At 42.9% G+C, this 104,080-nt stretch carries 79 protein-coding genes and 1 tRNA gene (1 of these 80 running past the window's edge); 59 read left to right on the plus strand and 21 right to left on the minus strand.

Going from position 1 to position 104,080, the window contains the following annotated elements; all coding sequences use genetic code 11:
* Positions 1–1,110, minus strand: the 5' portion of a protein-coding gene (pyk, locus tag EXT48_RS07065; protein ID WP_130164019.1) for a pyruvate kinase. It extends 324 nt beyond the left edge of the window; only the first 1,110 of its 1,434 coding nucleotides appear in the window; it begins with the start codon at positions 1,108–1,110; its stop codon lies beyond the left edge, outside the window.
* A gap of 442 nt (positions 1,111–1,552) precedes the next feature.
* On the opposite strand from pyk, the gene gndA reads away from it, so the two are divergent.
* Positions 1,553–2,926, plus strand: a complete 1,374-nt coding sequence (gene gndA / locus EXT48_RS07070) for an NADP-dependent phosphogluconate dehydrogenase (RefSeq protein ID WP_039495778.1) — start codon at positions 1,553–1,555, stop codon at positions 2,924–2,926.
* A gap of 94 nt (positions 2,927–3,020) precedes the next feature.
* Here gndA and ansA read toward each other — a convergent pair whose 3' ends face one another.
* Positions 3,021–4,031: an asparaginase gene (ansA, locus tag EXT48_RS07075; RefSeq protein ID WP_010376991.1), complete on the minus strand. Its 1,011-nt coding sequence runs from the start codon at positions 4,029–4,031 to the stop codon at positions 3,021–3,023.
* 71 nt (positions 4,032–4,102) lie between these two features.
* A complete protein-coding gene (gene sppA, locus EXT48_RS07080; protein WP_082086181.1) occupies positions 4,103–5,983 on the minus strand; it encodes a signal peptide peptidase SppA in 1,881 nt (626 codons plus the stop codon).
* Positions 5,984–6,195: 212 nt separating this feature from the next.
* Between sppA and EXT48_RS07085 the strand changes: the two genes are divergently transcribed.
* The 4 genes from EXT48_RS07085 to upp all read left to right on the plus strand — a co-directional run bounded on the left by EXT48_RS07085 (position 6,196) and on the right by upp (position 10,306).
* Complete coding sequence (locus EXT48_RS07085) at positions 6,196–8,157, plus strand: FAD-dependent oxidoreductase (protein WP_130164020.1); 1,962 nt, start codon at positions 6,196–6,198, stop codon at positions 8,155–8,157.
* A gap of 63 nt (positions 8,158–8,220) precedes the next feature.
* Positions 8,221–8,928, plus strand: coding sequence for a DoxX family protein (locus EXT48_RS07090; RefSeq protein ID WP_130164021.1), 708 nt, complete (start codon positions 8,221–8,223; stop codon positions 8,926–8,928).
* Positions 8,929–9,112: 184 nt separating this feature from the next.
* On the plus strand, positions 9,113–9,661 hold the full coding sequence (locus EXT48_RS07095; RefSeq protein WP_130164022.1) for an NAD(P)H nitroreductase: 549 nt from the start codon (positions 9,113–9,115) through the stop codon (positions 9,659–9,661).
* 12 nt (positions 9,662–9,673) lie between these two features.
* On the plus strand, positions 9,674–10,306 hold the full coding sequence (gene upp, locus EXT48_RS07100) for a uracil phosphoribosyltransferase (protein WP_130164023.1): 633 nt from the start codon (positions 9,674–9,676) through the stop codon (positions 10,304–10,306).
* Positions 10,307–10,412: 106 nt separating this feature from the next.
* Here upp and EXT48_RS07105 read toward each other — a convergent pair whose 3' ends face one another.
* Positions 10,413–12,860: a TonB-dependent receptor gene (locus EXT48_RS07105; protein WP_130164024.1), complete on the minus strand. Its 2,448-nt coding sequence runs from the start codon at positions 12,858–12,860 to the stop codon at positions 10,413–10,415.
* A gap of 174 nt (positions 12,861–13,034) precedes the next feature.
* On the opposite strand from EXT48_RS07105, the gene EXT48_RS07110 reads away from it, so the two are divergent.
* A complete protein-coding gene (locus tag EXT48_RS07110; protein ID WP_069019120.1) occupies positions 13,035–13,559 on the plus strand; it encodes a YaeQ family protein in 525 nt (174 codons plus the stop codon).
* A gap of 58 nt (positions 13,560–13,617) precedes the next feature.
* Here EXT48_RS07110 and yfaE read toward each other — a convergent pair whose 3' ends face one another.
* From yfaE to ubiG, 5 genes are all read right to left on the minus strand, one after another.
* Complete coding sequence (gene yfaE, locus EXT48_RS07115; RefSeq protein WP_130164025.1) at positions 13,618–13,890, minus strand: class I ribonucleotide reductase maintenance protein YfaE; 273 nt, start codon at positions 13,888–13,890, stop codon at positions 13,618–13,620.
* Positions 13,890–15,020: a class Ia ribonucleoside-diphosphate reductase subunit beta gene (gene nrdB / locus EXT48_RS07120; RefSeq protein ID WP_017217314.1), complete on the minus strand. Its 1,131-nt coding sequence runs from the start codon at positions 15,018–15,020 to the stop codon at positions 13,890–13,892. Before nrdB ends, yfaE begins: the two co-directional genes overlap by 1 nt.
* Positions 15,021–15,073: 53 nt before the next feature.
* Positions 15,074–17,359: a class 1a ribonucleoside-diphosphate reductase subunit alpha gene (nrdA, locus tag EXT48_RS07125; RefSeq protein ID WP_039495787.1), complete on the minus strand. Its 2,286-nt coding sequence runs from the start codon at positions 17,357–17,359 to the stop codon at positions 15,074–15,076.
* A gap of 355 nt (positions 17,360–17,714) precedes the next feature.
* Positions 17,715–18,362 (minus strand): HAD family hydrolase, encoded by a 648-nt coding sequence (locus EXT48_RS07130; protein WP_130164026.1) that lies wholly within the window; start codon positions 18,360–18,362, stop codon positions 17,715–17,717.
* Positions 18,359–19,069, minus strand: coding sequence for a bifunctional 2-polyprenyl-6-hydroxyphenol methylase/3-demethylubiquinol 3-O-methyltransferase UbiG (gene ubiG, locus EXT48_RS07135; protein ID WP_010377022.1), 711 nt, complete (start codon positions 19,067–19,069; stop codon positions 18,359–18,361). The genes EXT48_RS07130 and ubiG overlap by 4 nt, the downstream gene beginning before the upstream one ends.
* A 265-nt stretch (positions 19,070–19,334) precedes the next feature.
* Here ubiG and gyrA point away from each other — a divergent pair, with 265 nt between their 5' ends.
* The 9 genes from gyrA to pyrF all read left to right on the plus strand — a co-directional run bounded on the left by gyrA (position 19,335) and on the right by pyrF (position 29,827).
* Positions 19,335–22,007, plus strand: a complete 2,673-nt coding sequence (gene gyrA, locus EXT48_RS07140; RefSeq protein WP_045990771.1) for a DNA gyrase subunit A — start codon at positions 19,335–19,337, stop codon at positions 22,005–22,007.
* Positions 22,008–22,218: 211 nt separating this feature from the next.
* Positions 22,219–23,301: a 3-phosphoserine/phosphohydroxythreonine transaminase gene (gene serC / locus EXT48_RS07145; protein ID WP_039495791.1), complete on the plus strand. Its 1,083-nt coding sequence runs from the start codon at positions 22,219–22,221 to the stop codon at positions 23,299–23,301.
* Positions 23,301–24,581 (plus strand): 3-phosphoshikimate 1-carboxyvinyltransferase, encoded by a 1,281-nt coding sequence (aroA, locus tag EXT48_RS07150; protein ID WP_130164027.1) that lies wholly within the window; start codon positions 23,301–23,303, stop codon positions 24,579–24,581. Before serC ends, aroA begins: the two co-directional genes overlap by 1 nt.
* Before the next feature lie 253 nt (positions 24,582–24,834).
* A complete protein-coding gene (cmk, locus tag EXT48_RS07155) occupies positions 24,835–25,551 on the plus strand; it encodes a (d)CMP kinase (RefSeq protein ID WP_017217320.1) in 717 nt (238 codons plus the stop codon).
* 97 nt (positions 25,552–25,648) lie between these two features.
* Positions 25,649–27,316 (plus strand): 30S ribosomal protein S1, encoded by a 1,668-nt coding sequence (gene rpsA, locus EXT48_RS07160; protein ID WP_017217321.1) that lies wholly within the window; start codon positions 25,649–25,651, stop codon positions 27,314–27,316.
* Between the two features lie 61 nt (positions 27,317–27,377).
* Positions 27,378–27,668, plus strand: coding sequence for an integration host factor subunit beta (ihfB, locus tag EXT48_RS07165; protein ID WP_010377033.1), 291 nt, complete (start codon positions 27,378–27,380; stop codon positions 27,666–27,668).
* Positions 27,669–27,685: 17 nt separating this feature from the next.
* Positions 27,686–27,949 carry a lipopolysaccharide assembly protein LapA domain-containing protein gene (locus EXT48_RS07170; RefSeq protein WP_010377035.1) on the plus strand — a complete coding sequence of 88 codons (264 nt, stop codon included), beginning with the start codon at positions 27,686–27,688 and terminating at the stop codon, positions 27,947–27,949.
* 2 nt (positions 27,950–27,951) lie between these two features.
* The gene (locus tag EXT48_RS07175) at positions 27,952–29,088 is read left to right on the plus strand and encodes a lipopolysaccharide assembly protein LapB (protein ID WP_045990775.1); all 1,137 of its coding nucleotides are present in this window, start codon (positions 27,952–27,954) and stop codon (positions 29,086–29,088) included.
* 28 nt (positions 29,089–29,116) lie between these two features.
* Complete coding sequence (gene pyrF / locus EXT48_RS07180; RefSeq protein ID WP_069019127.1) at positions 29,117–29,827, plus strand: orotidine-5'-phosphate decarboxylase; 711 nt, start codon at positions 29,117–29,119, stop codon at positions 29,825–29,827.
* A 37-nt stretch (positions 29,828–29,864) separates the two neighbouring features.
* Here pyrF and EXT48_RS07185 read toward each other — a convergent pair whose 3' ends face one another.
* From EXT48_RS07185 to EXT48_RS07200, 4 genes are all read right to left on the minus strand, one after another.
* Positions 29,865–30,671, minus strand: a complete 807-nt coding sequence (locus EXT48_RS07185; RefSeq protein ID WP_130164028.1) for a hypothetical protein — start codon at positions 30,669–30,671, stop codon at positions 29,865–29,867.
* Positions 30,668–32,473, minus strand: a complete 1,806-nt coding sequence (locus EXT48_RS07190) for a 6-hydroxymethylpterin diphosphokinase MptE-like protein (protein WP_165384096.1) — start codon at positions 32,471–32,473, stop codon at positions 30,668–30,670. Before EXT48_RS07190 ends, EXT48_RS07185 begins: the two co-directional genes overlap by 4 nt.
* A gap of 280 nt (positions 32,474–32,753) precedes the next feature.
* Entirely contained in the window at positions 32,754–33,074 is a 321-nt protein-coding gene (locus EXT48_RS07195; RefSeq protein ID WP_130164030.1) for a hypothetical protein, read from the minus strand.
* A gap of 42 nt (positions 33,075–33,116) precedes the next feature.
* Positions 33,117–33,404 (minus strand): hypothetical protein, encoded by a 288-nt coding sequence (locus tag EXT48_RS07200; RefSeq protein ID WP_130164031.1) that lies wholly within the window; start codon positions 33,402–33,404, stop codon positions 33,117–33,119.
* A gap of 1,217 nt (positions 33,405–34,621) precedes the next feature.
* On the opposite strand from EXT48_RS07200, the gene tssJ reads away from it, so the two are divergent.
* The 32 genes from tssJ to EXT48_RS07365 all read left to right on the plus strand — a co-directional run bounded on the left by tssJ (position 34,622) and on the right by EXT48_RS07365 (position 80,647).
* The gene (gene tssJ / locus EXT48_RS07210; protein WP_010377046.1) at positions 34,622–35,053 is read left to right on the plus strand and encodes a type VI secretion system lipoprotein TssJ; all 432 of its coding nucleotides are present in this window, start codon (positions 34,622–34,624) and stop codon (positions 35,051–35,053) included.
* A complete protein-coding gene (gene tssK, locus EXT48_RS07215) occupies positions 35,053–36,393 on the plus strand; it encodes a type VI secretion system baseplate subunit TssK (protein WP_130164032.1) in 1,341 nt (446 codons plus the stop codon). The genes tssJ and tssK overlap by 1 nt, the downstream gene beginning before the upstream one ends.
* A gap of 16 nt (positions 36,394–36,409) precedes the next feature.
* Positions 36,410–37,132, plus strand: a complete 723-nt coding sequence (icmH, locus tag EXT48_RS07220; protein ID WP_010377048.1) for a type IVB secretion system protein IcmH/DotU — start codon at positions 36,410–36,412, stop codon at positions 37,130–37,132.
* Between the two features lie 4 nt (positions 37,133–37,136).
* Complete coding sequence (gene tssM, locus EXT48_RS07225) at positions 37,137–40,847, plus strand: type VI secretion system membrane subunit TssM (protein WP_130164033.1); 3,711 nt, start codon at positions 37,137–37,139, stop codon at positions 40,845–40,847.
* 7 nt (positions 40,848–40,854) lie between these two features.
* A complete protein-coding gene (gene tagF, locus EXT48_RS07230) occupies positions 40,855–41,847 on the plus strand; it encodes a type VI secretion system-associated protein TagF (protein ID WP_045988781.1) in 993 nt (330 codons plus the stop codon).
* On the plus strand, positions 41,844–43,427 hold the full coding sequence (locus EXT48_RS07235; RefSeq protein WP_130164034.1) for a TssA family type VI secretion system protein: 1,584 nt from the start codon (positions 41,844–41,846) through the stop codon (positions 43,425–43,427). Before tagF ends, EXT48_RS07235 begins: the two co-directional genes overlap by 4 nt.
* A 58-nt stretch (positions 43,428–43,485) precedes the next feature.
* Positions 43,486–44,004, plus strand: a complete 519-nt coding sequence (gene tssB / locus EXT48_RS07240; RefSeq protein ID WP_039495804.1) for a type VI secretion system contractile sheath small subunit — start codon at positions 43,486–43,488, stop codon at positions 44,002–44,004.
* 12 nt (positions 44,005–44,016) lie between these two features.
* Positions 44,017–45,543 carry a type VI secretion system contractile sheath large subunit gene (tssC, locus tag EXT48_RS07245; RefSeq protein WP_010377056.1) on the plus strand — a complete coding sequence of 509 codons (1,527 nt, stop codon included), beginning with the start codon at positions 44,017–44,019 and terminating at the stop codon, positions 45,541–45,543.
* 252 nt (positions 45,544–45,795) lie between these two features.
* Positions 45,796–46,191: a hypothetical protein gene (locus EXT48_RS07250; RefSeq protein WP_130164035.1), complete on the plus strand. Its 396-nt coding sequence runs from the start codon at positions 45,796–45,798 to the stop codon at positions 46,189–46,191.
* Positions 46,192–46,376: 185 nt separating this feature from the next.
* Positions 46,377–46,883, plus strand: a complete 507-nt coding sequence (locus EXT48_RS07255) for a hypothetical protein (protein WP_239359308.1) — start codon at positions 46,377–46,379, stop codon at positions 46,881–46,883.
* A gap of 165 nt (positions 46,884–47,048) precedes the next feature.
* On the plus strand, positions 47,049–47,534 hold the full coding sequence (locus EXT48_RS07260) for an Hcp family type VI secretion system effector (protein ID WP_010377064.1): 486 nt from the start codon (positions 47,049–47,051) through the stop codon (positions 47,532–47,534).
* A gap of 78 nt (positions 47,535–47,612) precedes the next feature.
* On the plus strand, positions 47,613–48,014 hold the full coding sequence (tssE, locus tag EXT48_RS07265) for a type VI secretion system baseplate subunit TssE (RefSeq protein WP_130164036.1): 402 nt from the start codon (positions 47,613–47,615) through the stop codon (positions 48,012–48,014).
* The gene (tssF, locus tag EXT48_RS07270) at positions 48,014–49,738 is read left to right on the plus strand and encodes a type VI secretion system baseplate subunit TssF (protein ID WP_039495808.1); all 1,725 of its coding nucleotides are present in this window, start codon (positions 48,014–48,016) and stop codon (positions 49,736–49,738) included. The genes tssE and tssF overlap by 1 nt, the downstream gene beginning before the upstream one ends.
* Positions 49,739–50,704: a type VI secretion system baseplate subunit TssG gene (gene tssG, locus EXT48_RS07275; protein WP_239359309.1), complete on the plus strand. Its 966-nt coding sequence runs from the start codon at positions 49,739–49,741 to the stop codon at positions 50,702–50,704.
* A 28-nt stretch (positions 50,705–50,732) separates the two neighbouring features.
* A complete protein-coding gene (gene tssH / locus EXT48_RS07280; RefSeq protein ID WP_130164037.1) occupies positions 50,733–53,420 on the plus strand; it encodes a type VI secretion system ATPase TssH in 2,688 nt (895 codons plus the stop codon).
* Between the two features lie 26 nt (positions 53,421–53,446).
* Positions 53,447–55,486, plus strand: coding sequence for a type VI secretion system Vgr family protein (locus EXT48_RS07285; protein ID WP_130164038.1), 2,040 nt, complete (start codon positions 53,447–53,449; stop codon positions 55,484–55,486).
* 15 nt (positions 55,487–55,501) lie between these two features.
* Positions 55,502–55,924, plus strand: coding sequence for a hypothetical protein (locus EXT48_RS07290; protein ID WP_130164039.1), 423 nt, complete (start codon positions 55,502–55,504; stop codon positions 55,922–55,924).
* A 17-nt stretch (positions 55,925–55,941) separates the two neighbouring features.
* Positions 55,942–57,093, plus strand: coding sequence for a hypothetical protein (locus tag EXT48_RS07295; RefSeq protein WP_130164040.1), 1,152 nt, complete (start codon positions 55,942–55,944; stop codon positions 57,091–57,093).
* Positions 57,080–58,120: a DUF2169 domain-containing protein gene (locus tag EXT48_RS07300; RefSeq protein ID WP_239359310.1), complete on the plus strand. Its 1,041-nt coding sequence runs from the start codon at positions 57,080–57,082 to the stop codon at positions 58,118–58,120. Before EXT48_RS07295 ends, EXT48_RS07300 begins: the two co-directional genes overlap by 14 nt.
* Positions 58,110–59,012, plus strand: coding sequence for a hypothetical protein (locus EXT48_RS07305; protein ID WP_130164041.1), 903 nt, complete (start codon positions 58,110–58,112; stop codon positions 59,010–59,012). Before EXT48_RS07300 ends, EXT48_RS07305 begins: the two co-directional genes overlap by 11 nt.
* Positions 59,009–60,031: a DUF4150 domain-containing protein gene (locus EXT48_RS07310; protein WP_130164042.1), complete on the plus strand. Its 1,023-nt coding sequence runs from the start codon at positions 59,009–59,011 to the stop codon at positions 60,029–60,031. Before EXT48_RS07305 ends, EXT48_RS07310 begins: the two co-directional genes overlap by 4 nt.
* A complete protein-coding gene (locus EXT48_RS07315; RefSeq protein WP_130164043.1) occupies positions 60,028–63,837 on the plus strand; it encodes a toxin VasX in 3,810 nt (1,269 codons plus the stop codon). The genes EXT48_RS07310 and EXT48_RS07315 overlap by 4 nt, the downstream gene beginning before the upstream one ends.
* Positions 63,838–63,850: 13 nt before the next feature.
* Entirely contained in the window at positions 63,851–64,813 is a 963-nt protein-coding gene (locus EXT48_RS07320) for a hypothetical protein (protein ID WP_130164044.1), read from the plus strand.
* A gap of 50 nt (positions 64,814–64,863) precedes the next feature.
* Positions 64,864–65,820, plus strand: a complete 957-nt coding sequence (locus EXT48_RS07325) for a hypothetical protein (RefSeq protein ID WP_130164045.1) — start codon at positions 64,864–64,866, stop codon at positions 65,818–65,820.
* A 51-nt stretch (positions 65,821–65,871) separates the two neighbouring features.
* Positions 65,872–66,834, plus strand: a complete 963-nt coding sequence (locus EXT48_RS07330) for a hypothetical protein (RefSeq protein WP_130164046.1) — start codon at positions 65,872–65,874, stop codon at positions 66,832–66,834.
* A gap of 47 nt (positions 66,835–66,881) precedes the next feature.
* Entirely contained in the window at positions 66,882–67,838 is a 957-nt protein-coding gene (locus EXT48_RS07335) for a hypothetical protein (protein ID WP_240703358.1), read from the plus strand.
* A 217-nt stretch (positions 67,839–68,055) separates the two neighbouring features.
* Positions 68,056–70,563: a DUF5666 domain-containing protein gene (locus EXT48_RS07340; RefSeq protein ID WP_130164047.1), complete on the plus strand. Its 2,508-nt coding sequence runs from the start codon at positions 68,056–68,058 to the stop codon at positions 70,561–70,563.
* A gap of 319 nt (positions 70,564–70,882) precedes the next feature.
* Positions 70,883–72,922, plus strand: coding sequence for a bifunctional 2',3'-cyclic-nucleotide 2'-phosphodiesterase/3'-nucleotidase (locus tag EXT48_RS07345; protein WP_130164048.1), 2,040 nt, complete (start codon positions 70,883–70,885; stop codon positions 72,920–72,922).
* Between the two features lie 70 nt (positions 72,923–72,992).
* The gene (locus EXT48_RS07350) at positions 72,993–75,161 is read left to right on the plus strand and encodes a DUF6359 domain-containing protein (protein WP_130164049.1); all 2,169 of its coding nucleotides are present in this window, start codon (positions 72,993–72,995) and stop codon (positions 75,159–75,161) included.
* 278 nt (positions 75,162–75,439) lie between these two features.
* Positions 75,440–76,480, plus strand: coding sequence for an efflux RND transporter periplasmic adaptor subunit (locus EXT48_RS07355; RefSeq protein ID WP_130164050.1), 1,041 nt, complete (start codon positions 75,440–75,442; stop codon positions 76,478–76,480).
* Between the two features lie 9 nt (positions 76,481–76,489).
* Complete coding sequence (locus tag EXT48_RS07360; RefSeq protein WP_130164051.1) at positions 76,490–79,606, plus strand: efflux RND transporter permease subunit; 3,117 nt, start codon at positions 76,490–76,492, stop codon at positions 79,604–79,606.
* A gap of 159 nt (positions 79,607–79,765) precedes the next feature.
* The gene (locus EXT48_RS07365) at positions 79,766–80,647 is read left to right on the plus strand and encodes a patatin family protein (RefSeq protein ID WP_130164052.1); all 882 of its coding nucleotides are present in this window, start codon (positions 79,766–79,768) and stop codon (positions 80,645–80,647) included.
* Positions 80,648–80,690: 43 nt separating this feature from the next.
* Here EXT48_RS07365 and EXT48_RS07370 read toward each other — a convergent pair whose 3' ends face one another.
* The gene (locus EXT48_RS07370; RefSeq protein WP_039495828.1) at positions 80,691–81,521 is read right to left on the minus strand and encodes a S1 RNA-binding domain-containing protein; all 831 of its coding nucleotides are present in this window, start codon (positions 81,519–81,521) and stop codon (positions 80,691–80,693) included.
* 2 nt (positions 81,522–81,523) lie between these two features.
* The gene (locus EXT48_RS07375; protein WP_045988801.1) at positions 81,524–82,855 is read right to left on the minus strand and encodes a DEAD/DEAH box helicase; all 1,332 of its coding nucleotides are present in this window, start codon (positions 82,853–82,855) and stop codon (positions 81,524–81,526) included.
* A 208-nt stretch (positions 82,856–83,063) separates the two neighbouring features.
* Here EXT48_RS07375 and EXT48_RS07380 point away from each other — a divergent pair, with 208 nt between their 5' ends.
* The 9 genes from EXT48_RS07380 (at position 83,064) to EXT48_RS07420 (ending at position 93,137) form a co-directional block, all read left to right on the plus strand.
* A complete protein-coding gene (locus tag EXT48_RS07380) occupies positions 83,064–84,047 on the plus strand; it encodes a rhodanese-related sulfurtransferase (RefSeq protein ID WP_130164053.1) in 984 nt (327 codons plus the stop codon).
* 299 nt (positions 84,048–84,346) lie between these two features.
* The gene (locus EXT48_RS07385; RefSeq protein ID WP_130164063.1) at positions 84,347–85,729 is read left to right on the plus strand and encodes an NAD-dependent succinate-semialdehyde dehydrogenase; all 1,383 of its coding nucleotides are present in this window, start codon (positions 84,347–84,349) and stop codon (positions 85,727–85,729) included.
* Between the two features lie 107 nt (positions 85,730–85,836).
* Complete coding sequence (locus tag EXT48_RS07390; protein WP_130164054.1) at positions 85,837–86,847, plus strand: L-threonylcarbamoyladenylate synthase; 1,011 nt, start codon at positions 85,837–85,839, stop codon at positions 86,845–86,847.
* A gap of 198 nt (positions 86,848–87,045) precedes the next feature.
* Positions 87,046–88,083 carry an efflux RND transporter periplasmic adaptor subunit gene (locus tag EXT48_RS07395; RefSeq protein WP_010604799.1) on the plus strand — a complete coding sequence of 346 codons (1,038 nt, stop codon included), beginning with the start codon at positions 87,046–87,048 and terminating at the stop codon, positions 88,081–88,083.
* A gap of 45 nt (positions 88,084–88,128) precedes the next feature.
* A complete protein-coding gene (locus EXT48_RS07400) occupies positions 88,129–91,179 on the plus strand; it encodes an efflux RND transporter permease subunit (RefSeq protein WP_171039521.1) in 3,051 nt (1,016 codons plus the stop codon).
* A 234-nt stretch (positions 91,180–91,413) separates the two neighbouring features.
* Positions 91,414–91,785: a hypothetical protein gene (locus EXT48_RS07405; RefSeq protein ID WP_010379077.1), complete on the plus strand. Its 372-nt coding sequence runs from the start codon at positions 91,414–91,416 to the stop codon at positions 91,783–91,785.
* Between the two features lie 90 nt (positions 91,786–91,875).
* A tRNA-Ser gene (locus tag EXT48_RS07410) sits at positions 91,876–91,966 on the plus strand.
* 53 nt (positions 91,967–92,019) lie between these two features.
* Positions 92,020–92,403 (plus strand): hypothetical protein, encoded by a 384-nt coding sequence (locus EXT48_RS07415; RefSeq protein WP_069022133.1) that lies wholly within the window; start codon positions 92,020–92,022, stop codon positions 92,401–92,403.
* A 119-nt stretch (positions 92,404–92,522) separates the two neighbouring features.
* On the plus strand, positions 92,523–93,137 hold the full coding sequence (locus EXT48_RS07420; protein ID WP_010604796.1) for an FKBP-type peptidyl-prolyl cis-trans isomerase: 615 nt from the start codon (positions 92,523–92,525) through the stop codon (positions 93,135–93,137).
* 212 nt (positions 93,138–93,349) lie between these two features.
* Here EXT48_RS07420 and EXT48_RS07425 read toward each other — a convergent pair whose 3' ends face one another.
* The 5 genes from EXT48_RS07425 to asnS form a co-directional block, all read right to left on the minus strand.
* On the minus strand, positions 93,350–94,312 hold the full coding sequence (locus EXT48_RS07425) for a Gfo/Idh/MocA family oxidoreductase (protein WP_130164055.1): 963 nt from the start codon (positions 94,310–94,312) through the stop codon (positions 93,350–93,352).
* Between the two features lie 10 nt (positions 94,313–94,322).
* Positions 94,323–96,716 (minus strand): TOMM precursor leader peptide-binding protein, encoded by a 2,394-nt coding sequence (locus tag EXT48_RS07430; RefSeq protein WP_130164056.1) that lies wholly within the window; start codon positions 96,714–96,716, stop codon positions 94,323–94,325.
* 70 nt (positions 96,717–96,786) lie between these two features.
* Complete coding sequence (locus EXT48_RS07435; protein ID WP_130164057.1) at positions 96,787–97,242, minus strand: hypothetical protein; 456 nt, start codon at positions 97,240–97,242, stop codon at positions 96,787–96,789.
* 533 nt (positions 97,243–97,775) lie between these two features.
* Positions 97,776–98,786: a heme-binding protein gene (locus tag EXT48_RS07440; protein WP_010604792.1), complete on the minus strand. Its 1,011-nt coding sequence runs from the start codon at positions 98,784–98,786 to the stop codon at positions 97,776–97,778.
* Between the two features lie 279 nt (positions 98,787–99,065).
* Positions 99,066–100,463 (minus strand): asparagine--tRNA ligase, encoded by a 1,398-nt coding sequence (asnS, locus tag EXT48_RS07445; RefSeq protein ID WP_010379069.1) that lies wholly within the window; start codon positions 100,461–100,463, stop codon positions 99,066–99,068.
* A gap of 228 nt (positions 100,464–100,691) precedes the next feature.
* Between asnS and EXT48_RS07450 the strand changes: the two genes are divergently transcribed.
* Positions 100,692–101,126, plus strand: a complete 435-nt coding sequence (locus tag EXT48_RS07450; protein WP_026000942.1) for an AAA family ATPase — start codon at positions 100,692–100,694, stop codon at positions 101,124–101,126.
* 274 nt (positions 101,127–101,400) lie between these two features.
* On the opposite strand, the gene EXT48_RS07455 is transcribed toward EXT48_RS07450, so the two are convergent.
* A complete protein-coding gene (locus EXT48_RS07455; protein WP_130164058.1) occupies positions 101,401–102,360 on the minus strand; it encodes an integron integrase in 960 nt (319 codons plus the stop codon).
* A gap of 279 nt (positions 102,361–102,639) precedes the next feature.
* Here EXT48_RS07455 and EXT48_RS07460 point away from each other — a divergent pair, with 279 nt between their 5' ends.
* Both EXT48_RS07460 and EXT48_RS07465 read left to right on the plus strand, forming a co-directional pair.
* On the plus strand, positions 102,640–103,482 hold the full coding sequence (locus tag EXT48_RS07460; RefSeq protein WP_240703359.1) for a hypothetical protein: 843 nt from the start codon (positions 102,640–102,642) through the stop codon (positions 103,480–103,482).
* A 79-nt stretch (positions 103,483–103,561) separates the two neighbouring features.
* Positions 103,562–104,002: a hypothetical protein gene (locus EXT48_RS07465; RefSeq protein ID WP_130164059.1), complete on the plus strand. Its 441-nt coding sequence runs from the start codon at positions 103,562–103,564 to the stop codon at positions 104,000–104,002.
* Positions 104,003–104,080: the final 78 nt, after the last annotated feature.

The raw sequence follows: 104,080 nt of genomic DNA on the forward strand, positions 1-104,080 counted from the left end.
TGCTGCGTACATTGCCGAAAGCGCGATAGTTTCACAGGTATCAGCAAAACGACTGTCTAAACGATGTTTAGATATATGGATCTGTGGTTGAGATTCGGCACCTAAACACACACGTGCCATTGCCGCGACGGTTTGTTCTGGATAATCACCAGCAGCGGTTTCCGCTGAAAGCATTACCGCATCCGTGCCATCAAGCACTGCGTTTGCGACATCCATAACTTCAGCACGAGTTGGCATTGGGTTGTCAATCATTGACTCCATCATTTGGGTAGCAGTGATCACAGTACGGTTTAGTGAGCGAGCACGGCTGATAATTTGCTTCTGTTTACCAACAAGAGCGGCATCGCCAATTTCTACACCTAAATCACCACGGGCAACCATCACCGCATCAGAAGCCAGTACGATGTCGTCAATCGCTTCTACGGTTTCAACCGCTTCTGCACGTTCGATTTTTGCAAGTAATTGTGCATTAGAACCTGCTTTCTCCGCCAGTCCTCTAACGTAACGCATGTCGTCACCACTGCGAGGGAACGAAACCGCAATATAGTCCACACCAATTTCAGTTGCAGTGATCAAGTCTTCTTTATCTTTGTCAGTAAATGCAGGTGCTGTTAAGCCGCCGCCTAAACGGTTGATCCCTTTATTGTTCGACAATATGCCGCCAACTTTAACACTGGTATGAACCAAGTGACCTTGTACTTCTTCAACAACAAGTTGAATAAGGCCATCGTTTAATAACAGCAAATCACCTTGTTTTACGTCATTCGGTAATTCTTTATAGTCGATACCCACGGCTTCAACGTGGCCTTGGCCAGGCTCCATTTTTGCATCTAGAGTGAATTTTGCATCCACTTCTAAGAACACTTTGCCTTCTTTAAATGTTGAAACGCGGATCTTAGGACCTTGTAAATCTGCAAGGATCGCTACATTTACGCCTAAGCGTTTAGCAATTTCGCGAACGGCTTCGGCTCTATTTTTGTGATCTTGAGCTACACCGTGTGAAAAGTTTAGTCTGACTACGTTGGTGCCGGCACGAATGATTTTTTCTAAGTTGTTATCTCTATCCGTCGCTGGCCCCAGTGTTGCGACGATTTTTGTGCGTCTAAGCATCAGATTCTCCTGTTAGCTTATCAAGGTAAGCAAAAACTTATGAATGTGTTAAAAGTAAATCAAAATTGCTGTTTTTTTACACATGCCACATTGTAAAATCACGATTTAACTAATTAGAGCATAAAGAATTATGCAAAACCCTTTTTAACACTCGAATTAAGTTATATGATCTATATGTCATCATTATGACACCGGTGTCAGTGGCCGTCAATCTCGAATATTTTACCTTACAGCTTAGGGGACTATTTGAGATTTATCACAAAATTGGTGAATTCGTGCTGCTGTCACTATATTGCTATACAGTGAATTGTGTTAGCTGTCATATTTTGGGAACCGATATGATTTCAGTGAATTGTGTGTCTCGCTGGTCAATCATGGTCGCTCAGGTATAATGCACATACACGAACGCATAAAGTTTTGATGTTACCGAGGAGGAAACTAAATGCAGGTTGCATTAGTTGGTTTGGGTGTGATGGGTAAAAACCTCGCGCTAAATCTAATTGAGAAGGGGATGACCTTAGTCGCTTACGACAAGAACCCCGAAGTAGGTGCGGAATTATTGAGTTGCGCACAGTCGTTAGGTATGGCGGAGCGCTTACACATAGTGTCTGATCTCGGTGATATGATCAGAAGATTAGAGACTCCTCGCTCGATTTTATTACTCGTTCCAGCAGGTGAACTAGTCGATAAAGTTTGTAGCGATTTGGTTGAAGCTGGAGTTGAGAAAGACGATATCATCGTTGACTGTGGTAACAGTAATTACAAAGATGGTATTGCACGTAAATTGAAATATCAGAATAAATTTGAGTTTGCCACTATGGGGATCTCTGGCGGTGCCGAAGGTGCACGTCATGGTCCTGCAATGATGGCAAGTGGTTCAGAAGGTGGCTGGGAGCGTATCGAGCCTTGGTTCGAAAAGGTTGCTGCGAGCTACAACAATGAATCATGTTTCGCGCGTGTTGGGCAATCTGCCAGCGGTCACTTTGTTAAAATGGTGCACAACGGTATTGAGTATGCGTTGATGCAGCTCATTGCGGAGCTTTATCAATTGCTTCGTCTGGGTACCGGTCGCTCTCCTAAAGAAGTTGCTGAGATTTTTGAATCTTGGTCTGAAGGTAAATTAAATAGTTATCTACTTGCAATTTCTAGCCACATTTTAAGTCTGGAAACAGAGCAGGGCGAGTCTTTAGTCGACCTTATCGACAATAAGGTAGGAGCTAAGGGCACTGGCCTTTGGACGGCGCAAAACGCACTGGAGCTTGGTATTGCCGTACCTTCGCTTGTGGCTGCGGTACAAGCTCGCCATCTCACCAACACTATTGATACTCCAGCTGCGAAAGAAATGACGTATGCGAATAAATCAACGCAAACAATTGAGGTTGATTTAGACGAGTTAAAAGACGCATTCTATTTTGCCAGTTTACTATGTTACCGCCAAGGTCTTGCACTGATTAAGGGCGCGTCTCGTGCACACCAATGGAAAGTGGATCTCAATAAAACGCTACAAACCTGGCGTGCGGGCTGTATTATCCGAGCTGATTACTTAGACGATATCGCTGAAGGTGTTGAATTTATCGATTCACTTGAGAAGCCTGCACTTGCACTACGTAGCATTACAGGTAAAGCTGTGGCGACTGGTTTGTCTTTCCCAGTGCTTGCTGCGACGCAAACTTATATTGCAACACTGAGCACGCCAAGCAACGGGCACTTGGTGCAAGCACAGCGTGATTACTTTGGTGAGCACGGCATAAAGACACACAGTGGTGAAACTTGTCACCTTACTGATCTTGTCGATATCGAAGCAAAAGTTAGATAATAATCGACGTTCGGAGTAGAATGTTTCGAGCTGATTTAAAAGCCGTGGTAACGATACCACGGCTTTTTTGTTGTGTTGCTTTTTCGCTTTACTGCTATCGAGTTAGCTCACCACGCAGATTGTCTTGCATCAAATGGCGGATCGTTTCAAGCTCTAGCTGCTGGCTAAATAAATAGTGTAGCTTTGTTAAGCACGCTTCTAGTGTCATATCGTAGCCGCTGATCACACCACAGTTTAATAACGCATTTCCTGTCGCGTAGCCGCCCATATTCACTTTTCCTTGAATACATTGGGTGAGGTTGATGATCACCACTCCGCGGTCGCTGATTGCTTTAAGCTCAGTTAAAAAATGCTCGTCTTGTGGCGCGTTACCAACACCGAAGCTTAATAAGATCAGCGCTTTCATCTCACCACGCATTAGGTTCTTAAGGATTTCAGTTGAGATCCCTGGATACAAATGCATTACCGCGATAGGTTGAGGTGAAATCTTGGTGACTTGCAAGCTTTGCTCAACGTAAGGGCTCAGCTTCCCTTCGATCAGCTGAATATTGATCCCAGCTTGTGCCAGCGGTGAAAGGTTTGGAGAAGCGAATGCATCGAAGCCATCAGCATGAGCTTTGATTGCTCTGTTACCGCGGTAAAGTTTATTGTTGAAAAACAAACTCACTTCGGCGATAGGGTAGTTAGCAGCCAAATACATCGCGTTTAACAGATTTACTTGACCATCAGAGCGCAGTTGTGACAACGGAATTTGAGAGCCGGTCACTATCACAGGTTTAGTTAAGTTCTCAAACATGAAGGATAGTGCAGAAGCAGTATAGGCCATGGTATCTGTGCCATGGAGCACCACAAAACCATCGTAGTCGTGATATTTTGATTGAATGTCATCCGCGATAAGCTGCCAGTGATGCGGTGACATATCTGACGAGTCAATTAACGGGCAATATTCATGAATATCAAAAAGCGGCATTTCATCGCGAGTAAACTCGGCGTTATTTTTTACCGTATCTGTTAGGTATCCTGCAACCGGAACGTAACCGCGACTGGATTGCTTCATACCAATGGTACCACCGGTATAGGCGATATATATTTTTTTTCTTTTCATAAAAAAGCCCAGAATAAAATCTGGGCTCAGTATAACAATTACAGCACCACAATTGCAGTGCTTAATCGATTTTACTCAGGTGAAACGTTACACACTAAGCAAAGCGTATAGACATGGTTAGGATCGTTAAGCTGGCCTAACATCTGAGTTTGTAGTGCTATTGTATTGCTAACACTGTCTAGGGCATTTAATGCAGTTTTTGCGAATATCGATTGCTCAGGTACAAGGGCACTAATGGCGCTTTGCACCATAGACGCACCAAATAATTGTTGCATCAGCTTTTCTTGTTCGGTGAGTGTTTGTTCAATAGTGATAACATCATACATCTCTAAATTGGCAAGACTTGCTGCCGCTTCAATGGCATCGTTCTTGTTGCCTAACTTATCAACTAGGCCAAAATCAAGCGCCTGAGTTGCTAGCCATACACGCCCTTGCGCAACATCGTTAACCGCTGACTTATCAAGGTTTCGCTCGGTTGCAACCATAGAGATAAACTTATCATAGGCATCTTCAACCCCCATCTGGATAAGGTTTTTATAGCCACCATCTATCCCTCTGAATGGAGATTGGCCTTTTAATTCGGTTGTCGCAACACCATCAGAATAAATTCCTAATGAGTTTGCTGCATTTTCAAAGGTCATGATCATGCCAAATACACCAATAGAACCCGTGATCGTGCTTGGCGATGCCCAAATTTCATTAGCTGATGCCGCAATCCAATAACCACCAGAAGCTGCAACTGAACCCATTGATGCTATCACAGGTTTTCCAGCGGCTTTTAGTGCAAGAACTTCATTACGAATGGTTTCAGAAGCAAACATGCTACCACCGCCAGAGTCAATTCTTAGTACAACGGCTTTCACTTTGTCGTTAAGGCGAGCCTTTTTAAGTAGTGCAGCTGTTGAATCGCCACCAATAGCTCCCGCTTTACGCTTTCCATCAGAGATTTGACCTTTAGCAACAACCACTGCGACTTTTTCGGTAAATGGATTTTCTGCAAACTCTTTCGGCGGCAACGTCGATAGATATTGATTGAACGAGACCTGTTTAAAAGATTTTCCCTTTGCATCGAGACCAACTTCATCGATCAGTTTCTGTGCAAATGCTTGATTGGTCGTTAACGCATCGACCCATTGGTTGTCGATAGCGTATTTGGCGGAATCGCCTTGCGCCGCTTCCATTTTGTCTGTTAATGCAGCGAAGGTTTCATCAAAGTTAGCCACATCGAAACCGCGGTTTTCGGCCACTTCTGTTTTGTATTGTGTCCAAAGCGGGGTGATCCATCCAAGATTTGACTCTTTTGCTTCAGGTGACATATCGCTGCGAATATAAGGCTCAACGGCCGACTTGTATGTACCAACGCGGAAAATATGCTGCGTAACTTTAAGCTTATCAAGAGCTTCTTTGAAATACAGGGGATACATGCCAAATCCGGTGATATTAACTCCACCGTATGGGTGTAGAGAAATTTCATCGGCTACCGAGGCGAGATAATATTGAGCTTGAGTGTAATAAGCACCATGCGCATAGATTTTTTTGCCTGCTGCTTTGAATTGCGCGAGCGCGTCTTTGATATCTCGTAATTTATCGAGATGGGCGCTATGAAGACGTTGTAAATCAAGATACATCACTGTAATGCGGTCATCTTGAGCCGCTTTATTGATAACATCGATGACATCATCTAATAAAATTTCGCTTGGCTCTTCTGAGTCACCAAAAGCATCACTCATTGCCGCCTCAACAGGGTCAACATAGGTCAATTGCTCAACTATGATACCGTTCAGGTTTAAACGTAGTACGCTTTTATTTTCGACCTTAACCTGATCCTCACCCGATACAATGCTTATCACGATGGCGATAAGAATGAATAAAAACAGCAGATTTAAAATTAATCGCCTGGAAAAGTTCAGTGTGGCCCAAATGCCTTTAAAAATATTCGCTATCAGTTTCAAAATGATCCCTTATGCTTAACTTCAATACAACTCTATACATTTATCATATATCAGAGCGAGTTTCATGAATAATAGAAAAACGTAACGAAGTATTTTCATGATTGAAATATCGCCAATGCTGCCAAATTCGTTAATTTCTTTCTCCTTAAGACTTGCCAAATAATAAAAAAACGTTAATGTTCACAGGTAAGACCAGTTTTGTGGGGCGGCAAATGTTAGAACAAGAACTACAACTTAAACATACCAGTTTGCGAAATCGCTTGGTAATGGGATCAATGCATACCGGGCTTGAAGAAGGGTGGCACAACCGAAAGCGACTGGCTGCGTTTTATGAGGAACGAGCAAAAGGTGGAGTGGGTCTGATCGTAACCGGTGGCTACAGTCCAAACCTACGCGGTAAGTTGACACCCATTTCTTCTTCTTTTAACTCGTTATACGATGTAATTAAACACAAAGCATACACTGATGTAGTACATAAGCATGGTGGCAAAATTTGTATACAGTTACTACATGCTGGGCGCTATGCTTATCATCCATTCAACACTGCACCTAGTGCTATCAAAGCACCGATTAATCCATATAAACCAAAAGCAATGAGCTTAAGTGCCATCAAAGGTACGATTAAAGACTTTGCTCACTCAGCTAAGTTGGCCGAAAAAGCAGGCTACGATGGTGTGGAAATCATGGGCTCAGAGGGATATTTAATCAATGAGTTTATGGCGGGTCATACTAATAAGCGCACTGATGAATATGGTGGTAGCTTAGAAAACAGAATGCGATTGGCAACAGATATTGTAAAAGCGGTTAGAGCAAAAGTGAGCGATAAGTTCATAATCGTTTTTCGTCTGTCGGTCATGGACTTAATCCCAAATGGCTCAACACCAGAAGAAGTTGTGCTTCAAGCCAAAGCTTTGGTCGCGGCCGGTGTGGATATTCTCAACACTGGCATTGGTTGGCACGAAGCGCGTGTTCCAACAATTGCGTCGATGGTGCCTCCAGGTGCCTATCGTGAAGCGTCACATAGATTAAAACAAGCCGTTGATATACCTGTTGTAGCAGTAAATAGGATTAACACCCCAGATCTTGCTAATGACATTTTAGCTAAAGGAGATGCCGACCTTATTTCTATGGCGCGTCCGTTACTGGCTGATCCTGAATTCTTTAATAAATATCAAGAGCAGCGCTCGGAGCAAATCAATATTTGCATCGGCTGTAATCAGGGTTGTTTAGACCATGTATTTAAAGGTAAACGAGCAACATGTTTGGTGAATCCACAAGCCGGATTTGAATTGGATTATCCACTTCAGAGTGCCCAAAGGAAAAAACAAGTACTCGTTGTTGGCGCAGGACCTGCTGGGTTGTCTGTAAGTTATTATCTCGCTAAAAAAGGCCACCAAGTCAAGTTGATTGATAAAGGTAGCGAATTAGGTGGTCAGTTTAATTTAGCGATGCGAATACCAGGTAAAGAAGACTTCCAACATACGCTTAAATACTATGTCAGCGAAATAAATCGCTTAGGTGTTGAGCTTTGCCTAAATACACCATACGAAGAAACAATGGCAAATGCGTTTGATGATGTGGTATTTGCAACGGGCGTAAGTCCACGGATGTCGAAAATTGAATGCGCAGATGGGAAACGTGTGTTTGCCTATGACGAAGTTATTAAGGGTGAAGTAGAATTAGGTAATAAAATTGCTATTTTAGGCGCAGGTGGTATTGGCTTTGACATGGTAGCGTTTTTAACTGAACAGCGAGAACAAACGATCCCTGATTTTAAATCTCAATGGGGAATAGAATGCGAAGCGCAACCATCACAAGAGCAAAGACCGATTTATATGTTAAAACGCTCTGAAGGACGTTTTGGTAAAGACTTAGGTAAGACCACAGGCTGGATCCACAGAGCCGTTGCAAAACACCACAATGTTCAACAAATTGCAGAATGCGAATATATCAGCTTTGATAATCAAGGTTTGACTGTAAGAGTTGCAGGTGAAGAGCAATTGTTGGATGTTGATACGGTCATTGCTTGTATTGGACAAGTTTCTAACGATAGGTTGTTCGATAAAGAGGCACTACCAGAAAATCAGCACGTTATTGGTGGGGCCAAACTGGCGGCAGCGATTGATGCTAAGCGAGCGATTGCAGAAGCCCTTCAGGTAGCAAGAAAGATCTAACGAAATAACTCAACCCAATCTGCGGTCTATACTGATAATTCTAACATCAACTATGGACCGCATATGCTTGCCAACCTATTAAAGCCGTATCGGCAACTACAACATTTATCTCAACATTTTTCTGGTCTTGCGCCATTACTTATGCGCCTTATTCTTGCGCCAGTTATGATCATTGCAGGTTACAATAAATTAAATTTGGCTAATCCGGACGCGGCATTTTTACAACGCCTCCTCGCCGATCCCAATATTGTCGCATGGTTTGGCAATAGTGAGTGGGGCTTAGGTTTACCTTTTCCTGACTTACTTGCCTTTCTAGCCGCTTGGACGGAGTTTTTAGGTGGTTGGTTAATTTTACTTGGCTTGCTTACGCGTTTAGTGTCTATTCCGCTCATGGTGACTATGGTAGTTGCTGCAACGACGGTGCATTTGGAGCATGGCTGGTTTTCGGTAACGCCAACAAACCCTGATACCAGCGCCGCAAAAGTATTAGACTGGCTAGGCTTTGAAGAAGCTAAAGCGAGCTTAGAAAATAGCGTAGCAGCAAAGCAACGTTTGGATTCAATTAAAGAGATAGTCGAAGAAAATGGCAGACCAAATTATCTCTATGAAAGAGGTAATATTGTTATTTTAAACAATGGAATTGAATTTTCGGCAACTTACTTTGTATTACTACTTTCATTATTTTTTACTGGTGGTGGAAGTTATGTCAGTGTTGATTATTGGTTAAGGCTACTTATTGATAGAAAACAACGCGATTTACTTCCAGAGTAAAACGAAATATTGCAAGGATGCTATCCAGAATCCGTGATGTCGCGTGGTCGAATTTAAGGGAAAATGGTAGACTACAAGCCACGTAATACCAATTTGCTTAAGTATGTGGTCTATTTCGAGACATGTAATAAGTCAAACTGGTATAATTCACGGCCATTTTAAAGGCACAACAAGGGATGAGTTAATGGACGCCATAGAATTACTCTTAACACGCCAGTCAGATAACAATTTGTCTTTTCCTGGACCTAATCCAGCTCAGTTAGAAATCATTAAAAAAGCAGCACTAAAAGTGCCAGATCATGGTGGCTTAACACCGTTTAGATTTATTACAGTAGAAGAGAAAGGCCGTGAAAAGCTGGGTGAAATCTACTATCAAGCAGCGATGAAAGAGCAGCAAGCGCAACGAGTAATAGATAGAGCCAGGCAGCTACCAGAGCGCGCGCCAATGTTGATCATCGCGGTATCTCCTTATCAAGAACATCCAAAAGTACCTCGTATTGAGCAAATTCAAAGTGCAGGCTGTAGTGTACTTGCGATGCAGCAAGCGGCTTTTGCACAGGGGTTATCTGGTGTATGGCGTACGGGCTACTTTGCCCAGAGTCCAGAAGTGAAAAAGCAACTTGGTCTCAATGAAAAAGATGAGATCGTTGGCTATCTTTATTTAGGCACGCCTACGGTGCAGTGTACAAAGCCTATAAGGCACAAACCAGAAGATTTCTTTAGCAGTTTATAAGGATACGCAGCCATGGCATTACATGTAATTGATCACCCACTAGTTCAGCATAAACTCGGGCTCTTGCGAGAGCAGGGTATATCGACCAAAAATTTTCGCGAAATTGTCTCAGAAGTTGGCAACTTACTCACATACGAAGCAACAAAAGATCTGACTTTAAGCGATCAGGTCATCTCCGCTTGGGACGGTAACCAGTTAACAGTTAAAAGGCTGACAGGCAAAAAGATCACCTTAGTGCCAATTTTAAGAGCCGGTTTGGGAATGCTAGATGGCATACTGCAGTTGATCCCTGCAGCTAAAGTAAGTGTTGTGGGTTTACAGCGCAACGAAGAAACACTTGAACCTGTGCCTTATTTTGAGAAGTTGGTGGGCAATATCGATGCCAGACTTGCATTAGTTATTGATCCAATGCTTGCGACTGGTGGCTCGCTGATTGCTACTATCGACATGCTAAAAAAAGCCGGTTCAAAAGAGATCAGAGCGATTGTGCTGGTGGCAGCGCCAGAAGGAGTAAAGCTTGTGGAAGAAGCACACCCTGATGTTGAAATTTACACAGCAGCATTAGATAGCCATTTAAATGAGAAAGGATATATAGTCCCTGGGCTTGGTGATGCCGGTGACAAAATCTTTGGCACTCGCGCATAATTTACTGATTTAATATTATTAAATTGAGGTTCACTGCTTCAAGTTAAATAAAAAAGCTACCCACAAGAGGTAGCTTTTTGGTTTCTATAAAAGAAAGGAATCGGTATTAAAAGTAGCCTCTAATGCCAAGCTTGATGTTACGACCTGGAAGAGGGGCTTGCTCTTTGATAAACGAGCTATGCACAAAGCCTAGCTCATCTGTTAGGTTATCAAGGTTAACATAACCAACCATGTCACTGCCCATAAACTCAAAGTCATAGTTAAACGACATATCCACTAACGTATAGCCCTTAGTTTCACTTTCATAGCTCGCGATGTTGTCTTGCTTGAAATAATGCGTCACCGTGAAGTTAGCTGTTAGGTTCTCGTAACTGTGTTCGTAATCAAGACCGAGCTTGTTGCTTGGAATACGTGGTAAATATTCGTCGTTATCTAACTTCGCTGTCAGCGAGTCACCAAACACTTTGACGCGTGCAAAGTTGCTTAGTTTGTAATGGGCATCAAACTCGAGACCGTATAGTTTGGCATCACTGCTTTCAAACTTAAACACTGGAACCGCGCCTTCATGTGCATGATCCGCCACTTCTAAACCGTGCTCTGGACTATAGATATAGTCTGTTAATGCCTGATAGTAGAAGTTTTCGATGTCGTTATAGAAGAAATTAACGGTATAACCAAAGTCACCTGAGAACTTTCTAAAACTGATGTCTAAGTTATTTGATGTCTCTTGTTCAACATCTTGTGGCTCAAAGTGTAAATGATCACCTTCTAGCTCATAACCAAGTCCTAGTTCATAGGTGCTGGTTGCGATATGAATACCATTTGAAAGCAATTCGGCGGTTAATGGTGCGCGCTCTGAACGAGACAGCGAAACAGCAACGTTTTGGCCTTCAGCAAAGTCGTACACACCACCAATAGACAAGCTTAGATTGGTCATTTCTAGGTCATAAGAAATAAACCCATTATCTAAGTTACCACCATGGTCGTGATCATGATCGTGTTCACCTTCATGGTCATGATCTTCTTCGTACGCTTCGAGTTGATTGCCTTTGCTTGATAACTGGTAGTCTTCAATACGAGCACCTAACTCAAGTGTGAAGTCTCCAAAACGACGTTCTTCAAGGATATAAAGAGCATGCGTTTTGGTATTGGTCGATGGCGTGAAAGCTTCTGCTCCATTTGCGGCGTAATCGCTGTCGGAGAAATGATAGCCAACAGTGCCGTGCCATTCACCTAAGCGGTGCTCTGCGGTTAAGCGTAACTCGGTTGTATCATTTTCAAATACAGTACCTATGTTTCCATCTTCAATTTCAGCGTGTTCGTAATCGGTGTAGCCGACACGTAGACCAACAGATTCAAGCCAGTCACTGTGTACTGCATAATTTACAAGCCCTTGCCAACGGTCTTGCTTTACTCGAGCAAATACGGATTCTTCTTCGTGGTCATGCCCTTCGTCTTCATGCTCGTGATCATGGTCATGACCAATATGAGAGTGAGCAGGAATGCCATAGTCGGTATCAACACGGCCATAAGAGAAACCAACGGTCAGATGATCGCCGACGTAACTTGTACCTAAATTAAATTGCTCAGAATCGATAAAGGTATTGTCGACGCGATTGGCGTACTCTGTTTCATGTTCTTCTGCTTCGTGGGCATGATCTTCTCCTTCATGTTCATGCTCGTGTTCTTCATGTTCGTCGTGCGGTAGCGCGAAATTAGGGGTTTCATAGTCACCACCTTTACGCTTAACGCCATCGAAATGGAAGTTAAAGCCGTCAAAGCCTGATTCTAATAACACCGCAAAGGTATTGGTATTTGAGTTGGTGTCATGGCTATAGTCGGCTGCGCCCTGAAGGCTTTCGATCACATCAGTCGGAATACGATTATCAACGACATTAACCACACCACCTATTGCACCTGAGCCGTATAGTAGGGTAGCTGGGCCTCTTAGCACTTCAATCTGTTGCGCTGCAAGCGAGTCGTTGGTGTTGGCATGATCAGGACCAACGCGCGAGGCATCGCTACTGTCTAACCCATTTTGCGTGATTTTGACTCGTGGTCCATCTAAGCCACGGATAATAGGGCTTGAACTTACCGGACCAAAATAACTGGCATTGATCCCAGGTTGGCCTTTTAGTGTTTCACCCAGTGTGGGTTTTGCACGGTTTTTTAGTTCATCACCGCTTAATACACTCACTGGAGAGGTCATTTCCATACTATTTTTGTGCAGGGCAGAAGAATAAACAACTATGCTCTCAACGGACGTTGGTGTTAGCTCAACACGTACGAAACCTTGTTCTTCGGTAACATTAATACGATGGTCTAAGTAGTTTGGCTTTGAGATATGAAGCTGCGAGTCAGCATCAAGCTCAATCGTAAATTGGCCAAATTTATCTGACTTTACCGATTTGCTTTTGCCATGAAGGTGGATAGTGGCGTTACTGAGCGGTTGGTTGTTTGCATCAACAACTTTACCTGTTAGTTGTGCAGCATAAGCTGGCGCTGCACCTATTATTGAAATTAATGCGCTGGCGATAAGAGACTGCTTAAACATATTTTTATTACCACGAGTTAGGTTATGTATTGAACGAGTGAGCTGTTCGACTAATAGAGTGATAATATAACACTACAAATTTTGCGGATCAATAACGTTATACTATAACTTAGTTATTGTTGAAATTAGAATTACAGCTATAGTTAAGAAACAAGCTAAAGTGAGCACAACATAATGAACAAGCCATTTGTTTTCAAGGCAAGGATTAAGGTTGCTGACTTATTTCACCATAGCCACCATGAAGAAGCGTTTACTACCGCCATGTTGTCAAAAGAAAGTAGCGAGCATTTTGCGATGAAACTGCTTGGGATCTGCGCACTGTCTTTTGATAAGCCGGCAAAGTGGAGCAAGGCGGAGAAAAAATATTGGCCGGATGTATGGCTAGAAGATGACAACGAACAGGTTGAAGTTGCTTTGTTTATTGGTACCTTAGAGGTCGATGAGATACTCAAGTATGAAAAGCTTTATGCTAAGGTTGTGGTGTTGTGTGCAGGCGGTGAGCAATGGTTTGAAGAGCGTCGAGCGCAATTGCAGTTTATTGGATCTTTCTCTGTGTTTAGTATTCCTAAGGACTTTGTGGTTGAATTGTGTGAAATGCTGACGCGAAGTTTACATTGGGATGTGATTTTTGAAAATGGGGCGATGAGTGTTACTGATAGCGAACACTACATTCGTACTCAAATTACCAAGCTGATTTAACGTATTAGTTAGGGATAACGGCTATTAGGCAAGTTGTTATCTCTTGGGTTTTGGTTATTTACGGCAACTCTATTTTAATATGGCTTGTGGGTCTGCTACAGCATAATAAAATTTCCCCATCTCTCACAAAAGCAAGTGGCTCGTTTGTGTACTGTGTTTGTCCTTCAATGAGCTTGGCGCGGCAGGCGCCGCAAAAACCCTCGCGACATTGATAGGGGACTTCAATATTCGCGGCTTCAAGGGTCTCAAGTATCGAAGACGAAGAAGCCACATATTTCAGTGGCTCCTCAATATTCTCAACCTGAATTAGGAAGGATGGCTTTTCAACCATTACAAGTCGAAATCGCCAAAGTCAGAGGCATCAACTTCAGAGTCGATTTGTCCAACAAGGTATGAGCTGATCTCAGCTTCCTGTGGTGCAACCTGAACATTGTCAGAAACAAGCCAAGCATTGATCCACGGAATAGGATTCGATTTGGTCTCAAATTGCGTTGGTAAACCAACTGCTGCCATACGAATATTTGTGATGTACTCAACGTATTGACACAAAATATCTTTGTTCAGGCCAATCATTGAGCCGTCTTTAAATAGATACTCAGCCCATTCTTTTTCTTGCTCAGCTGCTTCAACAAACATCTTAATCGCTTCGTCACGGCATTGTGCTGCCACGATAGACATTTCAGGGTCATCTTTGCCTTCTTGCATGATATTCAGCATATGCTGTGTGCCAGACAAATGAAGCGCTTCATCACGAGCAATTAGCTTGATGATCTTAGCATTACCTTCCATAAGCTCTCGCTCAGCAAAAGCAAATGAGCAGGCAAAACTCACGTAGAAGCGGATCGCTTCTAAGATGTTTACCGACATGATGCAAAGATACAGAAGTTTTTTCAGTTCAAACAAGTTAATGACGACCGTTGTGCCGTTAATTTCATGTTTACCTTCACCGTACTGATTATAAAGGCTTACCTTTTCAATCAGTTCGTCGTAATACTTGGTCACTGCATCCGCACGTTCAACAATTTTGTCATTGCCCACGATGTCGTCAAAGATCACTTCCGGATTCTGCGTCACATTACGAATAATGTGAGTGTAAGAGCGACTGTGGATCGTTTCACTAAACGCCCAAGTTTCGATCCAAGTTTCAAGTTCAGGGATGGAGACGATCGGCAAAAGTGCAACGTTCGGAGAGCGACCTTGAACACTGTCTAGCAATGTTTGATATTTTAGATTGCTCAAAAAGATATGTCTTTCGTGCTCAGGAAGTGCCTGAAAGTCCAATCTATCCTTACTTACGTCTACTTCTTCTGGACGCCAGAAAAACGATAATTGCTTTTCAATTAGCTTTTCGAAAATAGGGAACTTCTGTTGGTCGTAGCGAGATACATTAACAGTTTGTCCGAAAAACATCGGTTCTTTTAATTGGTCGTTATGATTTCTGCTAAACGTAGAATATGCCATAAATGTGTTACTCAATACCTAAAAAAGCGGGTGAAGACCACCCGCATAAAAAGTTATATCTTACAAGCGCCGCCTTCACAGCCATCGTCTTCTGCTTCTGGTTTCAGCTCATCTTGAGCATCCGAAGCACCGTCGCGGGTATTATGATAGTAAAGTGTCTTAACACCAAGTTTGTATGCGGTGAGTAAGTCTTTCAGCAATAGCTTCATAGGAACTTTACCCGCTTCAAACTTACTTGGATCATAATTGGTATTTGCAGAGATAGTTTGATCGATGAACTTCTGCATAATACCAACTAGCGCAAGGTAACCATCGTTAGATGGAATATCCCAAAGTAGCTCATAGTTGTCTTTGAGGCGGTCGTACTCAGGTACAACTTGCTTCAAGATACCATCTTTACTTGCTTTAACACTGATATGACCACGAGGTGGTTCAATACCGTTTGTTGCATTTGAGATTTGCGAAGATGTTTCTGACGGCATCAAGGCTGACAACGTTGAGTTACGCATACCGTGTTCTTGGATACTTGCTCTTAATGCATCCCAGTCAAGGCGTAATGGCTCTTCACAGACTTTATCAAGGTCACGCTTATAGGTATCTATTGGCATGATACCTTGTGAGTAGGTCGTCTCGTTAAACTTAGGGCAAGCGCCGCGCTCTTTTGCCAGTTCATTCGAGGCTTTCATCAAATAGTATTGGATCGCTTCAAATGTTCTGTGTGTTAGGCCGTTAGCGCTACCGTCTGAGTACTTAACACCATTCTTTGCAAGATAATAGGCAAAGTTAATCACACCGATACCCAGGGTACGGCGTCCCATCGTTGCATTGTACGCAGCAGGAACAGGGTAGTCTTGATAGTCTAATAGGTTATCAAGTGCGCGAACCGCAAGCTCTGCTAACTCTTCTAGCTCATCTAGAGACTTGATGGCACCTAAGTTAAATGCTGAAAGCGTACAAAGTGCAATTTCACCTTCAGGGTCATTTACATGGCTTAACGGCTTCGTTGGTAGTGCAATTTCAAGGCATAGGTTTGACTGGCGGATCGGTGCAACCTTAGAGTCAAACGGACTGTGTGTATTACAGTGGTCAACGTTTTGTAGATAAATACGACCGGTGCTCGCACGTTCTTGCGCAAACATTGAGAATAATTCAATCGCTTTAATGCGTTTCTTACGAATAGCCTCATCTTGCTCGTACTTAACATACAGTTCTTCGAATTTATCTTGATCTTCAAAGAATGCGTCGTAAAGACCTGGCACATCTGATGGACTAAATAGCGTGATATAGTCGTCTTTAATTAGGCGGCTATACATGGTTTTGTTGAACTGCACGCCATAATCTAAATGACGCACGCGGTTCTCTTCAACACCTCGGTTATTTTTTAGTACTAATAGGTTTTCAACTTCAAGATGCCAAAGCGGGTAGAATAGGGTCGCTGCGCCACCACGCACACCGCCTTGAGAACAGCTTTTAACAGCCGTTTGGAAGTGCTTATAAAATGGAATACATCCTGTGTGGTACGCTTCACCATTTCTGATTGGGCTACCTAGTGCACGAATACGACCTGCGTTAATACCAATACCAGCGCGCTGACTGACGTATTTTACAATCGCAGAAGAAGTTGCGTTGATTGAATCTAGGCTATCAGCACATTCAATCAGTACGCATGAACTAAACTGACGTGTCGGCGTACGAACACCCGCCATAATTGGCGTTGGTAATGAAATTTTGAATGTTGAAACCGCATCGTAGAATCGCTTAATGTAATCTAGACGCGTTTCTTTCGGGTAGTTTGCAAACAGGCTAGCAGCTACAAGAACATATAAGAACTGCGCACTTTCATAGATTTCACCCGTTACGCGGTTTTGTACAAGGTACTTACCTTCCAACTGCTTAACAGCTGCATAGCTGAAGTTCATATCTCGGCTATGGTCGATGTAGCTGTTTAGCTCATCAAACTCTGCTTTTGTGTAGTCAGTAAGAAGGTGCTGATCGTAGCGCTTGTCTTCAACCAGCTTTACCACGTGGTCGTGTAAGTGCGGCGGCTCAAAACAGCCATAGGCTTTCTTACGCAAGTGGAAAATAGCCAAACGAGCGGCTAGATACTGATAATCTGGAGACTCTTTTGAGATCAGATCGGCTGCAGCTTTAATAATCGTTTCGTGGATATCACCAGTACGAATACCGTCATAAAACTGGATGTGTGACTTTAATTCAACCTGAGAAACTGAGACGTTATCTAGGCCTTCTGCCGCCCATGTAATGACACGATGGATCTTATCTAGATCTAACGGTTCTTTGCGACCGTTTCTTTTGCATACAGATAGCTGTTGGTTCATGTTATGTGCCTGTATTCCTTAGGAACGCGCTTTAGATATCGCACGAATATAAAATTGTTTAGCAAACCACCACTATATATGGTGCCCTAGTGGCTAGGGATCACAAGATAGTGGGGTTGATGTGAATTTGCAAGAGAACAACTTGGGCAGAATTGTGGATAAGTTTGGGATAATTTATTTATGTAAGTATCCACTAACCTATGACAATCCACTTATCTGCCCACAAAGAAAAATCAACAAAAAGATGATGCTTTTCAGCAAAAATAAAAAAAAATTCTAACTGATTTTTTTCTACACAAATTCGTATCTATTATAGCAAAAACACAATATATGGTGTTTTATTTTTTTATCGACACTAAATATGCGATAACGTGTCTAATGGGTTAGTAAGATAGAGATCCGCCTGCCAATACTTAGCTTCAGCTTCAGATGGAATGAATCCCCACATTGCTGCTGCACTAATCATTTTTGCGGATTTTGCAGCAATAATGTCTCGCTCAGCATCGCCAACATAAATACATTGCGCTGGTGACACCCCCAATTTTGACGCCACTAACAGTAAAGGCTCGGGATGAGGTTTGGCCACCGCCAGCGTATCTCCGCATACTACTGTCTCGATCTTTGCAAGTTCAGGGATCTGTTTTAGTAGCGGAAGTGTTAAAAACTCAGGTTTGTTGGTCATGATCCCAACCTGAATCTCTTTTTCTAAAAGTGCCGCTAATAACTCACCAATTTGCGCAAAACATTGGGAATGTACTGATAGATTTGCCAGATAGTAGTCGAGTACCCCCTGACGTAATATCTGAGTATCAAAGTGCTTTAATGACTCACCAAACCCTACCTGTAACATCGCTGCTACGCCGTTTGAAATCGCACTGCTATATACCTGTTTGCCGACAGAAGGCATTTTATTAACAGTTAAAACGTGGTTTAGTGCAGCGCCCAAATCATCACTGGTATCCAGCAAGGTGCCGTCTAAATCAAATAGTACCGCTTGGATCATGCCAGCTTCTCAAAGTGTAGAATGTAGTTAACTGAAACGTCTTTCGTTAAGGTAAATGTTTTGCCGATAGGGTTGTAGTTAATCCCTGTCGCCGCTCTGACTTTGAGGTCGTACTTTTCAGCCCAGTCAATTAAGGTCGAAGGGCGAATAAACTTATCGTGCTCATGCGTGCCTTCAGGAACCATTTTAAGCAGTTTTTCAGCAGCGACGATAGCCAGTAAATACGCTTTTGTAGTTTTGTTTAAGGTAGAAAAAAATACATGACCGCCGGGCTTAACTAGCTGCGCGACTGAACGAATAATGGATTCTGGGTCTGGTACGTGTTCTAACATTTCCATGCAAGTTACTACATCGAATTCACTTTGGTGCATAGCTGCGAATTCTTCCGCTGGCACTTTTTGATAGTCTACGTTAACGCCGACCTCTAATGCGTGGAGCTTTGCGACGTTAAGCGGCTCTTGCCCCATATCGATACCGGTTGCATTTGCACCCAGCTTAGCCATGCTTTCTGTTAAAATCCCGCCACCACAACCGACATCCAATACTGTTTTTGCAAATAGGCCTTCACACTTATCGTTAATAAAGTCCAATCTCAACGGGTTAATGTCGTGTAATGGTTTAAACTCTCCCTCTCGGTCCCACCAGCGCTCTGCTATTTCTTCAAATTTAGCGATTTCATTAGGGTCTACATTTTGATGTTCGGTCATAAAAAACTTCCTCGTCGAATTGAGCGCATTATAAAGGGGATTAGATAAAAATAGCACCTGTAAAACGGTAAAAAGTGTGTTAGCATGCTTGACGAATTTTATAATAAACAAAGCCCCCGCTGATACTCTGAGGCAATTCGGCTATTTTTTGAAGCGCGTTTAATTGGCGCTTCAGCAGAAAGAGCAATTTGATATTCAGATAGCATCTCAACACAAGTTGTAGTGTGACACAAAAGGGGTGGACACTGAAGGAAAGTGGAGTCAAATGTCTGATCTCGCCAATGAAATCCTGCCAGTCAATATCGAAGATGAATTAAAAAATTCATACCTAGATTATGCAATGAGTGTAATCGTAGGTCGTGCATTACCTGACGTACGTGACGGCCTAAAGCCTGTTCACCGTCGTGTATTGTTCGCGATGAATGAACTTAAAAATGACTGGAACAAACCTTATAAAAAGTCAGCTCGTGTAGTTGGTGACGTAATCGGTAAATATCACCCGCATGGTGATAGCGCGGTTTACGATACTATTGTACGTATGGCTCAGCCTTTCTCTCTACGCTATATGCTCGTAGATGGACAAGGTAACTTTGGTTCTGTCGATGGTGACTCTGCAGCTGCGATGCGTTATACCGAAGTACGTATGGCGAAAGTCGCTCACGAGTTACTTGCTGACCTTGAAAAAGAAACCGTTGATTATGTACCAAACTACGATGGTACAGAGCAAATTCCAGATGTGTTACCAACTAAAGTGCCTAACTTATTGGTGAATGGTTCATCTGGTATCGCGGTTGGTATGGCGACCAATATTCCACCTCACAACTTAACTGAGGTGATCAATGGTTGTTTGGCTGTGATCCAGAATCCAGACATCACCATTGAAGAGTTAATCGACTATATTCCGGGTCCTGATTTCCCGACTGCTGCCATCATTAGCGGTAAAAACGGCATCGAACAAGCCTATAAAACAGGTCGTGGTAAGATCTATATTCGCGCGAAAGCTGAAATCGAAGTCGATGAGAAAACAAACAAAGAAACCATCATCGTTCATGAAATTCCTTACCAAGTTAACAAAGCAAGACTAATTGAAAAGATTGCAGAGCTTGTTAAAGACAAAAAGGTTGAAGGGATCAGTGCACTACGCGACGAGTCTGATAAAGACGGTATGCGTATTGTTATTGAAATCAAACGCGGTGAAGTCGGTGAGGTTGTACTAAACAACCTATACGCTCAAACACAACTACAAACTGTGTTTGGCATCAATATGGTTGCACTAGATAACAACCAGCCCAAGTGTTTCAACCTGAAAGAAATGCTTGATGCGTTTATTATTCACCGTCGTGAAGTCGTAACGCGTCGTACTGTATTTGACCTGCGTAAGGCAAGAGACCGAGCGCATACGCTTGAAGGCCTCGCAATTGCGCTAGCCAACATTGACCCAATCATTGAGCTTATTCGTAAGTCACCAACTCCAGCAGAAGCGAAAGCGGCGCTAACTGCGCGAGCTTGGGATCTTGGTAACGTTAAATCAATGCTTGAGCGTACTGGTGAAGAAAATGTTGCGCGTCCAGATTGGTTAGCGGAAGAATTAGGGATCCGTGATGGTCAGTACTATTTGTCTGAGCAACAAGCCCAAGCAATCCTAGACTTAAGACTTCACAAATTAACAGGTCTTGAGCACGAGAAAATTCTGGCAGAATACAAAGAACTACTCGATCTTATCGCTGAGCTACTGTACATCCTTTCTACTCCAGAGCGTTTGATGGAAGTGATCCGCGATGAGTTAGTTGAAATCAAAGAAACGTATGGTGATGAGCGTCGCACAGAGATCACTGCTGCTGCGCACGATATCAGTTTAGAAGATTTGATCAACGAAGAAGACGTTGTAGTTACGCTTTCTCACGAAGGCTACGTTAAGTATCAACCTCTTAGCGATTACGAAGCTCAGCGTCGTGGTGGTAAAGGGCGATCTGCAACTAAGATGAAAGATGAAGACTTTATCGAACGTCTACTCGTTGCAAATACTCACGATACAATTCTTTGTTTCTCCACTTCTGGCCGCTTGTATTGGTTGAAAGTTTACCAGCTGCCGCTTGCATCACGTGCTGCGCGCGGAAAGCCAATTGTTAACTTATTACCACTCGAAGCTGATGAGCGTATTACGACAATTTTACCGGTTCGTGAATACGAAGAAGATAAGTTTATCGTTATGGCGACGGCAAGTGGTATCGTTAAGAAAACACCTCTGACTGCATACAGCCGTCAGCGTGCAAGTGGCATTATTGCTATCAACTTGAACGAAGGCGATAGCCTGATCGGTGCTAACATCACCACAGGTGAAAATGACATCATGCTATTTACTGAGCATGGTAAAGTTGTACGCTTTAACGAGAAGCAGCGAGATTCAGAAACAGGTGAAGTGAAGCGTGATCCTGAAACTGGCGAAGAAATGTTGGCTTTACGTCCGATGGGCCGTACAGCAACAGGTGTTCGTGGTATCAAGATGCCTGATGACGTGAAAGTGGTATCACTAATCGTACCACAAGGCGATGGTGCAATCTTGACCGTAACTGAAAATGGTTATGGTAAGCGTACACCGCTTGAAGAGTACCCAGCGAAGAGCCGTGCAACACAAGGTGTAGTGTCAATCAAAGTAACTGAAAGAAATGGTTCTGTGGTTGGCGCGGTTCAAGTTGATGACAACGATGAAATCATGTTGATCTCAAACCGTGGTACGCTAGTTAGAACGCGTGTAAACGAAGTTTCTACGGTAGGCCGTAACACCCAAGGTGTTATTCTGATCCGTACGATGGAAGAAGAAAAGGTAGTAGGTCTTCAACGCATCGAAGAAATTGAAGTGCAAGAGTTGCCTGAAGGTGACGTTGCAGAGCTAGAAGGTGAAGCAACACCTGCTGCGGGATCTGACGCAGAGGAATAAAAAAATCCTACCCAAAAAAAGCGACTTCGGTCGCTTTTTTTCTTTCTGTCAATTTTTTCAATCTGCTCCTCTATGACAAGAGCCTGAAGCCTGATAAATTAAGGCTACCAACAATCCGACATTTTAGTCGGGCAGCCCACTGTTCATCCAAAAAGTCATGAGAATAACGCTATTCTTTGGATGATCTAGATTATTTGGAATGAGGAAAAATATGACGGTTTATAATTTTTGCGCGGGTCCTGCGATGTTACCTGTTGAAGTTATGAAAAAAGCGCAAAAAGAATTTCTAGATTGGCAAAATCTTGGTGTTTCGGTGATGGAAGTGAGCCATCGTTCGGCACCGTATCTTGAAATGGCAAAGCAATGCGAAGCAAGCTTACGTCGTTTGATGAACATCTCTGATGAATTTGAAGTCCTGTTTATGCATGGTGGTGGCCGAGGTCACTTTGCTGCTGTACCGTTAAATCTACATGTAGATGGTGTACCTGGCGTATATATCGAGAACGGGATCTGGTCTACCGGTGCGACGAAAGAAGGTGAAAAATTCACGCAAACGCATGCGATTAATATTCGCACTGACGAAAATGGTCAATTCGACATTTTACCTGTCTCCGAGTGGAAGTTACCAGAAAACGCTTCATACATTCACTATTGTCCAAACGAAACCATCGACGGTATCGAAATATTTGACGTTCCAAAGCATGCAACCGCACCAATTGTAGCGGATATGTCTTCCAATATTTTATCTCGCGAAATTAACGTCGATGACTTTGATTTGATCTATGCTGGTGCACAAAAAAATATCGGTCCTTCGGGTCTCAGTATCGCCATTGTACGTAAGACGTTATTGAAGCGTGAAGGGTTGCCAAGACCTGCTATCCTTGATTACGCCATTGAGGCTGATCAGCAAAGCATGTACAACACACCACCGACATTTGCATGGTATCTTGCGTTTGAGGTATTCAAGTATCTTGAAAGCATTGGTGGTGTTAAAGCCATGGAAGCGCACAATCAAGAAAAAGCAGCCATTTTATACGATTACATCGATGGCTCTGACTTCTATTCAAACAAAGTTGCAAAACATTGTCGCTCATTGATGAACGTACCATTTTGGTTAAATGATGACAGCCTAAATGCTAAATTTTTGGCAGAGGCAGAACAAAACGGTTTAATTGCACTTGAAGGCCACCGTTTTGTTGGTGGTATGCGAGCTAGTATATACAACGCCATGCCAATTGAAGGGATCAAAGCGTTAGTTGCATTTATGGATAAATTCGCACGGGAGAACAGTTGATGGAACAATTGACCCTCAAGCCTATTACTAAAGTCAGTGGCAGTGTGACGCTACCTGGCTCTAAAAGCTTATCAAATCGTATTTTGTTGCTTGCAGCGTTGTGCGAAGGCACGACAAAAGTGACGAACTTATTGGATAGCGATGACATCCGCCATATGTTAGGCGCATTGTCTCAGTTAGGCGTTGAAGTATCGTTAGAAGACGATAATACGGTGGCACTGGTCAAAGGAAATGCTGGTAACTTTAACACCCCCGTTGAGCCGCTATTTTTAGGTAATGCCGGTACAGCATATCGCCCATTAACTGCAGTGCTTGCAGCTATACCTGGTGATTATGAACTGATTGGTGAGCCACGAATGGAAGAGCGTCCAATTGGCCATCTTGTTGATGCGATGCAAACGCTTGGTGCAGATATTCAATATCTCAAAAACAAAGACTACCCGCCGTTGAAAATTACAGGTAAGCAACTTGCTGGTGGTGAAGTTGAGATTGACGGTAGTATCTCAAGCCAATTCTTAACTGCATTATTGATGGCAGCACCGCTTTTTAGTGGCGATACGAATATTGCGATTAAAGGTGAACTGGTTTCAAAGCCTTATATTGATATTACCATTGGCGTGATGGCGCACTTTGGGGTTCATGTCGAAAACCACGATTATCAACATTTTGTGGTAAAAGCAGGCCAACAGTATCAATCTCCTGGAACACTTATGGTCGAAGGGGATGCCTCGTCAGCCTCTTATTTCATCGCAGCAGCTGCAATTGCAGGAGGCGAAATTGAAATAAAGGGAGTGGGTAAACAAAGTGTGCAAGGTGATATCGGTTTTGCCAAAGTGATGGAACAAGTCGGTGCAGACATTGATTGGCATGATGAGCGTATCGTTGTCCGAAAAGGTGAGCTAAATGGTGTGGACATTGACGCCAATGCTATTCCCGATGCGGCGATGACGCTTGCAACCGTAGCGCTATTCGCAAAAGGTAAAACGGCAATTCGTAATATCTACAATTGGCGCGTGAAAGAAACCGATAGGCTAGCTGCCATGGCGACTGAACTTAAAAAAGTAGGCGCAGAAGTGGTAGAAGGGCACGACTTTATCGAAGTTACACCACCGGCTAATTTTAATTTTACGGATGTAGACACATACAATGACCATCGCATTGCGATGTGTTTTTCGATGGTGGCAGTGGGTGGTCAAGCTATCACGATTAACGACCCAAAATGTACGGCAAAAACTTTCCCAACCTATTTTTCAGTGTTAGAAAGCATTAGTCAGTATTGATTTCATCCAAGGTGTTGAAGATGTTCAGCACCTTAAAATCTTCTCTAAAATAGTCATCATAACAAAGTCAAATACACGCATATTTGACTGAATCTTATTCAGTCAAAGCCAGTTAGCACCTGACTTTTAGTGCCTTTCACTGTACTAATAATTTGAGATATAACAAAAAATGACAGGTAAATAAGGATATATTCAGCAAATTGACGTATACTATGCGCCGTCAAATTCAGGTGAGCATTTTTAGGAGGTCTAAATGCAGGCAGCTATGCCAGTTATCACCGTAGACGGCCCAAGTGGTTCAGGCAAAGGAACTGTTTGTCGCTTGTTAGCTGAAACATTAAATTGGGAAGTGTTGGATAGCGGTGCGATTTATCGCGTGCTTTCGTTAGCAGCATTACACCACCAAATTGCAACTGATAACGAAGAGGGGTTGGTCCCACTCGCTGCCAATTTGGATGTACAATTTTCTATCGATAAAGAAACTAAAAAAAGCAAAATTGTACTTGAAGGTGAAGATGTTACTAACACCATTCGCAATGAAGAAGTCGGCGCGGCAGCGTCAAAAATTGCGGCGCTACCTCGAGTGAGAGAAGCATTATTACGACGTCAGCGCGCTTTTAGAACTGAAGTTGGCTTAATTGCAGATGGACGTGATATGGGAACGGTGGTGTTCCCTGATGCTGAACTTAAAATTTATTTGACTGCAAGTGCAGAAGAACGTGCTCGCAGGCGATTTGTTGAGTTGAATGAGAAAGGCCATGATGTTACACTAAGTGGTCTGTTAGAAGACATTAAAGCTCGCGATGATCGCGATATGAATCGCAAGGTTGCCCCATTAGTTCCTGCTAGCGATGCGATAGTTGTTGATACAACTGAGCATAATGCTGAGCAAGTGTTCAAACAGGTTATGTCTTTTATTCAAGACGCCATTGTGGCTGGTAAACTTCCAAAAAGTTGTTTACCTAAGTAATTTTTTAATGACACAGGCAGGAAGCTAGTGTTTATTTAACAACCCCATGCAGCATGGTTGCTAATTGGTAATTTAACTTTATAGAGACGTATTTAGTATGTCAGAAAATTTTGCGCAGTTATTTGAAGAAAGCCTACAGGGTTTTGAAGTTGAGCAAGGCTCAATCGTTAAAGGTACAGTAATCGCTATCGAGAACAACGTTGTTCTTGTTGACGCTGGCCTTAAGTCTGAAAGTGCAATCCCTGCAGAGCAATTCAAAAATGCTGCTGGTGAACTAGAAGTTGCTGTTGGCGACGAAGTAGATGTAGCACTTGACGCTATCGAAGACGGTTTCGGTGAGACTATCCTTTCTCGTGAGAAAGCGAAGCGTCACGAAGCTTGGATCCGTCTAGAGAAAGCATGTGAAGAGCACGAAACTGTTGTTGGTATGATCAACGGTAAAGTTAAAGGCGGTTTCACAGTTGAAGTTGATTCAATCCGTGCATTCCTACCTGGTTCACTTGTTGATGTACGTCCAGTTCGCGACACAGCTCACCTTGAAGGTAAAGAGCTAGAGTTCAAAGTTATCAAGCTAGACCAGAAGCGCAACAACGTTGTTGTTTCACGTCGTGCTGTTATCGAATCTGAGAACTCACAAGAGCGTGAAGAGCTTCTTCAAAACCTTGTTGAAGGTCAAGAAGTTAAGGGTATCGTTAAGAACCTTACAGACTACGGTGCATTCGTAGACTTAGGTGGTGTTGACGGTCTTCTACACATCACTGACATGGCTTGGAAGCGCGTTAAGCACCCTTCAGAGATCGTGAACGTAGGTGACGAAATCAACGTTAAAGTACTTAAGTTCGACAAAGAGAAGACTCGTGTTTCTCTAGGTCTTAAGCAACTTGGCGAAGATCCATGGGCTGCTATCGCTGGTCGTTACCCAGAAGGTGCTAAGCTTACTGGTCGTGTAACTAACCTAACTGACTACGGCTGTTTCGTTGAAATCGAAGAAGGCGTTGAAGGTCTAGTACACGTTTCAGAAATGGATTGGACTAACAAGAACATCCACCCTTCAAAAGTAGTTTCACTAGGTGATACTGTTGAAGTTATGGTTCTTGAAATCGACGAAGAGCGTCGTCGTATTTCTCTAGGTCTTAAGCAGTGTAAAGCTAACCCTTGGCAAGAATTTGCTCGTCTTAACAACAAAGGCGACCAAGTTTCTGGTAAGATCAAGTCTATCACTGACTTCGGTATCTTCATCGGTCTTGACGGTGGTATCGACGGTCTTGTACACCTATCTGATATCTCTTGGAACACTCCAGGCGAAGAAGCAGTACGTGAGTACAAGAAAGGTGACGAAATCACAGCTATCGTTCTACAGGTTGACCCAGAGCGTGAGCGTATCTCTCTAGGCGTTAAGCAAATCGACGCTGATCCATTCACTAACTACCTAGACGCCAACAAAAAAGGTGCTATTGTTAAAGGTAAAGTGACTGAAGTTGATGCTAAAGGCGCAACTGTTGAGCTAATCGAAGGCGTTGAAGGTTACATCCGTGTAGCTGACATCGCGCAAGAGCGTGTTGAAGACGCGACTGCTGCTGTTTCTGAAGGCGACGAAATCGAAGCTAAATTTGTAGGTGTTGATCGTAAGAACCGTACTATCAGCCTATCAGTTAAAGCTATCTACGAAGCTGAAGAAAAAGAAGTACTAGAGAAGCTTAAGAAAGATGAGCCTGCGTTCGAAAACGCAATGGCTGCAGCTTTCAAAAATGCTCAAAAAGACTAATTAATCAGTCTTTAAACTAGGAAGGGCGCTTAGCCCTTCCTTTTACACTAAAGGAAACATTATGACAAAGTCTGAATTGATAGAACAACTTGCACTGCAGCACGCTCACGTTCCTGTTAAAGATGTAGAGAATGCGGTAAAAGAAATCCTTGAACAAATGGCTGGCTCATTATCAGACTCGGAGCGTATCGAAATCCGTGGTTTTGGTAGTTTCTCGCTTCACTTCCGTTCTCCTCGCACTGGTCGTAATCCTAAAACGGGCGAAACAGTAGAATTGGATGGTAAATACGTACCACACTTTAAGCCAGGCAAAGAGCTGCGCGATAGAGTAAACGAAAGCTTAAATAATTAAGTCTAACGGAGCTAAACTTGGTTGCAGTATTGAAAAAGGGATTAGCTGTTGTTGCCATACTGATTGCATTTTTAGTTGGAACACAAAATCCACAAGTTGTTAATGTCAATTTTGTAATTGCAAGTGCAGAGTTACCACTCGCAACCTTAATGAGTATTTGCTTAGCTCTTGGGATAATTATTGGTTTACTTGTAACAGCGTCGGTTTTATCTAAGCTTAAATGGCAAAATCATCGCCTAAAAAAAAGTAATAGTAAGCTTAGTCAAGCAGCCGAACGCTAGTTATGATCGAGCTGCTGTTTTTATTACTACCTGTAGCCGCCGCTTACGGTTATGTTATGGGTAAAAATAGTGCTAAGAATCAAGCCCTAGAGCAAAGTAGACAAATTACTTCTGAATACAGTAAAGGCCTAAAATTCCTATTAGATAGGGAAGAAGATCAGGGTCTTGAACACCTCACCAAATTACTTGAAGTCTCAGCAGACTCCGTCGACCATTATTTAACACTCGCATCGCTTTTTAGAAAGCGGGGAGAGTTAGATAGAGCGATAAAAATTCATGAGCTCCTACTTAAACAACCTAATCTAGATGAAGAGGTCGTGAAGTCCTGTCGCCTAGAGCTTGCTCAAGATTACATCTTAGCTGGCCTATTGGATAGCGCTGAAGAACATTTAGTCATTCTTGTAAAACTTGGGTTTAAAGATGCACTCGACCCGATTTTAAACCTATACTCTCAAACTAGAGATTGGCGAAAAGGCGTTCATATGTATGAAGCGCATCCTGAGCTTTTCAAAAAGTCGTCTCATTGCGCCACTATTGCAAACTTCTATTGTGAAGCTGCAAATCAAGAAAAGAATCCAAGCCTATTCGAAAAAGCAACAGCGCTCGCGCATGAAACAGTAAGACCCTTGTACGAAATGGGCAAAGATGCATACAAACATGATGATTACGTGAAGTGTATATATTATTGGCGAAAGCTCGTGAGCCAATTTGTATTTATGGCACCACTAGTAATAGAAGACCTCGAATCCTGTTATGTTCAATTAAACATTCACGATCAATTCTTTGAGCTAGTCTCAGAGTTATTAGAAAAAGGAGGCGTGCTGATCAGAATTAAGTTTTGCCAGGGATTAGTCCAAAAAGGTCATATTTCTGAGGCAATAGAGTTTCTAACTGATAGTTTAAAGCGTGAACCATCAATTAGGGGCTTTAGTTATTTGTTGCAACTCATTAGCGGCAAAGATGCTAAAATAGACCACGTACTACAAGAAATAGATAAATTGGTGAAGTCTTATATTGCAACTAAGCCAAACTATCAATGTGGTCATTGTGGGTTTACAAGTCATACGATGTATTGGTTATGTCCCTCCTGCAAACATTGGGAGTCACTTGCTCCAAGCCGTGGGTTAGACGGTTTTTAAGTTTTTAATTTGGCCAAATAGGGTAACTATGTCGACACAAGATTTAAAAAAGGTTTTGATTGCGCTTGATTATGATAATGAAGAAGCTGCATTATCATTTGTTTCTCAGCTTTCACCTGACGAATGCCGATTGAAAGTAGGTAAAGAGATGTTTACCTATTTTGGCCCTCAGTTTGTAAAAAAACTGGTAGATATGAATTTTGATGTATTCTTAGACCTGAAATTTCATGATATTCCAAATACAGTCGCAAAAGCAGTAACTGCTGCAGCTGAGCTTGGTGTGTGGATGGTAAATGTTCACGCCAGCGGCGGTCACGAAATGATGTCAAAAGCAAAAGAAGCGTTGGTAGCTTACGGCGATAAAGCGCCGTTACTTATTGCTGTGACCGTACTAACGAGTATGGATCAAGGACAATTATTAAAGCTTGGAATTGAAAAGACGCCTCAAGAGCAAGTGCTATATCTAGCAAAATTAGCGAAAGAATCAGGCCTAGATGGCGTGGTTTGTTCTGCACAAGAAGCCGAACTTTTAAAAGCTCAACTCGGTGAAGAGTTTAAGCTTGTGACACCGGGTATCCGGCCAGCAGGTGCTGATGCTGGCGATCAAAAACGTATTATGACGCCTGAAAAAGCAGTGAAAGCGGGTAGTGATTATCTAGTGATAGGGCGTCCAATTACTAAAGCTGAAGATCCTGCAGCTACGTTGAAGGCGATTAACACTAGCATAGCCGAAATTTAAATTGCAAAGCCAACGTAATATTTACGTTGGCTTTCTTTTATTGTCCAAGTCGTGTGTCGCAACTATAGGCGAAGTAAAACTCCTCCGGAAGATATTGAGCATAGACCTTAGTCTTGTTGTGCTTATTGGTGTACCACTCACCCATGAACGTGTAATTTGGATCATCGCTAGTAATGAAATTAAACTTCTCTAGCTTTGTTTTATCAGTCGCTCCAATTTTTAGCGTCAGCGAGTTGTCGTTAAGTTTGTAGTTTCCCCTAGCCAGAAAGTCATATCCTCTATTACTTTCAGTTTGCTCAGTTGCTCTAGCTATCACTAAGTTCTTGTTTGACCTTATACAAATTTCATAAAGAAGGGATTTATAACCATATTGTTCATACACAATGGATAAAATACCTTTTGTTAACTCACTAGTAGAATACGGGAATGCTGTACTAGACGAATCGCTAGTACCCAAAGAATCGCTAGTACCAAATGAGTCACTACTACCAAATGAGTCGCTACTACCAAATGAGTCACTAGTGCCAAAAGAGTCGCTAGTACCAAAAGAGTCGCTAGTACCAAAAGAGTCACTAGTACCAAAAGAGTCACTAGTACCAAAAGAATCGCTAGTACCAAAAGAATCGCTAGTACCAAAAGAATCGCTAGTACCAAAAGAATCGCTAGTACCAAAAGAATCGCTAGTACTAAGCGATTCACTCGCGGTATTATTGGTCTGGGTTACACTTCCGTATAACTCCTGATTAATTCCATCACTAATTATTTCAGCAGCAGATGCAATTGATTGTACAGTACTTGCTAAAACCACTGTAGTAGGTAAAACAGCAAATAAATTAAATTTCACGATCTATCCTTACAATAACTTAAAATTTCTGTTTTTATCTTTGTTACTATTGCACATAGTATAGGTTTTATATTTAAGAAATAATTCTCCTTTTTGTCCTTAGGTATATGGTTTGTATGGTTGAATACTCCAAAGATGATATACTTAAAGCTACCCGATAAGACGAGCATAACCTCTCTTTCATTTGAATTTGACTCTAAACCACGGATGAAATTAGAAAGCGCCGATTTTAATTCATTTAATGTTCTAGTTTTTTCTAAATCTTTGATGTGCGAATTTAATATTTCACAACATCTATATAAATGGTGTTTAAATGTAAAGTTTATATGGTTAAGGTTGTTTACTGTTTTTAAACTTTCTTCAAATAGTGAAAAGGAAAAAGGAACTGAGTTTTTCTTCAATTCCTTTGTTGGTGTTGCACCATTTATCAATGCGCCATTACTTATATTCTCAACACTCAGATCAGGATTAATCTGGATTAACGATTCAACCGCTTTTCTTGATTCGTTGAATATTCGAGTTGTTAACACTCTTTCAGTCTGGTTACCTGACACATAGTGCTGACCAGTAAAGCGACATAGACTCAAAGCATCTCTTTCATTATAGTATTGAGAGTGCTTACAATGATGCATTTCCTCATCAACAAAACCATAATCACATCCAGATAATACAAACTTTTTTACGCCCAGACTTACAAGTGCAGATATCGCTGTATTTGTAACGGTTGGGTTGCTATAGTAAAGCGGAGTGATTGCATGTTCTTTTTTAATAATTTCTGTTGTAATGTCATTTGCTTTAAAAAAAACTAATCTATTCTCGAATGCTAGCAGAGTTTTATGGTAGACGGTGTTTAATGTTATCAATAGTGTATTTTTCAATAGAGGACTTTTTAGGTAATCTTCTTTAATATAATAGCCATCCTTACTTCTCTCCATTTCTACATGTATATGTGGAACAATGTTTTTTCTCAGTAGGCTCGGCAATGATGTCCCACATGATACAACAATACCATTAAATTTATTTATATCATCAATTATAAAATCTAGCGAAGGACCATTTCCTACAATCAAAGCTTTATGGCTTTCTAGAAAAGAAAAATCTGATGTTTTAAAGTTTTTTAGACTTCTTATGTTTTGAGAGGAATGTTTTAAACTCATCATCTCATCTTCCATAAAGCCCCATAGACTTACGAAGGAGTTTCTCCATTCCTTAAATGATTCATATATTTTATCAAATAACTGACAGTTATAGTGTCTAAATAAACTAATATCACTAAATATTCCACAACATCGATTAGACGAGTAGGATGCTAAACCATCTAAAAATTCACTATAGCTCTTGCAGCTAATGAGCTTTAGATTACCACCGCGTGCTTTACACTCATTTTTTATCGTTTCGAGATCGATGTTAAAACGGCCTAGGGCTTCAAGCTTTTGATCCTGCTCAATAATTATCACATCTATATAATTTAGCTTGTTAAGTAATGCGGGAACGTGATAGCCAGCACCTAAGCCAAGAATGATGAGTGTACTGGATGTAGGTGTCGAGTTTGGCTTAAAGCCCAATGCTAATGCAATGTCATGTGATTCATTTATAAATTGTTGATGGCAATACTGTGTTTCAGCTATGGATAAATTTAGAGAAAGGTGAGTTGGTCTATTAAAGAAAAGTTCCACTTGCTTAATGCACTGAACTTTAGGGTCAATGCCATAGAATTCTAATTCGATAGACTTAGCATGTAATTTATCTCGAATCTGAGGGAAGTGTGATTCGTTCTGTGAAATTTGAATACTTGCTTTCATATATTGTTCTATTCCTTGATATCTAATTACTCGATAAGCATTAGAATTGAGTACCCATATTAGCATCAAACCTGAAAGTTTTCTTTCAATTTAATAGAGAAGCATCAAGCGAGGAGCAACCATAGATGATGGATTGAAATCTACTCTAAAAGTAATGTGTAGGTAACCTTGTGTTTTATTCTTTATTAAGTGTTACGTTAGCTGGGTATTAAGCAATATTTGACGGAAGCTTGATTAGCCATACCGTTTGTATGGCCAATCGTTATAGGATAGTTGTCTCTTATTCTTCGTTTTCAGCAGTTTCAAAATTTAAACTAAACTGACCACTGCGCTGTACCGAGAAAATGGCTTTTTGCCAGTTCTCTTCTTGATTTGACGTTGCATTTTCGAACAAGCTTAAAAAAAGAACGGAAATTTCATCACTTACTGGTATAACGTGTGCTTGTTTTGGTGTGCTGGTGTCATAGTAAAAAGCGGAACACCTAGGCATATTGTCGTCATGGTAGTCCAATACGAGTCGCGCTTCACTCCACGGCTCTTTAATTTGTTGGTATAGATACTGGCCCAATTGTTGTGGGACTTGTCGGTTTTCTTCTCGCATTCCAACTCCTTGTTATGTTCAGCGATAAATGTTGCTCTGATTTTACTGGCGACTTTTGGCTTTTGTATGTGCTATAAATTTGTAGATCCCAAAACCGACCAGTATAAATATGATCGACTGACCCGCGGCTTTACTTATGATAACCGCATTGGAAAATAGCCTTGAAAGTATAGACATACAGATAAAAAACGAAAGCACTGATGTTAGTAACACAATGGCTTTTATCCAAGGTTGAACTAGCTTATGTCTCTGTTTGCTAATCAATACAGCAACGATGAAACTGATCAAAGAAACCAAAAAACCAATAAAATACATCTCCGTTGTGATCATGGTATTTCCTTATTAATAGATGAGTAAATTATTTTATTCATTTTCTGTCGCTTTAAAGAAACATTTCATAAAGTGTCCGGCTCAATTACCCTCCGGAATCACTATTGACTCAATAAAATCATGGCATTCAAACTAATAAATTAACCCGTACTTTGCCAAGAGTCGGGTGAACAAAAGTGCCGTCGTTCCTGGCGCTTGTAAGCACCGCGCTCGCGTGGGTAAATCGCCATTTTATACGGTCTTGTGAATAGCTAACTTTTAAAATAAGGGAACTGATCAAAGATTGTACATTGGTTTTTACAAAAACTTGGCTTTTCTCTGTTTGTTTACGTAGTTCAGTCCTTGGCTTTGAGGTGAATTGATAAGAATAACTGTGCTCAGAGGTCATCCTCGTACGAATTTCAAAAAGGGATCCTTGAAAAAAGTGCTTATTTGAACTGGGTTGATTGTTTCAAAAGTCACATTATTCCCAGTCAAAAGTTTGTAAGAAAAATAGGAACCTGATCCTAAAGTGCTATGGTAAACAAAAGCTTCATTTATACAAGTGCTTAGTTCAAAACTAACGACCTTAGTACTTTGGCTTATGCCGTAAATGGTCATCCTTGTGTGCATGATATTTAACCTTAGTTGATTTAAAAACTCACACAACAATCCACAAAGCTTGGTTAATGTGGTGTAAACATGAACTTTTGATGTAATTATCTGTTATTAAATTAATTCATATAATAATAGAGGTTATTACATGGGTTGAGTTAAATGCAAGTGTGTTTTTTATAACTTGATAATATTAATTTGATATTAAGGTTGATCTAGAAAATTCGTTTGTGTATCGTATGCGCCGTTCGAGAATGTACATCAAAAGTCCAGATGTTTAGTGTGGTTTTTGTTTTCAGGGAAGTGTCTATCTCAACAAGTTGTAAGAAAGCTTAATGCAAACTGAATTGCTCACTAAGCTTCATGACTTCCTCTCTGAATGCCTAAAAAAAGGTAAAACCTACAAAAAACAATGGCTTAAATATTTTTTAAGAAGATTTCCGAATGTTAACTTAGTATTCAGTTACAAACTGCATACTTGTGTTCTGTAATTTCTTGTTAAATAGTTAAATCAAATGTATTTTTACTATTGTACTGGAAATTAAAAAGATTAATTGTTTCCAATAATCTAATTTGGATGTCTTATAATTGAGGCGGATATGGCTAGGAATGCTTTATTTATAATGGTTTTGTTTTTGACTGGTTGTATGTCTACTTACGTTAAGTTAGACGTAACTGCTACTGATAACATAAATTTAAACCAGTTTAACGAGCCACTACCTGTGGTATTAAAAGTATATCAACTTACTGATATTCAAGCGTTTAAAAATTCTACATTTGAACAGCTTTGGAAGTCAGATAAATCAATTCTGGCTAACACCTTAGTTACGGTGGAAGAACGCACCGTAAACCCCTCAGATCGTATAAAAATCGAGTTTGAACAAGCTGAATCTGCAAAGTACGTAGCTTTTGTTGCGCTATTTAGAGATAGAACGGGTGGTAACTGGCGCGCATTTTATGACTTAAATGATTGGCCTGTGCCTTTATCTACTTCTCTAGATATTGAAATTACAAGTAACTCGCTTCGCTTACCTGAAGTAGAGGAGGACAAGTAATGCAGCACAACAACGTATACAAACCTGTTTGGGCTGAAGGTTTAATGCTCAGTCAGCAGCACTTACAACTGTTCGATCAATACCAGCAATCTCAACTAGCTGGTGTACAGCAAAGTCTTAGAGACAATGCATATGGTTTAGACCGCATTGTATTCGACGAATCGGCATTAGCCAAAGGTGTAGTCAAACTGCAAAGTATTGCAGCAATCTTCAAAAGTGGTCGTCATATACATCATGTTTTTGCTGACAACGAAGCTCCTATGTTTGAGCTTGAAGATAACAAAAGCGAATACATCATTAGTGTGGCGCTCGCTAACAATCATTCAGTAAGTAATATCCAAGGTTACCCACAAACTGGGCAACTTAGTGCTTATGACTGTGATTTTGTTGAGCTTCAAGATGCACATGATCCAAACCGAAAAGCAGAAGTGATGGTTGCTAAGCCTAAACTTATGCTGGTTGAGTTCAGCGCAAGTAACAGTTTTATCGAGCAATTGCCTTGCATAAAAGTTATACGTGGTGAGCATGGGCAGTTCGAAATTGACTCAAGCTATATTCCTCCATTGCTAAATATCAAAGCCCATGGCTATTTAGCCGAGCGTGTAAATAAACTCGTCAATATGGTTGAAGCTAAGTACACCGCGATGTTTACCAATCGTGCGAGTATGGGGATCGTGGAGGATTTTGGTCCAACAGAACTCAAACACTTTATGTTATTACAAACATTTAGCTCTGTTTTTCCTGAGATTAAGCAGTTAAGTACCACAGCCAAAACTAGTCCTGATGCGCTGTTCATAGCACTAAATAAACTGATCTGCCAACTGATAAATTTCGAACCAGAAGCGAGTAAATTTGAGTTACCAGTTTATGACCATCAAGACTTAACGCGCAGCTTTGGTTTAATCGAATCTCATATTCAAACCCTTATTGGTTCGATAAGCGCAGCACGCTCGTCTGATCTAGTACTCAGTGCAATCTCTCAGTCTATCTTTGAGGTTAAAGACATAGAAAGCAGTACCTTGACACGGGGTGAACTATACATTGCGGCTTTCTATGAAAACGAATCTACGCAATGGATCGAGTTGTTTGCAGAGCAGGTTAAGCTGGCAGCGCCAAGTCAGCTAGAAATATTAATCGCTTCAGCGCTTGGTGGTGTGAAGTTAACACATTGCCAGCGTCCACCGAATAGAGTGTCTGTTAAAGGTGGATATGAGTATTTTAAAGTTGAACCTCATGGTGCTGCTTGGGAACAAGTTGTACAGGAATTAGCGTTAAGAATCTTTGTGCCATTTAGCCTTCAAGGCGTGAAACTTGAAGTGGTTTCAGTGGCGAGTAAATAGTTAGTAGGTAAAGGTCATGGAAGCGTCAAAAAATAAATCTGAACTAGTCGCCTGCATTTCTCCGGTACTTGAAGTGCTTACTTCAATTCGCCAGGGCGGGGCAGATCATCAAGGAGTTGATGGTCTACGCAGTAAAGTCATGGATGCTTTTGATGAATATGAAAAGAGCTGTTATGACGCACGGATCAGTGCGTCGGAAATGCAGGAAGCCAAATTTGCATTAACCGCTTTGGTCGACGAGCAAATCATGACGGCACAGAAGCCGTACAGTATGGAGTGGATGGCGCGACCTTTACAATTAGAATTATTTGGCAACATGCGTGCGGGAGAAGCTTTTTTTGAAAAGCTTGAAAATATCCGTCGTGCAGCAGCGCAGCAACGCACGGTTTTGGAAGTCTATTTTGTATGTTTACAACTGGGTTTCGAGGGGATCTATAAGATCAAAGGGGTAGAGCAACTCAAAGCGTTGATGTTGGATGTTAGAGCGCAATTAGAAGAGCTTGCTGGACCTGCAAAATTACAGCTTTCTGATAATGCAAAACCGCAAGAAAGTATGGTCACTAAAGTAGGAAGAAACCTACCTTATTGGGTTATTTTATCAGTAACGCTTGCTTTACTCGCCAGTATGTATGTTGGTTCAACGTATTTCATTGAGAATCGCGCGAACCAGCAAGTCGTGCAAATTGATAAGCATATTGAAGTACTAACGCAGTTAGAGAAAACAGGGAAAGCGAGGTAACATCATGTCAGGAGTAAATCGTAGTGGACTAGTGCATCTAGTCTTAGGATTTTTGTCATCTCGTGCGACGGCTCATTGGGTCGGCATATTCGCAATTTTGACGCTAATTTGGTTTGCTGGTCGGTTTATTGGCCTTGAAGATCAAAATCATCGTTTAATGGTGATGGGTGCGGTATTTGGTCTGTTTTGTCTTACTTTATTAGTTCGATGGTTGTGGGTGAAGCGCTCTGGTGACAAGTTAGCGAAAGAAATTGCCAATAATCATGCGGGGACAGAAGCCGAAGTCGAAGAAATTAAAGTCAAAATGGAAGAGGCGCTGTCTGCATTAAAAGCTTCTCATTTAGGCGCTGGTTATCGTGGTAATGCTGCGTTGTATGCATTGCCTTGGTATATGATCATTGGTCCGTCGGCTGCGGGTAAAAGTACGTTATTTGCAAACTCTGGGCTGCATTTCCCTTATTCAAAATCTAATCAACTGCATATTCAAGGTTTTGGTGGCACACGTAATTGTGACTGGTGGTTTTCAGATCAAGCCGTTTTGATTGATACCGCAGGTCGTTATACCACTGAAGAGTCAGATAATGATCAATGGTTGTCATTCTTAAAGCTGTTACGTAAATACCGCTCTAAACAGCCAATCAATGGGGTGATGGTTGCGATTAGTGTTGCCGACATCTTGACCTCAGACAGCGAACAGATCCGCGACCATGTTAAACAGATCCGCGCTCGTATTGATGAGTTAATTAACCAACTTGGACTTATCTTTCCAGTATACGTGGTGTTTACCAAATGTGATTTGATCAGCGGTTTTGAGCCTTTCTTTAATGAATTAAGTGAAGATGAGCGTAAACAACCTTGGGGCGCGTATTTACTTGAGGAAGATGGCACCAATACCGGTGAAGTGGCGAGCGAGAACTTTTCAAAACATCTAACTGGCCTATATGAGCGATTGTGTGATCAGCGTCTAGTTAAAATGACGCGTGAACGTAACGCCCAACGTAAACAACTGATTTATGATTTTCCTAATCAGTTCAAAGCGGCGTCTGCCAAAGTTGAAGAATTTATTGACACATTATTTAAAGAAAACCCGTACCAGGAAGTACCGTGGTTTGCTGGTGTGTATTTTACCTCTGGTACGCAAGAAGGTACGCCTATCGAGCGTAGCGCAACGAGCAAACTATCTACGTTTAGGTCAGTATTGTTTGAGTATCGCCAAGAAAGCATTACCTCTGCATTTTTTATCAACCAAGTATTCAAAGATGTGTTGTTTAAATTGCAAGATCTCACTCGGGGTAACCGGAAAAAGCGCCGCGTACAAAAATGGCTCAAAGGCTTTGCAGTATGCTTGTGTGTGACGTCGGTATTTGCTCTTGCGGGCTTGTTGGTTAACTCTTATACCCACAATCAACAGCTTTTAACAACCAGTGATAAATTAACGACTGCTGTTGTTAATACACGAGTTGAAAACCAGCCGTTGGCCGAGCAATTTAACTCAACTTTGTCTCTTTTTGCACACTATCAAGAGCTAATCGGTTATGAGAAAAAGCTGCCTTGGTATTTCTTACTCGGGGTTTACAGTGCAGATAACACCATTAAGCCAATAGAGCAGGTATTACGTCAACGTGTACAAGCGCTCATTGGTGAACCAAGTTCGGAGCTTGTGCAACAAGCGCTTTTTGAAAGTCACCAAAACTGGATTGCACTACTAAGTACAGAAGAACAGGTCGCTAAACGTATCGAGCCAAAACTACGTGATAAGTACTATCAAGCACTTAAGCTGCAACTCATGATGAGTAACGAGTTTGAACGTTTAAATAAAGACTATGCGAAGTCTGAGCTACTGGACTACACGGCGGATCGCTTAGAGCTAACGCTAAATGAAGACACGCAAGCATTAACAGAGCAACTGTCAGGACTGATTGATTTTTACTTAGCCCAATTAGCAGTTGAGCCTACACCGCAGCAGCTTGCGATTTGGCAGAATAATGATTTCTTGGTGAGTCAGGCTCGTTCAGACTTAATGAGTGCGCCAGAGCCAACCGCGCTATATGAGCAGATCAAAGCAAAAGTAACGGTATCAAAAGCCGCACTAACGCTTGATCAAATGATGCAGCAAAATAACAAAACCTTTTTGCAGTCCAAGATTAGCATTCCATACGTTTACACCAAAGAAGCATGGGAAAACGAAGTGTACGACGCCATCAAGGTCATCGCGAGCAAAGCATTCTCTGGCGACTGGGTGATGGGGACAGACAACGCAGAAAGCCAAGGTTCTGTTGATGAAGCAAAAGCAAACGCTTTAGTTAAATCTATCCGTGCACTGTATTTCAGAGACTATGCCAATGTGTGGTTTGAGTTTTTAAATTCAGTAGAAATAAGCCCATTTAATACGAGCAACGCGGCAAGTTTAACGCTGGCTCAGTTGTCATCACCAGAAGGTCCATTGGTCGATTTAATGGCGTCAATCGACGACAACGTGAATCTAATTGATTCGCCAAACAAAACGGTAGAAACAGAAAAGTTAACCGAGCAGGCAAATGCATTACTTGCAAAGTCTAAAAACAACAAGGTTAAAGGTGCAAAGATAGAAGCCGCTGCGAGAAAGCGTGTACCTGAACTGTCGAGCCGCTTTGCAGATCTTCGTCGCTATACGGCAAAAGGAGAAGAGAACGCTCGCTCTGATTACCTAGAGCAATATCTCGGTGCTTTGAGTGCATTTCATTCAGACATCAAAACGATCGCGGCGAGTAACAATGATGACTATATGGCGATGTCATTTACTCAAACGTTGTTAAACGGTGATAGCAAAAACCATGCGCTGCAAAGTGCATGGGTGGTGGTAGAAAGCCAAGTAAGAGCGCTTGACCCAGATACTAAGCAAGCACTTGAAAAACTACTAAAAGCACCACTTTTAGCGAGTGTACAAACGGTAATGAACGAAGCGAAAGTACAGCTTAATGAGCGTTGGTCTAATCAAGTATTCTTAACATACAAAGAAAATATCCGTGGTAAATATCCGTTCAATATCGACGGGCCAGATGCTGCAGTTGAAGATATTAGTGAACTACTGAACCAAGAGTCAGGTGTGTTCTGGCAATTTATGGCTGAGAATCTATCTCCCTACCTTCGTTTAAAACGTGGTGAGTGGGTAGAGAAAACGTGGAATGGTATTGGCATCGGCTTTAAGCATGGGGTACTAGACAAGCTAACTAAGGCGAGAAAGGTTACGCGTTCGCTATTTCCTAGAGATGGTTCTGAAGTAGGGATTAGCTTCCAAATGATGCCTGTGGCACAAAAGGGATTAAAAGAAACTTATATCGGCTTTAGTGACCAAAATTACCGTTATAGAAACGAACCTGAAGAGTGGCGTCGTTTTAACTGGCCTGCACGTGCGGGTACTGAAAAAGCAGTGGTATATGGTTTAGACAGTGAAGGCCGCAGAATCGAAATCGAAAAGTCAGGGCCTTGGGCATTCCTAAAAGTATTGAATGAAGCGAATGTACAGTGGGTTCGTGGTACTGAATTTATGGCAACGTGGCAATTACAAAGAGAAGCAGAGGCTAGTGTTGAACCAATCCAAGTTCAAGTTGCACTTAAGTCGAGCAGAAACAGTGGCATATTCAGCAAATATTTTATGACATCATTTGCGCTACCAGAGTCTTTGTTTGATACCAAAGTAAGTGTGGCTTCCAATGAAAACTTGGCGTTGAGGTAGCACAGGCATGTTCGGTTTTTTTAATAATAAGAAAGTCGCCAAGGTGCCAACGACTCAACCATTTGGATTTATGGGTAAGAACCCAATTCAAGCGGACTTTATTAAGTTTAACGTTGACTCAAGAGAAGCAATAGCACTTGAACGCTGGCTTCAAGAAGGTTACGCAGACATGAGCCGACAGGCGTTGATAAAAGATGCCGCTTCTCAAAAAGAGCAGTCAACGCTATTTTTTATCGCCTCAGGTCAAGACGAAAACTGTTTACTAGGCACACTACAGCCAAGCGAAGATAAAAGTGGAAGACAATACCCATTTTGCTCGTTTGTATTATCGAGTAATGCGGACTACAAACAAAACCCTGCATTTCTATTTAGCGAATGTGGTAGTGCGTTTAAATCGTTAAGTTTAAACCATGAGCTGATCAGAAATTGCAGTAGTGTTGAGCAAATGCGCCATAGCGCACAGGAGCTTAAGCAGGTAAGTGAACTGGTTTCGCAACCGATTGATTTCGATAAGGCAATGTCTTCACTACGAGCTTCACCGATACAGCGTATATGGGATGCGCTTGAACTAGAAGATCTTGACCAGCGAGCACAATTAATCAGCCAAGTGATGTCGGCGCTCAAAATGATCAAAACCCAAGGCTGTTTGCGTTGTCAGTTCGGGTTGAAGTTACCGATGCCACAAGTGGGTGAAGATACCCAGTTGTTAGGTGCATTTTGGCTGCATCTAATCACCAATATGGTGGCTGATCATCACTGGCAACCTTGGTGTTTTTATAACTATGGTCAATTGAGCCAGAAAGCTTCCCTGGTGGTGTATTGCAGACCTATGCCGGCCTCGTATTTTGCGTCAGTTTGGCTTGAGCATAATAGCTTGTCGACGACCATTAATCTAACAGGGACTTTGCCACAACATCCGGTGACACCGCATATGTATGAATTGGCAAAAGCATCAAATATGAGTGTTTTCGATGCGCTAAGAAGTTGGAGTAAGTTATGAGTCAACCACATAAGTATCAGAGCTGGCAGCTGTGGCGTGAAAATTTATTAGCGCCTCTAGACGGCATGCCATGCGGTGACGATTTAAAATACGAAGAGTCATTTAAATTACTAAAAGCCTCTTCGTCAGGTGTTGCTGAGCCAGATTTCAAAGCTAACTTTATTTTGGCATCAGAGCTGTTAGAAAAGCAGACCAAAGATATTCGCATTGCGTCGTATCTAGCGTTGGCCGCTACGAATGAGTTTGGGCTCGAAGGTTTGATCCACTCGTTAGATCTGTTTAATCAGCTTTTGCAACAGTATCAGGCGCAGATCCACCCAGTGAAAGAACGTGCGAGAGCATCGGTTCATACTTGGTTCTTACAACAACAACAGCGCTTACTTGGTGTTGCTACAGCGCACAGTGCGACAATGCCGGAGCAATGGCCAGAGTTAAAGCGCGTACTTGAACAGTATGCAACAGAATCCGTGGCGATACTTGATGCAGACTCAGGTCCGCTTGCTGATTTAAAACACTGGTGTGAGCAAGGTTTGGTGTCGCAACCAGTTCCTGTACAAACTGTTGCGACGGTACAAGAGCCTGTCGAAAAGCATGAGGTGGTCACAGCTGAGCAGCCTCAAGTACAGCAATCTGTAGCGGCGACTTCACAGCCTACAGCTGCTGCTTCAAAGCCAGTTTCTACACTTGCTATTGCCGTGGAAGCACCGCAGTCAGACTCGGCTTATACAGAGCAAGTTCGCAAACTATTGGCGTATGACAAAGAAAGCCAAAATTGGATGCGAGCGATTCGCTTGGCACGTGCAGTGAGGTGGGGGGCGCTTGCATTACCACCACACGATAATGAGTTGAAAACGCGCTTACCAGCCCCAAGGCAAGCGGCATTTGTGCCTATTGAAAACGCCTTAACTGCACAAAATTTTGCCCAAGCGTTAGAAAAAGCAGAAGCCTTATTCATGGAAGGGGCGATGCATTTTAACCTTAATTTACAAAGGCTAACCATCGCTGCACTTGAAGGGCTCAAGTTATTTAAAGAAGCACAGTGGATCGATTTAGAACTCGCCGCAATCGCTGATCAATACCCAACGCTGCTCAGCCTTAAATATGAAGACGGAAGTGAGTTTTGCTCAGCAGCAAATCGCGAGCGAATTGGCGAACATAAATTACTAAGCCAAGGTGACGGTGCGAGCACAGACGATAATCAGAAGATTTGGTTAGATAAATTTAAAGAAGCGCAGGCGCTTGTTGACCAAAATAAACTTTCGCAAGCACTGCAGCTAATGGAAGGGTTTGCACAAGATAAGTTCGATTTTGCAAAGCAAAAATTATATCAAGCACGTTTATTGATGCGCAGTGAACGCGCTGATCTTGCCTATCCAATGTTTGAGCAGCTACTTAAAGACATTGAACAGTACCGGCTGGATTTATGGCACGAGTCGTTTGCTCTAGAGGTTTGGCGTTATGCCAAGCAATGCAATGAAGCAGTATCCTTGGAGCAAGGGGATGAATTTGACCTACGAGCAACCGCGATAAAGCAGCAGATGCTCGTAACCAAAGTAAGCTCAGCGATTGACTGGGTTTGATTGTTAACCGCTGGGCTTGTAACGGCAGGCGCAACGACTGATTAAATAAGGAAAGACTATGTCTGATACGTTTCAAAAAGAGATCCCAAGAGCGCGGATTAATATAGCGCTTGAGCTGGAAACCGAAGGTGCAACGCAAAAGAGTGAACTACCGATGAAAGTTTTGGTTGTGGGTGATTATTCCAACGGCCAAAATGACAGTGACCTCGCTGAGCGAGAGCGCATTGCTATTAATAAAAATAATTTAGAGCAAGTGCTAAAAGACATGTCACCAAAGGCAAAGTTTCAAGTATCGAACAAAATCGCAGGTGATGGTGAAATCGGTATTAACCTAACGTTCGATGATTTTAAGTCATTCGATCCTGAGCAAGTCGCAGCGCAAGTGCCAGAGCTTAACAAGATGATGTCGATGCGTAACCTATTGCGTGATCTGAAATCTAACTTGCTTGATAACTCAACGCTGAGAAAAGAGCTTGAGCGCATTTTGCAGAACAAACCAGAGCTTGATGAGTTAAAAGCACGCCTAAACGAGTTAGCGCCGCTTTTGTCTGAGCAAGAAAAACAACCGCAAGAGTAAGGACACAAACCGATGAATATGCAAGAAACGTTAAACGTTGAAGCGCGCAAAGAAGAGACTTTGACAGCTTCAGCTTACGAAACAATCTGTAATCTTGTGTCTATCGAGCCGGTTTCAAGCGAAATCAGCATTGATAACTTCCGTGATGCTAATAACCTTGCGGAGACCGACACCAATGAGCGCCTAACAGCCGCTATCAATGTCTTTTTAGACATGGCCACCAATGATAGCAAAGAAGTGTCACGTATCGACAAGTTATTACTTGATGACTACATCGCTAAAGTCGACAAAATTATTTCTGAACAGCTGGACGAAATTTTACATCATCCACAGTTTCAAAAAGTAGAGTCGGCGTGGCGTTCACTGCGTTATTTGGTGAATCGTTGTCCAAATAACTCAAACGTAAAGCTTGAACTACTTGATGTTGATAAAGAAACGCTACGTGATGACTTCGAAGAAGCACCAGATACCACGCAGTCTGCGCTCTATAAGCAAGTGTATACGGCTGAGTATGACACACCAGGGGGCGAGCCAATTTCAACTATGGTGTCAAACTTTGAATTTGATTGTTCAGCGCCGGATGTGTCGTTATTGCAAGAAATTTCAAGGGTGTCTGCAGCAGCACATTGTCCTTTCTTAGGCAGTGTTGGTGCCAAGTTCTTCTTAAAAGATTCGCTTGAAGAAGTATCAAAAATTCAGGATTTGGGCTCTTACATGGAGCGTGCGGAATTTTTACGTTGGAAGAACTTCCGTGAATCAGAAGATGCACGTTACATTGGCTTAGCGTTCCCACGCTTCTTACTGCGTTTACCATACGGTGACTTAAATCCAATTCGCCATTTTAACTATCAAGAAGACGTTAGCAGCGAGCATCACGAACGTTATCTTTGGGGTAACGCGACATTTGCGTTCGCGGCAAATATCGTCCGTAGCTTCCACCAAAATGGTTGGGCAGTAAATATTCGTGGCCCACAATCTGGTGGTCGCGTTGAAAATCTCCCCCTGCATTCTTTTGAGGCAGGCCGTGGTCAAGAAACTAAGATCCCAACGGAAGTACTTATTTCTGAAACCAAAGAGCTTGAGTTTGCAAACCAAGGATTTATCCCTCTGAGCTATTACAAAAACAGTGACTTTGCGTGTTTCTTTTCTGCAAATAGTGCGCAAAAGCCACAAATTTTTGAAACGCCGGAAGCCACCTCTAACTCCCGGATCAATGCAAGATTACCTTACATCTACTTGGTATCACGTATTGCGCACTATATGAAGGTGATCCAACGTGAAAATATCGGTTCAAGCAAACCTCGCCATGAGCTAGAGCAGCAACTGAATGATTGGTTAGGTGCATTAGTTACTAAGATGAATAATCCAGACGAGTCTCTAATTGCTACGCACCCGTTAAAAGATGCCAACGTGACTGTGTCGGAGATCCCAGGTAACCCAGGTTATTACCGTGTGAATACATATGTGGTTCCACATTTCCAAGTGGAAGGTATCGACGTACGCCTCGCACTCGTTGGGCAAATGCCTGGTGAAAAATGAAGGCCACCTGAAGAACCTATGAAGCGTATTTAGGGCAGTGAATGCTGCCCATTATTAAGCATGACATTGAACCTAAATTGTAGAGGTTCAGAAGTATTGGCAAGCGCTTTTGAGATGTTAGTTGAGCTTGCATCTAAAAGTGCAAAAGTAAGAAGTTTCAAACAGGGTTAGGTTGATAAGCGCAATGATGGAAAACGGTTACCAATAAAAAGACCAAGTTTAATATGGTTGCTGGTATTAAATGGTATATTTATGAATATAGAAGCAGACCATATTATTTGGAAATTTATATTTTTAGTGCAGTTTTCTTTAACAGTGTTTTCAATATACGATAGTCAGCTTTTAATCTTGTATGAAATTAGAGTTACGTTTGTAGAAGTTGTTGTTTATATTTTAGATAGTTTGGTTTTGGCAGCAAACTTATTGCTCATATTACAAGTTCGTGTGTTAAGTCGAAGAGCATGGGGTTTGATAGTTTGGGTGTGGTGGTTTGCAAATATATACTCGTTGTTAAACGAATTTTACTTGGGCGGTTATACCTCGTCTGAAATGTTGTTTTTTGGAAATGTAATCTGGATTTTAATTTTATTTTCCTTGCCTGTAGTTAAGTACAGAAGCTTTATAGGAGAACCGATTAAAGCTGAGTAAAGTTAAAACGATATATACTTCCATGACGCACTTTAGTGCATGCGTTAAACGGTGGAAGTGACGTGCGCCTTGAGCTCGTTAGTCAACAACCTAGCGATAGATAAAGGCCGCCGATATAAGTGAATAAACCTATCTAAAGCTGAAATGGTAGCTTTAGACAAGAAGCGATGAGGCAATGGATTGTCATGTTTAAACGAAAAGTATGTAACTGGTTGATGGTACTAAGTACAGTCTTGGTGACTAACTTGTCATATAGCCAGGAGATGACACCAGAGCTCTTTTTCGCAAAAAAGAAATTGCAAGAAGCAACTATCTCTTACACCGCAGCGATGGAAACGTGTTTTGAGTATACTCCACGCGTTCGCCCAAGCGAGCTAGAGATAGACAAACTAGAGATAGAATTAGTCGTAGAGGCAGTAAATCACCTGCATTACGTGGCGCTTAATGATTGTATGCAAGACCATGATGTCAATTTTTTAAAAGCAGTTGAGCACTACAATCAGACGGCGCCAAAGGATGAAGTGATCACAGTAGACAGTTTTGTGACGCTTAGATGGAATGAAGAGCTTAGAGCTGAATTCGAATTTAAACAGTTGCCCAAAGCGGTTCAGCTGCACTTTTTGCAGCTGGATATACTAAAAATGCCATTTGATGTGGCGACGTTAGTGATGGAATTACGTGGTGACTTATAACATGTAGTGAAAGATTGCCCCAAGTTGGCTGCCACCAACTTGGGACATGTTCCCAAATTGGCATAAAGCGTGGCGCTTTGTTTGGGGATCAAACGTGAAAAACACGCGTTTGATCAATGCCTTTAATAATTAGGAAACATCTTATCTTAAAAGGAGAAATTAAAAATGGCAATTCCAGCGTATATGTGGTTAAAGGACGACCAAGGTAACGACGTTAAAGGTTCAGTAACTGTAGCTGAGCGTGAAGGTTCAATTGAGATTTTGCATTTCGATCACGAATTGCGTATCCCAACTGATAACGACACGGGCGAGCTAACAGGTACTCGTAAGCACGAGCCTTTTGTTATCACAAAAGCTGTGGATGCTGCTACTCCGTACATGTACAAAGCGTGTTCAAACGGTCAAACATTAAAGCAACTTGAGCTTAAATGGTACCGTATTGATGACACTGGTACTGAGCGTGAGTACTTCCGCCATACGCTTGAAGACGTGAAAATCACTTCAATCACGCCAACAATGCACAACGTTAAAGATTTGGATAAAGAGCGTTATCCTCACCTTGAAACAGTGCACATGCGTTACAAGCGCATCACTTGGACGTACCTAGACGGTAACATTGAGTTCTCTGACTCATGGACTGAAGGTCGTTAATTTCGAGTGTTGGAGGCCTATTGGCCTCCTTTTCAAGCTTACACTAGTTCGCGCAATGAATAGAGAGCGTATTTTTCTATGGCCTTATTTGATTTGCTAGCTCAGCCATCACGCCAAGCCTATAGCGATAACAATTTATCGCATTTAAGCGACAGCGTATGTAAACACCTAACGCAATTATTGAATGCGCGTAGGGGAGTGCTTGAGCACTTAGGTGATTACGGTTTACCGGATGTGGAAGATCTATATGAAGGGCTACCTTATTCGCAGCAAACACTTGCCAATGAAGTAAAAAGAACCATAGAAAAGTACGAACCAAGAATTACTAACCTCATCGTTCGACCCATCGACATAAAAGAGGAAAACTGTGTGATTCGATTTGAGATAAGAGCGCAATTAAAAACCGGCGAGATAATCAGATTGAATACTAAGTTTGCATCAGGTGGTAAAGCAAACGTCAATACAGGAGGAGCAGACTAATGGATATGCAGCAATATTTTGATGCGCAAATGAGGCTGTTAACACAAGCAGGTAAACAATTTGCTCAGCAGTATCCTGAACATGCCGGCTTTTTAAATATTGACGCGTTAAAGGATAGAGATCCTCATGTTGAGCGCTTGCTCGAAGGAGTCGCTTACTTAACGGCATTTACGCAAAAGCGATTGGACGAGACGCTACCCGAAGTGTCTGAGCAGGTACTCAGACAGATTTGCCCAATATTATTAAATTATTATCCGTCTACGACGGTGCTAGAGTTTGCGCCAAAACTCACCATGCAAGGACTGGTGAGTGTGCCAAAAGGCGCGAAAATCTCTTCCCATAAAAGTGACAACGCCCCTGTGGCTTGTCACTTTACTACCACCGCAGAAACGAAAGTGCTGCCGTTTGAGATCTACTCTGTGGACTATCATGAGATCCACACTGGTGCGACGTTAAACTTGCACCTTAAGCGGTTAGGCCAAGGCAGTTTAGATGATTACGATCTCTCTAAATTGCGGGTGTATTTACGTGGAGACACGCCGCTTTGCGCCAGTCTTTATCAAATGATGAAGAATCCAAACGCAGCGATAGAGGTTGAGACTGGAAAGCTTGGCAGTACGACGCAATATACCTTGAACAAGTCAAAAATTGATGCGGCTTTTCATAAAGACAGCACCGGAATGTTGCCCAATAGCGAACAGAGTCATCCCGCATATGCGTTGCTGCTTGATTACTTTAACTCTCGTGAAAAGTTCTATTTTGTTGAACTAACGGGACTGGATACACTAAATATTGATCCAGACACTAATACCATCAGCATCAAAATAGCCAGTGATATTAAATTACCGCCCGGTAACAAAGTAAATGCGGATAATATCCTGCTTAATTGTGTACCTGCGGTAAATATCTACCCAGTAGATGCCGAGCCTATCCGCGTCAGCGAAAACCAAACCGAATACCAACTACATCCAGTGCAAAATAAACTCGGAGAGAGTTTTTGTTATAGCGTTAAGTCGGTACAAGGTGCAAGCAGTAGCACTGGAGAAGCCATCGACTTTGTTTCTCGGTATAGCACGGTATATGAAGATAACGCCCATTTGTATTCACTGATAAGCCGTGATATTGGCGGGGTATCGCCACAGACGTACATTCAGCTTTCAATGCAAGAAGTGGGTGATATTACTACTTTATCGACTGATCTGTTGGCACATAACGCGGCGTGGCCAAGGCAAACACTGCAAGAGGGTGATATCAATGCACAAAGCGCTGATGTGCCGTCGGTACTTAGCGTTAAAAATGTCGTAAGACCGAGCAAGTTACTTAATTCTCCTGATCAGGCTTTACATTGGCAGCTCATTAGCTTGTTGAATATGCGTTTTTCTCAGCTTGCAGAGCCAACCCAGCTGAAAAAGCTATTGGCGCTGTTTGATTGGTCGGAGCGCTCTGAAAATCGAAACCGTATCGAGAGTATTCAAGGCGCTGAATCTAAACCTATCTCATTGCTACAAAAGGGCGTGTTCGTTAAAGGGATAGAGATCCACTTAACCCTAAACGAAAAGAGCTTTGTTTGCACAGCCGATGCGTATCATTTTTGTGATGTGTTGCATCAGTTCTTTAAATTATATGCGCCAATTAACGAATGTTTAAAAACCAGAGTGACGCTGCTGCCAAGTTACCATGAGTGGGAATGGGACGTGACGGCCGGCGACAGTTATCAGGTGTAAATGATGGAGCAGCAAAACCAACCCATCTGGGCAAAACTGCCAGAGCCGATAGCTAATTTGATGGCCACACCTTGGCGCTTTAGTTTGTACAAGGCGCTAACGCTTATTGAACAGCATTGGGCCAGCAATAACGAGTTACAAAGTGGCCACAGTCATCGCGTTGAAATTGCACCGTATAAAGAACTTGGGTTTCCAGCGTCAGACGTTAGACGCTGTGAATTGCAAGTAAGGCAACGAGGTAAGCTGAGGCTTGAAACGTCATTTCTCGGTTTATATGGCGTTGACGCTGCGATGCCGCACTACTTGTTAGAGCAAGCCGCAGGAGACGAAGAGGTAGGTGCAAGAACACGCGCATTTTTAGATCTTTTTAATCATGTACTGTATTGCCAGCTATTTCAAAGTTGGAAGAAGTCTCAGATTAATCTCGCGGGCATTGGTGCGCAACAATTTGATCAAATAGTTGCTGCAGTATTTGAAAATAACCAGTCGGATAAGAGCAAACTAAACCTCATTAGTGCCAAACAAACCAGTGCAGCTGGGCTTGAGCAAGTATTAAAGCAAGCGCTACAAGACGAAAGCTTAACGATTAAAGATAATATCGTTGAATGGGAAGGTATTACCGAAGCGGGCAAGTTAGGCTCAAAGCAAAGCGGATTTTCATTGGGTGGCAATGGCGTATTGGGCAAACGCGTATTGGTTACGGGCAATCGTATTTGCATTGAGCTTGGTCCAATGGACGAGGCTGAGGCGCAGCTATATGAGCCAGGTGGTGTAAAGGCGAAACGTTTATCACAATTATTAAATTGGCACACCTCAACCAAAATGAATTGGCAACTGTTAGTGCAGATCAATCGCCAAGCGCGCGAGGGCACTCGGTTAGGAGCTGGCAAGCTTGGGATAAGTTGTGCGATAGGTAAAGTTAACGCACGCGTAGAGAAGAAAATATATTCACAATCACAGTTTTAATGCGAACGGGAATAGCAAGGATTAAAAGATGGACGCAACAGGCATAAAGAATCTCATAGACAAACTCAATCATCACAGCGCGACAGCGTTAGAAGCTGCGGCTGGATTCGCAGCGAGTCGAAAGCATTTTGAAGTGCTACCAGAGCATTACTTATTAAAGTTAATGGAAGAGCACAATGACGGCGATGTTGCGAAGATTTTACCTTTCTTCGAAGTTGATCAAGACGCATTGTGGAATAGTGCGCTCGAATTTATCAATCAACAAGATGCTGGTAACCCGAGCAAGCCGGTTTTCTCCCGTCGCCTCTATGAGTGGTTAGAAAAAGCATGGCTCAGCGCAAACATGCGCCATCAAAATGATTGGATCACAGGAGCTGCGCTGATTGACTCGTTCAAAGACATGGCGATATACAGCCCTGCATTTGGACTGGCGCGCGAGTTCGACAAGATTGATACGCACTTCTTAAAGCAGAATTTAAATAAGATCTGTAAAGGCTCGACTGAGCGTCAAGTATTTAGTAAGCCAAATGCTGACAACACGGTGTCGAATAGCCGTTCACAAGGTGAAAGCGCGCTGGAATCATTTTGTGAAGACCTCACTGAAAAAGCACGTTCTGGTGCAATTGACCCGGTTCTTGGGCGCAACGAAGAAATCCGTCTCGCAATTGATGTGTTGTGTCGTCGCCGCAAAAATAATCCAATCTTTGTCGGTGAGCCCGGTGTTGGTAAAACGGCAGTGGTAGAAGGGCTTGCTCAGCGCGTTGTTGAAGGGCAAGTTCCGCCAGAACTCAAAGAAGTTAAGATCTGCGTACTGGATATGGGGCTGCTACAAGCCGGAGCCGGCGTAAAAGGTGAATTTGAGCGTCGTCTTAAACAAGTCATTGATGAAGTAAAGAGTTCAGCGACGCCCGTTATCTTATTTATTGACGAAGCGCATACCTTGATTGGTGCTGGTGGCGACGCTGGCATGGGAGATGCCGCAAACCTACTAAAACCTGCGCTTGCACGTGGAGAAGTAAGAACACTTGCAGCAACGACATGGAGCGAATATAAAAAATATTTTGAGCGCGATGCTGCACTTGAACGCCGTTTTCAATTAATTAAAGTCGATGAGCCAACCGAGCAAGCGGCAAAGCTCATGCTCACGGGGCTGAAAGATAAATACGAAAAGCACCACCAAATTCAAATCACAGACAGTGCAATTGAAGCCGCGGTTACTTTGTCTGCACGATATATCACAGGTAGACAATTACCTGACAAAGCCATTGATGTACTAGATACTGCGGCTGCTATGGTCAGAATGGGACCGGCAACATCGCCTGTGGTGATTGATAAAGCCAAAGAGCAGATCCGTTACTATCAAAGCAGAATTGAACGCTTGGCGATCGAATCAAAGCTTGGGATTGCAGATCAAACCTGTATTCAAAGTCTCACCGATGCGCTTACACAAGCGCAAGAGCAGCTTGCTGAGCTTGAGCAAAGCCGTGAGCTGCAAATTGATACTTATAATGCCTTACACGGTGCGAGTGACGAAGAGAAACCTGCGATTAGACAAGCGCTTGCTGCGTTAAATCAAGATGACAATGCGATTTTCTCCGAAGTGACCAGTGATACGGTAGCGCAAGTGATCGCAAGTTGGACTGGGATCCCTGTAGGTAACATGGTGAAAGACGAGCTGGAGAACTTACTTAAGCTTGAGCAATCACTGGCACAAAGTGTTGTGGGGCAAAATGCTGGATTGACTGCGATTGCACAAACCTTACGGGTAGCAAAAGCGGGTGTATCGGCGTCGTCTGGGCCACTGGGCGTATTCTTATTAGCAGGTCCTTCTGGGGTTGGTAAAACCGAAACTGCAAAACACATAGCCGAACTACTATTTGGTGGCGAGAAGTTCTTAACCACGATAAACATGAGTGAATATCAAGAAGCACACACAGTATCACAACTCAAAGGCTCACCACCGGGTTATGTGGGTTATGGTGAAGGTGGGGTGTTAACCGAAGCTGTGCGCCAACGTCCATATTCTGTGGTGTTACTTGACGAAGTGGAAAAAGCCCACGCAGATGTCATGAATATGTTCTACCAAGTGTTTGAAATGGGTGTAATGCGTGATGGTGAAGGGCGTGAAATCGATTTTAGAAACACGGTTATCATCATGACTTCTAATTTAGGGGCCGAGCAAATCATCAATGCTTGTACACCAGAAACCGAGCAGCAGGCCATGCAGCAAATGGTGGATGGGATCATTCAGCAGGGTGTACCTGAAGACGAAGAAGCACAAGACAATAACGAAGAAGAAACACCGTTTGAGAGACCGAGCTTTCAGCAGCTAGTCAGCTTAATTAAGCCAAACTTGCTCGCGCATTTTGCACCAGCGCTTTTAGCACGGATGCAGGTTGTGCCTTTCTTCCCGCTTGATACTGATGTGTTAAAACATATCGTGGCACTAAAGTTAGAGAAGGTCGCAGCGCGACTTCGTGACAATCACGCTATACAACTGCGCGTAGATCAAACAGCGCTAGATTATCTAGCCGATAAATGCGCTATGTCTGATAGCGGCGCACGATTGGTTAACGCAACAATTGAACAACAAATTTTACCTGGGGTCGCTCGCTCCATTTTGGGCTTTATGAGCGAAGAAGATATGCCAGATCTGCTGACGCTGACACTGGATGAAAATGGTGAAATTGAAGCCGTATTCGCCGACTTAAGTTAACGGTAGATACGAGTAAGGAGACAAAAATGGAAATGTTCGCATCACTTGCCGATAAACTGCCTAAGGCAAACGAGAGTCACTTTGCAATCGAAATTGCGGGGTTGTCTGGGAGTTTATTTAAAGTATTGAGTTTTGAATCACAGAATGACAGCTTATGTAGTGACTATCGCTTCGATATTGAGGTGTTAAGTGAGGAACTAATTGAGCCTGATCTGGTGATTGGTAAAGATGTTACATTTTCCATTACGTGGGCGATGTCTGACAGAACGGTTTCGGGAATTATTACCGAATATGTCTGCCATGGTCGCAGTCATCAGGGCTACGTGTATACCTTATCCTTTCAATCACTTTTGGTGTTGCTCAAGCATCAACGATCTAATCGCGTTTTTACCGACATGTCTGCGGACGCTATCGTTAAAAGCGTGTTAGATAAGGCAGGGTTCCCGTCAGGAAAATTGCAACTGAAGGGATCATCACCTTCCCTTGCCATGACAGTGCAATACGACGAAAGTGACTTTGATTTTGTAACGCGTCTAATGCGCCGCTACGGTTTTGTTTACGGCAGCACAGAGTCAACGGGTAGCCAAGCCAACCTATCGGTATTTGCCAGCAGCAGTGATTTTTCTTCAGAGATGGAAGAGATCACTTTGCCTTATGCATCACCCACCGGACAGGTAAGACCGAGCGAGTCTGTCTTTGCCTTTTCTAAAAAAGCGAGCCTACTAAATAGCGGCTTTAGGCTGTATGACGAAGACTATGAAAAAGGCTGCGCACTGTCTGTGAATAGTAATAATCAAACAGAGGTTGGCGGCTTTGGTGAAGACAGTATATTTGCGGAAAACTTCATGACTGAAGGAGATGGCGACGCGCTTACCAAAGTGCACCAGCAAAGCATTGATTGTCAGCGGAATCTTTTTGTAATCGATACTGACTGTCGAGCGCTTCGTCCGGGTGTCGCTTTAACCATAACCGATCACCTTAATTACAGCGGTCGTTACTTAGTGGTGTCTGTTGCTCATAAAGGTTGCCAAGGCGGTAGCGTTGAATACGGTTCCAAGGTAAAAGGCTTAACCTATAAAAACCAAGCGACGATTATCCCAATTGATGTGCAGTTTAAAGCGCCTGTTATTAAGCGCAAAAAGGTCTTTGCATCTTTTAACGCCACGATTGAACAAGAAGTGGATGACAAAGGGCGCTATAAAGTCAAGCTGCCATTTAACCAAGATGGTGAAGGGGAAGAGAGTAAACCGACTCGGCTTATGCAGCACTATGGTGGGCCTGGTGGGCACGGCATGCACTTTCCTTTAAACAAAGGAACCGAGGTTATGGTGGCGGGCGAAAATGGTGACTTAGACAGGCCTATTATTCTCGGTGCGCTATTTAACGATGAGGCACTAAGCCCAGTAACTATTGAGAATTCCACCGAAAACAAATTGGTGACAAGAGCGGCAAACACTTTGTTGATGGATGACAAACAAGGCGAAGAGAAAATCCAATTGTTCACCAAAGCTCAAGAAAACATACTCGAATTTAATGCCACCGAAGGCAGCGAATTTATCAAGCTTGAAACCAAAAAAGGTTACATCGATATTAAATCGAAAGAAGCGATGACGCTGCAATCACAAGCGAATATTGTGGCACAAGCCGACAAAGAAATAAGCATTCGCGCAGAAGATGCGGTGTATATCCAAAGTATTGAGTCCAATATTGAGATCAATGCCAAAGAAGCGATTCAACTCACTGCAGACACCGACATTAAAATTCAGTCTGCTGACAGCAATATTCAATTTGAAGCGCAGCAATCCATTAATCTTGAGGCCGCGCAAGACATCAGTTACTTCAGTGTTGACGGTAATGTTGAGCTTGCGGCGCAAAATGGTAACTTCACCATCAATGCCGATAGAAACATTTCAATCGTTGGCCAAGGTAGCGGCTCAATTCAGCTTTCTCAAGGCGGCGGCAAAATAGAAATTGATGCGGCAGGTAATATTACCATTGATGCGAACAACTTGAACTTAAGCGCCAGCAACATTTCAGTGTCTGGCTCAGCAATTAGCCATAACTAAGCAGGGAGCAAAGTCATGAAAACCAATGTCATACAATTTCCACCATCGTTGAGTAACATCGTATGGCGTGTATCTGCCATTGATAAATTAGGCAAAGTGTTACGAGTGAAGTGTGACGAATCTAATTTAGAAATGAAGGTTAAAGGTCAACTAGACAGTGTGACACGCGTAAGTATTGACGATGAAGTGTTGCTACATAGCGTGGCAATGCCTATTGTTCTTGGTCGCTTATCGGCTCCGAATGACTTTCCGGCAGCGTCGGTGACAAATAACAACGGTACCGTGGTGTTAAATGGCGAGCAAAAAGTCTGTGTCAAAACCAAAAATGGCAGCATTGCTATTAACGGTAATGGTGAGATACAGCTCGAAGGTAAACTGCTAAACGCCGATATTGAGCAAGATCTCAGCCTCCAAGGCTGGCCAATTCGATTAAATTAAGCTGATACGGTGTGACTATGTTTTTAGCTGCAACCAAATTGGCCGTTCACCGTCAACAACTCAAGTCGCTTTGGCATCATTATCAAAAGTTTAATGCACGCCAAGTAGTTGAAACTGGGCGTTTGCATGCCCTTGAAAAACAACTATTAAATCATGTGTATACCTTAGCTGCGACGGACGAAGAACACTGGATAAACCACTCACAACTTGATTGTATCGCACACGGGTCGATTGACGATGTATTTACGTTAACCCAAGAGATTGACTCACCTCAGCTGTTATTACTCATTAACCATCTCTTTGGGACAAGAGCACTTGAAAATCAAGCTAGTGAAATCATCACGGCGATTAACAGCGAACCTGCGCTTGCTGAGCTGCTCATTCATAACTTGTCAGCATGGCGCATTGATTTAGGTGATGCACTCAGGCAGCGAATTTTATCAACAGATGAAAATTGGCCTACGAGCCTTATCTATTTAGCATTTAGTACGGCTAACTTGTCGCGCCACCAACTCATGGCCGCACTTGACCATAGCAACCCTGAAATTGCCTACACGGCATTGGTAAATATGTGGTTGTGTAATACAGAGCAACTTTCAGAGCACCTAGTAAAGCGGTTTGCGATGACAGATGATGCCGCGCTAAAAGCAAAATTATTGCAGCTGGCAGGTTTACTCGATGAGCCAAAATGGGATGAACCATGCTTACTTTATTGTCAGCATAATCCAAGCTACATTGCAGAAGTGTTTCCGTACTTTTCTCATATCCGCTCGTTACAAAATCTAGTTAAGTTACTCGAAGTCCCCAGTACCGCTCGTCCAGCTTACGAGGCGTGGAAACAAATCACCGATCTCGACTTGCCTGAAGAATTCGCAATAAGTGATGCGCAAACTGGCATTAAATCTCAAAAATCGCAAAAACTACCCAGTTTTAAGCAAGCAGAATACGAGCGCCAAGCCTTAATAACAGCAAATACCCAACATCAACTCGCGGGGCGTAAAGTCTCTGAGCCAGCGGCTTGGTTACAACAGGGGTTGGCTGGCCTTGCTATTCAGCGCAAGCTTTCCAAGATTTCCTCGCACGCACTTGGTGCTGCGCTTTTTTACATGCCGATGGCTTATCTTCAGTGGCAATCAGTGAAACAGGAGTTGAACCATGCTAGTGAATGAATCCGAGTGGCAAAGTAGCACGGTTGAGGCTTGGGATGAGGACAAAGATCCTATCGTAGTCATCGCTGTGAAGCAGAACTTTGAATACGACGTAAAGGGTAATGTGTATCCCGATCCAACTGGAGCGCCTGTTGTACTTGCTGATGACTTTGACGGTGAAGGGCTTGAAGCCAGCTTAACCGCCGTTAGCGAAGTTCAGCCTTATAAAACCGGTTTTGAAGTATATGGTGAATTGACCTGCTTTCCACCAACCGACAAACAAGCGCGAGTGATTGAAGTAGGACTCAAACTCGGCTGTAACGATAAGGTCTTTGTTGATAAATTACTTCGAGTTACTGGTGAGCGTGTGTGGAAGCGGTCTCTATTTGGACCCGTGGCGAGCGATCCACAAGTATTATCGTCCTGTGTATTAAATTATCAACTTGCCTATGGCGGCACGAGTCTGTCGGATGAAGAACAAGTTTCGACCCAAAACCCTCTTGGTCGTGGTTATAAGCTCAAGAATAAAGAAGCGAAAGGCCAGCCATTGCCGCAAGTGGAGTATGCTAATCAGGTATTAAAAAAACCGAGTCACGACACTGCGGTTGCAAGCTTTGCAGCGATCCCACCATTTTGGTCGCCAAGGGGTGACAAACTCCCAGAGGTTGACGAAGCCAAAGCCCTCGCGGGTAAGTTTCCATTTAAAGAAGTAGTCCCCGCTGCGCATTATCAAGTCGCGCCGCAAGACCAACAAACTCCAAACCCGTTTAGTGATGGCTGGTGGATTGAAATGATGGGCTTGACACCAGATTTACCTTATGGACAAAGCCTAAAGCTAACGTTGCCCAGAATCGTACCTCGCTGTCGTTTGGTTAATGGCCCAGACGCCACGCCTATTGATATGCAGTGTGATACGCTGGTAATTGACTCGCAAACACAGCAGTTTTCATTAATATGGCGAGGAAGGGTAAAAAAGAGCCAAACAGGCAGTAACAGTGTGTTCTTAGTAGAAGAGGCGCAAGCGCAAGGAGTGGCACATGCAGTTTGAATTAATCGCGCTAGAAACCCCCGCCGGTAACCACCCCAGTGCTATATATACCGCCGTCGCAAATAACATGCGCTTTTGCACACCAAGCAAAGCCATTGTTAGATATGATATAAGCCTCGATGCCCCATACTTGCGCGCGCAAATTGAAGAAATCTCGGTCACACGACGTAAAGACCGCTGTTTAGCCATTCTTGAATCTTTGTTAAGTCAGACAAAGCAACGGCTTGATGGCAGTGCCAACACGTGGGATGGCACCATTAATCTAATTACTGCCTACGCAAAAGCAGAAGAGCCATTTATAGAACTGTCCGATGTTAGGGCGCTTTGTGACCATCTTGATCTGAACGTTGACGATATTCAGTTGTATCAAGTGCTTGATACTGATTCGCTCTCGCCAAATAGTCTCTATGTATTTGTAGATAGTTGCGTTGGTTATGATGAAGCGTCAAAACCAAACTGGGTAGGCAAGCTACAAGTTGTTGACGGCCCTGAAGGTGTTGTATTAAGTGAAGGCGGTTGCGTACTGCTTGGTACAAACGCGAGTAAAGATGGATGCCAAATTAAAGCATATCAGGGCGGCTTAGGTGAGCTATTAAAAGAGCTGCACGCAGAGATAAGCGAGCCTTATATTTCGACCCGCTTACTCAGTGAGCAGTGGCAAAGAGAATGGCTCAATGCCAGCCGCGCCTTGTACCAAGAACACGACGCGTTAATTGAACTCAACAACACGGCAAATACCATTGGGTATATTGGCGCTGGCCATAATGCAATGGGACTTGCGGTTGCTAGTAGTTATTTACATAACCCGTTAAATCGCCATATTGACAGAGTGTGGCTGATCACAGAGCAAGAAAAACCACAATTAATCTCAGTAACAAGGAGTGTGTTATGAGCTTTATCGCAGCAGTAAAGGGAAAAGAGCCAGATTCGATTCAGTACGATCAAGATGCCATGTCTGCAATGCTGAGAGTAGGCGGGAGTGTGTCGTGGCGACATAACAATCCTGCATTGTTAAAGCTTACTATCGCAGCGAAAAATAATGGCGCCATTGGCTGTGTAAATGGGATTGCCGTATTTCCTGATAAAGCAAGCGGTGAAAACGCATTTATAGATGAGATTGCGCGGGCTAAATATGGCGATATGATGCTGGGTGAAATGATAACCAAGTTTGCCAGTGACTATATTGTCCCACCGCCAAACTGGAACGATGGAAAAAACGAGCCAATTCTACCTCATCAAGAGCCAGAGACTGGCATGGATATGCACATGCCCATTGACAACGCTCGGGCATTTTTAGATTTGGTTGAGCGCAAAATAGGATGGCAAGCTGGCACTGAGGAACAAATTGAAAAAGATGTAGATAGCGAAGCACAACAAGTCGGTATCGTAAGCGGCCAAAACGTATTAATTAATGGTCGCACCGCAGTCCATAAAGACAGTGGTGGCATGCTAAATACCATAGATGTTTGCTGGACTAAAATTGGTAAGGTTGTTGTGCCAATTCCTTATAGCAATCTCGCCAAATCAGGTGATGCAGCGAGCACGGCAAGCTCAGTAAAAATTAATGGTAACCCTGCAGCCAATATAAAAAGTAACTTTTCAAAAAGCACAGGTGACCAACCCGGTAAAAAGAAAGGCATTGCCAGTGGCACAATCAAAGGCAAAGCAGAGTTTATTACCAGCTCTTTTGATGTGTATATCGAAGGAAAACCCGCCGTGCGCCAAGGAGATCTTATGATCTCTAACAGTAAAAACACGCCACCTTCTCCCTTGAATCAACCGGGCGGTGCGGCCCCTAGCTCACTGTCAGTGGCAAAAAGAGATGCAACCCCCGATAAATCAGGAAGTAAAAAGTTAAAAGTAAGCGTATCAGGTAAAGAGTATTACAAGGATGGAGTGAAACTAGGATGAGTGATTTTACAGTACCAGACTTAACGAATCTTGAAACCGCTCACAGAGAGCTAGTTTTTGAAGGGCTAGCAAACGACCAAGAGAAAGTGTCTTTGATGGTTGCTGATACTAACCCAGATCTTGGCACCTCGGGATACTACAAAATACCACTTGGTACTTCTTCGGCGAATGACACTGCACAAGATGCAGAAGTGGAGTTGGTCCATATTTATCCATTGAGAATGGGGATAGAGGGAGAAGATCAGCTAAGAGAAGGATTTATCTATATTTACGTTGACGGACACTTATGGCGAGAGCTGGAAGTACTTCCAAGGGAAAATGGTGAAGGTGTCGCGTTTAAAGATGTCAATTTAGCCTTTCAAAAGGGTCATAGAGTTATTCGTGTTGCTGAATATTCGTATAAAAAAGATAACTATGGTAAAGAGTGTAGTGTAGACAATACAGAATTAGCACTTGAGATGGTTGATAAAGGTGAGCGAAAAGCCACCACAGAAGAATTAAGTACCATCATCGTCCCAAACAAGTTGTATGGTCAACAGTGTAGTGTAGAAATTGCTTATTCAGAAACTCAATGGAGCTGGAAGCAAATTGAAGCATTTGGCGGTATGGCTGAAACGGATCCGCGTTTAAATTATGGACCAAGTGTAAAGCCCGGTCTTAACGGAGACCAAGCGACCAACAGACGTGCCAACAGAATGCAAAAACTCGATAAACTGGCAAGTTTTAAGCAGGGTTACGATAATTCGACATTACCCGAACACCTAGTTTTACCTGTTCCAGATATGTCAGGTGTGCATGTACCGGTACTAGCCGACAGTTTAGGGTTAGCCCGTGACACCAGCGCCAGAGTTGCGATATACCGCAAGGAGTTGTTAAGCCTTCCCGTAGAATCAATACAACAAGATCCTGAATTTAAATCAGAGTCAAACACAGAACGTTTTGAACCTAGTCCAAACCAATTGGCAAAGCATTCGTTAGCAACTGCAATTCAGAGCACTTTCTTTCACTATCCAAATGGAATCAAAAAGAAGAAAGCACTCGGAGTGGAAGTTGATGAAGACGCCGAAGATCTTGCACAGCAGTATCGGCAGTATATAGAAGATAGCTTCAGCACCACTGAATTTAGAGAATATCTACACACTGACCGCGCCTTTGAACTTGGTCTATTAATTAACCAATCAAAAGCGAAGCTCTTTGAGATTATTAGCGACGAGCAGAAAAACAATTCTTTTTATTACTCTATTGAAGACTATGCCTACTACGATGATATACGCCGGTGCTTACTATACGCAGTATGCTCCGATGTACTCGGCCCAATAAAGGACTTAACCATTACCCTGATCAGTCATTTTGCGGTGTCAGACGATGATTTCAAAAAGTTAGATGAATTGGATGCGAATGACTTAGGGCAAGAATGTTGGCTAAAAGCGATGGGGACGCATCCGACTGAAAGGCTAAGATTAATTGAGCTGCTCTATCCTAAAAAGATAAAGGATGAGATGACTGCGTATGAGTGCCGTCTTAAAGGTTCAAACGACGAATTTGACACGCGCTTTGATCTTACGCTTATGCAAGATAACTTGCAGTCCTTACATGACAAAGACGCATCATATACAGATGCGGTAATACAAGTACTCCGAAGAGCATCACAAGCGATGTGGGGATTATTGGTGATTGGTCTCGAGGTCCCAACCGGATTAAATGCAGCGCAAGGGCAGGATATCAAATCGGTATACGGAGACCGTAAAGCCAAAGCAGAAAGGCTAGCGCTTGATACAAATGCACTAAAAGATGAAAAGGTGGCACTAGAGCGCTCTATTGAAGCTAAACAAGCGGAAATTAATGCTTACATTAAAGCGCGTAACCAAATTTTAAATGCAGCTGTTGCAGGAGGGATGAATCCTGACTCAGTAGTGGCACAGCTAGACTTACAAATAAAACGCCAAGAACAAGCATTACGTGATTTGAAAAAAACTGCTTCCAATGTGCAATATCAACTAACGAATGCAAAGAGAGAGCTTAGTGCATTGTCAAGCTCTATAGAGTATGCAAAATCAGCTAGATTTGAAAACAGTGTCAGAGGGGATCTCTTTGGTCGATTTAAGCAATTGGTAGATGTTTCGACAAATGGTTTGATAAAAGAGATTAACCTATCAATTGCAGACTATTTAGATGGCAATTTACCTGATGGATTTTTACCTCTGGACTTTCAGTCAAAAGCTGAACGAGCATCTAAGCGCCTGAATGAGCTGGAGAAAGCCGCAGAGGCATTTACTGGTAGCCATCGGAAGAATCCTGTAGCACACCCTTATGTCAGAACTGAGTTAGGTGGAGGACAGATTGTTCAGCAACAGTTAGATCATATTTTGTCTCTAGACGGTACCTTGGGTGAAATTGAAAAAACACTGGAGCGACAAAAAATAAAAGCCGAATTTGCACAAAAACGCTTACAGCAAAAAGTATTGGTGTTGGATGCGAGTCGGATTGAAAAACTTGATTTCCAAGTTGAAGAAATGAAAAGTGAGTTTTCGGAACTTGACAGTAAGATTGATGGAAAAAACTGGGAACTGGATAGTATTAAAAAAGAAGTGGATGCTTTGGAGAGACTATCAAAATTTAAAGTTCCCCCAAAAGTGTTTGAAACTATGCTACATGGCACTCTAGGGACTGTTGCAGTACTTGAAGTGTATAACTGTTTTAGCACGCTAGCTAAGGTTGAGGCTAGTGGGTTGTCAAAAGCATCAGCAGTGTTAGATCTTGCCGACATAATTTTTAATATTGGCTTAAATATTGTGGAAAAAAAACATGGTCTGCCAACGGCAGTTCAAATTAACTCAATTACCACTCAAAAGGCTGCTGGGGTGGGTGCGAAAATAGTTTCTCGTGCTTGGTTAGTTGTTGCGGGTACCTTTCTTACCTTAATTGCAAGCTCAGTAAGTGCATATGTCGCTTTTACTGATGCACTATCAGAAAAAGAAAGCGGTGATAAAGAACTATATTTTGGCAATATCACGTTAATGATGGGTTTTATTTCACTTGCAGCGTCTTCTTCTATAATTCTAGCCTCCTTTTTAACTCTCGGCATGGCTGCGAGTACAATTGCAACTCTTGGAGCGATCGCGAGTGTATTAGGGTTATTGGGTCTACTAATAATTTTAATCGGTGCTGGTTTACTGCTTATTTTTCATGAATCTGAAATTGAGGCTTGGCTAAATGCCTGTCCTTGGAGTAAAAAGCGCCAACAAAAATATAAAGACGATAGCAATAAGTCTTCTGCTGTAAGGGCATCAACATGGCAACAAAAAATGGAAAATGCATTAACCGATTTTTATAGTATGTTGTACTCTCCCTCGATAAATATTCAAAGATTTTTAAGTGTATTTAAAGTGCAGGTAAGCGCGCCACTAACCAATGAATTAGAAGGGTTTTCTGCTCGTTTCTATTGGTCAAAGGAAGGTGATGATAAAATACAGGAGATAAATCATCATCAGTTGGCCAAGCTTAGCAGTGGTTGGAAGCTATACCCTAATCGAACCGGTTATTACTTTGAGTTCACAGAAGGAAGACTCTGTGAACTATTAAACCTAGAAGTTGGTAGCTCTATTGAGTTAATCATAGAAGTAGAAAGTTATCCCAATGGCAAAGGTAAAAAAGTGATCGAGTGCGCTACTGAGTTGTACTCCTTGCCAACGGTGGTGACCAAAAAAGACGATGGTTATTTGATCACTAAAGGGGTTAGATACATTAAAGAACTATCCAGATTAAATCAAAAGTTCAGATTTCCTGAAAGGCCGCCAATAAGATAGAAGGAACCGAAGAATGAAAAAGATTGAAGATATGACTCAGGAAGAGTTAGATAGCTATTTGGCAAATAAAGCGAAGGAAAGAGAGCGATATTACCGAGAGGAAGCAACTGAAGAAGAAAAAGAAAGGAAAGCACAAAGAGATGCATACTTGGCTAGAGAGACAAGTTATCGTCGTAGTGGTATTTTTTATGAAGAACAAACAAAAGACCATCTCCATAACCTAAGCTATAAGGAACGACTTGCCAAGGCGGAAGAATTAAACGGTTGTAAGTTTAAAGACGCAAAACCCTGTAAAGACGCATTTGCGCCGAGAGACGATTTTGATGGCCCTAAACGCCTCTTTGGTGCTTGGAATTGTGACGGTGAAAAAGTTGCGGTAGTTCGTCACCCAAGCCTAATACTTTTTAGAATGGTAATCACCATATTGTCCGCAATTGCGGGATTTATGTTGATTGTACTGACACTGGTTGATGTATTTCTAATAGACTATTTATACTTGTGTTTGGCTGGTCTTTTCATCACGCCTTTCTTGTTGTTTAAATTTTCTGACGCTTTACGGTTTCTTGATAACATTGAGTTTAATCGTCATACCGGGTTAGTGAGAACACCTTACACCCTGTTTAGAAAACCATTTTATATTCCAATAGAAGACCTTGAATATGTGGTGGGCGTTGAGGTGAAAAGCGCAAGAGGAGGCGGCTCGTTCCAAACGGGTTATCTAAGTTGCAGAAAGTATCCAGAAAAGTTTTGGTTTGGTCACGCGATTGGACTTGGAGATGGTGGGAACCTAAACGATTGGGCTCAGATAAATCGGTTTATGGACACTACCCAACCGATAGATAGGTACTACTACGAAATCATGGAGTATCACTATAAGCTCGATAAGAACGCTCACTTTAACGGCCCATTTCCAGAGGTAATGAAAAAGTACTTTGATGCCGATGACTGCCAAGTAAACCGCTGGAAAGTGTGGTAGAGGGTTAGTATTACAAGTGCTTTATAGTAGTCAGCTAAAAGGAGTTGTTGATGAAAAAGATTGAAGATATGACTCAAGCAGAGTTAGATAAATATCTAAAGGAAAGAGCTAAGGAAAGAGAACGGTATTATCGAGAAGAAGCCACAGAAGAAGAGAAAAAAGTAAGAGAAGAAATACGTGAATACGTTGATAGAGAGAGCAAATACCTTATTAGTGGTATTTATTTTGAGGAACTACCAAAAGATCATCTTCATAACTTAAGCTATAAGGAACGCTTAGCCAAGGCTGAAGAACTAAATGGTTGTAAGTTTAAAGACGCAAAATCCTGTAAAGACAGATTTGCGCCGAGAGACGACTTTAGTGGTGTAAGTTACCCTAGCCAATGCGATGGTCGGGTTGTTTCGGTACCGCGCTCACCGGGATTATGGTCCCTTAGGCTACATGGGTTGGTATTAGGCCCTATCATTGGGATTTGTCTGCTAGGGGTAAGTATGACAGACGACAGTATGCCAGCTTGGCATTCATGGTTGGGGCTGTTTTTACTGACTGCATTCCCTTTAATAATGTACAAAATAGGGAATGCAATTCGTATTGTGGATGCAATCGAGTTTAACCGCCATACCGGATTGGTAAGAACGCCGTACACTTTATTCAGAAAGCCATTTTATATCCCCATAGAAGACCTAGAGTATGTTGTCGGTCCAGAAGTAAAAAATATGCGAGGTAGCGCATCGATGCAAACGGGTTACTTAAGTTGTAGAAAATACCCAGAACATTATTGGTTTGGAAATCGTATTGGTATTGCGGGAGGTGGCGATGCTCACGATTGGTCACAAATGAATAGGTTTATGGATATTACTCAGCCAATTGACGAGTACTATCACAGAGCTATGGAGTATACGTTTAAAAAGAATAGGAATGCTCATGGCAATGGCCCATTTCCCGAGGTGATGAAAAAGTACTTTGATGCAGATGACTGCCAAGTAAATCGCATGGAAGTGTGGTAGGGCATTAATCATTACAAGTGCTTTATGGTAGTCAACTAAAAGGAGTTGTTGATGAAAAAGATTGATGAGATGACTGAAGAAGAGCTAGATAGCTATTTGGCAAATAAAGCGAAGGAAAGAGAGCGGTATTATCGAGAAGAAGCAACTGAAGAAGAAAAAGAAGACTTTGCAAAAATTGAGGCATACTTGGCTAGAGAGGCAAGTTATAGTCGAAGTGGTGTTTTTTATGAAGAACAAACGAAAGATTATCTCCATAACCTAAGCTATAAGGAACGACTCGCCAAGGCTGAAGAATTAAACGGTTGTAAGTTTAAAGATGCAAAACCCTGCAAAGACGCGTTTGCGCCGAGAGACGATTTTGATGGCCCTACACGCCTTTTTGGCGCTTGGAATTGTGACGGTGAAAAAGTTGCGGTAGTTCGTCACCCAAGCCTAATACTTTTTAGAATGGTAATCACCATATTGTCCGCAATTGCTGGATTTATGTTGATTGTACTGACACTGGTTGATGCATTTCCGGTAGACTATTTATACTTGAGTTTGGCTGGTCTTTTCGTCACACCTTTCTTGTTGTTTAAATTTTCTGACGCTTTACGGTTTATTGATAACATAGAGTTTAATCGTCACACCGGGTTGGTGAGAACACCTTACACCCTGTTTAGAAAACCATTTTATATCCCAATAGAAGATCTTGAATATGTGGTGGGTGTTGAGGTGAAAAGCGCAAGAGGTGGCGGCTCGTTCCAAACGGGTTATCTAAGTTGCAGAAAATATCCTGAAAAATTTTGGTTTGGTCACGCGATCGGACTCGGAGATGGTGGAAACCTAAACGATTGGGCTCAGATAAATCGGTTTATGGATACTACCCAACCGATAGAAGAATATTACTACGAAATTATGGAGTATCACTATAAGCTCGATAAGAACGCCCACTTTAACGGCCCATTTCCAGAGGTAATGAAAAAGTACTTTGATGCTGATGATTGCCAAATAAACCGTTGGAAGGTGTGGTAGGGCGTTAATCATTACAAGTGCTTTAAGTAGTTAATCAAAAGGAGTTAATGGTGAAAGAGATAAAGGACATGACTCACGAGGAGATACATAATTATTTAGCAAAGAGGGCTAAAGAAAGACAAGTGCTCTACCAAAAAGGAGCTACTGAAGAAGAGAAGCGGGAAGCAGAACTAGAAGCATACAGTGATAGACGAGTAGGTTACTGCCTAAGTGAAGCTTATTATGAAGACCTACCCAAAGATCATCTCCATAACTTAAGCTATGAGGAACGCTTAGCCAAGGCTGAAGAACTAAACGGTTGTAAGTTTAAAGACGCAAAACCCTGTAAAGATGCTTTTGCTCCGAGAGATGCCTTTAGCGGCTCGAGTTACCCTAGCCAATGCGATGGTCGGGTTGTTTCCGTACCGCGCTCACCGGGATTATGGTCCCTTAGGCTACATGGGTTGGTATTAGGCCCTATTATTGGTATTTGTCTGCTAGGGGTAAGTATGACAGACGACAGTATGCCAGCTTGGCATTCATGGTTGGGGCTGTTTTTACTGACTGCATTCCCTTTAATAATGTACAAAATAGGGAATGCAATTCGTATTGTGGATGCAATCGAATTTAACCGCCATACCGGATTGGTAAGAACACCGTACACCTTATTCAGAAAGCCATTTTATATCCCAATAGAAGACTTAGAGTATGTAGTCGGTCCAGAAGTAAAAAATATGCAAGGTAGCGCATCGATGCAAACGGGTTACTTAAGTTGTAGAAAATACCCCGAGCACTATTGGTTTGGAAATCGTATTGGCATCGCGGGGGGCGGCGATGCTCACGATTGGTCACAAATGAATAGGTTTATGGATATTACTCAACCAATCAACCGATATTACTATAAAGCTATGGAGTATACGTTTAAGAAGAATAGAAATGCTCACGGCAATGGTCCATTTCCCGAGGTGATGAAGAAGTACTTTGATGCTGATGACTGCCAAGTAAACCGCTGGAAAGTGTGGTGATACGAATTCTAAAAACTTTTATCTGTAGATACGCGGGTCTCAGCATGATAGCTATTTCAACAAGCAATCCAATTTAATATCAGTCTCCAATTAGGTGGATACCAAGGTACCAGTAATAAAGCGGGTATTCATTTTTGGCCGTCTAGAGTGCATGTTAAGTTTTTGTGGCAAAGCAGCTGCATGTACTAAATGAGCCAAAAATTTAGGAGATTATGTAATGGATAGAAAATGGTTATTACCATCATTATTGGCATCAAGTAGCCTTCTGGTCGCATGTGGGGGCGGTAGTGATGACGATCCACAACCTGGCGATAACACCGGAGCCAAAGGTTCAATAAAAGTCATTGTACAGGGCTTACCCGCAGGTTCCGAGGCAGACCTAACGCTAACAGGTCCTTCAAGCTATAGCGAAGATATTTCTACCACCACTACACTCAATGCGCTTGCTACGGGTGAATATAAGCTAACCGCTACGTCTCGTTCTGTAAATCAGGCACTGTATCAACCAAATGAAGAATCAATCACCGTTGATTTAAGCAGCAATGAAGAAGAAACAATCACCATCACCTACCGGACATCAGTCAATGCAGAGGGAACAGTAACGGGATTTGGCAGTGTGTATGTGAACGGTGTGCGCTATGAAACGACACCGGAACAACAAGCAAACCTTAAAGTCGGTATGCAGGTTGACTTACAAGGTAAACAAGGAGCAGATGGTGGCTTTGCGGTTGCAGACTCTATTACCTACGACGCAACCGCTAAAGGTGTAGTGACTGCAGTAGACTATGCAAATCAAACAATTACCGTTTTAGGTCAAGAATTTGGTGTCGATAAGCGCACAAAGCTCACTATCGCATTTACTGAGTTAAATACGGGAGACTTTGTTGAGATCAGTGCGCTGCATCAAGGGCAGGGTCAATACATCGCTACCCGTATTGATGTTGAAGAACAAAATGGCGAGTTTGAGGTTGAAGGCAAGGTTTCTGAACTAAACCTTGATGCCAAGACATTTAAATTAGGCGCGCTTATTGTTGACTACAGTCAAGCAACAGCGGTTGAAGGCACAATAGAAAATGATGCAATAGTAGAAGTAGAAGCATCAAACTTACCTGTAGAAGGCGTTTTACTTGCGGATAGCGTCGAGGTTGAAAGCGCCAATTCAGCGCCTTCGGGAGCGGTGGCTAAATTCGAAGGAATAGTAACGCAAGTCAGTGACGATGCTTTTGCAATTGGCGGCCATACTTTTACATTGAGCGATGAGACTGACTTTAAGAAAGGTGACGATGACGACTTACAAGTCGGTATGCGTGTATTTGTACTTGCAGTTGCAACTGAAGAAGGTTTAATCGCCAAAAAAGTACGCTTTGATAAGCACTCTGAAATCGAATTAACCGGTGTCATTGACGCAATTGATCTTGAAGCACAAACACTTACGGTATTTGGTAGCAGTTATTTTGTAGATAACTATACCCAATTTGAAGATGAGTCAGATGCTGAGGACAAAGAGTTAAAACTCGAGAAGCTTAATATTGGCGATGTCGTTGAAATTGAAGCTTTTGGCTTTGAAGGTGCTTATGTCGTGAGAGACTTAGAGCGCATCTCTGCGAGTGATTTTAATGATCAGCAAGAGCATGAAGTTGAAGGAAAAGTTACTGCTGTGAATGCAGCTGAGCAGACAATCACTGTTGGTAAACTGGTCTTTGCTATCAATGGAGCAACCGAACTTGAGCTTGAGAGTGATGTTGATCTAACGGTATTTTTTGAACAAGTGGCGGCAGGTGATATCGCGGAAGTTGACTATGTGATCCAAGGTGATGCACTTATCGCCACGAAAGTTGAGGTTGACGACAAAGACGACGACTTTGATGACCTAACTTTTGAATTAACAGGTAAAGTTTCGGACTTTAACCCTGTCGATGCAACTTTTAGCCTCAATGGTAAAACCGTGTTTTTTGATGAAAACACCGAGTTTAAAAACGGCATATTTGTTAATGACGACTTCGTTGAAGTCAAAGCGATTCAGCGTGCCGACGGCTCAGTTTTTGCGCTTAAAATTGAAATCGAATCTGAAGACGGCATTGAGCTTGAAGTTGAAGGTGACGTCACCAACTTCGTCTCAGCGTCTGAGTTTATGGTGAATGGCATTTCAATTACCACGGATAACAATACTGAGTTTAAAGATGGAAGCAGTGAAAACTTAGCTAATGGCGTCTCTGTTGAAGTCGAAGGGGTGTTAACCCAAGATAACGTACTATTGGCTAAGAAAGTCGAATTTGATGATGACGATGCCGAAGAAGTAGAGATTGCGGGGGTTATCGAAGACTTAGTTAAGGACTCTCCGTTTGATTATCAGTTCAATCTCGGCGCGCAGCGTGTTCAAGTTACCGCAAACACAGAGTTTAAGCATGGTAATTTTGAAAAACTAGATAATGGTTTAGAAGTGGAAGTCGAAGGATACACCACAGATGGCGTGAAAGTGGTTGCTAAAGAGCTAAAGTTTCAAGCAATAAAGTACGTAGAAGTTGAGGGGTTAATCACGCAAGTTGATTCAGCAACCATGTTTTATGTACTTGACCAGCAAATTAAAGTGTCTGAGCAAACTCAGTTTGAAGATGGTAGTCAGTCTGATATTGCAACGGGTAAAAACGTTGAAGTGGAGGGCTATTTAGTAACCGAGGATGGTGAAACTTATATTCAAGCAGAAAAAGTAGAGCTCGAAGACTAAGTATTACTAAATGTTAAGTAAGCAATTAAAGCCTCCAATATGGAGGATTTTTTGTATATTTATCACTTAAAAGTTAATTCACTTCTCCTGACTTAGTACCGTCATATTTCTAGCACTTAACTGCCATAAAAGCTTAGCTTTCTTGACTTTTTTCCCTCGTATAGTGACACCCGCCACGCAAAACGCAACGGTTTATTCTGACTCGCTGTGCTTCTTGGTTCAGCTTCTATGAAGTGGAATAAGAAGAGACGTGAATTGGTATTACTGAAATAACTAAAAGCATGCGCACGGGTATGCAAACAAAGTAAAGAAAGGACTTATGAAAACAAAACTACTTCCAATCGCACTACTGTGCGGTGCCACAAGCATTATGACTGGTTGCTCAGATTCAGATAACAATGTTGATATAAACGTGCCGAAAGGACCTGATATTCCAAAAGAGGGCACTGCGGTGTCTTTGCGTTTACTAGAAACCACAGATTTGCATGCAAATGTATTGAACTACAACTACTTTTCAGATAAGCAAGATGACAAAGTGGGTCTAGTGAAAACTGCGGCGTTAATCCATCAAGCGAGAAGCCAAGTAAAAAACTCCATGCTGGTAGATAATGGCGATCTGATCCAAGGTAGTCCGCTTGGCGACTATATGGCGAAAATCAAAAACCTCAAAGAGGGAGAAGTTCATCCTGTTTATAAGGCCATGAACACACTAGAGTACGATGTCGCGAATATTGGTAATCATGAGTTTAACTTTGGCTTAGCGTTTTTAGACGAAGCAATCGACGATGCGAATTTTCCCTATATTAGTGCAAACGTATTTAAGGTTGATGGTGACGAAGATGAAACAAATGATGTGCCGTTATTTAAGCCTTACCTAATTCAAGAAAAACAATTCTTTGACGAGAATGACAAGCTTCAGGTGATTAAAGTCGGCTTTATCGGGTTTGTTCCACCGCAAATCATGCAATGGGATAAGGCCAATCTTGAAGGCAAAGTGATCGCCAAAGACATCGTAAAAATGGCAAAACACTACGTACCTAAGATGAAAGCTGAAGGCGCGGATATTGTCGTTGCTATTCCGCACTCAGGCCTAGACGTGTCAGCCGATAAGCCAATGGCTGAAAATGCATCTTATGCTTTGTCCAAGGTGGATGATATAGACGCCATTATGTTTGGTCACGCGCATGCAAACTTCCCAGGTTCGGGCTATGCAGACTTAGCGGCACATGGTGTTGATAATGATAAAGGCACAATCAATGGCGTTGCGGCTGTAATGCCTGGTTTTTGGGGCAATCATCTTGGTGTAATTGACCTAGATATCCAATTTAAATCAGGTAAATGGGTGGTGGTTGACTCACAGTCGACGCTGAAAGCTATCTATGAAACGGATGAAAATCGTAACACCATATCTTTGGTAGAAAGCGATGCGGCAATTGAAGCAGCGGTACATCGTGAGCATGCTGAAACTCGCGCATGGGTGAATGAGCCTTTTGCTAAAATTACCAACACAGTGAACAGCTATTTTGCGTTAGTGAATGACGATCCCTCAATCCAAATCGTGACTGACGCACAAGCATGGTATACAGCAAAAATCGTGCAAGGTACTGAGCTTGATGGATTACCTATTCTGTCTGCGGGTGCGCCTTTTAGAGCAGGGCGTGGCGGGCCAGATGACTTTACCGCAATACCTGCAGGTGATATCGCCTATCGTAACGTTGCGGATATGTACATTTACCCGAACGTACTTAAGGTGTTGAAGCTCAAGGGCAGCGAAGTGCGCGAATGGCTTGAAATGTCTGCAGGACAGTTCAATCAAATCACACCAAATACTGAAGGCGTTCAAGCGCTGATCAATCCAGACTTTCCTTCATATAACTATGATGTACTAGATGGTGTGACGTATCAAATTGATGTCACTGAGCCTGCACGCTACGCGGCCAACGGTGAAAAGGTATCAAACGGTAACCGCATTAAGGCATTGAAGTATCAAGGTGAGGTGGTGAAGGACGACCAAGTATTCTTGGTTGCAACGAATAACTATCGTGCATCTGGTGGCGGTAATTTCCCAAATATTAAGGGAGATAAAATCGTTGTCGACTCGCCAAATGAGAACCGTCAGGTCGTTGCTGACTATATTACTTTTGTTAGCGACCAAAATGGTGCTGCAGGACTTGATCCGTCCGCCGATATGAACTGGTCATTTGCACCTGTAGTTGGCGCCAATATTGAATTCTTTAGCTCAACCAGTGCGGATGCTGAAACTTACAGTCAGCAATTTAATCATATTCTACCTACCGGCAAAACCGACGAAAGAGGTTTTGCACTTTATCAGCTGGATTTAACACAACCGCTGAACTAATACACTACGCCGCCATATTTTGGCGGCTTTTTTATTGCTTCTTTTTATAATTTTCAACGGGATTTGACGAATGAAACAAGTAAACTTCAAGCTTTGCAGCGTAGTTTTGGCTGCAGCTATATCCACCTCTGTATTTGCAGCGCAGCCGTATGACTGGAATAACCACATTCCAGTCAAAACACCAAGTACAAACAACAATGGTAAGACAGTATTATTTGATGTGTCACACGGTGGCGTAGAGGGAAATGCCGACTGGGTTATTGATGGTGCGTTTTCAGACTTTGCGGATGCATTAGTTAATGAAGGATATACCGTAAAAGAATATCGTGGTGTTGATTTAAACAATGACGGCAAGATTAGATTCTTTGACGACCGCACCTCTCAAAGCAATCAAAATGAAGCGGTTATCAGCTACGATGCGATTAAAGATGCAGATGTTTTTGTATTGGCAGAAACTAACCGTCCTTTCACTCAATCAGAGCAAGCGGCGTTATTGCAGTTTGTTGCGGATGGAAAAGGGATATTTTTTATTGCAGATCATTATGACGCGGATCGTAATCTAAATACGTGGGATGCCACTGAAGTCTTTAACGGCTACAACCGCTCAGATCTGGCCAAGTATAATCTAGGAGGTGAGTACGGTGACTGGCGTAATCCAAAATCAGCAGACATGGGATGGCTTGCAGAAAACTTTGGGATCCGCTTTCGCTTTAATGCCGCGGATTACAAACAAGGCGTAAGTGGTATTGAGTCTGCGAGCAAAACAGAAGGGATCACACTTGGAGTTACTCCTGTATTGATGGCCGCAGGCGCGACACTTGCGATTGTAGATGAACAAAAAGCGAAAGGCTTGGTTTATTTTTCACCTTCAGATACACCGGCTAAATGGCGTCATGCTAAAGATGATGGACTTTACTTTGGTGGTAGAAATGAAGGCCCGTATGTTGCTATCTCAAAAGCAGGGTTAGGCAAAGCCGCATTTATTGGTGATTCTTCTCCAATTGAAGACGCTACGCCTAAGTACAAGCGTCAGGATAATGGCAATAGTAAAAAGACGTACCCCGGCTGGACAGACAGTGGTAATGCGGCTGTACTTTCGGTCAACATCATCAATTGGCTAGCAACGCCTGAGTCGTATCAGTACTTTGATGGTACTAACGGTCATGCAAGCGGTGAAGTAACACCAGTGCCAATGGCGCCGCAAGAAATGTCTGATCCAAACAATGGTCAACCATGGGGGACGCCTGCATCGGGTTTTGATGCATGGAATACAGATAGCTATAAAAATAACTCTTTCAATGCGCCTTATGGTTCAGGGCAAACCAACCCAGATCCTAATCCCGATCCAGAGCCAACTCCTGATGGCGCGATTTCTGTAGCACAGGCACTTGCTGCTTCAGCTGGGTCTAAATTTACTGTGTTAGGTAAAGTGACAGCCGAAGTAAACGGTATCTATGGCCTATTACTCACAGATACTGCCAACGCATCGTTAAGTATCAACGTAAAGCTTGAATCTGCTCAGCGCAGTGACTTTAACCCGCAACTCAATCCTGAGATCCTTGGTCAATCAGTCATAGTGACTGGTACTCGAGACAGTTATATGGGTGAGGCTGGTATTCGTTATGTAAGCGATATTCAGATTGCACCAGTGGCATTGTCGGTTGAGCAGGCGCTTGCAACCGCCGAGGGCAATGAAATTGAGCTTATAGGGCGTGTTAAATCTGCCCTTAATGATATCTATGCTCTAGTACTTGAGGACAGCCAAAATCCAACTCATACGATAAATGTTAAACTTGAAAGTCACCAGCGTGCTGCATTTAGTCCGCAGCTTAATCCATCCATTCTTGATTCTACTTTAGTTATCAAAGGTGTTCGCTCATTGTATATGAGTGCACCGGGGATACGAGAAGTAAGTGAGATACAAACCGTTGGTACAACGACAGAGCCATCTAGTGATATGAGTGTTGCTGACGTATTAGCGCTAAATAATGGCTCAGCAGTGGTAGTCAGTGGCAAAATCACAGCTGCTGTAAACGATATCTATGCGCTTGAATTAAGCGACCCAACAGTTGCTGGCAACAAGCTATATATTAAGTTGGAATCAGCTCAGCGCGATGCATTTAGTCCCAAGCTTAACCCGAGCTTGATTGGTAAATCACTGAGAGTTGAAGGGATTAAAAATGACTATATGAGTCATCCCGGTGTTCGTAATGTTACTTCACTTGTATTGTTAAATTAAATCAGTGTAATTGACCCTCCTTAAAGTAGGCATAGCGACGTTTATGTCTACTTTATTCTAAGCGTTATTCCTGTATATTCTTTGTTCATTCATTATTTCACAAACTACACTTTTGAGGTCATTTACCTAGTTTGGATGGTAATGATTTTTATTTGTGTTAGTGTGTCGGCGTTATAGTGACATAAACTCGCCAGCTGCAATGCTTAGTCGAGATCAGTAGGTGCTATTGCATAGTGTTTACTGAAAGGAATAGTGTTTTTAACTTTGGAACAAACTACATGAAATGCGTTTGCTTAATACTCTCTCTTTTATCCTTTAACCTTTATGCTGCAGCGGTCAATGTTGTGGTCACTGATGTAAAGCAACAACAGCTTGAACGAACATTGTCTTTAACGGGCTCAATTAGTGCAGCACAATACGCACAAGTGTCAAGTTTAACCGATGGTGTAATAACTAAGATTTCAGCTGAAGCCGGTGATATTGTTGAAGCAAATACTGTACTGCTGAGTCTCGATGCCGCTTTAGTAAAAGCTGAGCTGAAAAGTGTAGAAGCTGCACTTGAGCGCGCCAAGGTCGATCGCAACAATGCGATAAGGTTGGTAAAAGAAGCACAGTCTCTGTCGCAGCAAAAATTATTTGCGCAAACTGAGCTTGCTGACAGAGAGGCTAAGTTACAAGCATCAGAAGCCACGCTTTTAGAAGCACAAGCTAAGATAGCTTATCAGCGAGAGCTCGTTAACCGCCATCAATTAAAAGCGCCTTTTACGGGGGTGATAGCAAAGCGCACGGTTAATTTAGGTGAGTGGGTGACGCGTGGACAAACGGTGTTTGAATTAGTGAGTAGCGATATTCTGTGGCTCGATTTGCGAGTGCCACAAGAATACTTTCAGCTTATTAACCTTGGCCGCGTCGTTAATTTTAGTGTTGCAAGCGCGCCAAGCGTGCAGCATCAAGCTCATGTATTGGCAAAACTTCCTGTCGTTGACAAAACCAGTCGCTCGTTTCTATTAAGATTGGCAATCCCAACAGATGCGCAGTTGCGTGTCGGCGCATCGGCTACTGCAAAACTGCCGCTAATCCGAACACAAGACCACAGCGTGATTATTCCTAGCGATGCGATTTTGCGCCATCCCGACGGTGGGTTCAGTGTCTTTGTGGCCGTTGACGGTCAAGCAAAGCGGTTAAACGTTCAAATTGGTGAGCGAATTAATGGTCATATTGAAGTTTTATCAGGCTTAGAGATAGGGCAACAAGTGGTGGTTGAAGGCAATGAGTTATTGCAAGAAGGCCAGGCATTAAACATTGTACCGGGTTTATAGGAGCGGGTGATGTTAAGAGCCAGTGTAAATCACGCCATTTTAGTTGCAGTAACGGTATTGATCTGTTCGATATTGGGTATTGTTGCCGCGTTTAAAATTCCAGTGCAAATGATCCCAGATCTTGAAGTAAGAACCATCACTGTGGTGACCAATTGGCCCGGTGCCACGCCACAAGATGTTGAAAAAGAGATACTTATAGAGCAAGAAAGGTATCTTCGCTCACTTGCGAATCTAACTCGCATGTCAAGTTATGCCAATACCGGTGAGGCAGAGATAGAGCTTGAGTTTCCATTTGGTGTCGACGTCAACGAAGCGCTCATAAACGTGAGTAATGCGTTATCTCAGGTGCCAAATTATCCTGAAAACGTTGACCAGCCGGTGTTATACAGCAGCGCGTTTTCGAGCAATGCCTTTATGTTTTTTAATCTAAAGCCGCAACCGGGAAATCCACTCAATCTTGATATTGATATGCTTCGCGATTATGCCGAAGACTTTATTCGTCCAGAAATGGAAAGAGTCAGTGGAGTATCTCAGGTTGGTGTGCGCGGTGGTGCACTCTATCAAGTACAAATTTTGGTAGATCAAGAACAATTAGCGAGCCGTGGAATTAGCTTAGTTGACGTTAGAAATGCAATACGCAGCCGTAACCAAGATGCCTCTGCCGGCGATATAGACAGTGGTAAACGCCGTTATTTACTGCGTATGGTCGGCCGCTTTGAGTCAGCTAAAGCGCTAGAAGAGCTGGTAGTCAGTCACCGTGAGGGCACCACAATTAAGCTCAAAGACATCGCTCAGGTAAAGCTTGATCATTATGAAGTGCGCGACATTGCCTATAACAATGGCGAGCGAGCCTTAATGCTCTCGGTGAGACGGGAAAGCGGTTCTAACGTGATGGCGATTAAAGAAGAAATGATGGAGGTAGTGGCTCGCATCAACCGTGACATGCTCGCAAGTAATGGACTACAACTGACGCTATTGAGCGATGATGTTCGTTACGTTAAAGGATCTGTTGAAAATGTTTGGACGAATTTAGCGCTGGGTGCGGTGCTTGCGACTCTGGTGATGTTTTGGTTTTTAAAGAGCCCACGCTCGACCTTTATTGGTGTGATGGGCGTTCCAATTTGTACCATCGCGGCATTTTTGGGTCTGTTGCTATTTGACAGAACGATCAACGTGATTTCCCTCGCCGGCGTTGCATTCGCCATTGGCATGACGGTTGATAACACCATTGTTGTACTTGAGAACATAGAGCAAGCCAGACGCCGAGGTCTCGACAAACTTCAAGCTGCTATTACCGGTGTTCAAGAGGTATGGCCTGCGGTGCTTGCTTCAACCCTGACCACAGTGTTGGTATTCGCACCTATTTTGTTTATTCAGCAAGAAGCCGGGCAGCTTTATTCCGACGTCGCAATTGCGATTTCAGCTGCAATCATCGCTTCTATGTTGGTGGCCTTGTTTGTGGTGCCTGCTGCTAATGCAAATTTTGCCTGTAAGGAAATCTCCAGTGGCATGTTGTCTACGCCTAAACTGCCAACGTTTATTCCGGCGATGTTATCAAGTCCACGTGCTCGCATAGTGTGTATTGTATTAGGTAGTGTGTTGTTACTCGGTGGGGCGTGGTTATTTATGCCTAAAGCCGAATATTTGCCAGAGGGAGAGGAGCCAAAAGCGTTCTCTATGATGATAGCGCCTCCGGGCTATAACCTCAGCCATATGCAAAAAATTGGTGATGAACTACTTCCTTATTTAAATAAGCATTTGGAAAACGATGACAGCGATTTTGTATCAGGTAAAACGTCGTTGCCACCTTTAAAATATTATTCGATGTCCGTTGGTGTTGGTAGCATTTGGCTATTGAGTGAACCATACAACCGTGAATACATCGATGAAATGATGGAGGCAATCACGACAAAGTTTAGAAGCTACCCAGGAATGCGTGCATTTTCTTCACGAGGCTCGATTATCTCCAGTAATGATGGCGGTTCAAGAGCGGTGGCTTTGGATATCAGCGGTACAGATCAAACGGCGCTCTATCGGGCAGCAGATGCAGTGTATCGGTTAGCGGGGGAGGTCTTTGATAATCCACAAGTGGATTCTGCGCCATCTTCTCTGACACTCGACCAACCGCTAATAGAAATCCAACCAAGGTGGCAACGGTTGGCTGAAGTGGGTATGAGTGCCGACGAACTCGGCTATACGGTCGCAGCCTTGAGTGACGGCGCCTATGTTGACGAGTTGATCTTAGACGATGACAAAGTAGACGTCTTTTTATTTTCTGAGTCGGGTAATCAGCAAAGTCTTTCGCAATTAGCGCAATCTCCGGTTGTGACCAAAGCTGGACTGATCCCGCTGAGCGCTTTGGCCGATCTACGAGAAAAAGCAGACAGTGATAGTTTGCGTCGAGTTGATGGTCGTAGAACCGTGACTGTATATATTATTCCACCAAGAAATGTTGCGCTAGAGGAAGCGCAGGAATTAGTCAGAACGGAATTATTACCGCAGCTTCAGAGGCAGGGCGATCTGCTCCCTGGTGTCAATGTGAGTATCGGTGGTGCTGCCGATCAACTAGACAAAACCAAAGAAGCGCTGGGCAGTAATTTTATCGTTGCATTAGCGCTGTGTTACTTATTACTTGTCGCAATCTTCAAGCATTGGGGCTATCCGCTATTTATTATGGCAACAGTGCCGCTTGGCATGGCAGGGGGCTTACTTGGACTAATTGCTATTAATGGCATTGGTAGCATAACAGGCACTTTCCACCAGCCTTTTGACATGATCACTATGCTTGGCTTTTTAATTTTGTTAGGGACGGTGGTGAATAACCCTATTCTGATTGTCGATCAAAGCCGCAGAAACCTTGAGAGTACCGCGATGAGTGTTTACGAGGCGGTGATCTCAGCACTACAAACGCGATTAAAACCGATTGTGATGTCAACGATGACAACCCTATGCGGTCTTGCGCCATTGGTGTTTATTCCAGGAGAAGGGTCTGAGCTTTATCGAGGCGTTGGCATGATAGTGCTTTGTGGTATTGCTATGGCAACTATCGTCACACTCACCATTTTACCCGCGCTATTAGTCAGCTTTTTAAAACGGCCGGTAGAGAGTTCTGTAAGCAAACTCTAACCATATATTAATCACGCTGTGTATTACAAATGCCTTGCTTGAACATTTCCGTTCAGCAGGGCATTTTTATTGTTAAGTGTTATGAAAGCTTGAATTTAACGGTTTTTGCCCACAGTAAAATAAAATGCGTACAGGTTTATATAATAAAAAGAGCACAACATGACATCTAACATACGCTCTGCAATTATCGCTGAGGGCGGAGGTCAAAAAGGCATTTTTACAGCGGGCGTGCTTGATGCTTTTCTTGAGAAAAAGTTTACGCCTTTTGATTTAAAAGTGGGTGTCTCAGCGGGTGCACAAAACCTCGCAGCTTATTGCGCTCGCGCCAGTCAATATGCGCAAACCGCTATCGAATCACTGACGACGGAGCAGCAGTTTTTCCGTCCAGCACGATTTTTTACCGGTGGTAATGTCATTGACTTGGATTGGTATTTTCAGCAAGTAGAGCACAGCGGAAAAGTACGGTTTCCAACTAAGCCTAACCACCTCACGCCGGAAAGTAACTTTTATGCGGTTGCAAGTCACTTAGACTCGCTTGAGCCACATTATTTGCATACGTGGCACGATAACATGTTTACCCATTTAAAGGCTTCTAGTGCAATCCCTTTTTTATATCGTCCAGGCGTTAAAGTTGCGGGTCACGGAATGATGGATGGTGGCGTAGCCGATCCTTTACCCGTACGCTGGGCACACAGTCAAGGGGCAAAGACTATTTGGGTGATCAGAACCATTGAGGCACATGACGATGGCAAAATGCCAGTGCTTGAGCGTTTAAAGCCAATCATGCGGCGGGTTAATCAATCTCCTCGAATGTTTGAAATGTATCATCACTATCAAAGTCGCTATGCCGATGCGGTTAACTTTATGAATTCACCACCAGAAGATGTTAACGTCATTCAAATAGCCCCCAATAGACCACTGGGATCCATGGTTTTAGGCTCAAGCCCTGAGACCTTAAAGTCTGATTATAAATTGGGGTTTGAACTTGGATTAAAAGCGGTAGATAAATGGCGTGATATGCTTGAAGTAAGTGTAATGTAACTAGCAAGCCTCAGGTTGAGACTTGCTTGTTATTTGCTTGTACTTAAGACTTGCGAATTGAAATAGAAGTCGCTTCGATATCAATTCGGCCATCTTTAAATAAACCACCGATGGCTTTTTTAAAGTTAGCTTTAGAGGTAGAGAAAGTACGCTTGATGGCGTCAGGATCTGACTTATCGCCTAGCGGTAAATAGCCGCCACTTTCTTCGAGCTTGCTATAAATGATTTCCGCAAGGTCTTTAACCTTACCAATACCTGGCTTTTCTAACACGATATCAATCTTATCTTCGTCATGAACCGCTTTTACAAAGCCCTTCATGCGCTGACCAATATACATGCGCTTAAATACATCATTGAAAAAGACCAATCCAAAGTGTTTCTCATTGACTATCACTTTATAGCCAAGATCGGTTTTTGCCGCGACGATTAGATCTACTTCTTCGAATTTTTCGTACTCGGCTTTTGATTTACTCAAAAATTTACCCAGCGCACTAGACGCACAAATACGCTTACTGGCGTTGTCTAGGTAAAGCCTAACCAAATAGCTATAGCCGTCGCGCATTTTCGGCTTTTGTTCATTGAAAGGCGCTAACACGTCTTTTTCAATACCCAAATCCATAAAAGCACCAACCTTATTGATCTCTTTTACGCGAAGCAGGGCAAACTCGCCGACTTGTGCAAGTGGCTTTTTGGTTGTTGCCGTTGCGTGTCCCAAGTTATCCAAATAGATAAATACTTCAACTGAGTCACCTTCTTCGTTGTGCTTCGGCACTTCTGCTCGAGGAAGAAACACGTCACCAAGCTCACCACCGTTTAAATAAGCACCTTCCGCGGTAAGCTCTTCAATGGTTAACATTTTGATTTGACCTAACATGATTATTCCTCGTCAGTTTGTGGTTTTGGTTTGCGACGCATCGGCATAGTACCGTCAATATCAATTGGTGGCGGGACCACTTTTCTCGGTTGTGATTTTTTCACCGGCTTTTTCTTAGGTTTACTTGTTTGCTTTGGCGCAGACTCTGCAGAGCGATTTTTACTCTGCTGCGGTTTTTGCTTAAGTCCTTTGAATTTACCAACAAGACCGGGGACTTCTTCAAAACGTAGTGGTTCATCAAGATAGTTTTTGATTGCCACATAGCTATCCCAATCTTTAGGACCAACAAATGAAACCGCAGTGCCTTTAAACCCAGCACGCCCTGTACGACCGATACGGTGGACATATTCTTCTGCCTGCTTAGGCAAGTCAAAATTCATAACATGGGTAACGGAGAGCAAATCGAGACCACGAGAAGCAACGTCTGTGGTAACAAGCACTTTATAGATCCCACGGCTGAAGCTTTCCATAATGTCTAACCGCTTATTTTGTGGCATATCGCCCGACAACGATACCGCTTTAATCGACATCTCATTTAGCAGTTTGCTTAATCGGTCTGTGTCGCCACGGGTTGCGGTAAAGATAATGCACTGTCCTACGTCATCTTGTGTGATGAAGTGCTTAAGCAGTGCTTCTTTATGATCTAAATGATCGGCAAAGTAGAGCGCTTGCTTTATGTCTTCATGCTGCTGGTGGGCATTGCTCAACATAATACGCTTTGGCGATTTAAGTAATTGACGTGACGATGCTTCAACTTGGGTATGGTCTAGTGTGGCTGAAAATAGCAGCGTTTGTCTTTGGCGGTGATCCGCAGAGTCATTAATGACGTCTAACTGTTTTTCAAAGCCAAGGTCAAACATACGATCTGCTTCATCAAAAATAAGCAGTTCAAGACCGCCTAAAAATAATGAGCGATTTTCAACGTGATCGGCAATACGACCAGGAGTACCCACCACAAAATGCGGGTCGCGGCGTAGCGCTTTTACCTGATCATTGTAGTTTTCACCACCCAAAATCTTACAGACTTGAATATTAGTGCCAGCACACAGTGCACGACACTCAGAGAACACTTGAGTCGCGAGTTCACGAGTTGGGGCTACGATAACAACGCGAGGATCGCGTTTGCTCAGCGCTTTTTGTTTCATTACACGCTGTACGGCAGGCAGCAAGAAGGCTAGGGTTTTGCCAGAGCCTGTTTTAGACTGCGCAAAAACATCGTGGCCAGCTAGAGCCGTTGGGATGGCATGCGCTTGGATCTCGGTCGGTTCCGTGATCCCTTGGTGAGCCAGTTGTTGTTCTAGGCGCGTATCTATCCCAAGTTCAGTGAATCTCAAGTCAATTTCTCCAAGTCTTGAATTTTAAAAACACGAGATTATACCAAAGCATAGACGCTATCGGATATAGAATTTGTGTTTTTTGCATTTTAATCAAAAATCCGTAAAATACGCGCCTCAGCGCCGGGTTTGCGACTCGGTTTTCGTGCTTTACACATCGTCATGCTTAATGTGTAAGCTAATCAAAGCTTAAATCTAGGAAAATACAATGTCAGAACAATACGTTGTTTGTGCTATGTACAAGTTTGTCTCTTTACCTAACTATCAAGAGATAAGACAGCCACTTCACGATGTGATGGAAGCGAATGAAGTTCGCGGTACGTTATTACTTGCCGAAGAAGGCATTAACGGTACCGTTGCCGGTAAACGTGAAGGTATTGATGCGCTACTTACATGGTTAGACAAACAACCAGGCCTTAATAACATCGTTTATAAAGAGTCGTTCGATGAAACTTGCCCTTTCTACCGCACCAAAGTAAAGCTTAAGAAAGAAATCGTGACCATGGGTGTACAAGGTGTAGACCCAAAAGAAGTGGTTGGTACGTACGTAAAACCACAAGATTGGAATGCATTGATTTCAGACCCTGACGTTGTACTCGTTGATACGCGTAACGACTATGAAATCGAGATCGGTACGTTTAAAAATGCCATCGATCCTAAAACCAAGACTTTCCGTGAATTCCCTGAGTGGGCGCAAAATAACTTAAACCCAGAAAAACACAAAAAAGTGGCGATGTTCTGTACTGGCGGGATCCGCTGTGAAAAATCGACAGCGTATATGAAAGAGCAAGGCTTCGAAGAAGTTTATCACTTGGAAGGCGGTATTCTAAAATACTTAGAAGACGTGCCAAAAGAAGAAACCATGTGGGAAGGCGAGTGCTTTGTGTTTGATAACCGTGTTGCTGTCGATCATGACTTAAACAAAGGGTCTTATGATCAATGCCATGCTTGTCGTATGCCAATCACGGAAGCTGAGAAACAACTCGAAGAATATATGGAAGGGGTGTCTTGTCACCACTGCCACAAAGACTTAACAGAAGAGCAAGTTGCACGATTTGCTGAGCGTCAAAAGCAAATTGAACTGGCGAAGCTGCGCGGCGAAGGTCATATCGGTCATGAAGCACAGGATGCTATTCGTAAGCGTAAAGAAGAAAAGCTAGCGCAAAAAGAAGCGCAACGTCAAAAGCGCTAAAGATGCATTGTACTAAGAATACATAATAAAGGGACCAGTTGGTCCCTTTTCTCTGCTAAATCTTTCACTGCCTATTTGTGCAAGTGCCATTCGCTCTGCAAACTTTTCATATTAGGTGTGTAGCCTTTTCTAATTCCTGTTTTCAAATTCTTCGAAATCAATTCTGAAATTAAATTAATTCATAATAATCAATGGGATATTTTTTATTTTCAGATTGGTGTCTTCCTTGCTTATTCAAAGGCTATCGCTGTAAATCTACAAATTGATTTACGCCGTTAAATTGTTGAAGGAGCTTTATGATGTCAAATACGGTAACCACAATTAATCCTGCGACAGAGCAACCCGTTAATGAATATACGTTAATGAGCTTGGACGAGGCGCAAAAGTCGGTGGACTTAGCCAATGACTGTTATTCATTTTGGAAGAAAACCACATTTACGCAAAGAGCACAAAAGCTAAACAGGCTTGCTGACTTAATTGAGCAAAATAAATCCAAGTTAGTTTCACTGATGACCGAGGAAATGGGCAAAGTGACGGAGCAGGGTGAACAGGAAGTTTCTTTGTGTGCTGAAATTTGCCGATATACCGCTGAGCATGGAGAAAAAGAATTACAGGATGAGCATCGGGTATTTGAGCAGGGACACGCCATTATCACTTATCAACCAATAGGCGTGATCTTAGGAATACAACCTTGGAACTTTCCGCTTTATCAGGTGATTAGATACAGTGTTTCGAATGTGATGGCGGGCAATACCACGGTAATGAAACATGCCTCAAATGTATTTGGCATGGCTAAATTAATTGAAGAGTTGTATTTAGAGGCCGGTTTTCCAAAAGGTTGCTATCAATCATTGTTAATTGATGGTGAGACAGCAAGCGAGTTGATAAAGAACCCATATATTCGCGGGGTTACGTTTACCGGAAGCGATAAAGTAGGTAAACAAGTTGCAAAACAGGCTGCTGAGCTTTCTAAAAAAACCGTCCTAGAGCTTGGTAGTAACGATGCCTTTGTGGTGCTGGCAGATGCTGATATTAATAAAGCGGTGTCCGCGTGTATTCAAGGTCGTATTGTCAACAACGGTGAAACCTGCGTTGCCGCAAAGCGCTTTATTATCGTTGATGAGATTTATGATCAGTTTAGAGAGGCTTTTGTGGCTGGGTTTAAGCAGCTTAAGGTGGGAGATCCAACCGCAGCAGACACCGACTTAGGTCCTATGGCGCGTAAAGATTTACGTGATGAATTACACCAACAAGTTGAAGCGTCCGTTAAAGCGGGAGCGACTTGTCCACTTGGTGGAGAAATTCCAAAGCAACAGGGCTTTTATTATCCTGTCACCATTTTGGAAGACGTCAAACCCGGTATGCCGGCTTATGATGATGAACTCTTTGGCCCTGTGGCGTCGCTAATTCGTGTGAATGATGAGGCTGAGGCAATGATGGTCGCTAATGATTCACGCTATGGTTTAGGTGGCGGGATTTTTTCTGAAGACACCCAACGTGCCACAGAACTTGCTATCAAGGAGTTTGATACTGGCATGGTGAACATCAATGGCTATTCGCTGGCGCAACCAAACTTGCCGTTTGGTGGTGTTAAAGACAGTGGCTATGGTAGAGAGCATGGTGGCTTTGGGATCAAAGAGTTTGTTAACGTGAAAACCGTAATGGTCGCAAGCGTTGAATAACGCAAACCGATCCTGACGTTTGCTTATACGCTGGAGCCAGTAATACTGGCTCTTTGCGTTTTAAATTGGTTATAATTCGCGTCCATTTTTTACAGCGAGAAAGACACGTGGGCGAAGCGAGCTTAACAACCTTACATTTATTGGCAACTGATCCAAGCGCAGTGGCGCAAGCGGCTGAACTTGCACGTGACGGTCATCTTGTTGCGGTTCCTACAGAAACCGTTTATGGCTTAGCAGCAGATGCAAGGCAACCCGATGCGGTAAAAAAAATCTTTGTAGCAAAAGGACGCCCAGCTGATCACCCGCTAATCGTACACCTCGCTGACAAGTCTTTGGTCACTGAGTGGGTGGAAACATTGCCAGACTATTTTGATGCCTTAGCTGATGCGTTTTGGCCGGGGCCACTGACGATCGTTGCCAAAAAGCAAGCACATGTGAGCGATGTAGTCACAGGCGGTCACCCAACCGTGGGTATACGTGTGCCAAATCATCCTGCAATGCTAGCATTATTGCGGCGTATTAACTCTGGACTTGCTGCGCCTTCAGCCAACCCTTACAAAAAAATTAGTCCAACCACCGCCGAGCAAGCGTTGTTTGGATTGTCCGGCAAAATAGCGGCTGTGTTAGACGGCGGTCCGTGTGAAGTAGGACTTGAGTCTACGATTGTCGATATATCTTCAGCCACACCGAGGATCTTGCGAGCAGGCCCTATTACTAAAGCTGCACTTGAAGCGGTGCTCAATATTGAAGTGGATGAGCCTGATGTGCACACTGTAGCCGTCCCTGGTAACGTAAAAGCCCATTATCAACCAAGCAAACCGCTTACCCTGTTGTCAACGGAAGAGTTAGTTGCTCGCCTAAGCGGCCAGTGCGAAGCGAATACCGGTGTGTTGTATTATTCATCACAAATAGAGCGAATGATCTCTGAGAATTCAGCAAACAACGAGCTGGTGGATCTGAAACTTGGTGCTGACAAAGCCAAGTATGCGCAGGGCCTTTATCACGGGTTACATCAATTGGACCAATCAAGTGCAACCGAGATTTTGTTGGAAGCACCACCAACGGCGCCCGAGTGGCGCGATGTTAACGACAGACTGATGCGCGCGGCCGCGCAATAGACATAATTTGGCGCGGTAGCCTATCGCGCCTTACTCTGCCTCAATCTTTACATAACTTTACCTTACTTTACATGGGCTTATCTTGCCTTTAAAACGCTGCAAGGCATACTGCATCTTATCGCACTTATACTGTGTGTTATCGAATAGTTTATCTTGATGTGAGTGATTAACTGTTACACTCAAATATAGCTAAGAACAATGGAAATTATTAAGGTTAATATGTGTAAAGTAACGCGCTTGGTGGTTTTTACGGCCACTATGCTGATAACCAATGCCGCTTTGGCGAAACCTTCGCAAGTGATTGCAGAGCCTATTCAATTTGAAAGCAGTAGCCAGCAGATTCAGGCAGTAGGTAATGCTGAAGCTATTCAATCGGTTATTTTGTATCCCGCAATTGGCGATAGGGTGACTGCGGTACATTTTAAACCGGGCGATCAGGTTAAAGCGGGTACTTTGCTATTGGAGCTAGATTCACGCCGCCAAAAAGCAGCGCTTGAAGAAGCTAAAATTCGTCTTGCAGATGCGCAGCGCACCGTCGACCGCCTAACTGATAGCCAAAAGCGTGGTGCCGTCCCAATTAATGAATTAGATAAAGCGGTAACGGACAGAGATTTAGCAAAAGTCGCCTTGATCCAAGCTAAGAATGAATTAGAAGACCGCCAAGTGATCGCCCCTTTTTCTGGCGTAATGGGACTCACCGACGTTGAGGTTGGAGATCGCATTACCACCCAAACCGCGATTGCGAGTATCGATAACTTTGACAAGTTGTATGTTCAATTTGCGGCACCGGAATCGGCGTATGGCATGCTTAAATCGACCGATAGCGTGCTGCTGACACCTTGGAATGATAATTCAACACGGATCGACGCAAAGATAGCGCAAATGGACTCTAGAATTGACCCAACAGCCCGCACACTAAAAATTAAAGCCATCTTTGAAAACCGCAATGACCGTTTTTTGCCTGGAATGAGCTTTAGAGTATCGCTAACGGTATTAGGTGAAGAGTTTGCCGTTATTCCTGAAGCCGCACTGCTTTGGGGCGCAACAGGTCCTTATGTATGGAAAGAAGTAGATGGCAAAGCTAAGCGTATTGATGTCAAAATCCAACAGCGTTTGCCGGGTAAATTGCTGGTATCAGGCGATTTGGCTGCAAGAGAGTTATTAGTTGTAGAAGGGGTGCAACGTCTTCGTCCAGGGCAAGAAATTGCGGTGACGAATGCACTGGCGAAGGAATAAATTGTGACTAAACCGGAGTTACCACAGTTACAAGATTTACCGTCGATGGCTATTCGTCGTCCGGTATTAATCGTTGTATTAAATTTATTGATTATTATTGCAGGTATTGCTGCTCTTGCCGGCGTTGAAGTTCGTGAACTGCCCGATGTAGATAGACCGCGTTTAACGGTGTCCGCATCGTTTCCTGGTGGCTCGCCTGAGACTGTCGACACCGAAGTAACGAGTAAGTTAGAAGGCGCAGTCGCGCGCGTCAGTGGTGTAAAAAGCATTCGTGCACAAAGTGAAGAGAATAATGCGCGTATTGTTGTTGAATTTCGTCCGGGCATTAATCTAGATGATGCAGCCAACGAAACACGCGAATCCGTTTCTCGAGTACAGAGAGAGCTACCTGAAGAAGTTGAACGGGTGTCCATTATTAAAGCGGATAATGACGCAGAAGCCGTGGTGTCTTTAACTGTAAGTAGTGCCTCTTTAACACTAGAAGGATTGACCGAGCGAGTAGAAAAAGACTTAGCGCCGCAGTTTTTGACTATTCCAGGCGTGGCCGATGTGCGCCTGAACGGCGATAGAGAACGGGTGCTGCGCGTAAGACTTGATCCCTTAAAACTGACAAGCTTTAATCTAACCGTTCCGGATGTTGCTGCGGCGCTTAGACAAGCACCGTTTGATGTACCCGCAGGCAGTTTAAAGTCTGACGATCAGCAGCTGATTGTCCGTGCTGATGCCACTTCAGTAACCGCTGAGCAGGTGAGTGATATCATCATTCGTGGTGAGACTCGGGTGGGGGATATTGCCTCTGTGTATTTTGGACCGGCTGATCCTCGCTCTATGGTGAGGCTTGACGGAGAGCCTGTAATTGGGCTTGAGATCATTCGCCAAGCACAGTCCAATACCATTGAAATCTCAGATGAAGTGCTGCAACTCGTTGATAAGATAAAAGTACGCTTTCCAGATCTGGAGCTATTCGTCACCTCCGATGATGCACAGTTTATTCGCTCATCCGTAGATGAAGTCTTGAGCTCTTTGGTGATAACCATATTGCTGGTGGTATTCACGCTTTGGGTATTTATTGGCTCGTGGCGTGCGACGCTTATTCCAGCTTTTGCAATCCCGGTTGCGCTTATCGGCTCTTTGGCGCTGATCTGGGCGCTTGGCTTCTCGGTTAATATTTTAACCTTGCTAGCACTGGTGTTGGCCACTGGACTTATCGTAGATGATGCGATTGTTGTTAGTGAGAATATTCAGCGTCGTCGTGGCGAAGGGATAGGTCGTCGCGCTGCGGCGGTACTTGGGACAAGAGAAGTCTTCTTTGCTGTAGTTGCGACAACCGCAGTACTTGCTGCGGTATTCGTACCGATTGCCTTTTTACCCTCGACTGCGGGCCGACTGTTCAGGGAGTTTGGTGGCGTGTTAGCTGGTGCCGTGATTATTTCTTCATTTGTGGCACTGTCATTGGTGCCAGCATTAACATCTAAGTTAAAAGTAAAGCAAGATAGCAAAAAGCACCTGTTTTCAAGTGTTGGTGTGAAACTCGCAGAAATGTATCGCGGTACGATCCACTGGGTACTTGACCATGCATGGCTAACCTTTGGTGTATTTGTGGTTATTGCGAGCTTGTCTGGTGCGCTCTATTCGCAATTGGATAATGAGCTTTTGCCATCTGAAGACAGAGGTAAAATTCGCATTTTCGCAAGAGGGCCTGACGGTGTTGGTCTTAACTTTATGGATAGACAAGCCAAACAAATGGAAGATATTTTATTACCTTTTGTGGAAAGTGGAGAAATAGAGTCTATCTATACGGTTGTTGGTCAGTGGGATCCCAATATCGTGTTCATTACTGTGCCGCTAAAGCATTGGGACGAGCGTCATTTCTCGCAACAGGAAATTATCGATAAGATCAGAGGACCGCTTGGTAATATACCCGGTGCACCTGCTCGTGCCTTTGGTGCAAACAGTTTAAATCTTAGAGGCCAAGGTGGTGGTATCGAGCTTGCGCTACTTGGTAACGACTATTTAGAGATTTTTAAAGCAGCGCAACAATTTGCGGCTTTGGTTGAAAAAGAAATGCCAGACGTAGCTCCAGTGCAAATCTCTTATCAACCCTCGCAACCTCAGCTCCGCGTAAACATTGACCGTCGAAGAGCAGAAGAGCTTGGCGTTAGTTTGAGTGATATCTCAACGACACTTAGGGCGGCCATTAATGGCGATGATGTTGCTGATTTGAATGTTGGCGATCAATCCATACCAATTATGCTGCAAGCTCAAAACCATACCATCAGAGACCCAAGTGATTTGGCTAACCTTTATGTTGGCAGCCGCTCTGGTGCATTGGTTCCGCTAAGTAGCCTTGCCGTTATTGTAGAAGAGGGCGTAGCTGCCGAGCTTGAACGCCATGCGCAGCGTCGTAGTATCGAGCTGGATATGAAACAGCCAGAAGACATGCCTATGGCAGAAGTGGTTGAAAAATTACGAACGCTAGCAGATCAGAGTTTACCCGACAGCGTGACGCTGGCGTTTAAAGGGGAAGCCTTAACCTTTGAAGAAACTGCCAACGAAGTGTTACTTACCTACGTGCTGGCGTTTTTGATTGTGTTGCTCGTACTTGCTGCGCAATTTGAAAGTGTAAACAGTGCCGTTGTCGTCATGATCACAGTTCCGTTTGGGATCACCTCTGCCATATTGGCGCTGTATCTTACGGGAACCTCGCTAAACATATATTCGCAAATCGGTTTAGTGATGTTGATTGGTTTAATCGCTAAAAATGCCATCTTGTTAGTTGAGTTCGCAGATCAGTTACGTGATAAAGGACGTTCGGTAAGACAAGCTGTTGAAGAAGCGGCAGTGATCCGTTTACGTCCTATCATGATGACTTTAGTATCTACATTGCTTGGTGCTTTACCGTTGATTTTATCGGTAGGCGCAGGTGCTGAATCGAGAAATGCAATCGGCTGGGTCGTATTTGGCGGTTTAGGCTTGGCAGTATTCTTTACGCTTTACCTCACACCTGTCGTTTATCTCGGTTTAGCGAGATTTACAAAACCGAGGGCGGATGAAACCAAATTATTAGTGGATGAACTTGATAAAGCTGAAAGTTAAATTCCACGGTTAAAAATAAAGTAAGGTGAGCGCAGCAATAGCTGCGCTTTTTTTATACAGTGATTAATGTTGTGGTAACACATTCTTTGATACTTTTTGTTGAACTTTTCATTATTTAAACTGTCACAACCGATGTGGTTGTTTTATAGCCAGTATGTTTGCTACTCTAAGACAGTAAATCCTGTTTTCTATAACAATAATAAAAATAACAAGCTAATTGAAAGAAGATGTGTCATGGGTAATTTATTTTTAAAAGAACGGGAAAATTGGACCGCCTGGATTATTTGGAGCTTGATAGGATGCACGGCAACCGTTGCATTATCGAGTTATACCAGTGAGATATGGATGGGGCTATTAGCGCCTATTTTGGTATTAGGATTACTAACAACATGGATGAGTTACACCAAGCGATTTGATTTTTCCAGAGCATTCAAAGTGCTCAGTACCGTTGTGTTGTTTTCATCTATTCCGGTTATCATTGAAAAAGTGCTGCCTGCAAAAAACGCAGTCATTGGTATGATTGACTCGGGGATCATCGTGATTGCAATGGTTATCGCCAGTTGTATTTTTGCTTACATTGCCAAAAGGCCAAAGCAATATTATTGATTATTCGGCTATTATTTGCGCTTTTGAATGCAAAAATCGAAATAGTGCTTTACAACCGATGGATAACTCCATAAAATGCGCGCCAACAACGGAGAGATGGCTGAGTGGTTGAAAGCACCGGTCTTGAAAACCGGCATACGTTAATAGCGTATCTAGGGTTCAAATCCCTATCTCTCCGCCACCTCATTCCCAAAACCGCCTCCAAATGGCGGTTTTTTTCGTTTGGAGGCGTGTATGTCTGCGGCTAGTAACATGGCAATAATAAAACATAGTTCTATTTGGATTGTATTTAGTTATTTTTATCTTAGTGGTCTAAACATGGCGCTTACGTTGTCGATTGATTCGCAACAAGACCCTGATATTACGATGACGCTGCTGCATGTTTTTTTATTCAATTGCCTTGTTGGTCATCTGATCACTAAATATGAAAAATTCTGGCCAGAAATCGCCAGTGTGGTTATTGCATTATTTGGTGTGGTTGGATTTGGACACTACTTTGTTGGTAGCTTGGGAGAGTACAGTGATGAGCTTAATATTGGCCTTGTATTATTACTGCCATTTGCAACCTTTGTAATGAAAAAACTCAAACAATACGCCGAAGAGAAAGCCGCTAGTTAGCGGTTTTTTTGTGTCCGACGAATAGCTCGACTGCTTGATAATCAAGCAGCTCCGGTATCTTGCCTATTTTGGCTGTGATACAATCTAAGATTCTTGTTAATAAAAAATATGGAAAGACTATGTCTCAATTCAACACAGACGCAGATAAAGCGAGCTACGGTATTGGTTTACAAATGGGTGAGCAACTTAAAGCAAACCCTTTTGAAGGTCTAAACCTTAACTCTGTATTCGAAGGTATGAAAGATGCTTATGCTGGTGACAGCTTCCGCGTTGAGATCCCTGAAATTCAAGCGGCATTTGAGAAGATCAATGCTGAAATCCAACAGCGTCGTGAAGAAGAAGCGAAAGTATTAGCAGCTGAAGGTGTTGCATTTCTAGAAGAAAATGCAAAGCGTGCTGAAGTAACAGTAACTGAGTCTGGTCTTCAGTATGAAGTAGTTGAAACTGGCGAAGGTGATAAGCCTGTTGAAGATTCAAAAGTACGTGTTCATTACCACGGTACTCTAATCAACGGTACGACTTTTGACAGCTCTTATGAGCGTGGTCAACCAGCTGAATTCCCAGTAAATGGTGTTATCAAAGGTTGGACTGAAGCACTTCAAATGATGCCTGCAGGTTCAAAATGGCGTCTATACGTACCGCATGAGCTTGCATACGGCGAGCGCGGTGCAGGTGCTGCAATCGCACCTTTCTCAACGTTGATCTTTGACGTTGAACTACTAGACGTACTTTAAGTCTATGCTTTGAGTGGATCTGTTCGATCCACTCTATTATTCCATTTAGCGTTAATACTCCCTCAAATTGAGCGACTAAATAACAAAAACTTTTACCTCGCCGACACAGGCCTCGCTACCTTGCCCATAGCTGTGCTATCGACAAGATTTTCTCGTCTAAAAATGGATCGTTGAATTAGGCTAGTTGATATTACTTTTGCTGCATATTTTCTTTAACCCGCCTCATTACTTCCATTCAATACTAAATACACATTCTCCCAAAGCTTTGATAATGCAATTAGGTAGTCAGGCGTTTGAAAATGGGGACAGTCGCTGTCGCCATAGATAACGGCTTTAAGTTGTTCAAGTACGGCTAAGTTGGCTTTATCGCGCAATGTCATTATTTCATTCACCGTAAACGCATGTTGCTCCAGCAGGTAGTGGCTTCGCCACTCTTTACTAGACATAGTGATAGGTGATGGTAACCAAGTTAATGGACCATAAGTATCGCTTAGCAGTAATGTGCCATGGTTAAATATGGCTGAGACTCTATGATTGATAAATGTTGCTGAACCATCATCAAACTCAGACGCAAAGTTTTGACAAAGCAGCGAAATGGACATCTCCCCGCGTTGTAGCAAAATACTAGCAAACGCACTCGGAGTAGCCTTCGGTTGAATGGCTACTGTCACATCAACTTCGTCGGTAAACAGACGACAAATTAAATCCAGTCCCGAATACAGTGTCCTGAGGTTAACGGCGAGGTCTAGATGCATACATTGGCCTTGTGCTGCGGCACTGAAGTAGCTGTCATAGAAAGAGCGAATAGGATACAAATCGGCGAAATGGGCGTTCACCCAGAACCTAACGCCATTCGCTTTTGCGACTGCTAATGCCTGTGTCATCGAGGTTGGCCCAATTGGATGTTCACAAATTACATGAATACGTTTTTCTAATAGTGCGATAGTAATCTCAATACCGGCATCGCCAGCGATAGCCACACAAGCAATATCTACTTGTTTGTCTGTTATCTGCTCTACATTGGTGTAATGTGGTACGGCAAAGGACTGAGCGTACTGTGTTGAGCGAAGACCACCAGTTGACAATATGCCACTGAGCATCAATCCCGTATTTTGAAACTGTAATGCCCGAATATAAGTCGCACCGTAATTTGTTCCGCATACTAAAACTTTCATAGCTGAGTCCTTATGCAATGGGGTGTGGATACAAGTTAACCGCGCGGCCTGCCAAGAGTTTATGCAATCTTGGGTTGTCAATGCGCTTGAATTGTTCGCCAAAGTGAATGGGCTGCATATTAACACCAACAGCTCGAGCAACTCTAAATGGACTTAATGCAACGTCTGAAGCAGTGACGTCAACAATGGCAATATCAACCCCCGCTTTGGTAATGCGCTGTCTTAGATCTGCGGCTCCCTCAAGTGTAGGATAAGACCAGCATGATAGCGGTTTAGATTCAGATTTAGGCTGTCTCATGAAGTTAAAGGCGGATAAGTGTGCACTAGAGAAATAAAATGCAGCATGATCCTCTAACGTTCTGACCTGCTCTACGGTTTGTGGAGCTTTATGCCCACTCTGCATTAGGCTGCAAAGATAGGGCATAACATGACCTTGCTCCAATAATGCTTTGGTGACAGCCACATTGATATTGTCATGGGTTGCTAGTGAAACTGATACCGCAGGCGTGGTGATGCCATCGCCTAGACCAAGGCAAACAACCGTTGGGATATGGATGCCGACGTCAAGAAGGTATAACTCTAGCGCTATGCCTTGCTGTGTTATCGATTCGACCATGAGCTTCAACTTGCCAGTTAGCAAAGAGTCGGCATCTAATCTAGTACAAGGGAGTTGGGCGTACCAGGTAAGCATCATCGCATCTCTTTCAATGAGTTCGAAGCAGGCTCTGACAGCGGCATCTTCGTTATCTTTACCTGCCGCTAAGCCATTAGAAGAAACTTGACTGAATTGTTCTTCATAAGGGCAAGTAAAATTAAAGTAGCTCACTAAAGCGGGCACCCAAGTAGCGCGACTTGTGCCAATCCAATTGCCTTCAACCCAATGAATTTTTTGTTTGCTTCGCCATTTACTAAAAGGAAACCCTGGTGTTGCATACTGCTCGGGAGAATAGAGGACTAGATCTGCTGGGTTTACGTAGTCTCCTTGAAGTTGATTTACCGTGGCATAACGACAGTTACGAATATCGTATCTCGCTGCTGAATAACGCTCAAGTGCTTCACCCACGGCACTAATATGAGCTGAAAGCGAGTCTAATCCTTTGCCTGAACCAACTTGGCCTTGTGTTCTCGGATCAAACTTACCACTTGTAAAACTACTTAGGCTTGCAGATGCGGTGACAGGGAGTTCAGGCAAGTGGGGGGCATGGCCCGTTAGTTGTTTTATCACGCCAAATTCAGGGTCAACCCAACCTCGCATCATTGTTTTAAATTGCTCAACTGTCTCTAATTCAGAAATGGCTGGTAACGCCTTATTGCAGGAAGAGATATCTTGTTCGCTAGGGCCAGAGCATACTGCGCATTCAGGGACTGGAATAATAGGGTGGAGCGAGCTTTCTCCACTAACCAAATTGGTTGTTCTGGTAGTATTTTGCAGCACAGATTGCGTGTACTGTAACAAAATGGTTTGTATATCAGTTGCAGCCTGCATTGCGATTGATGCTGACATACTACTTAAAATTGAATGGGCTCGAGCGCCGGAATGTGCTTTATTCGTGATCTCATCAATCTTGTGTGCAGTTTGCGGATTTATTGCGGTGCCAAGTTTTCGCAGCCGTAAACAGTTCCAGCATCCACCGCCTTGATTGGTAACATATGGACCTACATGCCCGGTTAGTCCATCAATTGAGACGTAAAAAGTAGGTAGTGCAAGCTTAGCTAAATGCGTGGCGATGTTGGTATGCGCACTGAGCGAGTCCGATGGCAGAGAAATAACAACCAGATCCCAGTTTTGAAGAATAACTTTATCTAATGGGGAGTTCAGTTCGGCAGTTTGTGCACTAACTTCTGAGTGAACAAAGCGTTGCTTTAGGTAGTCTGTGAAGGCATCGACCGTTGTAGCATTACTTGGCAGGTGATTAACTGCATGATGATAATAGCCACTTTGGTTAGTACAATTAGCATCATCAAGAATATGAATATACCCCACGCCAGCATTTAACAGCTCTTCTAGCATAGGCATCGCCCAAGGCGTTAACCCTATACACAGAATACGGTTATTCTGGAGTGTTCGTGGATCACGCTTTGCCTCATTTTGCCACGCGTTAATAAAGCGGTATTGTTCAGGCCAAGGAGCTGAGGTTGAGTTGATAACAACGCGTTCAATGAGACCTTTTTGCTCCAATAAGCGCAATAATTGCTCAACACTAGCGCTAGAGTATTGCGTTATCTGTGATGCGATCTCATCGAGGCCAAAGTCACCATTTAATAAAGGAATAATGTCGTCAACAAAAGCACTTATGTCTTTTCCATGGAGTTGAAAATCTCCAAGATCAGAGCGTAGCAATACTCCCTCATCGTTAGGTAAGATACTTGCGGCAGGTGATAGCCTTATTTTATCTTTATTCATATGCATCCTCTGTAAGTTATGGAAGCCCCGATAGAGAGGCTTCACTAATGTCTTTATCCTTGAACTGCACTCAACATACAGCAATAAATTGGACCTGGTGTACAGGTATAACATTGGTATGTTGGGTTACTTCCGGCACACAATTGTGCACCTTGAAAGTGATTAACAGAGGGTTGACACAACACACACTGTGTCGGCTGGCAAGGAACGCACTGCGGTTGACATAAAACACATTGTGTTGGTTGGCAAGTAACACACTGCGGCTGACATAAAACACATTGTGTTGGCTGGCAAGTAACACACTGCGGTTGACATAAAACACATTGTGTTGGTTGGCAAGTAACACACTGCGGCTGACATAAAACACATTGTGTTGGCTGGCAAGTAACACACTGCGGTTGACATAAAACACATTGTGTTGGCTGGCAAGGAACACACTGCGGCTGACATAAAACACATTGTGTTGGTTGGCAAGGAACGCACTGCGGTTGACATAAAACACATTGTGTTGGCTGGCAAGTAACACACTGCGCAGGCTGACAGGTTACACAGAACGAAATGATACAAGGAACACACTGTATGCTTTGTGCGCATTGAACGCTAGCGCCCCCTGAAGGTTGACACTGTAGACATTGCAGTGATGCAGATTCTGGCGTAGCAGTAGGCTGACAGTGAAGGCAGCAGTTACAGAAATTGACAACACAAGGGAGGCAGTTTGTACAAGGCGAGCATGGAGTGCAAGGAGTACATAAATAGCAAGGACTGCACGTAAGGGCGCAAGCGTCGCATTTACGTACTCCCTCTGCTTGCTGCTCAGAATATTGCTTTTCTAATTCTTTAACTTTTGAACTTAGCTCTGTGAGCTGAACCTGAAGATCTTTAACGTCATTACTCATTTTCAAATCCTTTATGACCAAAGTCATGGCTTTAGATTGATGTTTGGTGCCGAGCGATAGACACCGCTAAATTCGCCATGGCAAATAACAACAAGGTTGAGACCTGACTAACTACATGTAGATATCAACTTATATTTTGAACCTGAGCGAAATCCTAGTATCGCTATCCCACCTTAAACAGGGTGTTTGCAGTAATGTGGGGAAACAGTAGTTTGCTGTTTTTGGTGTTGTTAAACTGTAGCGAAATATTCTGTGTGTATTGCAGTTGCAACGCGCCACTGGATAACCTTTCTATCCAGTAAGTGGTAGAAAAGTTTGGAACGTCTACATGGTTTTTACAAAATGGGATACTTGAAACTAATCCATCATTGTCACTGTTAACGGTCAAAATATCCGTTTTAGTGATAGGGTTATATGCTTGGTTAACTAGCAATTGTTGTTCTAACACGATATTCGGATTGATATTTGGATTACTCGGTGAGTTTTCTCCATACAAACCCGCAATGGCAGTACCTGCCTTAGTTTCTGGTTGCGGCAGCGTGTTGGCAATGGGAATTTCTGGACGACCATCGACAAAGTGATGATTTCCAAGTGCTAAAATTGAGTTACCGTGTGGAATTGAAACCTGTTTGACTATCGCATGCTCTGGATTTTGTATTGGCACGTTTGCTCCACCTGAAGGAGCGGGGATATAAGGAGGGCGGTTGTACTTACCTGAACCTTGATTGGTGGTGGCTAAATTGAGCCAAGTGCCATTTTCAGCATGCACAAGTTGGTCTTTCTTGTCACCGTCGGCAAAAAATACACGTTGCTCATAAAAGATCGTATAGCTATTTTGTTGATAATCGCCACCTCGATTTACTACTTTTCCTTGTGTAGCGCTAAAGGTGATCACCTCGTAGTAAGGGAAATTAAACAATATAACCCCTTCTGGAGCAGTTTCTTGCGGCAGCGGCATGACGTTAAATCCCGCAAAACGAGCGCTTGCCCAAGTGCCGATGAGATCTGCCAATGGCCCAAGTGCGCTGAGGGTTTCTGGCTGGCTATTTCCTCCTCCTGTTGCGAGTAAAGGTATATTGTAATCTGGGACAAAACCTTGCTTGTTAGGTTGCAGCGCAGCTTGTAGGTGATCTGCTGTGGCTTTTGCTTGCTGATTGGTGACAGTATTAAACATAAAAAACTCCCTTTAAAAGGTTTGTTAATAAAGTGTTTTCAGTGTTTAATTTAAGTATGGTTATGCAAATTGATCGATTACATCACATTACATTGAGGGCTGTGTTGTGCATATGAATACTTAGGTGTTTGAATTGGCAGGGTTCTATGACCTCGGGTGAGCGCTATGTTGGTACAACTATAGTAAAGCGCTGATGTTATCATGAGAGATCTCAAAACGCGCAATGCAAAACGCTCCCATAAAAGGGAGCGTTTTTAGCAAAGCTGAGTTTGTGACGTTTTAGTAAGTCGCGCTGCCTTTTGTACGAGGGAAGGCAATAACATCACGTACGTTGCCCATGCCAGTAACATAAGCAACCAAGCGCTCAAAGCCAAGACCAAAGCCTGAGTGAGGCACTGTTCCATACTTACGTAGGTCGCGGTACCAGCTGTAATCTTCTTTGTTTAAGCCCATCTCTTCAAGACGCGCATCTAGCACATCTAAACGCTCTTCACGCTGTGAGCCACCAATGATTTCACCAATACCAGGCGCAACGACGTCCATAGCAGCAACGGTTTTACCGTCTTCGTTTTGGCGCATGTAGAATGCTTTGATATCACGAGGGTAGTTTTTGATAACTACTGGTGCGTTAAAGTGTACTTCAGCAAGGTAACGTTCGTGTTCTGATTGTAAGTCGACGCCCCACTCAACAGGGAATTCAAACTCTTTATCACATGCTTTTAGAATTTCGATAGCATCTGTGTAATCTACCTGAGCAAAGTCTTTATCGATGAATGATTCTAGGCGAGTAATGGCATCTTTTTCGATGCGCTGTGCGAAAAACTCCATATCATCACGACGTTCATCAAGTACTGCTTTAAACACATACTTCAACATGTCTTCTGCAAGCGCTGCGATGTCGTTAAGGTCGGCGAATGCCACTTCAGGCTCAACCATCCAAAACTCTGCTAAGTGACGAGAAGTGTTTGAGTTTTCAGCACGGAATGTTGGACCAAAAGTATAGATTTTTGAAAGGGCACTCGCGTATGTTTCACCGTTAAGCTGACCAGATACGGTCAAAAATGCTTCTTTACCAAAAAAGTCTTCTGAATAGTCTACATCGCCTTTGTCTGTGCGTGGTAGGTTGTTCATATCAAGTGTAGATACACGGAACATCTCACCTGCGCCTTCACAGTCACTTGCGGTAATGATAGGCGTGCTGATCCACTGGTAGCCACGCTCATGATAGAAACGGTGAATAGCTTGTGCAAGACAGTTACGTACACGCGTAACCGCGCCCATAACATTAGTGCGAGGGCGAAGGTGCGCATGTTCGCGTAAGTATTCAATACTGTGGCGTTTTGCAGCCATTGGGTATGAATCTGGATTCTCAACCCAGCCTAATACCTCAACACTGTTCGCTTGGATCTCAAAAGATTGACCTTGACCTTGTGATTGTACAAGCACACCAGTCACTGCTACTGAACACCCAGCAGTAAGACGAGTCACTTCGTCATAATTATTCAGCGAATTAGGGACTACGGCTTGAATAGGGTCAAAACAAGAACCGTCATGAACGGCTAGAAATGAAATACCTGCTTTTGAATCACGTCGTGTACGGATCCAGCCCTTTACTGTTACTTGGCTGTCAACCGCAACGGTGCCTGCTAGTAGCTCCGTTATCGCTGTGTGGCTCATCTTTACTCCAAATGATTTATTTTTTATTTGTAAATTAAAAGACAGAGTGTCTTATCGTCATGTAAGCCGTATCTTACCTGCGATGGACAAATAAAAAAACACTGAAATGCAAAAAACTGGGCTGAAAAGAATGAGTAAAAGCCATGAAAAAACAGTCGGACTGTGGCATTATGAATGTTCGATGATAAAAATAGCTTTATTAATTCTAACAGTGACGTTCAAAACTCGATGAAACAAGTTTTTATTTTGAGGGGTCTACCTGGCTCTGGAAAATCGCATTATGCGCAAACGCTAGCCGACGATCTCGTCTCCGGCGATGAAACACAGTATTTTATCTGTTCAACCGATGATTATTTTCTTAATGAAAACGGCGAGTATCATTTTGAAAAACAACGCCTTTCAGAATATCACAACTTAAACTTAGCTCGGTTTATTAACGCCTTAGCTGAAGGTATCCCTTTGGTCGTTGTTGATAACACCAATATCAAGAAATGGGAGTTTGTTGCTTATGCATCAGCTGCTGTGGCAATGGGCTATCAAGTGAAAGAAGTCATTGTTGGCGAAATTAAAGATAAATCCCTACAGCACTTATATGCCAAACGTAATAGCCATGGCATTGGTTTGAAAACAATTTCAAAAATGGCCCACCTTTTCGAATGGTGATCAAGCTTAGGGAAGTGTAACCCTAACAACGCTCGTGCATGTTAAACAGGGTAGTATCTCATATCCGATCTTACAGTTAAAAAGAGCGGGTTTAGAATTCGCCTTAGAGCAAACAAGAGACGGTCGTCAATGTTAGCCTTATTTTACATAGCGGCCGTTTAGTCAGCTCATTCCTGCCCCATTGCTATTCAGCAGTGTGATGTGCAACCAACTTTTTTAGCTTCAGTTGACCCAATTTTAGTAATGCTACTGAGTTTCGAAAGGGCTCTGACATTTATATAGTGTCTAACGGGCTAGTTGTACCTGCAAAATGTTGGCCAAGTACATGTGTATAGATTTGTGTGGTACTAACGTCATTGTGGCCCAGTAATTCTTGAACACTTCTTATATCACGACCAGCTTGAAGCAAATGGGTTGCGAAGCTATGCCTAAACGTATGGCAGGTGACGCGTTTGTTTATTTGAATATTACGCACGGCATTCCCGAGCGCTTTACGAATAACACTTTGATGTAAATGGTGCCTGCAAAGTGTTCCTGTATAAGGATTGATACAAGCAGTGCTGGAAGGGAAAATAAACATCCACCCATGCTGCCTAAACGCGTTGGGATACTTGCGTTCTACTGCATTTGGCAAAGATGGACCTATCCCGTGAAGGTTGTCATCCTGTTGAATCTTAATAGCCATTTCAATATATGTAGTGAGCTTTTTTGAGCATCTATTGCTGAGGATGGTTTGCCTATCTTTATGCCCTTTTCCGTCTCTAACTGTCAGCGAAGCTCTATCAATATCAATATCTTGGATACGTAACCTGAGGCATTCTGAAACTCTTAGTCCGCTACCATAGAGTAGTTCTATTATTAGTCTATCGCGGCCATCAAGTTCATTTAGTATTAGTGAGATTTCTGATGGGGATAACACTGTAGGTAAATGTCTTTGTTTAGTGGCATAGCAAAAGCCTAAATCCCCAAGCTCATGGTGCAAATGCTTCTGATACAAATAGGCTAACGCGTTAAGTGCAATTTTTTGTGTGTTGATAGCCACATTTCGTTGGTTGGCAAGGAAAGTTAAAAATTGTGTAACCTCTTCCGTTCCCATTGTCTCAGGGTGACGCTTGTGGTGATAGTTAATGAATGCCTTAATCCAATATAGGTAGGTTTTTTCTGTTCTAATGCTGTAACCATGCATACGCATTTCTTCCTGAAGACCTTTCAGAAATGGGCTTTTTAGACTCATGACAACTCCTTATTCTATATTGCTGTATATATATACAGTATTATCTAAAGTTCTCGGATATCAAGGGAAATAATGAAAAAATTTTTGCGCGTTTACGCATGAATAAATTAAAAATGTTATTTTTATCAAGAGGTTATTTATTTTCGATTTGAGATAATAGGTTTGGGAAACGCGCATGCGCATTTTTCTAGATGGTATATTTAGAAGAATGCTGATAAGTTCTTTACATACTGATAGTTAACTGCGCGCGTTTTCACTGGTCCAACGAGGTGAACGCGCATGCGCACGAATAAAATGTTATGCACAAGGAGAAACATCGGCACCATGACCAAATCAAAAGAAGAGAAGTGGCAGGAGATATGTGCAGATACAGCCAAAAGGATGATAGTGCATGTTCAGCCCTACTTGTCTCCAATTTCGCGAGTTCTATCAGAGAAAGAAGGTGAACATTTAGGGTCTGGGTCCTATATTGAAGTCGAGGGTAAGAAGTACATAATTACGAATGAACATGTAGCAAAACACCTTTCAACCCATTCCCTTACGCATCAATTTAAGGAAAACGACTCTGTTTTAAGGCTCACAAAACCAGTAGTTGCCGAGGCGGCTCCTGTCGATGTGGCTATTAGCGAAATTCCTGATAGTAGTTGGAGTTTGGTTGAGCATTCAGGGTTGACGATTCCTGAAGAGCGGTTCGCTGCCACTCATAGCCCCGCAGAGCATGAATGCTTGTTTTTTGCTGGCTACAGTGGAGAGAGGTCGAAGTTTCTGTTTGAGCATTTAATTACACCAGGCACTCCTTACCTCACACAGCAATGTCCTTTTCCGCAAACGGTAAAAGAGGCAGACGAAGAGTTTCATTTCTCTCTTTTTTATCCTCCTGACTTAGCTACAAGCATTGATGGTACTTCTCACCTTCCCGACCCTCATGGCTTTAGTGGTTCTCTTGTATGGGATACGAAGCGGGTCGCATGCCTTAAGGCAGGCGTGGAGTGGAGTCCAGAAATGGCTGAAGTTACGGGAATAGTATGGGGATGGCCATCTTCTGAGGCTTGTATCTTGGCAACCAAAGTAGAACACATAAACCTCAAAGCACTTATATCGCAGGAAGTAGAAAATGCATAACAAGCGCAGGTTGTCGGACAGGTTTTCCGCTGCGCTCCAAACCAGCCGCAACTGCGGGCGTTATGTACTTAGGGAAACTATGAAGCAGGAGCAGGATTTTTATAAACAACGAACAGTCGCTTTGTTGACAAATTTTCAGCTATTGGAGTTAACTTTAAAGATGTATATCGGTACTTCTTACGATTACATCAGAATGTTAGTTTCAGATCATATCCAATTTGATTATTCTGTTGAGGATGTAGAAAGTTTCCCTTTAGAGCACCTACTTAATGTGTTTGCGAAATTGAATGATAATAAAGAGCTTCAAAAGAGGCTTAATAAACTTCGTAAAGAGCGAAATTACATTGCTCATGAAGCTCTTATCGTTACCATTGGAAGTAATCCAAACATGGATACACTGCATAAAAAAGCAGAAGACTTTTTCTATCTAGAAGATGAGCTTATGGAATGTTTAAAGCTACTTACAGATGAGTTTGCTAAATTAAAAGTTAAAGGCGAGTTTAGTCGTATAACTACATAACACATATGAACCTTATCCGGTCAAGTAAGCATAACGATTCTTTTTAGCTGCTTTTAAGCAGCTAATTTGTATTGGCAA

The sequence above is a fragment of the Pseudoalteromonas sp. CO348 genome (assembly GCF_004208845.1).
In the GTDB taxonomy this organism is placed as follows: Bacteria; Pseudomonadota; Gammaproteobacteria; order Enterobacterales; family Alteromonadaceae; genus Pseudoalteromonas; species Pseudoalteromonas maricaloris.

Bases quoted from the DNA above. Each gene is read 5' to 3' on its own strand.
- EXT48_RS07320 (WP_130164044.1), top strand. From the start codon at position 63,851: ATGAAAAAGATTGAAGATATGACTCAGGAAGAGTTAGATAGCTATTTG.
- EXT48_RS07395 (WP_010604799.1), top strand. From the start codon at position 87,046: ATGGAAATTATTAAGGTTAATATGTGTAAAGTAACGCGCTTGGTGGTT.
- yfaE (WP_130164025.1), bottom strand. From the start codon at position 13,890: ATGGTTGAAAAGCCATCCTTCCTAATTCAGGTTGAGAATATTGAGGAG.
- EXT48_RS07085 (WP_130164020.1), top strand. From the start codon at position 6,196: ATGTTAGAACAAGAACTACAACTTAAACATACCAGTTTGCGAAATCGC.
- EXT48_RS07345 (WP_130164048.1), top strand. From the start codon at position 70,883: ATGAAAACAAAACTACTTCCAATCGCACTACTGTGCGGTGCCACAAGC.
- ubiG (WP_010377022.1), bottom strand. From the start codon at position 19,069: ATGACCGAACATCAAAATGTAGACCCTAATGAAATCGCTAAATTTGAA.
- nrdA (WP_039495787.1), bottom strand. From the start codon at position 17,359: ATGAACCAACAGCTATCTGTATGCAAAAGAAACGGTCGCAAAGAACCG.
- upp (WP_130164023.1), top strand. From the start codon at position 9,674: ATGGCATTACATGTAATTGATCACCCACTAGTTCAGCATAAACTCGGG.
- tssJ (WP_010377046.1), top strand. From the start codon at position 34,622: ATGGTTTTGTTTTTGACTGGTTGTATGTCTACTTACGTTAAGTTAGAC.
- EXT48_RS07285 (WP_130164038.1), top strand. From the start codon at position 53,447: ATGGAAATGTTCGCATCACTTGCCGATAAACTGCCTAAGGCAAACGAG.
- EXT48_RS07380 (WP_130164053.1), top strand. From the start codon at position 83,064: ATGTCAGAACAATACGTTGTTTGTGCTATGTACAAGTTTGTCTCTTTA.
- EXT48_RS07370 (WP_039495828.1), bottom strand. From the start codon at position 81,521: ATGTTAGGTCAAATCAAAATGTTAACCATTGAAGAGCTTACCGCGGAA.
- nrdB (WP_017217314.1), bottom strand. From the start codon at position 15,020: ATGGCATATTCTACGTTTAGCAGAAATCATAACGACCAATTAAAAGAA.
- ihfB (WP_010377033.1), top strand. From the start codon at position 27,378: ATGACAAAGTCTGAATTGATAGAACAACTTGCACTGCAGCACGCTCAC.
- EXT48_RS07255 (WP_239359308.1), top strand. From the start codon at position 46,377: ATGTTTAAACGAAAAGTATGTAACTGGTTGATGGTACTAAGTACAGTC.
- EXT48_RS07095 (WP_130164022.1), top strand. From the start codon at position 9,113: ATGGACGCCATAGAATTACTCTTAACACGCCAGTCAGATAACAATTTG.
- tssK (WP_130164032.1), top strand. From the start codon at position 35,053: ATGCAGCACAACAACGTATACAAACCTGTTTGGGCTGAAGGTTTAATG.
- EXT48_RS07400 (WP_171039521.1), top strand. From the start codon at position 88,129: ATGGCTATTCGTCGTCCGGTATTAATCGTTGTATTAAATTTATTGATT.
- EXT48_RS07365 (WP_130164052.1), top strand. From the start codon at position 79,766: ATGACATCTAACATACGCTCTGCAATTATCGCTGAGGGCGGAGGTCAA.
- EXT48_RS07440 (WP_010604792.1), bottom strand. From the start codon at position 98,786: ATGTTTAATACTGTCACCAATCAGCAAGCAAAAGCCACAGCAGATCAC.
- cmk (WP_017217320.1), top strand. From the start codon at position 24,835: ATGCAGGCAGCTATGCCAGTTATCACCGTAGACGGCCCAAGTGGTTCA.
- EXT48_RS07250 (WP_130164035.1), top strand. From the start codon at position 45,796: ATGAATATAGAAGCAGACCATATTATTTGGAAATTTATATTTTTAGTG.
- EXT48_RS07090 (WP_130164021.1), top strand. From the start codon at position 8,221: ATGCTTGCCAACCTATTAAAGCCGTATCGGCAACTACAACATTTATCT.
- tssM (WP_130164033.1), top strand. From the start codon at position 37,137: ATGTCAGGAGTAAATCGTAGTGGACTAGTGCATCTAGTCTTAGGATTT.
- EXT48_RS07310 (WP_130164042.1), top strand. From the start codon at position 59,009: ATGAGCTTTATCGCAGCAGTAAAGGGAAAAGAGCCAGATTCGATTCAG.
- ansA (WP_010376991.1), bottom strand. From the start codon at position 4,031: ATGAAAAGAAAAAAAATATATATCGCCTATACCGGTGGTACCATTGGT.
- pyrF (WP_069019127.1), top strand. From the start codon at position 29,117: ATGTCGACACAAGATTTAAAAAAGGTTTTGATTGCGCTTGATTATGAT.
- EXT48_RS07415 (WP_069022133.1), top strand. From the start codon at position 92,020: ATGTCTGCGGCTAGTAACATGGCAATAATAAAACATAGTTCTATTTGG.
- EXT48_RS07360 (WP_130164051.1), top strand. From the start codon at position 76,490: ATGTTAAGAGCCAGTGTAAATCACGCCATTTTAGTTGCAGTAACGGTA.
- EXT48_RS07405 (WP_010379077.1), top strand. From the start codon at position 91,414: ATGGGTAATTTATTTTTAAAAGAACGGGAAAATTGGACCGCCTGGATT.
- EXT48_RS07300 (WP_239359310.1), top strand. From the start codon at position 57,080: ATGCTAGTGAATGAATCCGAGTGGCAAAGTAGCACGGTTGAGGCTTGG.
- EXT48_RS07355 (WP_130164050.1), top strand. From the start codon at position 75,440: ATGAAATGCGTTTGCTTAATACTCTCTCTTTTATCCTTTAACCTTTAT.
- tssG (WP_239359309.1), top strand. From the start codon at position 49,739: ATGATGGAGCAGCAAAACCAACCCATCTGGGCAAAACTGCCAGAGCCG.
- aroA (WP_130164027.1), top strand. From the start codon at position 23,301: ATGGAACAATTGACCCTCAAGCCTATTACTAAAGTCAGTGGCAGTGTG.
- EXT48_RS07455 (WP_130164058.1), bottom strand. From the start codon at position 102,360: ATGAGTCTAAAAAGCCCATTTCTGAAAGGTCTTCAGGAAGAAATGCGT.
- EXT48_RS07420 (WP_010604796.1), top strand. From the start codon at position 92,523: ATGTCTCAATTCAACACAGACGCAGATAAAGCGAGCTACGGTATTGGT.
- EXT48_RS07350 (WP_130164049.1), top strand. From the start codon at position 72,993: ATGAAACAAGTAAACTTCAAGCTTTGCAGCGTAGTTTTGGCTGCAGCT.
- EXT48_RS07425 (WP_130164055.1), bottom strand. From the start codon at position 94,312: ATGAAAGTTTTAGTATGCGGAACAAATTACGGTGCGACTTATATTCGG.
- EXT48_RS07305 (WP_130164041.1), top strand. From the start codon at position 58,110: ATGCAGTTTGAATTAATCGCGCTAGAAACCCCCGCCGGTAACCACCCC.
- tssE (WP_130164036.1), top strand. From the start codon at position 47,613: ATGGCCTTATTTGATTTGCTAGCTCAGCCATCACGCCAAGCCTATAGC.
- EXT48_RS07315 (WP_130164043.1), top strand. From the start codon at position 60,028: ATGAGTGATTTTACAGTACCAGACTTAACGAATCTTGAAACCGCTCAC.
- EXT48_RS07335 (WP_240703358.1), top strand. From the start codon at position 66,882: ATGGTGAAAGAGATAAAGGACATGACTCACGAGGAGATACATAATTAT.
- EXT48_RS07325 (WP_130164045.1), top strand. From the start codon at position 64,864: ATGAAAAAGATTGAAGATATGACTCAAGCAGAGTTAGATAAATATCTA.
- gndA (WP_039495778.1), top strand. From the start codon at position 1,553: ATGCAGGTTGCATTAGTTGGTTTGGGTGTGATGGGTAAAAACCTCGCG.
- tssH (WP_130164037.1), top strand. From the start codon at position 50,733: ATGGACGCAACAGGCATAAAGAATCTCATAGACAAACTCAATCATCAC.
- EXT48_RS07330 (WP_130164046.1), top strand. From the start codon at position 65,872: ATGAAAAAGATTGATGAGATGACTGAAGAAGAGCTAGATAGCTATTTG.
- EXT48_RS07385 (WP_130164063.1), top strand. From the start codon at position 84,347: ATGTCAAATACGGTAACCACAATTAATCCTGCGACAGAGCAACCCGTT.
- EXT48_RS07290 (WP_130164039.1), top strand. From the start codon at position 55,502: ATGAAAACCAATGTCATACAATTTCCACCATCGTTGAGTAACATCGTA.
- EXT48_RS07195 (WP_130164030.1), bottom strand. From the start codon at position 33,074: ATGCGAGAAGAAAACCGACAAGTCCCACAACAATTGGGCCAGTATCTA.
- EXT48_RS07200 (WP_130164031.1), bottom strand. From the start codon at position 33,404: ATGATCACAACGGAGATGTATTTTATTGGTTTTTTGGTTTCTTTGATC.
- EXT48_RS07190 (WP_165384096.1), bottom strand. From the start codon at position 32,473: ATGAAAGCAAGTATTCAAATTTCACAGAACGAATCACACTTCCCTCAG.
- EXT48_RS07295 (WP_130164040.1), top strand. From the start codon at position 55,942: ATGTTTTTAGCTGCAACCAAATTGGCCGTTCACCGTCAACAACTCAAG.
- EXT48_RS07235 (WP_130164034.1), top strand. From the start codon at position 41,844: ATGAGTCAACCACATAAGTATCAGAGCTGGCAGCTGTGGCGTGAAAAT.
- EXT48_RS07465 (WP_130164059.1), top strand. From the start codon at position 103,562: ATGAAGCAGGAGCAGGATTTTTATAAACAACGAACAGTCGCTTTGTTG.
- EXT48_RS07105 (WP_130164024.1), bottom strand. From the start codon at position 12,860: ATGTTTAAGCAGTCTCTTATCGCCAGCGCATTAATTTCAATAATAGGT.
- EXT48_RS07340 (WP_130164047.1), top strand. From the start codon at position 68,056: ATGGATAGAAAATGGTTATTACCATCATTATTGGCATCAAGTAGCCTT.
- icmH (WP_010377048.1), top strand. From the start codon at position 36,410: ATGGAAGCGTCAAAAAATAAATCTGAACTAGTCGCCTGCATTTCTCCG.
- gyrA (WP_045990771.1), top strand. From the start codon at position 19,335: ATGTCTGATCTCGCCAATGAAATCCTGCCAGTCAATATCGAAGATGAA.
- serC (WP_039495791.1), top strand. From the start codon at position 22,219: ATGACGGTTTATAATTTTTGCGCGGGTCCTGCGATGTTACCTGTTGAA.
- tssF (WP_039495808.1), top strand. From the start codon at position 48,014: ATGGATATGCAGCAATATTTTGATGCGCAAATGAGGCTGTTAACACAA.
- rpsA (WP_017217321.1), top strand. From the start codon at position 25,649: ATGTCAGAAAATTTTGCGCAGTTATTTGAAGAAAGCCTACAGGGTTTT.
- EXT48_RS07430 (WP_130164056.1), bottom strand. From the start codon at position 96,716: ATGAATAAAGATAAAATAAGGCTATCACCTGCCGCAAGTATCTTACCT.
- EXT48_RS07450 (WP_026000942.1), top strand. From the start codon at position 100,692: ATGAAACAAGTTTTTATTTTGAGGGGTCTACCTGGCTCTGGAAAATCG.
- EXT48_RS07460 (WP_240703359.1), top strand. From the start codon at position 102,640: ATGCGCACGAATAAAATGTTATGCACAAGGAGAAACATCGGCACCATG.
- tssC (WP_010377056.1), top strand. From the start codon at position 44,017: ATGAATATGCAAGAAACGTTAAACGTTGAAGCGCGCAAAGAAGAGACT.
- EXT48_RS07110 (WP_069019120.1), top strand. From the start codon at position 13,035: ATGAACAAGCCATTTGTTTTCAAGGCAAGGATTAAGGTTGCTGACTTA.
- EXT48_RS07175 (WP_045990775.1), top strand. From the start codon at position 27,952: ATGATCGAGCTGCTGTTTTTATTACTACCTGTAGCCGCCGCTTACGGT.
- tagF (WP_045988781.1), top strand. From the start codon at position 40,855: ATGTTCGGTTTTTTTAATAATAAGAAAGTCGCCAAGGTGCCAACGACT.
- EXT48_RS07130 (WP_130164026.1), bottom strand. From the start codon at position 18,362: ATGATCCAAGCGGTACTATTTGATTTAGACGGCACCTTGCTGGATACC.
- EXT48_RS07260 (WP_010377064.1), top strand. From the start codon at position 47,049: ATGGCAATTCCAGCGTATATGTGGTTAAAGGACGACCAAGGTAACGAC.
- asnS (WP_010379069.1), bottom strand. From the start codon at position 100,463: ATGAGCCACACAGCGATAACGGAGCTACTAGCAGGCACCGTTGCGGTT.
- tssB (WP_039495804.1), top strand. From the start codon at position 43,486: ATGTCTGATACGTTTCAAAAAGAGATCCCAAGAGCGCGGATTAATATA.